This is a genomic window from Arthrobacter sp. MAHUQ-56 (assembly GCF_019710585.1).
Classification (GTDB): Bacteria; Actinomycetota; Actinomycetes; order Actinomycetales; family Micrococcaceae; genus Arthrobacter.
The window spans coordinates 57,672-149,240 of the sequence record NZ_JAIFZQ010000022.1; the positions used below are offsets into that span (position 1 = coordinate 57,672).

A 91,569-nucleotide genomic window follows, 5' to 3' on the forward strand; every position below is an offset into this window, starting at 1 on the left:
AACTACGCCCCGGCCTCTAACAATCCGCATGGGCGAAGTCGCGGCCCGCACCCGGGACGGCTCATTCCATGCCGGTTAGCGCTGGAAGACCGACCTGATTAGGGCCTGCTGACTTTGGATCAGTCCGAAAGTGTCCATCTCCGCCTCCGGAGTCCACGGATGGGCTTCCCACTCGCTGGAGATTGTGCCCGAGTAGCCAGCGTCGCGCAGGGGCGCGAGGTTGGCCAGGTAGTCGATCGAAGGTTCCTTGCCGTGCTCGTCGATCGAGTAGAACTTTGCGTGCACGTGGAAGATCTGGTCGACGATGTCACCCCATTCGGCAGGATTGATATGTCCGTTGATGGTAAAGGCGGGGGTGACCATCTCAATCTCGGCATCGGTGGCGCCACGCTCCTTGGCGAGCTCACGGAATCTTCCGAGACGTTCGCCCGGGTCTCCTTTCTCCGCCCAAATCTCCTCAAGCGGAGTGACCAGTTGGGGGTTAAGCCCGTCGCGCACAAAGCTGTCCAGCAGTCCCGGCGTGATCCGCTTCATGCTGGAGCTGAAGTCGGGAACGAATCCGAGCATCTCGGAGCCGATTCGGTCGTAGGCCTCGCGGACTTTCAGAACAGCCTCGGTGTTTGGCCCCTCGGGCGCATGGATCTCCATGCCTAGCCTGATGCCCAGTCGTTCAGCCAGCGGGACAACCCGCTCCAGGACCTCGGGCTCGGCTCCGAGTTGGATGCGGACAAGCGGGAACCCCAAATCGTGGGCTGCTTGGATCTGGGGCGCGAGGTATTCCGCGCGCTCTTCGAGCGTCAGATATCGGTCGCGGCGCATGGCCGTGTCGATCACCGACCCCATCGAGGTTTGGACGAGCCCGTTTTCCTCCAGCGTCGCCCGGAAGTGGGCGGCGAAGCCCGGCTCGAGATGCGGGAAGTTGCGGATGCTCTGAAATCCGACGATTTCAATCCCTGGTCCGATGCCCGCCTCGGCTACGGCCTTGAGCAGCCCTTCCAGGGTGAACCGGGCAGTGACCCATTCGTGGTTGAACGAGTAAAGAGTGACGCCTAGCGTCGGTTGTGCTGGGAGGCTCATGAGGATGTCCTTATTCGATGGTCAGGGAACGCGATGACTCAATGACCCGCTCGAGCGGGCCGAAAGGTTCGATGATCACGTATGGGATGCGGATCTTAATCGCCACGGACACATCGATCATCTCGCCGGCGGTCTTGGGGATATCGGTATGGAGCACCGCGGGGTCCTGCAGATACCATTCGGTGTCGAACTTTGAACCAAGCTCAGCCACCCTGTACTCCTTCCCGCAGATTGTCAAGGGGAGGTGCTCAGCATCGACGTCGTTGCCATCGATGCTCACGCGCAGCCCCATCAGGCAACTCAAGGGCAGGCTACGGTAGTGGGGGAGTCGGATTGCGAGATCGACACCGTCGGCACCCGCGTGGGCGCTGTCGGGTCGGAGGACAAGCTCAGCGTGGCTCATGATTCTCCTGTTACTGCGGCGAGTGTAATCGGGTTGCTTTGGATCGAACGACGCGATGCCACGCGGCGTGCGATTTCACGGGCGCCCCCGATCGCCAGAGCCACCGAGGTCAGTGTCGGGTTGCACGCGGTTGCGGTCGGGATAACACCGTTTCCGGCGACGAAGAGTCCGGGATGACCCCACACTTCGCTGTGCAGGTCGCATACGGACGTACCATCATCCTGTTTCCCCATTCGAACGGATCCCTGATAATGCAGGGAGCTTCCCGGCGGAAGCATGAACGGCTCCGGCCCGATCGGATCGCCGAGCGCAACGGCCGCTGCCTTTAGTTCACGCTTAGCCCGCTCCACGTTCTCATGGTCGCGCTCAGTGAGGGTGTAGCGGATAGTGACTGCCGGCATCCCGTAGCCGTCGGCACTATCTTCGCTGAACTCCAGCCTGTCGGTCTCCTGAAGGTCCTTAGCGCAGAACCAGCCGAGGGCGACGATTGATCCGGGCTCGGGGACGTCGTCCTCTGCAAGTTTCACCGGTGAGGCGTCCATCTGCATGACTTGCCCGTGGAACGGTTTCTCATCGGTGAACGGGACCCAGCTGACGCCGCTCTCCCGGGCGATCGAGGGACGAGACGGGTCAGAATCCGTCGGAGTGGACGCATCAACGGGCAGACGGGTCGCGTAGACGACCTGGGGTTGGTCATTAAACCAGCGACCAAGTGCGGCGGGGCGAATCCCTGATGCAAAGAGCACCTGAGGTGTACGAATCGCGTCGGCTGCGACGACGACATATTCAGCCGCTACGAACGTGATCGCTTGGGTCTTCTGGTTGCGGACCTCAACACCTTGCGGAGCACCCGACTCATCGGTCACGACGCGGGTGACCAGGGAATCGGGGTACAGTGCGAAGTTCGGGTTCTCTGTTGTTACATCATCGAAAATGACGTGTGAGCCTGACCAGGTTAGTCGGCCGTCGTCATGCCTCGTGACCGCGAGGGGCATACCGCCGACGGCACGATCGGTAGCGCGCCCGCTGTAAAGTTCGCCCAGCCGCTCCCGGACCACGTCGGCAAAGGGGAAGTCGTCCATCGCGTGCGCCGTAACGGACAGGAGGCGCTCTGCGTCGGTCAGCAGGTCGTCGAGGTCGTTCAGGAACGGGATCCGTTCGCTGTCGCCTGGCCGGGGGCATGCGCATGTCCAGTGGGCGCCCATGCCGCCCACATTGCTGGAGAAGGCAGCCGCCGGGAGACCTGTCTCTCCATCGACCCGGAACCCCTCTTTGAGAAGAAACGTTCCGGGGCGAGCTACTCGGTTGTCGACGATGCCCTGCTGCTGCGCCCCACCAGTTCCTCGCTCCGGCCCTTCTGAGGCAGCCTGCGCAGCTGCCTTCTTCTCGGGTGAGAGTATGTTCTTCACGTGGTCGCCGGCGGGCTGGGTGATCTGCGGGCCCACTTCGAACATGGCTATGGTGAGCGCGGGCGCCCGCTCGCTGAGTATGCGAGCGTATGCGGCTCCGGTTGGCCCGCTGCCGACGATGGCGACATCCACGCGGGACGGATATGTACTAGGCAAGGTGTTTCCCTTCTTCAGTTTCCAGCCTCGGATACCGGGGCGACACCACGGGCGTTGAGCGCACCGGTGATTTCGGGCAGCTTCTGTTGCAGGCTGTAGAACGCCAGACAGATGATCTGCAGAAGTGAGAGCACGATTGGTAGGCCAATGAAGATCGTCGCGACGCCGGTGCTCACTGACGTGCTGGTTTCTCCTGGCGAGTAGCCGATGGTGCTGAGTCCCCAGGCCAGCATTGCCCCTCCGATTGCCGTGCCGACCTTGGTCGCGAAGCTGTAGCCGGAGTAGAGGAGTCCCTCGCTTCGCTGACCTGTGATGAGGTCCTGAAACTCGACGCTGTCCGAAACCAGCGCCGGCAGCGCCACGAACCCGATGCCGCCAGCAAGGCTCGCGACGAAGAAAACGGCGATAAATCCCCAGAGGTTGCTCGCGAAGAGAATCATCGCCAGCGAAAACATGACGTTGGCCACTAGTGAGATGATGATGCCGCGCCGGTGACCGAGCCACTTTACGAAGGGCGGCGCCACAAACGAGGACAGGAGTCCCGAGATCGCGAAGGCGAGCAAAACTAGGCCCACCGCTTGCGTATTGTGCAAGACGTTGCTCGCGTAGTAGATGGCGCCGCCGGTGATGGCGCCCAGACGGGCGAACTGGAAGAGTGCGGCGAAGAAGATCGACACCCAGTACTTGTTCTTAAGGAGGGCCCGCAGGGAGCGCTTGAGCGATCCCTGGGTGCGGGCATTCGACTCGAAAGGAATGCGCTCCTTGACGAGGAAGCAGACTACCCAGAACAACAGCATTCCGACCACGGCGTAAATGGACACCGTGAGGATGTATCCAAGGCGCATGTTCCCCTGCCCCAAGAGACCGACGAGAGGCGCCGTTCCCACGGAGATTACTAGCAGGCCGATCGTCGCGCCGGCGTTACGGAAACCTGCGATGGACATCCGAGAGGCCGAATCGCGGGTAACCATCGTCATGAGCGAGCCGTAGGGGACGTTCACCACGGAGTAGGCGATACCGACCAAGATGAAGGTGATATAGGCCCAGACGAGGTCGAACGGCCCACCCGTGCCCGGCGTCCAAAAGGTCAGGACTGTCAGGATCGCGAGGACTGGCGCACCAAAGATCAGATAGGGCCTAGCCCGCCCGAAGCGCGTGTGAGTGCGGTCGAGAATCACACCGATCAGAGGATCGATCGCGGCGTCGAGCACCCGCGCTAGAAGGAGAAGTGTGCCTGCTGCTGCCGCCGCGATAAAGGCGACGTCCGTGTAGAAGAACAGGAGGTAGGACGTAATGGTGGACCATGTGAGGTTGGAGGCGAGATCGCCGAGCGAGAAGCCGAGTCGCTCGACGACTCCTGGCCTCGCTTCCGCGGCCAGCAAGTGCTCGGGCGAGGTCTCTCTCTGCCGTTTGGACAGGGGAATGCTCATCTTTGAGACTCCATCTGGATGCAAGGGTGGGACGCGAGACGAGTTTTGTCGCGCATCGGCCGATATTAGCCGTTCATCAACATTAGGCCATTTTGTTCACAGGCGCAAGACATAAGTTGGTAATCAACAAAAAACGTACGGCTGTCAACAAATGGTGCCGAGAGCATTTCGCGCGCCCCCGGTCGTTGTTGAAGCAAGCACCGATAGCACCCCGACGGATCAGATGTGGGAGTTCAGACGTGCGTATCCGGCTGGCTCCGACGAAGAGATCGCCTTGCGGTCCTTGCTGACGTCCACCCCTTGGGCCTCCACACCGGCTGGGTCACTGCGAAAATAATCCAACCAAAAGTCCCACCGGCCACCACAGCCTGCTCGCTCCCGCGATCGGGTCACCGGGACCTACCTGCGATGGTCAGGTAACGCCTAGCTACCGGTAGTGCGTTGCGGTTTAAAGCCTCCCTAACAACAGCGAGGTTAGGTCAGACGCACCAGCCAACCGGGAAAAATTTCCGTTGAACGGAAGACGCGTAACGGTTGTCACTTTTTTACCGCACACTGAACGCCGAACTACCAATCGGGTCCTTCGAAGCAAGGGCCCCGCAATGAAGCGAGACGCAGACATGGCTCCACGCAAGATCATCACCACCCAGGTAGCCATCATGGGAGGCGGTCCGGCGGGCCTGATGCTCTCCCACCTGCTGGCCAAGGCCGGCATCGACTCCACGGTCATTGAAATCCGCAGCCATGAAGAGATTGCCCACACCGTGCGCGCAGGCATCCTGGAACACGGGACCGTCAACCTCCTGGTGGACAGCGGCGTCTCCGACCGGGTGCTGCGCGACGGCGACCGGCACGACGGCATCGAGCTGCGCTTCAACAACGAGAGCCACCGCATCGACTTCAAGGACCTCGTAGGCGAGTCCGTATGGCTGTACCCGCAGACGGACGTGTTCCTGGACCTTGCCGCACGCAGGAAGGACGACGGCGGCGACGTCCGCTACAGCGTCACGGAAACCTCCGTCCACGACCTCGAGGGCAAGCCGAAGGTCTGGTTCACGGACGCGGACGGAACCGAATTCGAGATCCAGGCCGACTTCCTGGTGGGCGCGGACGGTTCCCGCAGCCACTGCCGGTTCCAGATCCCCGAGGCCCACCGCAAGTGGTACTTCCACGAGTACCCCTTCGCCTGGTTCGGCATCCTGGCCGAGGCCCCGCGCAGCTCCGACGAACTGATCTACGCCAACTCCGCCAACGGCTTCGCCCTGATCAGCCAGCGCACGGAGACGGTGCAGCGGATGTACTTCCAGTGCGACCCCAAGGAGGACGTAAAGGACTGGGATGATGACCGGATCTGGGCCGAGTTCCGTCGCCGCGTCAACGGCAATGGCTTCGAACTCAAGGAGGGGCCGGTCATTGAGAAGATGGTGCTGCCTTTCCGCAGCTTCGTCCACACTCCCATGCGCCACGGCAACCTCTTCCTGGCCGGCGACGCCGCGCACACGGTCCCGCCCACCGGCGCCAAGGGCCTCAACCTGGCCATCAACGACGTCAAGGTCCTCTTCGAAGGGCTGGACAGCCACTACAACTCCGGCTCTGATCGCCTGCTGGAGACGTACAGCGACCGTGCGCTGGAGCGGGTGTGGAAGGCACAGCAGTTCTCCTACTGGATGACCACGATGCTCCACACCCCGGCGGACGCGGACGACTTCTCCCGTGCCCGCCAGCTCGGCGAACTGCACTCCGTGGTCTCCTCCAGGCACGGAATGGCTTACCTCGCCGAGGCCTACACTGGCTGGCCCTCCGCCTAAGCTGCCGTAGGTCACACCATGCCAGAACAAGATCTCGACCCGCCGTGGGCAGAAGACCAAGAACATGGGTCGGTGGAGAAGCACCCACTACTGGCTTGGATGAATCTCTCCCCCGGAGATGTCATAGCACTTCGAGTAGTCGGGGTTCCGGCTTATGTTGGAACCGTGGAGTCTAGGACTAGCGACGGGCTCATTATTTGGGCAAGGAACGAATTAAACGAAAGGAAGCTTTTTCATTTTCGCGACTGTTTGTCCGTACATCTATTGGAGTAGCTAGCGGAATACTTCACTTACAAGAGGCGACATCGAGCAGGGAATGTGAGGAGCCGCTGCCAGGGCAAGGGAGTGCTCCACCGTTCCGCCCAATCTCCGGACCTCGCCTTCATCGGCACCATCGTCATCGCCAGACTCATCCGCGGTGTCTGATGAACGCCGTCCACCCAAAGGGGATCGCCTTAGCCAATTACTCGCTCATAACTCTTCTCAGCGCTGGTCATTTAGTGGCAGCCAAATGGTGCAGGAGGTTCTCGGACTTTGACTTCCCTCACCCGACGACCACGGGCTCAACCCTCGTCGCCGCGGTTCCGGGCGGTTCCCTCACAGGGTCGCCAAAATGACGTCGTTAGATACGACAGGGGACGGCTGCAACCCGCGCCCTTTCCAGTGGAATGGCGCGACCGGAATCGATATGTCTGCCGGCAGGCAGGCCTCAAGGAAAACCATGACCATCCAAGTGAAACCCCACATTGAGGCATCCAAATGCGTACTCAAGGATGTCCTAATTACGCTAAAAGTTCAGAGCCGGACGCAGCGGGACCAACAACTCGACTTCGCAGTCGCTCGGCTCCTGGAACAAGCGGTTGAAGCGGGCGCAGGAATCCTCGTGACGAGAAATGACCCTTGGACATTCACCGTAGGAATCAACAAGGAAATTTCCCCAGGCACCATCAGGGAACTTGACAGAATCTAAGCGAGGGAGTGTTTTCGGGACCGTGATGGAACCCGGACCCGCTTCCGTAACCCGGCAGAGTACCGGTACCTCAAAATCCCGACCAAGTGACGGCCACCCGGACCGTTCTCACCAAAGCATAGGAGCGTATACATGAGCGGAATCATCGTTGTAGGAGTCGACGGCAGCAAGACCGCAAAGAAGGCCGCAGAATCTGCATGGGACCTAGCAGTTGCCCTTGGGACCTCACTCCACGTGGTGTCAGCCTTCGGCAGCGACCGCGTCGAAGTTGTTGGCAGCGGCAGTGACCAGTTGGTTGTGTCCGATGCGGACTCTGCCGAGCACCTCGCCCGGACGGTTGCCGAGTCATTGGGGCGGGGCATCACGGTCACGTCCTCCGCTGTCCCCGGCAAGCCCGCCGACGCCCTCATTGCGGAAGCAGCCAGAACGGAGGCGAGCATCATCGTGGTGGGAAACCGCAGGATGCAGGGCATCGGACGCGTCCTGGGCAGCGTCGCCAACAGCGTGGCGCATAACGCCCCGTGTGACGTCTATATTGCTAACACCTACTACGCCGACTGACCCCCCTTCCGCGACTTGAGTCTTCGTTGGACCGGACCCAAGAAGGATCGAGGAAACCCGTGCAGCAAAGAGAGGAACACCAACCGCACGGCCAGTGGATTCTCGATCTTTCCCGATAGTGCGCCATGTGGCCGCCGGATGCAGGGACTTGGCCGCGTCCTTAGTCGCCGGCGCCGGACTGGGGGAGTTAATAGATGCACGATTCTGACTCGAAATGAGAACGCAAACGCCGCGGTACACCCGGTTGGCGAACCCGCCATCGACGCGAATCATCGGCCTGATCGGCGCGTCTAAACGCGAAAGGTTCACCCACTAATCCTGGGAGCCGGCGGTTCGTCGATGCATCGAACTGGCTTGAGGCCGGATACTCTCCGGGCTGCTTCAGAGAGCCGACATTTGACCTTTAGTGAACCTTCGTGGGCGGGCATATTCGGGCCAAGGCCTCTTGTGGTCATTCACCGTCGATTCCAGCATCTAAATATGGACCCGAGACGTTTGGCAACGGTACTTCTGGAGCAAGACGTCCTTTCGCTCACGGAGCTCTGGCTGCATTACTGGCGCAACGGCGGGGATGCCGGAGAGATGGAACTTGAAGCATTCATCAACGACATCGAAGTCCTCCCGCCACTTGATCTGGACGTGCTCGCCTTTGCCCTGGACGATGCATGCCAGGACAGGGGCGGACACTGGTAGGCGCTCGAGAGGTTCCGGGCTTCGTGGCCGCATGTTATCGAAGCAACACTTGGCGGCTGCAGCGTCAGGTCTGGTCCGGGCCACTCCGCCTCTGCCGGAACGGTCACCGGCTGCACCTACGGCAAACACCCTGCCGCCGGAACAGCAGGCCCTTCCAGCCGGGGGACACTGTGTCGCGGTTCCTGGAATGGGCCTAACCGGACAGCGGCGAAGAGTACCCGGGGAGCCCCTTCCGGGGCTTCTCCCCCGGTCATTTCCAAACGCCGATAATGATTCTGTAAAGCTGGCAAAAAAGGGGCAGTGCGAGCCTTCTCCGGCGCTCAGGAGAGGTTGTGTATCGCCCCGGCCCAGCGGGGGCCCGAGACGGCCCTGCGAACCGCCCTGGCGCGCGCGTGGAAGTCGATCTTTGGGACCCGTAGGGAGTCGGGCGTCGCGGCGGGGTCATCGTGGATCTGGGGCGGTGCGGAATTGGTGGTCGTTGTCGAGTGGTCGGTAATTAGTCCCATTCCGGCGTACTCGCGGATGGCGGCGATGCCTGCGACCGCGTCGGTCTTAGTGTCGAAGGGCTTGGAGACGGCCATGATGGTGCCGTCCGGGGCTGTGAGTCGGAACCTGAAGGCTGATTCTGCATCGATAAATAATTCGAACATTCCTGCCATTGCGATCCTTTCGGTTTGCGGGATCCCGAGGGCTGCGTCCTTGCTGCCAGTAGGCGCAAGGCATCTTTGCCTGCGCTTTTCGAGGTGTATCCCGCTCCAAATTTTCATCAATTCAGCATGCGTTCCCCGAGTCTTTCGTAGGGACGCCTGTCGGCGCAAGGTTTCGCCTGTTATCCAGCCGAAGTGATCCTCCTCTCGGGAGCAGTCCAAAGGCACCAACTTCTACCGGATCGAATGCGACGCCGATAGCCGACGTTCTGTACGGCTGGAGTTCCACAGCATGTGAGACGCCTCGTTCCCGAAGCATGCTTGCGGAGGCTGAAAGAATGGCCTGTATGAACGCTGCTGCCGTGATGAGCGCGAAACCAGAGTTGATGCTGGAGGTCCGCGTGGAGCTAGTCGACATCGAGCCACGAATCTGGCGCCAGCTTGATGTCCGGGGCTCCTTTACTCTCGACCGGCTGCACCAGATCCTGCAAATTGCCTTTGGCTGGGAGGATATCCACCTGCACAGGTTTACAGCCGATGACCCCTTCGCGCCGTTGCGGCCGGTGGATGGGCACATTCCAGAGACGCCGCAATGGCTTCCCCGGCAGGAGTGCGACGAACCGGACGACAGGCCAGAGGAAGATCTAACCCTTACTCAATTGCTGGCGCTGGGCGATGGCTCGGCCTTTTATGAGTACGATTTCGGCGACAGCTGGCTGCACAGGCTTGAGCTGGTTTCGCAACACTCGACGAGCGAAGCCACGCCGCCGGCCCGAGTTCTCGACGGTGCCCGCCGCGGACCGCTGGAAGACTCTGGAGGATTCCCAGGGTATGAAGTGATCCTGGAAGCCCTGACCGACCCGACCCATCCAGACCACGCAGGGCACGCAGAATGGGTCGCAGAGACCACCGGCTCAACAGAACCTTATGATCCCGCCTTCCTGGACATCCCGGCCTTGAATCAAGCGCTGGCCGCACAGGTTCAAGGCTCCTAAACGCAGCTAACCGCGATTCGGTCAAGCGTTCAGCACGCATTTTTGCTCCAGCCGGTCCTAAGCAGGGAGGAGGGTCGAATGCCGGTAGCATCGTGGCATGAGCCATGAAGACAACTACGTCCAGCGCGCCCTGGAGGTAGGGGAGAGGCTGACAGGTTTGAGCTTGGAGCAGCTGGGGTTTGAACCGCGGTTGGAGGATCTGACGGCGGAGCAGCGCAGCCTGCTTTGCCCCGACGACATCGAGTGGATGGACTTGATCACCCCCGAGGTTCGGGGCAGAAGCCTGTTTCAGGCAAGACTGCTGGCCGGTGCTTTATGGGAGGCCTCTGTCGTCCTGATCGATCAGCTTTTTGAGGATCTGGCCGGCCTGAGAAAGCTTCACTCAATTGACCGCGAGGACATCGCTAATACTTCGGTCCTGGCCTGGCTGCCGCCCAGGCTCGCTCATAAATACGATGTTGGCTTTGTTCAGAGGTTCATCGTGGTTGCCGCGGACATGACCGGGGCGTTGGTGCGGGGATGGGGCCGCCCATCCTGCGTGGCGCAGGAGCTGGCGCTGCGCTGCCTTCTTGACCAAGTCGAAGTCATTCAGGATTCCTACGATCTGGACTTGGCTGACGACTGGCGGGGCATGCTCGAAGAGCGATTGTTCGAGGATATGGACAGTGAACTGCTTTACCAGAACGCCATGGACGGTTTCGAGAACGACGTCGAGCTAAACATGCAGCTGGGCTTTGCACCCATGAACGTTCAGGACTGGTTCGAGCCATTCAACGACGCCTCCGTCCCGCCCTTCGCACGCTGAAGCCGTCACGCACGGTGGGTCGGGCGCAGATGATGGCCCCTTGCAGGCCCTGGAAGTGGCGAAACTTCGGCCAAATAGCGGTTGGCCGAAGTTCCATACATAACCCTGCAGGGTAAACCTTGAGGTTGGCTGGGAATGCTGGGCGAGGGGCGAGGGTAAGGGGGTTACTTCAACGCCGCTTGGCGGAGGTACTGGTAGACCGTTTCCCTGCTGATTCCGTAGTCACGGGCGAGGACGACCTTCGGAATGCCGCTGTCGGCGCGCTGAACCAGCTCTGCCGCCCGTTCCGGCGTCAAGGTCTTTTTCCGCCCTTTGTACGCGCCGCGTTGCTTGGCCAGCGCGATGCCCTCGCGCTGGCGTTCTCTGATGAGGGACCGCTCAAATTCGGCGAAGGCGCCCATGACTGAGAGCATGAGGTTGGCCATGGGGGAGTCCTCGCCGATGAAGACGAGCTGTTCTTTGACGAACTCCACCCGCACCCCTCGCTTGGTGAGTCTCTGCACCAGGGCACGCAGGTCATCGAGGTTTCGGGCGAGCCGGTCCATGCTGTGCACGACCACCGCGTCCCCGTCGCGGACGAACCGCAACAGCTCCGTTAGCTGCGGCCGAGCGGTGTCCCGGCCGGAAGCCTTGTCGGTGAAAACCCGGTCCAGGACCTGGCCGTCGAGCTGGCGGAGCCCATTCTGATCCACGGTACTCACCCGCACGTAGCCGATGCGCTGACCATCCACGGCGACCTCCAATGCTCGACCTGTGAAAACGAGTGTCAGCGTCCTCGCCTAACACGTCAAGCCACTCCGTGCCCGGAGCACTGCTCGAAAACAAGCACGACCCGGTCTGCCGGGGTGGCCGCGCTCCCGCGGGAACAAGCACACCATCGTGTACGTTGCTCTCTGGTCAGGAAAAGAACCGGCACCAGAGAAGAAGAGAGAACCGCCAAACGTGGCTACCGATTACGACGAAGTCCGTTCCGACGTCAAGGAATCCCAGGACAACTCGCTGGAGGCGCTGAAGTCCGCCAACGCCCCGGATGCCCGCAGCGTCGTCACCGAACTGGACGAAGCCGACGCCCTGGACGAAGGGCTGACCCCGGGCGGGGAAATCGTCTCCGAGGAACTCATCGTCCAGGTCATCCCGCAGGGCAAGGACGAGTTCACCTGCTCATCCTGCTTCCTGGTCCGGCACCGGTCCCAGCTCGCCCGCGAAGACGAGGGCCGCTCCTACTGCATCGAGTGCGAAGGCTGACGGACTGCAGCGCCCGCACCAGGTTTAGTAAGGAGCGAAGAGGCCGAAAATGATGCATTTGATGCATTACGCAGCCCTCCGCTTTACATAATCTTCATTATCGGCGTTTGGTCCGTGCTTTCGTTTAGTGAGCGAATCACGCATACAACGCCGAAGGGGACTTGACTTGGCGGGCGGTCTGACAGAGCGCTCGTAGGGTGAGTGCAACCAGCGACAAATACCCGGCGTTCGTTTACGGTGCGAATAACAGTAAGTAAGCTTAGTTTTGAGCGTGATGTCCAGCAGGGGGCGTCGCGTTCGTGACGCTCATCACTTGCCGCTATTGACACCCCAGGGTGGCCCGGGTAAATTTAAATTAATTCGCGTCGCGAACAAACTAATTCGTCTAGCCTGATTCAAACCCCGGAAGGAGACCTTTTGGCTTCCAGTTCAACGCTGCGCCACATCAACCAGGCGCGCGTGCTTGACGCTCTTTGGAAGCATGGACCGCGCTCCCGTGTCGGCTTGACGGAACTTCTGGGCCTTCAGCGGTCCACGATCACTGTCATTACCGGTGCCCTCATCGAGGAGGGGCTTGTTCGGGAGGTGGACTCAGGCGGATCTTCGCAAAAGGGTGCGGGGCGGCCGCGGGTCACCTTGCAGCTTTGTGCCGATGGGGCTTATTTCGCCGGGCTGGATCTTGGCAACGAGATGTCCACCGCTATTGTCGTCGATCTCAGTGGCTCTGAGGTAGGCCGCGCTTCGGCTCCAACGGATCGCAGTGATCCCGCCGCTGCTGAGCGGACGCTGCTCGAACTGCTGGAATCCGTTCTTTCGGAGCATCCATTCGTCCGGCCCAGGTTGCAGGGCATCGGCATCACGGTTCCCGGTACGGTCGTTGAGGGAAAGATCGATCGCGCCCCCATACTTGGGTGGCGGCACGTTACATTTGGCGACCACGTGGCCCGCGAAACCGGCCTCCCGGTTTTCATCGATAATGACGCAAACGCTGCCGCGATCAGCGAATCTCAATTCGGCGTCGGCCGCGACAGCAGTGACCTGCTGTACATCCTGCTTGATACCGGTGTGGGCTCCGGATTGGTCCTTGACCGACGCATTTATCGGGGAAGCCTTGGCCAGGTTGGCGAGGCGGGTCACATTCGCATTCCCCACCCAGGTTCTCAAGTTCAGGACTGGCCGACAGTGGAAGACGTTATCGGGATCTCCGGACTTAGGGAGAGCTACGCTGCCAACGGCGGAAGCGCAGCCGATTTTGACGGGTTCCTCGATGAACTTCACAGCCGCAGTGAGCCGGCTGTCCGGGCCGCGGACGACTGGCAGAAGTACCTGGCCTGGTTTACCTCAACACTTGTCTGGATGCTCTCGCCCCAACTCGTTGTCTTTGGCGGACGTTCGTCCGCCATTTTGGGCACTGAGGACGCCCTGGCTGCCGTAGCGCGCGGTGCGGACGTTGATCCTGGCCGGACACGTTTTGCGGTTTCCGCCTTCGGTGCTGATGCCATTGCCATGGGCGCGGCCGCGCTGCCCATGAGCGAGTTTTTCGCCCTCCCCGTTCTCCGTCCCGAGCAGGCCACCGTCCCGGGACGCAAAAAACCCTCTGCCGGCTAAGCCCGATCGAGGCACCGCTGCGACTGCTGCAGCTCACCTTATCCCTATTAATTCGTTCGCCGAATGAACATCAAAGGAGATATTCGAATGGAAGCACTCATCGACAGGTCTGCACGGCGCAGGCCAGGTCGGACGCGGCGTTTTGTCGCAGCGGTTGGTATTGCCGCGATGGCGGCCACCGCAGCCCTGACCGGTTGCTCGCCGTCTTCGGAAAGTGCCAGCGCGTCCAAAACCATCAAGGTGCTGGCCCCGCCGGACACGTCGGGGACCATGCAGAAGCTGATTGACCAGTACAACAAGGACCATTCGGGCGGAACGCAGATCGAATGGCAAACATCGCAGACCGACATGAGCGCCTATTTCGACCAGCTGCGCACGCAGTTCCTCGCGAACAGCGTCGACGCCGATGTGGTGATCGGCGATGTCACTTGGGCGGCGCAGCTGGCCGACTCGGGCTGGGTCGAGGATCTGTCTGACCGGTTCCCCAAGGCGGAACAGGATAAGTTCCTCAAGGGCGGCATGACCGCGGACTCCTGGAAGGGCAAGGTGTACGGCGTCCCTTGGTTCAACGCCACCGCATACCTGTTCTACCGGAAGGACCTGCTCGCCAAGCATGGCTTCACCGCTCCTCCGGCAACGTGGGACGAACTGGAGACGCAGGCCAAGGCTGTCCTGGCCAGTGGCGATGTCACTGCCGGCTACCTGATGCAGGGCGCCAAGTACGAAGGGCTGGTGTGCAACGCGGCCGAGTTCGTCTGGAACGCCGGCGGTGACATTCTTGATCCTGCGGACTCCACCAAGGCGGTGGTGAACAGCCTGGATGCGACCGCCGGCCTGGCCGAAATGCGCAAACTGGTCGACTCCGGCATCGCACCTGCCGCCTCCACGACGTTCAAGGAACAGGAGAACTATACGCAGTTCTTCCAGGGCGATGCGTTGTTCATGCGCAACTGGTCCGACTTTTACCGGTTGGTGAAGGACCCCTCGGTCTCCAAGCTGACCGCGGACCAGGTGGGCGTTGCTTCCCTGCCTGTTACCAAGGCCGGAACGAAGAGCTCCTCGACTTTGGGCGGCTGGAACCTCTTCATGAACGCCTCGGGCAAGAACAAGGATGCTGCCTGGGACGTCATCCAGTACTTCACCAGTGAGCAAGCCCAGAAGATCCGCGCTGTCGACGGTGGGTACCTGCCGACCCGCGCTTCTCTCTACGACGATGCCGATGTGAACAAGGCCAACCCGCTCACCGTCATTGGCAAGGACGCTGCCTTCAACGCCCGTTCACGTCCGGTTACGCCGTACTACTCCGACGCTTCCCTGGCGATGCAGGATTCGTTCTACAAGATCATCAGCGGTGCCCAGCCCGCTGCCCAGGGAGCCAGCGAACTGCAAACCTCACTGAACAAGGTGGTGCAGGCGAAGTGACCTCGACGGCGACACTGCACCGGCCGCGCCGGATCAAGGAGTCCCGGGCACTGCCCTACCTGCTGATTGCTCCGGCGGTGGCGATTGTGGCTGCTGTGGTGATCTGGCCCGTGGTGCAGACTGTGTGGCTGAGCCTGTATTCCGGGACCATCCGCAACACGGGGGATTTTGTCGGGGTGGAGAACTACCAGACCCTGTTCGCGGATCCGGATTTCCTCCGGGCCCTGTCGAACACGGGAGTGTTCACCGTCTGCAGTGTCGCCGTCGAACTCGTCCTTGGCGTCGCGGTCGCCCTGATCATCAACCGCGGTTTCCGGGGCAGGGGCCTGGTGCGCGCTGTCACGCTGGTGCCGTGGGCCTTTCCAACGGCCATTTCCGCGATCATGTTCCGGCTGATGTTTAGCGACCCCAACGGCCTGCTGAGTTGGGTGGCCTACAAGCTCAACCTGATCAGCCAGCCGATTCTGGGCAGCCAGGACCTGATGGTCGTGGCGGCCGTCATCGTTGACATCTGGAAGACCACCCCATTCGTGGCACTGCTGATCCTTGCCGGCCTGCAGACCATCCCGGGGGACACGCTGGAGGCCGCTGCCATGGACGGCGCAGGAGCAGTCCAACGCTTTTTCCGCATTGTCCTTCCCCTGCTGGTGCCCTCAATCCTGATTGCGGCCTTGTTCCGGACCCTCGACGCGTATCGTGTCTACGAACTGTTCTGGGTCATGGGAAACCGGCAGGTCGATTCCCTCTCCACCTACGTCTATGAAGGCGTGCGCGTAAGCCAACTCCAGTTCCCCACCGGGTCGGCCGCCTCGGTCTTTGTCTTCATCACAGCGTTCATCATCGCGCTGTTCTTCGTTATCGCACTCGGCGCACGGCGCAATAAGGCCTGAAACACCATGAGTACATCAACACAACGCACTTCCCGCGCCACTGCCGTGGCCCCTGCCCCCGCGGAGCCACGCCGCAGCCAGGAGAAAGGTCTCTGGGCCTTCCGGCTGTTGATCCTTTGGCTGTTCGTCGTCAGCATCGCACCGTTGCTCTGGGTCATGCGCATGAGCCTGGCCAGCGCAGGAGATATCGGGCGGGCTCCGCTGGAGCTGTTGTTCGCCCCGGTCACGGTAGAGGCCTGGGGCCGGGTGCTCAGCGACAAGACGTTCCTGGCAACGCTGCTCAACAGCGTCATCATCGCAACGACGACCACCCTGGTGTGCATGGTCATCGGCTCCCTGGCCGCCTACGCCTTTGCCCGGTTCAAATTCCGCGGCTCCAACGTGGCCTTGGTCCTGATGCTGATGGTGAGCTTCTTCCCCCAGGTTGCTGTCATCATCCCGCTGTTCAAACAGTTCGTTGCCTGGGGAATCATCAACAACTACCCCGCAGCGATCATCCCGAACATCGTCTTTTCCCTGCCCACCACCATCTTTGTCCTGACCGTCTTCTTCCGCGAAATACCGCACAGCCTGGAGGAGGCAGCAAAAATCGACGGGGCAACCCAGCTGCAAACGTTCACCAGGGTCATGCTCCCGCTGGCCGTGCCGGGCCTGCTCACGGCAGCGATCCTGACCTTCGTCAACTCCTGGAACGACTACCTCTTCGCCAACACGTTCCTGTTCGACGCGAAGACTTGGACGGCGACGGTTCAAATACCGCAGTTCGCCACCCAGTACTCCATCGATTACGGGGCGCAGGCGGCAGGCGCGCTGGCGGTCACCATTCCTCTGGTGCTCGTCGTCATGATCTTCCAGCGCAATATCGTCTCCGGCCTGACCTCCGGAGCCGTGAAGGGCTAGGTCTTCGCTCCCTGGCACCCAGAAGGGCTGTTTCCGCTGCCGGTTCATTACCTACGGTGGAAACAGCCCTTCGGCATAACTGGACGGTCGCCGGCGGCAAGCGAAGCGACGTAGTTAAATGCACAAGTCCCCTGCAATGCGGTGGCATCGCAGGGGACTGCTTCGGAGGTGGTTACTGTGCGTCCAGGTCGGTTTCCAAGAGGACGGCCAGCTTCTCCAGGGCGGCCTCGGCCCCGGGGCCTTCGGCGCGGAGTACGACGGTGTCCCCGTTTCCTGCACCGAGCGTCATGAGGGAGAGGATGCTCGAGGCGTCGAGTGCTTCATCCTCCGGGGTTCCGGCTAGGGCGATCGTGACCTCGACGTCCAGTCCGGCGGCTGCGTCGGCGAAGATCGCTGCGGGTCGTGCGTGCAGTCCGGAACTGCTTGCGATAACGGATGTTCTTTCCGGCATGGTTTTTCTCCTTGGTTTATGGTGTGCTGGCTGGTCCGGGCAGAGGGGTGCCCGGTGTGGGAAATAGCTGGAAGGGCGGTGGGCTGTGCCGGCAGGTCTGGTGTTTGAGCTATGCGGCCGGGCCAACGGGCGTCCGTTTGCGCGTTCCGAGCTCTTCTGCGGCGCGCTTGGCGGCCGCTGCGGCCCAGCGCGCAGCATCCTTCATTGCGGTCGGGCCGTCACCGGCCAGTTCGTCGAGTCCGGCAGCCCAGGTGCCGGGGTCCGCGGCGATCCGACCTGCGATGACACCGGATTGGACCCCTGCCTCCGCTGCCCGCTGCAGGACATTGCCTACAAGCTTTCCGATGCGGCTTTGACCATCGAATGATCCTTCGCCGGTGATGACGATGTCGGCCTGACGGATTCTCCGGTCGAGCTGGACGAGTTCGCCGATCCGGTCAGCTCCTGACTCCACGCCGGCACCGTAGGCGGCCATGAATCCGTAACCGGCGCCGCCTGCAGCGCCCGCGCCCGCGATGTCGGGGCTGAGCCCGGCAAGCAGGGCGAACGCCTGCAGCCCCTGATCCAGTGCCTCAACCTGCTCCGGGGTAGCCCCTTTCTGCGGTCCGAAAACGGCGGCGGCGCCATGCGGTCCAGTCAGGGGCGCTGTGACGTCGGAGAGCAGCGTGATACCGCCAGGGATTGGCAGCAGGCGCGCGAAGTCAAGGGCCGCAACCTCCAGCAGGCCGGCGCCCCCTTCCGGGATGTCTTTGCCGGTTGCATCCAGAGCCACTGCTCCCAGGGCGCGCAGCGCACCCAAGCCTGCGTCGGTGGACGCGCTACCGCCAAGGGCCAGCCATACTTCACGGGCTCCGTCCTCCACGGCAGCCCTGATGATGTCACCTACCCCCCGGGTTGTGGCTGTCAGCGGTGCCAGTTGGTCCATGAAAGGCAGGCCCGCGATCTGTGCCAGCTCGACCACGGCAACGCTGCCGGGCAGCTTAAGCCATTCGCCGCGCCGCGCCTTGCCGTCGGGCCCGGTAGCGCCTTCGATGCTTGACCGCACTGAATCCGGCATGGCGCCGGCGACGGCATCGAGGGTGCCTTCTCCCCCATCAGCGAGAGGCGCCAGGTCAAGCTCGTCATGGGGTCTGACGGATTTCCAGCCCTCAGCGATGGCCGTTGCGGCCTCCCGCGCTGTGAGGGTTCCCTTGAAAGAGTCCGGGGCAATCAGGACGCGCAAGGGCGAGGCATGCTTGTGGGGTTCATCCATAGAACGCACACCCTAGCATTAATTCGCCTCGCGAACAATTAGCCCGGGCCAGTCCGGCCACCCTCCCCAGCCATCGAAACAGAGGCGTTGACACCGGGTGGGAGGAGTCCTATTGTTGTATTAATTCGACTCGCGAACAAACCCCAGCCTTCACTGCTTCGGGCCGGGATCAACGGTCCATTAATTAATTCATTCATCGAACGAACATTATGTTTCAAAGGAGACCATGATGACCACCACCGCTCCGACTTTCCGCGCGACGGCGCGCGGCGCACGGCAAGGAGGCTGACGCCATGTCGGCAAAAGTATCCGTTGGATCCCGCATCATCGAACAGGTCGGCGGTGTTGAGAACATCACCCATCTGACCCACTGCGCCACACGCCTGCGCTTCGAACTCCGCGATGCCTCCGTGGTCAGCGACGCAGCAGTCGACGCAATTCCCGAAGTCATGGGCGTCGTACGGCAGGATGCCCACCGCTATCAGGTGATTGTCGGCGGGGCCGTCAACCACCTCTACGTCGAGATGACCAGGGAATTCCCCGAGCTGGGCAAGGGCGGGGCTGATACCGACCCGGATGCGATGCGCGAGCTCAAGGCCGAACTTCAAGGCCGCGGTCCCCGGGGCAAGTTCGCGTGGCTCAACTGGTTCTTCGAGTTCCTCGCGGACTCGTTCCGCCCGGTCCTGGGTGCGATGCTGGGAGCCTCGATCTTCATCACCGTCATGGCGCTCCTGGCCACGCTGAAGGTCATCCCGGCGTGGAACGCCCCGGGTGTCACGCTGGATTCTTCGCTGAGCTTCGTCAACCTCGCCTGGCAGGCTGTCTTCGTGTTCCTGCCGCTCATGGTGGCCTACAACGCGACCAAGAAGGTCGGCGCAGATCCCTGGGTTGGATTCTCGATCATGGCCGTCATGATGCTTCCCGCCTTCACCCAGCTGGCAGGAGCGGACGCGAAGCTCCCCGCAGTGGTGGACGTCTTCGGCCTGCCGCTGACGATCTTCAACTACAGCTCCCAGGTCTTCCCGCCGCTGCTCATGGCTCTGCTGCTTGGACCGCTGTACGCCTTCCTGCGCAAAGTCATCCCGAGCAACCTGCAGGTCATCTTCGTGCCGTTCCTGTCGATGCTGGTCATGATTCCGGTCACCGCCTTCATCCTTGCCCCGCTGGGTGTCTACGCCGGCAGCGGCATCGGCAACCTCTTCGTCACCGTCAACGGCTTCTCTCCGCTGATCTTCGCCGTGCTGGTCGGCGCCCTGTACCCGTTCCTCGTGATCACCGGCACGGCCTGGTCCGTGGTGCCGATCATGTTCCTGAACATCTCAACCCTCGGGTACGACTTCATCCAGGGCCCCATGGGTGCATGGAACTTCGGCTGCTTCGGCGTCACCGCCGGCGTGCTCCTGATCTCGATCCGCCGCAAGAACGCCCAGATGGAACAGGTCGCCGGCGGTGCCCTGACCGCAGGCCTGCTCGGCGGCATCTCCGAGCCCTCCCTCTACGGCGTGCACCTGCGTTTCGCCAAGCGGACCATCCCCGCGATCCTGGCCGGCAGCATCACCGGCGCGTTCATCATGGGCCTCGGCGGCGGCGTCACCACCAACGCATTCCTGTTCACGTCCCTGCTGACCATCCCCGCCTTCAACAACATCCCGCTGTACGCCATCGGCATCAGCGTCGCGTTCCTCGTCTCCATGCTGACCATCGCAACCCTCGGCTACGAAGGCCCCAATACCGGGATCTTTGGCCGCAAGTCCCGCGGAACCCGCGTCGACAACCAGATCGACAATCAGGATGTCCCTCGCTCAGAGGCACGGCACTCCGCCGGCGCGCCGCTGAACGAACTCGTGGCCCCCGTCAACGGCACCGTCATTGCACTCTCCGAGGTCCCCGACCCCGTCTTCGCCGGCGGGACCCTGGGCGACGGCTTTGCAATCGAGCCTCGGGACGGCCGCTTCGTAGCCCCCGTGTCCGGCAAAGTCGTCACCGTCTTCCCCACCGGCCACGCCTACGGCATCCGGACCGACGCGGGCGTGGACGTCCTGATCCATATCGGCATGGATACTGTGAAACTCAATGGGGAAGGCTTCACCACCCATGTGTCCAAGGGCGACCAGGTCTCTGCCGGTGACCCGCTGTGCGATGTGAACCTTGAAACCGTAGCTGCGGCAGGCTACTCCACGGTGACCCCGGTCGTCATCACAACCAAGAAGGCCGTCGAAGGCCTCTCCGTCAGCGCCGGGCCGGCCGACGCGGGAACCACCGTCGCCGGACGCTACAACCTCGCAGCCGCCGTGGCTGTCTGATTACCCGGGGACCGGCGCCCACGCGGGCAACGCGAGGTGCGCCGGTCCCCCGGCCTCCATCCACCCATCCCCTCCAGACAGGAAAACCAATGACTGAGAACCTCTTCCGGGTCGGCGTCCTAGGCGCCGGCGACATCGCCCAGGCCGCCCACTTCCCCGCCGCCCGCAAGTCCAAAGAGATTGAGCTCTACGCTATCTGCGACGCCGCCGATGACCTGCGCGAACGCATGTCCCTGATCCACCAGCCCACCACCACCTTCGACGATTACGACAAGATGCTCAACGACGAAAACGTCGACGCCGTCGTCGTAGCTGTTGCCGACCAGTTCCACGTACCGCTGGCCATCCGGGCCCTCGAAGCAGGCAAGCACGTCCTCGTCGAAAAGCCCATGGGCGTCGCCGTCGAAGAAGCCGAAGAACTTGCAGCCGCGCAGAAGCGCAGCGGCAAGGTGGTCCTCGTGGGACACGAAAAACGCTACGACCCAGGCATCGCCTACGCCCACGACTTCATCCGCGACGAAATCGGCGAACTCATCGGTCTCAAGCACTGGTACTGCGACTCCACCTACCGCTACCAGGTCACCGATACCATCCGCCCCCTGATCGAGCACAGCAAGGCCCCCCGCCGCCCCGCCGGCGACCCCAAGGCCAACCGCCAGCGCTACTACGTCCTCGGCCACGGAAGCCACCTGCTCGACACCGCCCGCTACCTCGGCGGCCCCATCAACGCCATCCGCACCCGCCTGTCCACCAAGGCAGGCACCTACTGCTGGTTCCTCGACGTCGAATTCGAAAACGGCTGCCTCGGCCAGCTCGACCTCACCCTCGCCGTGCGCATGGACTGGTGGGAAGGCTTCCAGATCTACGGCAGCGAGGGCAGCGTCATCGGCAAAATCCACAACCCCTGGTACCTCAAGGCCGCCGAAGTCCAGGCCTTCTCCGTCAAGGACGGCATGTTCCACCAGCCCATCGGCGCGGACGCAAACGTCTTCCGCCTCCAGCTCGAAGACCTCGCCCAGGCCGCCCGCACCGGTTCCACTCCCCGCGGCGCCACCGCCCAGGACGGCCTTGCCAGCGTGCGCGGCATGGTCGCCCTCGCCCGCTCGGTCGAATCCGGAGACTGGGTACGCCTGGCCGACGTCGAGGGAGCGGTCTGATGGAGATCGCAATCTTCGCCAAAACCTTCGAAGCCGCCGGCATCGAAGAAAACATGGCCGCCGTCGCTGCGGCCGGCATTACCGCCGTCCAATACAACCTCTCCATCGCAGGAATCGACACTGTCCCCGAGAAAGTGGACGCGGATACGATCGAGAAGATCAAATCAGCAGCGGCCACCCACAACGTGCGGCTGGCGGCAATCTCGGGGACCTTCAACACCGCACACCCCGATCCGGCGGTGCGCGAAACCGGGCTAACCCGGTTCGCTGAACTCGTCCGGGTATCCGTCGAACTCGGCATTCCCGTCATCACGCTCTGCAGCGGAAGCCGTGACCCGGAGGACATGTGGCGTTTCCACCCGGACAACGCCACCCCTGAAGCCTGGGCCGACTCCCGCCAGTCCCTGACCCGGCTCGCCCGCCTCGCAGAGGAAGCCGGCATCACCGTCGCCGTCGAACCTGAGCACACGAACGTCGTCTCCACTGCCGACCTCGCCCACACAATGCTGGACGAAATCGGATCCCCGGCCCTGAAAATCGTCTTCGACGCAGCCAACATCCTCGATACAGATGACCTGTCGGACGCCACGACGGCCGGGATCATCGACCACGCGTTAAAGACACTCGGGCCGGACATTGCGCTGGCCCATGCCAAAGAGCTCGTCCCCGGCCGCCGGGCACTTGCTCCGGGCCAGGGGGCACTGCCTTGGCAGTACATCCTCAGCGGGCTGTCAGCTGCCGGATACAGCGGCGCGCTGGTGATGCATGGCCTGCCCGAGTCCGAGGTCGGTTCCGGGGTCGCGTTCCTGCGCCAACAGCTGGAGGTTACCGTCTGATGCCCTCCTTGATCCGGGACGACGGCGCCAGCCTCGAATACCAGGTCGTTGAACCGGCCGCACCCGGCTCCGACCGCCGCCCGTTCATCTTCCAGCACGGGATGGGCGGTAACCGGAACCAGCCCCTTGGCTACGTCAAGCAGATCGCGAAGACAACACTGGTGTGCATGGACGCCCGCGGGCACGGGGGCAGTAGCGACGTCACCGACGACCACTGTTCCTTCGACGCCTTCGCAGACGACATCATTGCCCTCGCCGACGACCTGGGCTTTGACACCTTCGTGGCCGGCGGAATCTCCCTCGGTGCCGGTACCGCACTCAACCTTGCCGTGCGGTATCCCGAACGGGTTGCAGGGCTCGTCCTGTGCCGTCCCGCGTGGCTGGAGCACCGGCAGGCCGAACGCAACACGGCCTCCTACGAGCTGATCGCCAATCTCCTCGATGAATACGAAACGGAAGAAGCCCTCGACCGACTTACCGCCAGCGAGATCTACCGCGGCGTGGCCGCCGAATCGGCAGCAGCCGCGCAGTCCCTCCGCCATCAAATCACCCGCCCCAAGGCCGCGGTCAACGCATCAATCCTGCGCCGGTTCCCCACCACCGCCCCGACCTCAAGCCGGGAGCAGTGGGCCGCGATCACAGTGCCCAGCCTTGTCGTCGGACATTTGGATGATCCCTTCCACCCCTGGGAGATCGCCAAAGCCTACTCCGAGGCGATCCCCGCCGCTGACCTGGTGGAGGTGACCAGCAAGGACCGCGATCCTGTCTCCTTCACCGCCGAGGTCGACGCGGCGATCTCCGGATTCGTGGACTCCACCGAGTGGAAGTCCGCGTGAGATGACGATCGATGTGGACGTGCCGGAGGTCCTGGCCATGGACCTGGGCGGCACGCAGCTACGCACGGCCATCTTCAGTGAAACAGCCCAGCTGGAACGTTGGAGCGTCCCGACCCCCAAGGGTGCCGCCGCGGTCGTTGATGAAATGGTCCTGCACATCGAACGTGCCCGGAAACTCACCTCCGGGCACCTGCGCGCTGTCGGAATCAGTGCCCTGGGACCCGTGGACCCGGTGACCGGGGCGATCCGGGACGCGCCCAACATCGGCGTCTACGACACGTTCCCCCTCCGCCAGATGCTGCAGGAACGCGTGGCACTGCCAATCGAAATCATCAACGATGCCAACGCCGCCACCATCAGCGAATGGCAACTGGGATCCGGGCGCGGAACCAGAGACTTCTGCTACGTGACCATCAGCACCGGAATCGGCTGCGGGATCATCGCCGGAGGCCAGCTCATTACCGGGCACCACGGGGCTGCGGGAGAATTCGGCAGAATCATCGTCCGTGCACCCGGTGAATTGGAAGCAAGAACCCTCGAGGACTACGCCTCAGGGACAGCAATAGCCGGCCACGCCGCAGAGCTGCTGGAAACCACAGCCGCCCCCCGCCTGAAGGAAGCGGCGCAGACCCACAAGATCACCGCCAAGCTCGTCGGCGAACTCGCCGCCCAGGGGGACCCCGCCTGCATCACCCTAATGCGTGAAGCAGGCACCAGAGTCGGCGTAGCCATCGGCAACCTGGTCAGGGTGCTCGACCCCGAATTGATAGCCATCGGCGGCGGCGTCGCCCGTGCCGGCGACACCCTTTGGAACCCGCTCATGGAAGCCCTTTCCAACACTCTTTCCCGGGACGGCTACCCCATCCCCCGCGTCGTGCATGCCGAGCTCAGCGACGATGCCGGCCTGTATGGCGCGGCCATTGCCGCCCGAAAATTACTCAACGCCACCGCCGGCGCAACCGCACGCTAACCCCTAAGCGAAAACCGTTGGGACAGCTCCGCAGGCTGCAAGGAGGCGCCTGACATGCCCCACACGAAGGAAAGGAGACGACCGTGAGATTGGTCCTTTGCCTGGCCGACAAAAAAGAGTGGAAAGTCGACGACTTCAACTCACTCGCACGCCAGGAAATCAATCTCCGGCGCTCCCGCCTCGTCTGTATCGCCTGCGGCGGCAAAGCATACTTCCGCAGATCCGGCCGCAACACGCGGCCCAGTTTTTGGGCCCGCCATATCGCAGGCTGCAAAGTCGTCACACCCACGTGGAGCGCCTTCCGCTACCTCCAATAGAACACCGCACCCACCGACTACGTCAGGCTCCCATGTGAGGTGCCCGCGCGGGTACTCCGCTCCGACAGGAACCCTCTCGATCAAAGGACATCCCATGCAACCCGTTACTTCCGCCCCTACAGTCTCCATCGGCGGCGAACTCACCACGGGCCGCATAGGATTCGGCACACTTCAACTCACAGGTCCAGGCGAATGGGGCCCGCCCTCCGATCCCCGCGGTGCGGTTAGGCTACTGCGGCGCGCCGTCGACCTTGGCGTCAGGTTCATCGACACCGCCGACTCCTACGGCCCCTTCGTCACCGATCAGCTGATCCGTGAAGCACTCTTCCCGTATCCGGAGGATCTCATCATTGCGACAAAAGTCGGGCAATCCAGACAGGGGCCAGGACAATGGACAGCGCTGGGCCGGCCTGAATACCTCCGCCAACAAGTTGAGCTAAGCCTCCGATTTCTGGGCCTGGACACCATTGATCTGCTTCAACTCCACCGGATCGATCCCAAAGTACCGCTCGACGACCAAATCGGGGTGCTAGCCGACCTCCAACAGGAAGGAAAGATCCGCCACATCGGCCTGTGCAAGGTCACCGTTGAGCAAATTGAATCCGCCAGACAGGTGGCACCCATCGCCACGGTCCAAAACCTGTACAACCTCAGCGACCAAAGCAGCGAAAGCGTCCTCAACTACGCCGAACGGCACGGCATAACCTTCATCCCCTGGTACCCCCTCGCAACAGGTAAACTGGCCGTCCACGGAGGCCCACTAGACACTCTGGCCAGGACCCTCGGGCACACACCCAGCCAACTCGCCCTAGCGTGGCTACTGCACCGATCACCAGTCATCCTGCCTATCCCCGGCACGACCTCCCAAGATCACCTCGAAGAAAACGTCGCCTCCGCGCAGCTGACCCTATCACCGAGCGACTACACAGTTATCAAAGAACTCGCCACCGCGCAGCAGCACGGAACGATGTAGAAGGTACACGGCTATCCCTCCTGGCCACTGACGAAACAGGATCATGAGGGATCTACAAAATGCGCCATCCGTTTGATCCACACCCCAACCTGACGTGGGGCCTATTTGAACAGCGCGGATGCGGCCGGTCGGCGGTGCTTAGCCTTGTCGTTCCACCCTCATCGAGTCGTTACGGGTGACATGGCCAGCTATGCTGCGGGTGATGCTTATCAAGTCGAAGATTTTTGGGACTATTTCAATGATCCCGGGCTACTGCACTCCGCTTTCCTGCCCTTCGTCTCTCAGGGAGAGATCTGAGAACATCATGAGCGGCTGTCAGTAATTTCGAATTTCGAGTCATCCTGACGCCAACCCAGATCATCGCCCCGGATAACGTGCACCTGGTGAGGACCGCCGACCCCCGCATGCCGGCTTGCTGCGCGCTGCCGGTCGTCCCGGTCCCTGTAGTCGAGGCGAACTCCGAGAAACCTTGACTGGCGCTTGCGTGTGGTTCTTGATTTGACGCTAATTGGGTTCGTCGGTTTTAGCCACGTAGACATCGCAAGGTGCGTGGTGGGCCACGTGGTTTGCCACGCTGCCCAGGAGGCGCCCTATGCCTTGCATTCGTCGATTTCCAACCACGATCATGGACGCGCCGTGGGTTTCAGCGTGCTTGATCAGTGCGGTGGCGGGCGTTTCTCGTGCGGCAAAGTGCTCTATTACGAGGTCGCCGGTGCGGAGGCGGTCAGCGACTTTTCTGGCAAGCCTTTCGGCAGCGCCTGCATTGGTCAGTAACCAGCTGTCGCTACCGCTGCTTAGAGACTCTGTCTGGTCGGTCGTATACGCCGTGAGAACGTGAAGTCTGGTTCCTAATGCGATGGCGAGGTCTCGTGCTGCGTTTGCTGCGTGTTGGGCTGTTTGGCTGCCGTCAACCCCGACGACAATGATTCCGGTCATGGTTCTCTCTTCCTATTCTTTTGTTGGCTCTGCCAGCTCCGTCAAATTCGGTGTTGTTGTTCGGCCTAGCCCCCATGGGGTCATGCCCGGAGCGAATCAGGAGCACGTTCTGCTGATTGTGAACGGAAGTTTTACGACGCTTCCACGGATGGACAGAATGGTCCTAGGGCCGAGCCAGCGAGCCGAGATTCGAGTTCGTTAACTGAGCATGTTCCTGAGGAGCTCAGTCTCCGTGGTGGATGGTGCCTCGAGTGAGATCCTCAGCGGCCCGGAGGGGAGTCCTCTCAGGGCGACGCCTGTTTTCAACAGGGCGATGTCCCCGCCAGAGACGGAATCGAGGGCGTCGCGGATTCGGGGTTTTAGGTGACTCGCGTCGTGGCCGCTGTTGATGGCCGTTGCAGCCGCGACAAAAAGGCGTGGGTACACGTTGGAGACGCCCGAAACTGTCCCGTCACAGCCGGCGGCAGCCACATCTAGGATTTCCGCGTCGTTGCCTGAGTAGATCTCGAACCACGGCGGCACGGCTTTCTTGTAGCTCGCCACCGTCTCGGTGGTCATCCCAGACAGCTTTGCTCCAGTGACGCCGGGGATTTGTGCGATGCTGGCGAGAGTTTCCGGTGTCACCTGGGTCGTTGCCCGGTCCGGGAAAATGTATGCGTAAACGTTGGCAGCTGGGACCGCTTGAGCAATGGCACGGTAGTAATCGACGACCGAAGAAGGTCCGGCTGTGATGAAGTAAGGCGTGATGGCCGCAAGGCGTATCGCCCCGAGCGCGGTGGCCCTTCTGGCCAGATCCACAGCATGGCGTGAGGTCGCGGCCCCAATATGCGCAAAGACGCCGTCTGGGCCAAAGACGTTAAGGGCGGTGCTGATGACCGTCAGCCGCTCCTCATCGCCGAGCGCAGTGAACTCTGCCGTTGTGCCGGGCGTGAAGAGGTGTTCGATGCCCGCGTCTTTTAGGCTTTGGTACAGGACTGGCACGCCGGTCAGGTCAAGGTCTCCATTGGGTGTGAAGGGGGTTACTGGAGCGCAAACCAGTTTGAATTTCCGCAACGCAAATTCCTTTCTGTGGGGTGGCTGCACGTTCCGTGTCGGTGATGTCATCGAGACGACCACTGCGTCCGAATATTCCGCTTGAGAAGAAGATCAAAGGAAAAGGTGCCTCGGTTAGCTGTTGGGCATCAAAACTGCGCGACCGCGGATGTGTCCGTTCTTGAGCCTTTTGAGGGCCTCGTTGGCATCGTTTAGAGGAAAGGCTTCACAGTGGGCGCGGATCTTTCCCTCAGCGGCTAGTGTCAGGACTTCTCGCATCTGTTGGCGCGTGCCCAGGATTGACCCTACGACTGTTTTCTCCTGGGCGAAGGGCAACGGACCGACTTCCCCGTCCGCCCCGACGACTATGATCCCGCCGGGTTTGGTGGCCTGGATGGCGTGGGAGAGCACGACGCTCGATGGTGCGAACACGATGGTGGAGTCCATTCCGCCATGGCGGCGGATGAGCGACCCGGCACCATGTTCTCGGGAAGAATCGATGACTGTGGCACCGAGCTCGTCGGCCAGGTCCTGGTGTTCCTTGCCACGCGTTACGGCGTAGACGTCAGCGCCATGCAAGGCGGCCATTTGAATTACGAGGTGTCCCACCCCGCCGACGCCGTAGACTGCGACCTTTTTACCCGGCGACAGCCGGGCTTTGCTGACACTTCCGTAGGCGGTGATTCCAGGGCAAAGCAGCGGAGCCGCGTCGAGATCAGAGACGCCTTCCGGCAGCCGGTAGGCGAAGTCCGCTTCTGCAATCATGTACTCGGCGTAGCCGCCGTTTACGTTCTCGCCCGTAATTTTTTTGCTGCGGCACAGCTGTTCACGCCCGCTGATGCAGAACTCGCAGCCGCGGCAGGTGGAGAAGATCGGTTGGACGCCTACCCGGTCGCCGGCCTTGAAGTCGGTAATCCCGGCCCCAACCTCCTCGATTGCTCCTACGACCTCATGTCCGGGGATGATGGGCAACTGGGCCGGAGTTGAGGGAGCCCAGTCGCCTTCGATCATATGCAGGTTGGAACGGCACACTCCGCAGGCGGTCACTCTGATAAGGAGCTGGCCGGGGCCCGGGGATGGTGTCTCAACGTCGGCGATGTCGAGGGCGTTGGTTTCGATGGGTCCAAGGGATTTGAGCATGGCTGCCAGCATGATTAACTCCTGCGCTTTCGTCGGTTAGGGACGCAACCATGGGCTGGTACTAACCGCATTGTGGTTTTTTGCCGTGCGGGTCTGCCCCGGTGGCCGGTACTGTGTCAGGCCCTTGTAAGCTCCGGAGACGACACGGCATCCCAGGCCGATCAGGTCGTCCTCAGGTCAGCGAACGCCCCGGATAAGCTGAGTGATTCCTGCGCCGATGAGTGCAAGTACCGCAGCGGACAGATAGAGAGATGTGTAGTTGCCGGCGCTGCCGGGTGCAGCCCCTACGGTGAGAATGACGGGCGCCAGCAACGGAGCGAGGGTTTGTGGGATGGTGGCTGAAAGATTGAAGACTCCCATGCCTTTTGCGGCTTCTGAGCTTGAGTCAGGCAGTACCTGGGCGACCAAAGCGTAATCGACGCCCAGGTAAAGTCCGTTGGCGATGCCGGCGATTCCGATGCCGATCAGGAAGTGCTCGACGATGGTGGCGAACGCGACGACGAGCATGGCTATGACGAATAGCAGCGATGCAGCGACGACGAATATTTTGCGCCTGCCGATCCGGTCGGACAGCCAGCCGCCGGGGATGCTGGAGACGGCGATGCAGATGGCCAGGATGAACATCGCCGCGGTGAGGATGGGTGCGACGGTTTTCGTGGTGTAGCCGAGGTGGTCGATGAGGAAATACGTCTTATACGTCGTCAACAGGTACAGGGAGGTCCAAACAAAACAGCGACCGATCCACGCTAGACCGAAATCCCGGTGCTTGAACGGATTAACCCACAAGGCTCCGATGAGCGCACGGGCTGAAATGGTGTCGACCTCGCTGCGGCTTTTGGGGACCTCCTTCAGTGTCAGGATCAGAGGCAGCATGAGGGCCACACCCAGGACAGCGGGCCAGACGAACATGCCGGCACCGTCCGTTCCAACGAGTTGAATCAGGAACACGCCGCCCACGACACCGGCCTGAGTCGTCATTCCCATGAACCCGGAAACGCGGCCGCGTAGGGCCGTCGGCACCCTCTCGGGAAGAATCGCAATCGTGGCTGCGACGGCGGCATTGAAGGCCAGCTGCGCTGCGCCCCACGCCACGGTTACGAGAGCTATGTTCGAGGCGAACCCGAGGGCAAACACTGCCAAGGATCCAACGAGGACACCAGCCACGATGAAGGGTCGGCGCTGCCCAAATCGCGATGTGGACCTGTCGCTCAACGCACCGAAGATCGGGTTGGCGAACAGTGCCGCGGCTGCGCCCGCGCTGACCACGAGGGCCAAGGAGGTTGCTTTTCCGTCGGGGTCTATCTGTCCCACGCGCAGCGCCAGCGTGACAGATGCCGGTGTCAGCAATGCGACCCAGATGCCGATCAACGCTGCGATGTAGCGGACGATGAACCAGCCGCCGATCTTTTGACCGGTCAACCGGATTGCCCGGTCGGCTGGGCTTTCGATCAGGGCATCGCGTTTGTCCGCGATATTTTGCAGCATGGAATGCTCCTTGTTTACTCCGTTGTAATGATCACTGTTCCGGGCAGGCAAACTGCCCGCGGTCAGAGTACGGACGCCGCGACGCCTGGGTTATTGGTTGACTCGAAACCTGCTGGCGGCGTTCGGACATGGTGTGTGGTGATCTTGGCTGTGGCGTCCAGGCCGAGCAGCTGAAGTCCCCGCTGGTACTCGGTGCGAAGGATTTCAACGGCCCGCTCCACACCTCGTTCCCCACCGGCCATGAGCCCGTAAAGATAGGCGCGTCCAGCCATCGCCGCATCGGCGCCGGAGGCAATGGCGGCGATGATGTCTTGGCCGTGCCGGATACCGCCGTCGAGAATGACGGTCGCTTCAGGGCCAACAGCTTCCCTCACAGATGGGAGGACGTCGAGTGTTGCCGGTGTCCGGTCCAGCTGCCGGCCGCCGTGGTTCGAAACGATGACTCCGTCGGCTCCTGCGTCCATGACACGTACAGCATCGCGCGCACTGAGCACGCCCTTGACCAGGAGCTTGTGCGGCCACTTGGCCCGCAACCAAGCCAGGTCTTCGTAGTCCAGGCCTGGATCGAAGAGAAGTGCCGCGACTTCGGCGTTGGTCCAGGGAAAGTCCCTGACCGAAGCGAATTCGATCGCGGGAGTAGTCAGTTTGTTGATCCACCAGTAAGGGAAGCGGGACATGTTGGAGAAAGTCCTAAAAGTGAGCGACGGGGGGATGCTCAAGCCGTTGTGGACGTCTTTGAGGCGTCGTCCTCCAACGGCGCAGTCGGTGGTCAGAACCACCGTCGTGCAGCCGGCGCCCAGAGCCCTGTCGATCAGTTCATTGTTCAGCGACTCACTGTTGGTCAGGTACAACTGGAACCAGTTGTCCCCGCCGGGAGCCGCTTCACGGATACCTTCGATGTCGGTGGTGCCCAGCGTCGACAAGGCGTACGGCAGATTGCCGCGCGCGGCGACCTTGGCGACAGCGACCTCGCCTTCATGGTGCATCATCCGGGTGAAGCCCGTCGGTGCGAAAACCAGGGGGAACGCGATCCGCTTTCCGAGCAGCTCGGTGGTGAGGTCCGGGGTCGCTACAGAGTGCAGTATTTCCGGAACGAAGCGCGCTTTCCGGAATGCCTCGACGTTTTCGTTGGCCGTGACCTCCTCATCGGCAGCACCATCGACATAATCGAAAACAGACCGCGGGGTTGTCCGCTGCCCGACGCGACGAAGCTCATCAATGGTCTGGGCGGCGAGGAGCCGACGCTTGACGGGGTCCAATTCCGGCGACCGGAACTGCAACAGTTCGCGCAGTTCTGAAAGGCGGGGCAACTGGCGCTTAAGGCCATCCCCGGTGGCAGGACGCGCCACCTTTTGGATGTGAGCCGGTAGATCGATCTCGGTCCCGACCAAGGGATCCTCCAATGCTTCATTGCTTTGATCGCGCCGCGGGGGGACACCGGGCTGGCGTGCAGACTTCTATCCCAACACCGGAGTTAAATTATCATTAATTCTATCCGCGTAGTAGCGATCCTTTAATCCCAGCACCGAGGACCGCAGATGTTGGCGGAAGGCCGCCTCGGCCCGCTGCGCGTCCCCCACCTCGAGGAAGTGAAGCAGGGCGCCGTGGGTTTCGACCACCGTGGTTTGGTCATCGGGATGCCTGCGTTCGAGGGACAGCCTTGCCCCCCGGTGCCGCTTGACGATCATCGTCCATACTTCCAGGGTCAGCGCAGACCCTGCGGCCGCGCAGATGGAACGGTGGAACTCCATGTCCGCGTCGATGATCCCCATTGCGTCGCCGGCTTTGACTGCCCTCTGGAGCTCGCGGAGCGCGCGGCGGATGGGCTGTAGTTTGACCGGCGGATGTTCAAGAATCCGCCTGACAGCGAAGGCTTCGAGCTCCTCGCGCATCAAGTAGATGTCTTCGATCTCATCCCAGGTTGGTTCTTTCAGCACAGTGCCCGAGTAGGGCACGGTGACAGCAAGGCCCTCCTCGGTGAGGCGCCGCAGCGCCTCGCGGACGGGGGCCTGGGATGTGCCGAAACGCTCCGCCAAATGTGCCACGAGAAGCCGCGATCCAGGGCCCAGGCGACCCTTGAGGATGTCCTCCTGCAGCTGCGCGTAGACCCTGTCTTGAAGGGTGGCGCGTCCTGGACCGTTCTTATGAATGGGGGATGCCATGGCGGACCTTCCTCTCCGTGTGCGGACCGCTGAATCCGACCGGCCCGAACCCGCCAGGGCAGATTCGGTAGCTCTCACGTCTTGCGCTAGTCACTTTTTATCGATAATGTCTTCCATCGTACCTGTAAGTCACATCACAGAAAAGGAACTGACGTGACGCTCACAAAAGACGAAGTAGTCGGAATCTTCCCTCCCCTCTTCACCCCCTTCACCGCCGACGGGGAGCTGGACCGCGATGGCTTCATCGAGGACATCGAGTACCAGCTGCAGCACCCTGTTACCGGCCTCGTCGTTGGTGGCAGCACCGGCGAAGGCCACGCCCTCTCCGGAGAGGAACTCGCGGAGCTGACCAAGATCGCTGTTGACCACGTCAAGGGCCGCGTTCCGATCGTGACCGGCATCATCACCACCACTACGCGGGAAGCAGTCGCCCGTGGCCGCGCCGCCCGGGAAGCCGGCGCACGCGGTGTCATGGTCACCCCGCCGATCTACCAGTCCCCCAGCTTCGACGGCATGGTGGACTTCTACGACCGGATCCACAAGCAGACCGAACTGCCGGTCATCATCTACAACGTCATGAGCCACGCACCCATGACTCCGGCGATTACCCAGAAGCTGGCCGAAATCGGAGCCATCATCGCAACGAAGGAATCCGTTGGCGGCTCCTTCGCGACCCTGTCCGAACTGCTGGACACCGTGGCTGACAAGATCTCCGTCACCTGGGCACAGGACCACCTGCTGTACCCCGGCCTGGCCATGGGCGCCACTGGCTCCATCTCCGGCACCGGCGCGATGTTCCCTGCCGAAAGCATCGCCATGCTCGAGGCCATCAAGCGCAACGACTACGACGAAGCCAAGCGCATCCACTTCGCCCTGGCCCCGCTGACCCGCGCGGTGATGAATGGCAAAAACTGGCCGGCATGGATCAAGGCCGTTGCCACCGAACAGGGCCGTCGCGTCGGCCCCGCCCGCCTGCCGTTCGTCCCGCTCAACGACGAAGAGCTGGCGCTGGTCAAGTCCGGGCTGGAAGTTGCCAAGACCGCTCTGTCCCCCGCAGCTGTCTAAGGACCCACACCATGCAGAAGCTCATCAATGATCCGCAGCATCTCGTAGCTGAGATGCTCGACGGGATCCTGCTCGCGCACCCGGACCAGCTACGCAGTCTCGGTGACGTCCACTCCATCGTCAGGGCCGACGCCCCCGTTCCAGGAAAGGTGGGCATCGTTACCGGCGGTGGCTCCGGCCACCTCCCCCTCTTCCTCGGATACGTGGGCGATGGCCTGCTGGACGGTGTGGCAGTCGGGGACGTTTTTGCATCCCCCACTTCGGAGCAGATCCTGGAGGTGACCCGGGAAGTCGATTCCGGTGCCGGCGTGCTGTACCTCTACGGGAACTACGGCGGAGACCTGATGAACTTCGACCTGGGTGGAGAGCTCGCCGAGCTCGAAGGCCACGTCGTCAAGACCGTTGTCGGACGCGACGACGTGGCCTCCGCACCCAAGGGCGAGGAAGAGTACCGCCGTGGCATCGCCGGTTTGTTCCTGCTCTACAAGGTGGCAGGGGCCAAGGCTGCTACCGGCGCCAACCTCGATGAGGTCGTCGCAACGACCGAACGGGCCGCTGCCGCCCTGCGCTCCTACGGCGTTGGGCTGTCGCCGATGATCCTGCCCGCCGTTGGCCGTCCAACCTTCGAGATGCCTGCAGGCCAGATGGAGATCGGCATGGGCATCCACGGCGAGCAGGGAATCGGCCGTGAAGCGCTCGGAACCGCGGATGACGTCGCCGACACCCTCCTGGACGGCATCCTCGCCGACATCGATATCCGCCAGGGCAGCCGCGTCGCGGTCCTGGTCAACGGTCTGGGCGCAACTCCCGCCGAAGAGCTGTATGTGCTCTACCGCAGGGTCCACCGCTCACTGGCCGCCCGGGACATCACCATCCACCGCAGGTGGGTCGGCGAATACGTCACATCCCTTGAAATGGCCGGCGCATCGCTGAGCATCCTGGTGCTCGATGACGAACTCACCCAGCTGGTCGACGCCCCTGTCCGAACACCATTTTTCGAGCAATCATGACTATCACAGCTGAACTTGAAGCCGTTGCAGCGGCACTTACCAACAACGCCGACGAACTGACCCGCCTCGATTCGATCACGGGCGATGGCGACCTGGGCACCACGGCCGGGAAGGTCGCCATCGCTATCCGTGAAGCACTCGAAAGCGGCGAGAACGACACCCAGGCGCTGCTCATCCTCTGCGGTAAACGCATCGCGGGAACAGCCGCTTCAAGTTGCGGGACGTTGATCGCCACCGCCTTCCTTTCGGCGGCCAAAGCCGTCGGAGACACTGAAGGCCGCAGTCAGCTCGCCGCAGCGTTGCAGGCGGCCGTCGCGGGAATCCAAAAGCGCGGCAAGGCAGGCCCAGGCGACAGGACCATGATCGATGCCCTGGCACCAGCAGCCGAGGCCGCCGCGGCAGGCATCTCGTCGGGAACACAGGATGACTACCTGCAGCGCATATCCGACGCCGCCCGACAGGGAATGCTGGCGACCCAGTCCATGACACCCAAGATCGGCCGGGCACGGTCCCAGCCCGAGCGTGCCCTGGGCAACCCCGATGCGGGCGCAGTGCTTGTATCAATCGCCCTCACCGCGGCATTCCAAGCCGCCTCGGGAGTACTCGAGGCATAGAGAATGCCGGCAAGCCAGGTCCCGGTTTCTGCGGGACGTACAAGGAAGTACAGGCAAGAAATGACTAACTACCGTTCCGTCGCCGGGCGCCTGTTGCACCGGCATTCTCCTTCATCCGTACCGGTGTGGCGGGGGCAATCGCAATGACACGGCTCATCCTTAACCGGGTCGCTTTCGCCATACCGGTGCTTTTCCTCATGTCGATCATCACGTATTTCCTGGTTTCGCTGATTCCGGGAAACGCGGCCCTGGTGATCCTGGGTCAGGACGCCACCCCCGAGCGGGTGGCGGCCCTGAGCGCCCAACTCAAACTTGACCAACCGTTCTACGTCCAGTGGTGGTACTGGCTGATGGACGCATTCAAGGGCGACCTCGGCGTGTCCCTTTACACCGGCCTGAACGTCTCGGACGTCCTGTCCCAACGGGTCTGGCCCACATTCTTCGTCGCCGGATTCGCGACGCTGGCCGCCGCTGTTGTTGGCATCTCCCTGGGGACCTGGGCGGCAGTAAAGCGCGGTGTCGTCGCCAAGGTCCTGGACATGGTGTCCATGCTTGGCATCTCACTGCCGAACTTCTGGATCGCGCTGCTGCTGGTCGTGTTCGTCTCCGGACAGCTTAAGCTGCTCCCGGCACTGGGATACGAGACACCGCAGAACGATTTCGGGGAATGGGTCAGGCACCTCATACTCCCGGTGGCAGCACTGGGCCTGGCCGGCATCGCCATCATCGCCAAGCAAACCCGCGATTCGATGTCGGAGGCGCTAAGCCGTGACTTCATGCGCTTCATGCAAGCCAACGGAATCTCCAAAGCATCACTGATCTTCAAGCACGGACTGCGCTACGCCGCGCTGCCTGTCGTCGCCGCAACCGTCGCGTGCTTCGTCAACCTCTTCGGCGGCACCGTCGCCCTGGAACACATCTTCGCTCTTCCAGGCCTGGGCTCCCTCGTGGTCACCGCCACCACCCAGCACGACCTCGTCACCATCCAGGGCGCCGTCCTGGGCTACACCGTCGTCGTCCTGCTGGCCACCCTGATCGGTGACATCGCCTACGCCCTGCTGAACCCGAAAGTGAGGACCCGATGACCGCCATCATCGCCCCTGACGCCACGGCCACTGCCGTCGCAGTCAAACCAGGCCGCCGCAAGCGGGCCTCGGTCTTCACCGTCATTGCCGGTGTCTGGCTGGCCGTTGTGGTGATCGCCTGCGCCTTCGCATCCCTGATCGCACCGTACGGCCCGCTGGACCAAGACCTCACACAGGTCTTCGCCGGCCCCAGCAGCGCACACTGGCTCGGCACGGACAGCCTCGGCCGTGACCTGCTGTCCCGCCTGATGCACGGCGGGCAGTCAACGCTGGCCGCCGTTGCCCTGGCCATCGGCGTTTACGTTATCCTCGGCAGCACCCTCGGCCTGGTGTCCGGCTACCTCAGCGGAACCACCGACCGGATCATCTCCGGGGCGAACGCCATCGTGATGGCCACACCGCACATCATCATCCTTTTCGTGGTGCTCTCGATTTACCGCGGCAACGTCTTCCTCGCCATGCTCGTGCTCGGCCTCCTGTCGTGCCCGGTGATGGCCATCATGGTCCGCTCAGCTGCGATGGCGGCACGAAACGAACTGTTCGTCGACGCGGCCAGGGTCTCCGGGCTCTCACCGTTCTACATCATCACCCGGCACATCCTGCCACGAACCATGGGCCTGATCGTGGTCCAGGGCGCCGTCTTCGGTGCCACCGCCATTGTCGTCGAAAGCGCCCTGAGCTTCCTGGGTTTCGGCACCCAGCCGCCGGCACCCAGCTGGGGCAACATGGTGGCCGAGGCAGCAGCGAACATCTCCCTGAACTCCTGGATGCTCTACCCGACAGGTGGCGTGATCGCCCTCTCCGCACTAGCCCTCGGCCTGATCGGTGACTCGGTCCGCAATAGCGTCACCGGCGGATGGACCGAACCCAAACTCACGCTCCGCTCCCGGAAACTGCGCACCGGCAGCGCCGGCAGCACCCCGGCGCCTACCGATGGCAGCCTGCTGTCGGTCACAGGCCTCAACGTCGGCTACCGGGTCGGCGGCGACATCAAACCCGTAGTCAAGGACGTCACGTTCCACGTTGGCCGCGGCGAAACCATCGGCCTCGTCGGTGAATCCGGGTCCGGCAAGTCCACCGTCGCTTTCGGAGTCCTCGGCGTCGTAGGTGATTCGGCAGTCGTCACCGCCGGATCCGTGGTCTTCGACGGCCAGGACCTCCTCGGACTCGCCCCGAGGCAGCTTGACGCCTACCGCGGCAAGCGCATCGCCTACGTTGCCCAGGAGCCCATGGTTGCCCTGGACCCCAACTTCCAGATTGGCAAGCAGCTCGTTGAAATCATCACCGCCAACACCGGGCTGAAGGGCGAGCCTGCCAAGGCCAAGGCCGTCGAGCTGCTGCGCCTGGTGGAAATCCGCAACCCCGAAGAGGCCGTGAAGCGCTTCCCCCACCAGCTCTCCGGCGGCATGGCGCAACGCGTCTCGATCGCCATCGCACTTGCTGGGGAACCCGAACTGCTGGTCGCCGACGAACCCACCACCGCCCTCGATGTGACGGTGCAGGCCGGGATCCTGGGGCTGCTGATGAAGCTTAGGGACCAGACAGGAATGTCGGTCATCATCATCACCCACGACTGGGGCGTCGTCGCCGATGTCTGCGACCGCGTGGTGGTCATGTACAAGGGCCAGATCGTGGAGCAGAACACCGCGGAAAACATCTACCGCCGCCCCCAGCACCCCTACACTCAGGCCCTGCTGCGCTCCAACCCCCACGGCGCCAAGGCCGGCGAAGACCTGCCCGTCCTCACCGGTGAATTCTCCGTGGAAGGCATCGCTGAAGCAGCTGAGGAAACCTCCCCCGACGCCCTGGCAGAAAGGTGAGCACCATGAGCGACAAAGCCCTGCTCCGCGTCGAAAACCTCGACGTCACCTACAAACTCACCCGCGGAACCTATAAGGCCGTGGAAAACATCAGCTTCTCCGTCGACCCGGGCGAAGCCCTGGGCATCGTAGGTGAGTCCGGCTCGGGAAAGTCCACCATCGGCCGGGCGATCCTCGGCCTGGCCGAGCCGACGGCGGGACGGATCCTGTTCGACGGCAAGGACATCACCCGGCTGAACCGCAAGGAGCGCCAGCACCTCTCATCGGACGTGCAGGTGGTCTTCCAGGATCCTCGGAGCTCCCTGAACGAGGCGAAAAAGATCCGCGACATCCTTACCGAGCCGCTGATCGCTAACCGGCAGATGAGCAAAAAGGCATCCCTGGACCGGGCCGAGGAACTCCTCGAGCATGTCGGTCTCGGCGCACAGGCCATGGATAAACTCCCGGGGAGTTTCTCCGGCGGCCAGCGCCAGCGCATCGCCATCGCCCGGGCGCTAATGCCCTCGCCGCGGCTGATTATCTGCGATGAGCCGGTCTCCGCCCTGGACCTGTCGGTCCAGGCGCAGATCATGAACCTGTTTCGCAGAGAACAGCGGGAAACCGGCGTCTCCTACGTCTTCATCGCCCATGACCTCGCCGTCGTGAGAGTCCTCTGCCCCCGCGTACTGGTCATGAGCGCGGGACGGGCCGTGGAATCCGGGACTACCGATGAGGTCTACAACTCCCCCAAAGAGGACTACACCAAACGGCTCCTGGCCGCCGAGCCGCATCCGGACCCGGCAATCCAGCGCGAACGCCGCAAAGCCTGGAACACCCTTACCCAGTCCGGCGCGATCATGGCCGGCGCCTAGGCGCCGGCCGCACACCACCATTACCCAGTGCGGGCCACACGGCGCGCATTGACCAGCCATAGAAAACAGGAGTAGACAATGTCGTTTCTCACTACGCGGCGGCAGTTCGCCACTGCCGCCGTCGCCGCAGGTGCCGCACTCGCCATGGGCCTTTCCGGCTGCGCGGGCGGCAGCAACGGGGCCAGCACGTCGGCCTCGAAGGTCCTCACGGTCGCCGCCAGCGCGGGCCCGACCAGCCTGGACCCCATGCTTCAGTCGGTTGACCAGATCAACAACATGTACATTAACCTCACCTACGACTCCCTGACCCGCATTGACGGAAAGGGAAACGTCGTCCCCGACCTCGCCACCAAGTGGGAGTACACCGACCCCACCACCCTCACGGTGACCCTCCGTGACGGCGTGAAGTTCTCCGACGGCAGCCCGCTGACCGCCCAGACCGTCGCGAAATCCTTGGACTACGGCCGCACCAAGGGCGTCAACGGCCCGAACTGGCTCGGTTCGATCGCATCCGTCACCGCTGCAGATGACAAAACGGTCCTGATCAAAACCAAGGAACCGAACGACGCCCTGCCCTCGCTGCTGTCCCAGCGCATGCTGCTCGGATCTGTCATCAGCGACAAGGGACTGGCAGACCCGCAGGCACTCAAGAGCGGCAGCTACGGCGCCGGCGCCTACATGCTGGACACCGCTTCGACTGTGGCCAACGACACCTACACCTTCGTCCCGAACAAGAACTACTGGGACCAGGGAAAGATCAAGTGGGACAAGATCGTCATTAAGGTCGTAGGCAACGCCGCAGCCGCCCTCCAGGCCGTCCAGAGCGGTTCAGCCGATCTCTTCAGCGCCGACGCGCCGACGGCCACCGCTGCCAAGGCAGCCGGCCTGGCAGTGGCCACGGCCCCGTTCGGGCTGACCGGCATCGAATACAACGACCGCGACGGTGTCCTCGTCCCGGCACTGAAAGACCCCCGGGTCCGGCAGGCGCTGAACTACGCCATTGACCGCAAGTCCATCGCCGATGCCGTCTACAAAGACCTTTCCATCCCCGGCACCACACCGGTCCAGAAAGGCTTCCCCGGGTACAACGAGGAGGACAACTCCGCCTACGCCTATGACATGGACAAGGCCAAGCAGCTGCTCGCCGAGGCCGGCTATGCCAATGGATTCAGCTTCAACATGTCATCCCCGACGGCCAACAACACCAACCTCATGGCGCAGGCCGTCATCCAGTCCTGGGCCAAGCTGGGCGTGAATGCGAACCTGACCACCTACACGGATCTGGGCCAGCTCACCACCGACATCCTGGCCAAGAAGTACCCGGTATCAGCCTTCAACTACGGTGCCCTGCCGACGTATGTGCAGTCCAAGAGCTTCTTCACAGGCGGCGCAACGCAGTTCAACGCGTTCAACACCAGCAACGACCAGATCACCCAGGCACTCGTTGAGGCATCGCAGGCAACCACCGAAGACGCCCGCGACGCCGCCTACCGCAAGGCATGGCACACAGCCGTGATCGACCAGGCGTGGCTGACCAACGTCTACACCCGCTTCCAGCCAACCGTCTACAACGACAAGAAGATCACCGGCGTGGACATCTCAACGCAGAACCCTGTCGTTGACCTCGCCTGGACCGTCACCCCGGTCACCAAGTAGCGGCTTCGGGCCGTAACACCGAAAGCCCGGTGCGGGGAAGCAGCAAAGGCTGACTTCCCCGCACCATCCACTTCCAGGACGGAACGAAAGCAGCATGAAATCAACCGTGGGAATCGCCGGAACCGGCGTCTGGGCCCAACGCGTGCACCTCCCCGCCCTCGCTGCCCACCCCGACGTCACCTTGGCCGGGATCTGGGGCCGTGACCAGGCCAAAACCCGGGCCATCGGTGACCAACTTGGCATTAGGGTGTTCGACCGGTACGACCAGCTCCTGGAAGCCGTAGACATCATTGACCTCGCAATTGTCCCCGGGCTGCAACCTGAATACGGCCTCCAGGCCGCTGAGGCCGGATGCCACCTCATGCTGGAAAAACCAGCCGGTACCGACGCAGCCTCCGTGAAAGCACTGCACCAGGCGATCACCAGCCATGACCTGGCCGCAACCGTGTTCCTTGGCAGGTTCTTCGATTCCGAACGGCTCCCGTGGCTCGAAGCCCACGCAATCCGTCCCTGGGAACATGCACGTGCCGAATGGATCGCATCGAGCTTCCTGGCTGGAAACGCCTTCGCCGGACCATGGCGGGACCAAGCGGGTGCGCTGTACGACGTCGGCCCGCACATCCTTTCCCAACTGGATTTCCTGCTCGGTCCGGTCACAGACTTCACCATCAGTAACTGGGACGCCGAAGGCGACCTTGCCCTCGCGTTCCACCATGAATCCGGTGCCACCAGCGACGTACTGATCAACGTGCACACCGCCGTCGACCAGACACGCGAGGGCCTTGTCCTCACCGGACCGGGAGAATCGGCCCTTTCACCCCACAGCCCCATCAACCACGGGCTCGCGTTCTCCGCCATGATCGACCACCTCCTGGCACAGATCCGGCACGCCGAGACCAACGACTCCATCACCCGCATGACCGGCACCGGCGCGGCGCTGCGCCACGTCGAGCTCATGGAACGAATCCACGCTGCCGCCCCTCAGGCAGCAGCCCACTGATGGCTTCTCGGAAGGAAGCGGAAGGACACGAAATGACCACCCAGACCAAGCAACTGCGCTCAGTCCAAATGGCGGGCCCGGCACACCTGAAACCAGCATCCACTACCGACACGGTCGTCCCCGGCCACGCTGAAGTACGGGTCAGACTGGAACTTGCCGGGATCTGCGGAAGCGACAAACCCGGATTCGTCTGGGGCAAGGACAAAGACGGGAACAGCCCCGCAGGGTTTCCCACCCACGAATGCATCGGCACCGTGCTGGAAGCACCCGGCCACCCCGACCTGGTGGGCCAGCGCGTCATCGCCATCCCCAACCACGACGCCGGGCTCCGCGAGGAATTCTGCGCCGCGGTCAGTAAGACCTACATCCTCCGGTACCAGCTGCCGGATACAACCGCCATCCTCGCCCAGCCCCTGGCCACCGTTCTGGCAGCCATTGACCGACTCGGCGACATCCGCCGCGCCAGTGCCTGCGTCCTGGGCCTGGGCCCCATCGGCCTCATGTTCGGCTACGTCCTGCGGGAACGGGGCGTCGGCTCATTGGTCGGTTACGACCGGCAGGACCGATCCGGCGCCCCCTTCAGTTCTTCCTTCGACCGCACCACGACGGAGATTGAGTCCGACGCCGCCTTCGACATCGTCGTCGATGCCGTAGGGCACGACCAGGACCTGGTCAACTTTGCGATCAGCAAGACCACGCACAGCGGGACCATGCTCGCCTTCGGCGTCCCCGACGACGACATCTACGCCCTGAACTACAAAGCGTTCTTCCGCAAGTGCCTGGCCATGATCGCCAACGTCCAGCCGGACTGGCAGACCTACCTGCCCCTGGCGGAAGAGTTCATCGCAGCCCACCCCGACCTGGGCAAACTGGTCACCCACGTCTTCGACGTTGCCGAGGCCCAGTCCGCGTTTGAAACCGCGTTCCTGCTGGAAGACCCCGCCCGCGGCAAAGTCCTCATCAGCGCAGGATCATGGCAATAACCGAAAACCAGTACATCCCAGCCAAGGAAACAATTGTGATTCTGACCGGACACTCACTCATCGCAGGCCGCTCCGCCGCCGGAACCGGCGGAAAGACCACGGGCTTCAACCCAGCCACCAACCAGCCCCTGAACCCGGCGTATACCCTCATCAGCCCGAATCAGCTCCAAGAAGCCACATCCGCCGCAGCCGAGGCATTCGAGTCCTTCCGCGCACTCGACCCGCACACCCACGCTGCCTTCCTGGATTCGATCGCCGAAAATATCGAAGCCGCTGGCGATGACTTGCTGGCACGCGCGGCCCTCGAAACCGGGCTCCCCTGGGCCCGGCTGGAAACCGAACGCTCACGCACCACCAAGCAGCTGCGCCTCTTTGCAGACGTCGTGCGGCAGGGAGACTTCCGCGGCGTCCGCATCGACCCCGCACAGCCGGACAGGACACCCCTGCCCCGGCCCGACATTCGCCAACGCCAAATCCCGCTGGGACCCGTGGCCGTGTTCGGTGCCAGCAACTTCCCATTCGCCTTCTCCACGGCCGGTGGCGATACGGCATCGGCCCTGGCCGCCGGCTGCCCTGTCGTATTCAAAGCGCACAACGCCCACCCGGGGACCAGCGAAATCGTCGGGCACGCCATCACCCAGGCCGTAAAGGACCACGGACTTCACCCTGGTGTGTTCTCCCTCATTTACGGTCCCGGCTCCAGCATTGGCCAGGCCCTGGTTGCCGACCCTGCCATCAAAGCTGTCGGCTTCACCGGTTCCCGGGCCGCAGGCACCGCCCTCATGCGCACCGCTGCCGCACGCCCGGAACCCATCCCCGTGTACGCGGAGATGTCCTCCCTTAACCCGGTCTTCGTCCTTCCCGGCGCTCTGGATGGCGACGTGGACGCCCTGGCCAGCCAATACATCACCGCCGTCACCGGCAGCTCCGGCCAGCTCTGCACCTCCCCCGGCCTGTTGTTCGCCCCCGCAGGGGAGGCTGGCGACAAACTCGCTGCCGCCGTCGGACGCGCTGTTGCTGGCTGCAGCGGGCAGACGATGCTTACCCAAGGCATCGCCAGCGCCTGGCACCAGGGCGTCGACGCGCTGTCGGGAACCCCGGCCGTAACCCCGTTGGGCCACGGCATTGAAGGAGAAACCCAGAACGCCCCGGCCCCGGCCGTGTTCGAAGCCCCACTGCCGGAGTTCCTGGCAAACCCGGTCCTGCATGATGAAATCTTCGGGGCGGCGAGCCTGGTCATCCGCTACGAAACCATCGAAGACCTCATCAGGGCTGCGGCCCAGCTCGAAGGGCAACTGACAGCGACGCTGCAACTCACGGAATCGGACCATGACGAAGCAGCCCGGCTGTTACCTACCCTTGAACGCAAGGTCGGCAGGATCATCGTCAACGGCTGGCCCACTGGGGTGGAGGTCGGACACGCCGTCATCCACGGCGGCCCCTACCCGGCGACCTCGGATTCCCGGACGACATCCGTCGGGACGCTGGCCATCAACCGCTTCCTGCGGCCGGTTGCCTACCAGAACCTGCCCGATGAACTGCTGCCGCCGGCGCTGCAGGAGAACAACCCCTGGCACCTGATCCGCAGGATCGACGGCTCGCTGGTCATGCCGGAACCGTCCCACGCGGCCAGCTAAAGCCCGCTACGCACCAGCACTGCACTACCGCTCACAGGAGAAGCTACCGATGGCCACCACCACGACCGAACCCTACCGCGCACCAGCCCAGGCACTCGTCGCCGACCTGCGTGCCCGGATCCACGGAACGGTCGACGACACGTCCTTGACCCGGGCACTCTACTCCACGGACGCCTCGAACTACCGGGTCGTCCCCGAGGTGGTAGTGATGCCCGAATCCAAAGAGGATGTCGTGGCCGCCGTGGCCGCCGCCCGGACGCATGGCATCCCTGTCACAGTCCGCGGCGGCGGTACCTCCTGCGCCGGCAACGCGGTGGGGCCGGGCATGGTGCTGGATTTCTCACGGCACATGAACCGCGTCCTGGCTCTCAACCCTGAATCCGGCACAGCGGTAGTGGAACCTGGGACGGTGCTCAGCACCCTACAGCGGGAAGCCGCACCGTTCGGCCTGCGGTTCGGGCCCGACCCATCCACCGCGACCCGCTGCACCATCGGCGGAATGATCGGCAACAACGCCTGCGGCCCGCACGGACTCTCGTACGGGCGGACTGCCGACAACGTCATCGCCATGACCTGGCTCACCGGCGACGGCGACATCATCACCGTCGGTTCCGGAACCAACGCACTGGACGTGGTCCCGGGCCTGGCCGAATTCGTCAACGACCACCTCGCCGTGCTCCGCACCGAATTCGGCCGGTTCGGGCGGCAAATTTCCGGCTACTCCCTCGAACACCTGCTGCCCGAAAACGGACGCAACCTCGCCGCCGCCCTGACCGGCACCGAGGGGACCTGCGGAATCCTCCTCGAAGCCACGGTCAGGCTGGTGCCGCGCGCCGCGGCACCAGCCCTGGCCGTTCTCGGATACGCGGACATGCCCTCCGCTGCCGACGATGTTCCCAATCTGCTGCCCTCCCGCCCGCTGGCGCTGGAAGGACTCGACGCCCAGCTCGTCGACGTCGTCCGCCGGGCACACGGAGCCGCCAGTGTCCCCGCGTTGCCGGCAGGCGGCGGCTGGCTCATGGCCGAAATCGGCGGAGCAACATCGGAAGAGGCTCTTGAAGCGGCCGGTAAGCTCGTCGCAGCCTCCAACTCCACAGATGCCGTTATCCTGCCGGCCGGGCCGGAAGCAACACGGCTGTGGCAAATCCGTGCCGACGGCGCCGGACTGGCTGGCCGCACAGCCCAAGGGCAGCAGGCCTGGCCCGGCTGGGAAGACTCCGCCGTGCCACCGGAACACCTTGGAGACTACCTGCGGGGCATGGAAGCTCTGATGGCCGACGAAGGCGTCTCCGGGCTTGCCTACGGACACTTTGGAGACGGGTGTGTCCACGTTCGGGTTGACTTCCCCCTGGAGAACAACGCCGCCCTGATGCGAAGGTTCCTCGAACGCGCCGCCGCCCTCGCCGCCCACTACGGAGGGTCCCTCTCCGGCGAACACGGCGACGGCCGGGCACGGTCGGAGCTGCTGTCCACCATGTACAGCCCCGAGGCGCTGCAGGCGATGGAGAAATTCAAGGCCCTGTTTGATCCCGAAGACCTGATGAACCCCGGTGTCGTCGTCCGGCCCGCCCCGCTCGATGCCGACCTCCGCCGCCCCCAGGCTCTGCCGCTGACAGCAACCGACGGATTTGCGTTCGCCCACGACGGCGGCGACATCACCAAAGCCGTACACCGGTGCGTCGGCGTCGGAAAATGCCGGGCCGACCTGCGTGAACAGGGCGGCTTCATGTGCCCCTCCTACACGGCGACCAGCGACGAGAAAGACTCAACCCGAGGCCGGGCCCGTACACTGCAGGAGATGCTCAACGGCGGCGTAGTCACCCTTGGCTGGAATTCACCCGAGGTCCACGATGCCCTCGACCTGTGCCTCAGCTGCAAAGCGTGCGCCAATGACTGCCCCACCGGCATCGACATGGCAATGTTCAAATCCGAAGCCCTTCACCAGTCGTACAAGGGACGCCTCCGCCCGCTCAGCCACTACACACTCGGCCGACTCCCGCAGTGGCTGAAACTCGCAGCCCCCGTCGCCCTCGTGGTCAATATCGCTGGGCGGATCCCGGCACTGCGCAAACTCATGATGACAGCGATGGGGGCGGACACCCGCCGTTCCCTCCCCGACCTGCCATTGGCACCGTTCCGGTGGACCAAACAAGCAAAGCGAACAACGCCGTCCACCGATCCCAGGGCACCACAGGTGCTGCTGTGGGTCGATTCCTTCTCCGACGCCATGGCCCCCGGCATTCCCAAAGATGCCTTGGAAGTCCTCCACGCCGTAGGCGCAGACGTCGAAGTAGCAGGTCAGGGCGCCTGCTGCGGACTCACACTCATTTCCACGGGCCAACTCACCGCCGCCAAGGCCAAACTCCGGAAAACCCTCGATATCCTCATCCCTCACGTACGGGCAGGCCGGACCGTCGTCGGACTCGAACCAAGTTGCACCGCCACGCTCCGCTCCGACCTGTTGGAACTGCTCCCCGATGATCCGCGCTCAGCGGAACTGGCGCGCTCGGTGAAAACAATCGCCGAGTTCCTCGCCTCGATCCACTGGACCCCGCCAAAGCTTGAAGAGAAACTGCTCGCCCAGCCCCACTGCCATCAGTACTCCGTCATGGGATACAACGCCGACGTAGCACTTTTGGAGTCCATGGGATGCGACGTTGAAACCTCGGCAGGGTGTTGCGGACTCGCAGGAAACTTCGGCATGGAAAAGGGTCACTACGAGACTTCGGAGAAGATCGCCCGAGACGGTGTCCTGGCCAAAGCAGCAGCCCACCCTGACCGCTCTATCCTCGCCGACGGATTTTCCTGCCGAACCCAGGTCAAAGACCTCGCCGGCCTCGACAGCCGGCATCTCGTGCAAGTCCTTGCCGAGGCAATCCGGAACAAAGAAGGCTGAGTCCAGCCGCCCATTCACCGCGAGGACACCTAATGCCGCACGAATGGCGACAGCAACCCTTCCGGACTGACAGGGACCTGAGGCGCCGCTACGTCCGCGCCGGCGCACTGACCCTGATTACAGTCGGACTCGCAGCACTAAACACCCGTGCTCCGCTCGTCGGGCTCGGACCGGTCCTGGGGTCCATTCAACAGGAGTCCGGCCTTAGCACCGCGGCGGCCGGTCTGCTGACCGCTATCCCGGTCCTGTGCTTTGGGCTGGTGACTCCGGCGACGGGGTGGCTCATCGGACGGATCGGCCTCAACCACGCCATGCTGTACTTCTTTGCTGCCTTGGGCGTCGGAATCTTCCTGCGGTCTTTTGCAGGGACACCCGGCGCAATCTTCGGCACTGTCATGATCGGTATCGGCATGACGATCATGAACGTGGCGACCCCTCTGTTCATTGGCAGGGATTTTCCAATGCGCGCTGCGCTCCTTACCGGATTGACGACCGCGGCTGCCAATGTCGGTACCACCCTCGCGGCTGCGTTCACGGCTCCGTTGGCAGGAGTAGTGGGCTGGCGGTGGGCATTGTTCGCTTGGGCAGGTATCACCGCCATCGCCGCTGGTGCTTGGCTGCTTGTTTTTCCGCCCTTCCTTGACCATCCCCGCTGGAGCACAAGACGCCAAGCACAGTCCGTAAACAAGCAGCCGGCCGCCACCACTTACCGTAAGGCTCCGGTTAGCAAGCGCAGCAATGGGACAAAACTCAGCTCGGCAAATCGGCGCATGATGCTCTACTTCACTGCCGCCTTCGCCTTTCATAACATGGCCTACTACGCCATCACGTTGTGGCTCCCAAGTTTTCTGATGGAAACCCGGGCAATGGCATCATCCGAGGCCGGAGTGGCGGCCAGCCTATTTCAGCTCCTGGCCATCATCGGGCCGCTGCTCATTCCTCTCTTGACCCGGGTACTGGGGTGGGGAGCCCAAGGTTTGTTCATCACGGTAGCCAGCTGTTGGATCATTCTGCCTTCTGGTCTGCTGGCAGCACCCCAGCTATGGCCCCTATGGGCTGCACTCGGAGGCATTGCCCAAGGCGGAACCTTCACCGTCATCTTCACTGTCGTGATCGAGCGGGCTCCAAGCCTTGCCGAAAACCGCCGTATGACAGCATTCATCCAGTCCATTGGCTATGGCATTGCGGCGTCGGGTCCCGTTTTGATGGGACTCATTCGCGATGTCGCCGGAGGGTGGACGCCACCGCTCCTTCTCATCGTTGGTGCCCTCATCATTATGGCGGCGTGCGGCGTCTCAGGCATCAGAACGTCCAGTCATAAGTTCTCCCCGTCACGACAGCCCGATACCCCCGCTGCCCATAGTGTGGAGCAACGGCTCTAGAAAACTTGGCACCCTGTTGGAAGCCTCCACATCTCCGAAGGACTATCGTTAAAGCACCGACGAAGGAAATGGACGGAACGATGGCTGAAACAGTGGGACCGCGGTCTACGCTGCAGGACAGGGTGTACACGCGGTTGCAAAACGAAATCGCAAATGGTGAGCTCGCCCCCGGTTCAAAGCTACTCGTTGCGCACCTGGCCGAACGCTTCGGCACGTCCCAAGCCCCCGTCCGTGAAGCCCTGCGCCGCCTCACTGAAGAAGGCGTCGCGGTCACGGTGCCGTACGCCGGGACTGTCGTGAAAGAACCCACATGGGAAGAAATCGAGGACATCTACCTGCTGCGCGAGGAACTGGAAGCCTTCGCCGTACGCAGGATCCTGACCCACTCTCCCACCAAGCTACAAGGCATCAAACGGGCATTCCGAGACCTCCAGCGGGCAGTGCGCGCCGGAGACCCCGTCGCCGTCATCGACGCTGACGTCGCGTTCCATCAATCCGTATGTGTTGAGGCCGGAAGCAGCCTGACCCTCGAAGTCTGGACCATGATCGTCAAACGATTCCGCGGCGTACGACTCCTGCTGGAAAGAGCGAACCCCGACGATCTCAGCACTGTCATCGAAACCCATGGTTCACTCGTGGACGCGCTGGAGACCGGGGACGCCGAACTTGCCGAAAAGGCCTTCCGGGAACACCTTCGCTCGGCAGCCAGGAACATTAAGCGGCGGTACCCAACCAACCAAGATTAACGATAATTTTTTCGATGTTCGGGTAGACTAAAGCACATGCGCGGAATAATCCTGGCCGGTGGAACCGGATCCCGGCTTCACCCAATCACCCTCGGAATCAGCAAACAGCTCGTGCCCGTCTACGACAAGCCGATGATCTACTACCCGCTGTCCACGCTGATCCTGGCCGGAATCCGCGACATCCTGATCATCACCACGCCTCATGACGCAGAGCAATTCCAACACCTGCTCGGCGACGGTTCACAGTTTGGTGTGAATCTCACCTACGTCCAGCAACCGTCCCCTGATGGCCTGGCCCAAGCATTCATCCTCGGCGCCGGCCACATCGGCAACGAGACCGTTGCCCTTGTACTTGGCGACAACATCTTTTATGGCGCAGGACTGGGCACCCAACTGCAACGGCACGCGGACATCGACGGCGGAGCCGTTTTCGGCTACTGGGTCAATGACCCAAAGGCCTTCGGCGTCGTGGAATTCGACAGAGAAGGTCGTGCTTTGTCCTTCCAGGAAAAGCCGGAACATCCGCGAAGCCATTACGCCGTCCCTGGCCTCTACTTCTACGACAATGACGTCATCGAGATGGCGAAACAGCTTCGGCCCTCCGCCCGCGGAGAACTTGAAATCAGTGACATCAACCAGGCCTATCTCGAAAAAGGGAAGCTTCAAGTAGAGATCCTGCCTCGAGGCACGGCCTGGCTGGATACTGGAACGTTTGATGGCCTCATCGAAGCAAGCAACTTCGTTCGAACCCTGGAAAGCCGGCAGGGCCTCAAAGTAGGTTCGCCGGAGGAGGCTGCCTGGCGGGCCGGCTATATCTCCCACGATGAACTTCGAGCGAGGGCCGAAGGTCTGGTCAAGAGCGGCTATGGAAGCTACCTTTTGGGACTCCTTGAATTAGAAGCCCACGCGGGTAGCGTGTCCATTCGTTGACTCCCGACTTTGGGAATTAGTGCGCGGCCGAGTATCGCCTCCAGCTGGGGCCAACCAGAGCCGGGTTTCGCGCTCGATGCCGCCAGATGACCCGAGACCTTCCTGGCCCGACTTCAAATACTCGGCGCGGCTGCCGAGTTGCCAAACCATACCACCACGACGCGACCCGCATAAGGAGAGACATGGGCGCAGCCATAAGCACGAACCTGAACCCCAACTCAGCACTAAAGAACAACTCGCTGACAATAACAGTCCTCAGCAGAGCTGACATGGACAGGCAGCTAGAAGAAGGTGCGGATCTCCTCCGCAGACTCGCAGAACGGCAAGGCGGAATCCACGGGATTATGGCTACCCGACACTCCGCAGTGGACTTCACTTTGGAGCTCCACCCCGGCGTTCCCTTTGGAACCACGCGTGAACGACAAGCCTGGTAATCCCTACTTTAACTAGCGATCTTCCAGATGAAGTACACCCTAATTTGACGTCAGGTACTCCCCAAACGTGCGTCAGAGATGGTTGCTTACACTCCGATCCTGACATCACGACGCGTGGGTCATAGAACCTGATCTGACGCTCCACGCTGCGCTCTGGCTTCACCAATAAACATGCTTTGGTCCGAGCTTTTGGACCTTGCGTCAAGCTAAGGAACTTTTGGCCTGCCAAACCCTCGCCGCTAGCCGAAGAAAACCCGGAAATCACTCACGCAAACCCTAAGATTTGTCTCAACCGAAATGCCCCAGTGCATTCCGTCTGTAGATTATCGACATTGAAGAGGGGAACAATGAGCGCTGGCAGTAAGTGGACTGGCGCCCGGGTCCTGCACAGGACGTTTAACGGCGAACAGGTAACGATCAAAATTGCCACTGACGGACAGGACGCGCTTGTTGCAAGGGGACACCTGGCAGATGTCCAGCCAGGTAACGACCACGTTCATGTCTGGGACTTAGCTACCGGTGACTTTCGACTCCATGACATGCGTCTCTCACGCAGCTTGCTACCCAACATTCGAGACGACGAGCGAAATCGGCCGACACCACGGGACGAAGCGAGACATGCTGATTTGGTCAGCAGGGCCCAAAGCCTTGCGCGTTCTGGGACGCCGGACGCTAGGACTATATCCGCGGCTCGAGAACTCGATCGTGAATGGAAATCTGCAGGCAAGGCCTCTCCGGCCAACTATCATGCATTCCGGTCTGCCATGGATGAAATCTTTGCCGCAAACAAGCAGCGAATTGACCAAATGAAAGCCGACTGGGCGGCGAATAAGAGCGCGAAGGAACGCCTGGTTTCGCAGGCTGAGTCTCTCGCGTCCAGTTCGGATCTCCGAGCGGCTTCCGATCGGATGAAGTCCCTCGGCGATGAGTGGAAGCGCATAGGCCCGTGCGAAAAGTCTGATAATGAGCGGCTGTGGGGACGATTCAATGCTGCGCGCACGCGTCTTCGTGAACGCAAGGACCAAGAGTTCAACAAGCGCAAAGCGGAGTGGGCAGCGAATAAGAGCGCGAAGGAACGCCTGGTTTCGCAGGCTGAGTCTCTCGCGTCCAGTTCGGATCTCCGAGCGGCTTCCGATCGGATGAAGTCCCTCGGCGATGAGTGGAAGCGCATAGGCCCGTGCGAAAAGTCTGATAATGAGCGGCTGTGGGGACGATTCAACGCTGCGCGCACGCGTCTTCGTGAACGCAAGGACCAGGAGTTCAACAAGCGCAAAGCGGAGTGGGCAGCAAACAGAAGCGCAAAAGAACGCCTAGTGGGCCGGATGTCTTCCCTTTCCTCATCGTCAGACTATCGGGCAGCGAAGGATGAAGCTCGCTCCTTGACGGACCAGTGGCGGGCTGTCGGACCATGTGAAAAATCCGATCAGGAGCGTCTTTGGAATGACTTTAAGTCAGCAAAAGACCGCCTATTTGAAGCGGCGAAACGAGACGGGGAACAACGCGCTGCCGAGCGCAGGCAACGCGCGTGGGAACGGGTCTCTCGCTTGGAAGAGCAGTTGAGGAACACAGAGGCGGCGCTTTACCGTGCCCAAGATTCATACTCGCGAGCCCTATCAGCAAGGTCCCCGTCCATGAATAATCCGAACTGGATGACCATTGTGCGAAATCAACAGGAACGGCAGTCCAACGCGAGGTCGAAGATTGCTTCTCTCGAGCAACGAAAGTCAGACTTGGTGTACAAGCTCATGGACGCGCGGTCGAAAGCCAACTCCTTGTGAGTCCATTTCAACTTGCGCAACAAGCTGTTGCGCAAGTTTTGGAGGCGCCGGCACAGCTGGTTCCGCTGCCCACAGCCGGGGAGAACCCTGATGGGTTATCCACCGCTACTGCTGCTGAGGGAGCCTTCCCGATAGCTCCCGGTTTCAGCCGTGGATAACCCGGGTTGACCCCAACTGTGGACTGCTCGCTTCGTCAGCGCCTTTCGCTGCGCACTTCTTATTGCCCAGCTGTTTCGAAAGTTAGCCTCGTCCTTCTTGGTCTCCTCAGCGGTTCTATTAATCACCTGCGACTGGCACATCCTTTCGTTCAGCAGGCTGTTAAAATCGTTTTATGGCAAAAAAGACGGTCGTGGTTCTGGAAGATGACATTGATGGCTCGGAAGCTAGCGAAACGATATCTTTCGCCCTCGACGGCAGTGAATACGTGATTGATCTGAACGAGGGGCACGCAAATGAACTGCGCGGGGCCCTCAGTCGTTTTACTGAGGCTGGACGCAGGGTATCTAGCGGCCGTGGTCGCTCGGCGGCGGCCCGCACGAAGTCCTCGCAGGGCGGGCCGGATGCAAAAGCGGTACGGATGTGGGCAGTTGAGAACGGCATCCAGGTAAATACTCGTGGTCGTATTCAAGCGGAAGTCGTGGAGAAGTACGAAGCCGCTCACTAGGGCCGAAACGAAGGAAAGTCGGGGCTGGGATCTATAACAGATTCCAGCCCTGACTTATTTTATTGGACTGACCTCATCCCGCAGCTTCCTGTTTCTAGGAGGGAATAGTCCGCACGTCCGGAAACCAGCCGGCCGGGGCCTTCTTTGGTTCGAGGTGTTCGGGGTCCCGGTGCTTTTGCATGTCGCATTTGTAGAACGGTCCGCGCGGGTCCAGGAGGATGCTCATGTGGTGGTCTGCGTGGTCTTTGAACCAGACGCTCATGCCGGTGGCCCCGTCGAGCCTGAGGTGTTCCCAGGCCCGCCAGAGCGCCTCTACACGGCAGACAGCTTCGGGGTGGAAATACCACTCGGTGCACCACTTCGCTGCCCGGCCGTCCACGTCACGGACGTACGTAGGCAACAGCTGCTCGTGCAGGAATTCTTCGGCTGAGCCGTAGACCAGCTCCGGGGGCTTCTGCTGCTCGCCATCATCAGCGCCAGCTCCCTGTGTGTCCGAACTGGGAGCTTCACTGAAGCGTCCGATGTCTATGGTCATGCCCTACTCCCCTACCCGGGTCACCCATGGATTTGCGGCCGCCGCTGCAACCGGTACCGGCTCCTCCTCCTGCTGCGGGCTGTACTTTTTGATGGATGCTTCTACGGCTTCCTTGTGGGGGCCTGTGTACCAGGGCATGGTGCGGACCAGCGTGGCGGGCGCACCGGAGGCGAGGACGACGGCCCGGCCGCGATCGAGTTCAGCAAGGTTAGAGACATCGAAGATGCGCTCCTTGCTCTCCTGGCGGGAACGGCTGGACCCAGATTTCCCTGATGAGACGGAGACGTTGATGTAGCTGTAGTCGCCGATCAGGTCCGAGAGTGCACGGAGGAAGCCTTCTTCCGCAACGCCGCCGCCATAGACCTTGACGTTCGCGGCCGACCAAATCTTCCGCATGTTCGCCTCACCCCAGAGCTCGACGCCCTGGGACCACGACTGCAGGATGCCCATAACAATCAGTCCTTTAGAGCCGTAGTGGCTGAACTGATCGGGCAGTCCGGCCCAGCGAACTACGTTCGCCAGCTCGTCCAAGGCGAACAGCGCCGGCCTGGGAAGGCGGCCACCGCTACGCTCCGCCCGTTCCTCCATAGCCTCAGCGATCGCCACGGTCAGTGCCGTGGTCAGTGGGGCGGCTGAGCCTGCCCCTTCCTTGGAGAGGATGTAGATCGTCTCCTGGGACGCCGCAAATGCGTGCGGATCGAATTGGCGACGGGCATCTCCTCTCACGCCCGCGCCACCGCTTGGGGCGACCCAGCGAAGGGTGTTGCGGCTCTTGAGGCACTGAATCATCTTCTCGGCGGTGCCGAAGATGCCGTCACGCTGCTTGTCGGCCAGCTTCAGCGTGGACTCCAGACCCTTGTACTGCAGCTCGTAGTCATGCTCCCGGAGGATTTCGATGGGTTCCTGGCTGACCTGCTCGGTCACCCACAGATACACCTGCGTGATCGGCAGATCGCCCAGGGCTGCAGCGAGGAAGTAGGAGGAAAGAATGTCTTCGGCTTTGGGGTCGAAGTAGGCATCCGGCTTCGACCCGGGAACCCGGGAACCGACCGCGAAGTGCTGGGTGAGCTTGTACGCCTTCTCTTCGTCGGTGACGTAGAAGAGGGGGTTCCACCACCAGTCCGGTTCTTCCTGGGCGATCTTCTGCGGATCGAAGACCCACACTGGGGCTGTGGCCTCGCGGACGCCACGGGTGCCGTCCACGACGTCGCGCTTGTTGGAGGTTGAGACGACAGCGCCGGGAGCGTCCAGGATCGCGGGCATCACTCGGGAGGTCGATTTACCGGTCCGCGGTCCCCAGATGTCGAGGCTGAGGTCTTCCCAGGACTGAACGAATTTCTGACCGGTGGAGACCACCTTGCCCACGACAATGCCGGGGTTGTCCTTGATCCCCAGCCGTTCGGCCTTGGCCTGCGCTCCCTTCTCGGAGAACGCGGCCAACGACTTTCCCCGGCCAAGGTAGCGGGCGGCCTTGTCCACGCGTGCACGCTTGGACGCACCCTGCCGCCAAGCAGCCAGTACGACGACGGCAAGGGCCAGGACCAGCCCCGCCAGGACGCAAACAACGATGGTGGCCTGGGCCGGCCACGGCACCTTGCCCTTGATAAGCCCAGCGATCAGGTCAACGGGATGTGCCGGCGGCGCGTCGATGCCGGCCATCCACGAGCCAATGTGTGCGGACGCATATGTGCCGCCGCCAAAGACGACGATAAAGCCGATGGCCAGCCACACGAGGAGGGCGTCACCGAGGCCCATCCCTTTGCGGTTCGGCGCGCTCACAATGAACCTCCTTCAGTTGGCACGATGGGTGCGGCTGGATCCATGATCAGTTCCGGGGATCCGTGCCATTTCCCGTCGGTGTCGTTGACCCCGTCAGGGCCATGCTCAACGGAGGTCAGGCTGACCTGCACCGGGATTCCGGGGCGCCCGCCGACCTTGATAAGGAACTTCCCACGCCCTGGCGGCTCGACGTCTTCACCACGGGAGTCCCACGCTGGCGGGTCCTGCCAAGAGATGAGCTTTTGCTGTTCCTGCCGGGACAGCGGTATCGCGGAGGTCAGCAGCGGCATCTCGGAAGCGGGCAGCCCGCCGCAGATGACCATACCGGAGCGCTCGACGAAGCCACGGGCTTTCATCCGGTCCTCCTCGGCCGGCAGTGCCAGCAGGTCGGACATGGTGTGGGAGATCATGATCTGCCCGACGCCGACGGAGCGGTTGAGCCGGGTCAGGGCATCCACCCGGTCAACCATGCCCTTGCCGGCACGCAGGGCCCGCCACAGCTCATCCAGCACCACGAAGTAGTTCCTGCGCGGCTCCAGCCCTGCGTCGGCGAGGGCGTTGGCGACATTCACGGTGCCGAAGCCGTAGGACCAGCAAGCCAACAGCACGGCGGCCTGCAGATCGGTTTCGGTCTCATCGATGCTGGAGACATCGAAGACCACGGCCCGGTCACGCTTCATCGGGTTGGTGGTTTGCCGGGAGAAGATTTCGCCGAGCTTCCCGCCGCCGGTCAGACCGAGCAGGGTTGCTTCCAGCGCCCGGGTCTCCTGCAGGTAGACGTTCATGTCGCCGCGGTCCAGTGCGACCTGACGTAGCTCGTTCGGCGCGGAGACGATCACGTCGAGCAGGTCCTTCAGAACCGGGACGCCGTCAAAGCGTTCATCGAGGACGCGCAGCGCCCGATCAAGGATCGTTTGTTCCTGGTCCGTGGGAGGGTTGTTCCGGCTGATGGTGATTAGGGATACGACCATGGTCAGGCGCCGGCCGTGAGCGTCGGCGCGGACCCTGGCAGCGTCCTCGTGGTGGCCGCTGTCTTCGAGCAGCTGGGCCGCTTCCACGGCCTGGCCGGGGTCGAGGATGTTCATATAGCCGACGCCGCGGCCGAGCTTGATGACCTGGCCGCCCAGGGCTTTCACGGCTTTGACGTGTTCGCCTTTGAGGTCGCCCAGAATCAGGGGGTGCACGCCTTGTGCGGAGAGGCCGATGAACATCCGCCGCACTACCGTGGATTTCCCGAGGCCAGGCTTGCCGAGGATGAACGCCGAGGGGTTGGAAAGCAGGCGTGCGCGCTGGAACCAGCTGATCGGGTCGCAACAGACTGTGGCCTGGGTTTCCTCGTGGCGGCCCAGCGGTACCCCAATCATGGGAGACGATGCGCCGGATGAGAACGGCCACAGACCGCAGACCTGAACGGTTGTTCCCCGGTACTCCCGCACGGAGGGCAGGAGTTGGGCCATACCGCCGCCCCGCCCGGTCCAACCCCTTGATCCCGGACCGGCTTCCCGTGCAGGACGCTTCGGGGTGTCGTCCGTTGCTTTTGCTGTCTTTACCGTCTTTGACTTCTTTGCTGTCAAAAGCCTCGTGCGTGCCATTACAGCGCGTCCTTAATCTCGGAGGGCACCAAGCTGTGCTTGGGCAGGACCAGCCCCAAGGGCAAGGAGGCGGCGAAGGCAGTGTCCTGGGAGCCGTAAGCGCGGCGCAGCAGGACCCGGGCGGTGCCCGAGGTTTGTTCAATGGCTGCTACGGCGCCGGGCAGCCGTTCCTTGTCCGTGACGGTGGCAGTGACGACCATGCCGAAGTTCACCAGTCCGGCGCCTTGGGCTTCTTCCTGCGCGGTTTGCACGGCGGAGCGAGCATCGACCAGAGCACGGGCGGAAGGGCGGGTACCGGAGGTGATGCGGACGTTGGCGTTGTTCTGGTCCCGCTCGACTACCGCTGCGGCGCGGGCGGAATCCATTGGGCGGTAGAGCAGGGAGACGCGTTTGCGGTCGATGTCCCCGTGCGGTGCCAGCAGCCGGGACAGGACGGAGGAGTTCACCGACCCGCGCGGGGCGCCGGACATGGTCCAGGAGGCCGAGAACGCGGAGTCGTGACGGTAGTCGTCCCAGCTGGCCTGCGTCGCGGTGGGGCCGACCTCGTCCCAGGTCAGCGATACCGGGGTGCCGGCGGCGTGGGCCTCGTCAATGATCAGCGCGGCAGGCGGGTCGTAGGCAATCCGGACGACCTCGCAGAGTTCCTGCGCCGACATGGGACGGGCGATCCCGGCACCGGTGGACTGGAGCCGGGCCGACAGGCCGGGGATCCGGGAGGCCAGGTCACGGGCGACGTCTTCAGGGGTGCGCTTTTTCGACCCTGCACGCAGCGATGCGTTGAAGGTCAGGGATACCCAGGCGCGGACCGTGGCCGATCCTTCCGGGTAGGTCTCGACGACCTCGTGGAGCATGTCCCTGGCGAACTGCGGGGCGTTCGGGTCGATGTTCATCATGACTTCGTTCCGCAGCCGGTACCCCGAGTCCGGAGCGGTCTCGACGGTAACGGCTGCGGCGTCCAGGCCGGCCTCGTCGGCCAGACTGGCGAGCCAGCCGCCCCAGTTTGCCACCCAAGCATCGACCTGCTCCGGGTCCACGAGGGAGGCCCCGTCCGGTTCGGTGGAGAAGATCACGGTGAAGTGGCTGGTGGCCGGTACGTGCAGCATGGCGAAAGGGCGCTTGTAGGAGTCGGTGAACTCATATAGGGTGGACTTCGCTGCCAGCCCGGGGAGCTGGTACATGCCCCATTCAGTCACGCCCAGCGGCCCCGATCGGTACAGATTGGTCCCAGACGACTTCGAGACCTTGAACGCTACGCGAATACCCACACGGTCCACGACGGACTGGCCGTGTTTGTCCTTCACTGTCAGCAATAAGGCGCAAGCGCCGGCAACGCCAAGGACCCCCAGGCCGACGAACAGGCCCCAAATCGCGAAGCTGACAATGCCCAGGAGCAGGCCGACCATGACGATGCCGGTGCCGATAGCACCGAGATTGCCCAGTCCGGCTGAGCGCGGAACGCGCCAGTTGCCGTAGGACGGTTCCTTGTATTCGGTGTTAACTGCTGCCACTGGGGCCCTCCCCGGTTGAATCCTGCGCGGTCGTCTTGATTGCCTCTGATGTCCTGGATGCCACCTGTACGCCTGTGGCTACGGCCATGCCAGCCGGGCCCGTAGCTGCCGCTCCGGTCGCGGCCCCAGCACCCCCGGCCGGTGCTGCCGCTCCCGCTTTGCCTGCGGTGCCAGCGGCGCCGCCCGGGCCCGAAGAGCCAGGCGTTGGCTGCCCTCCCCCGCCGCGGGGGCCTGAAGATCCGGAACTGCCCTTGGGAGAGTTCCCTGCGTTCGTGCTGGTTGTGCTGCTGCTTGCTGGTGTGGGTGCGGCATTGCCCCGTCCACTGCCAACTCGGCCCATTGACACAGCCCCGGTGGCAAGGGCACCTACGGCGGCTCCTGCTGCTGCCCCACTGCCAGCGGCAACGGCTCCCACCATTGGCGTGACGAACCGCATCAGGGCTGGAAGGGCGAACAGGGCGACGATCATCAACGTGAACCCCGTGATGGAGCCGATCAGGGCATCCTTCCCGCTGGTCTTGCTCATCAACAGGAATGCGACCGAATACACGATGGCGGCAGCCGGCTTATAGAGGATGAAGGCGATGGTCCAGCCAACTGCCTTCTGGAACCACTGCCTGCCCATCTCCGTATTCGTGAATGCGGCAGTCGTAGGTAGGATTCCGGCCAGGATCACCAGCATGCCGCTGCGGACGACCATAAGAACGATCTGGACCAGGGATGCAATCAATCCGATCAAGCCAAGGATGATGAGGATGAAGACCGCATCACTTGTGTGGATAGCCGCGATTTTCTGGAATGCGGCGGCGAACCCTTTGCCGTCCGTGGATCTTGTGATGATGGCGCTGGCGAAGGCATCGGCGGCAATGACCAGAATCGAGATGGTGCCAAGGCCTATGGCCGATACCAAAGTAAGGGTGAGCAGCGAACGAAGCAGATCTTTCAGGGGCGCCCCGCGCTGCTCCCAGATCATTCGAATGCCTCCAAGGATCACGGCGAGGACTGCCAGGGCCAACGTCCAAGGCATTAACTCGCTGTTTACAGCGGATACCACCGGACTGGCCGTTGCCCCATCCTCGCTGGTGAGATTCACAGTCGGCATGGACACCCAGAAGGTAGACAGAGTCGTCACCATCTGGCTCATTCCCTCCATGATGGACTTCGCTAAGTTCCCGATTGCATCGTTGGCTATGTCTTCGAGTGCGTTGCCAAAGCCACAACCCAGGTCTCCCCAGCTGCATTCAGCCATGTCAGATTCCCGACCAGAGGATGAAGCCGCTCAGGTCCCTGACCTGGGAGATATGGCCGAAGGTGGCTCCGTCGTCGGAGGGTTTGACCTTCCAATCTCCGTCCATCCAGCGCATGGAGAAAGTTGTGCGGCCCAAGGCTCCAGTTTCCGTGGCGAAGGCGAGGTCGACGGAGGCTTCCGACGGCGTGTAGGACTTGAGCAGGAAGCCCTTCACCTGAATCGTTGTGCTGCTGCCACTGGATGAGGTGCCGCTGGCCGTCTCCTTCAACGCGGCGTCTCTACCGGATCCCGGGACGAGAAGCTTGTCCGCTACCTGCTTGAGAATGTCGGGATTCCCCGAGGATCCAAGGGCAGCGACGTTCATAGCCGCGTAGAGGGACCCCGTGGGTGAATGTGCGAAGCATGAGCGGAAGCCGCTCGTATCGGTTTTGCCCGGACCAACTTCAGGATCTGCGGGGGTCGCCATTTTGCCCACCAACTCCCATTTTGAGGTGGGCGCCGTACCCAGTGAGGTCTCTGAGGAAGACGGCAGCCCGCAGATGCTCTTTCCTCCGTCGCTCGAAGCGCTGGGTCTGGCGGTGGCTGTGCTGCTTGTAGCCGGTGCAGGCTCCGCGTTGCTCTGTCCTTTGGGGAGCAGGAAGATGACGATCCCTGCCGCAACCAGTGCGACCACCAGCGCGGCCGCGATGATGAAGCCGGGTCTGGTGAACGGATCGCTTTCGGTGGTGCTCTCTGTTGACTGGCTCATACGGAACCTCCCGTAGATGGTGGTGGCTTAGACGAAGGCGCGGACGATGCCTGCGGCGCCGGTGATGATGATGCAGCCCATGAGGACCCAGCCGAGCTTGCCGATGGCCTGTGCGCCTTCACCGCGCTGGAGCTGGATGACCATGCCGATGCCGACGATGATGACGCCCAGGACGCCGAGGACCAGGCCGATGCCGGAGGCCCAGTTGAGGATGGTCAGCAGGCCGCCGGCCTGCTCGGGGACGACGGGGGTGGGGTTAGGAATGACGCTGGTGGAGAGTGGGGTGAACGTGTTCATGGTGAGACCTTTCAGTGGTTGGTTGCCGTAGCTAGGGCGGCCACGTCGGTAATGAAGCGCTGGTATTCGCGGATGGCTGGCAGCGCGGTGGTGTCGGTGTGCCGCCAAGCGTCCACCCAGGGCAAGGTCCAGAGCCTCGGTGCCCCGCCGCCTACGAGGGCGGCGAAGTCCCGGAGTGCTCTGGGTGTCTTTCCTGGGGCGTCTGCCAGGACGGCGAGGCCGAGGAGGTTGATCTGCGGGGCTGCGCCTGACGCCCACTGGGTGAGCGCGTTCCTAGCAGTTGTCAGGCCGCGCATGTCTGCCCGGCAGACCAGCAGCACCCGCGGCTTGCCGCCGCTGGTGTGAACAGGCCAGCAATGATCCGTCGAACGGGCAGACTCGATAAGGTCAGCGATCCGGCTTTCACCCGCTCCCCCATGGGTACCAACAACCCAGAGCCTTGCTGTGCCGGCCATGTTGCGGGACGCCAGCCGGTCTGCCGCGTCTGGCTCGATCATGCCCCGCAGCGGGGTGCTGATGACCGCCGCGGGCGGAACAGCCGCGTCCAGTGTTTCCTCTGCCGGTTCATCCGCCGTGGGGCGGGTGACCCAGGGGTTCAGGGTCTGCTGCATGATTCCTCCTCTCAACTCTCAAGTTCCGTGGGCATCGTTCTAGAAGCCTTTGGCGACGGCGGCCGCCGCCGCGAGCCAGGCCCGCTGGGTTGCAGGCTGGAGCGCTTCATAGCGGATAGGCCCGTTCACCAGGGCGGGGTCGTACGGGATGCGGACGACGGCGCGCACGAACGGCTCGAAGCCGTCCGCGATCCGCTGAGCCTCGGCCTTGGCGCGCTTAAGGGCATCCCCGGTCATGCTGCGCTTGGCGTCTGACGACTCGGAGACGATCACGACGGCGTTGCGTGCCAGCTCGGCGTCGTGGTCACCACGGGATTCGAGGGTCTGCAGCGTCAGCCGGGCTGCTTCTGCACGGTCCTCGATGGCGGTGACCGGGACGACGAGCTGGTTGGTGTGGTCGATCATCCGACGCCAGTTGGCCGCGCGGGCGGTGTTGCCGGAGTCCATGATGACCAGTCGGTAGTACCGGGTGAGGACCTGGTGGGCGATGTCCACTTCCTCGGCAGTGACTTCGTGGTCGCCTTCTTCATTTTCGTCCGAGCGCAAAACGTCGAACTTGTCGGCGGTCTGGTGGTGGACGAATTTGGCGATTTCGGCCGCGTTCGTGGACGGGGACAGCAGCTCCCTGGAGGAATCGATCAGGTCCAGGACGCTGCGGTCGTGGGCGCCTTTCTCGGTCCGCCATCCCAGGGTGCCCTGGGATTCGTTGTTGTCCCACGCCACTGTTGCCGCGCCACTGTAGCGGGCGAGGATCGCCGAGAGCATCACAACCGTGGGGGTCTTGTTGGCCCCGCCCTTGCGGTTGACCACGGCGATGGTCCGTGGGCCGGGCCAGTGCTGGCTGACGGTGCGGATGTCCTCGCGTTCGGCCAGTTCCTCTGCTGAGGGGTCCATTCGAAAGCCCAGCCGGGTCAAGGTTCCGCGCCAGCCCTGCGTGGCGCGCTCCAGCACCGGGGCGCTGACCAGGAAGGAGGTCTCCTTCAAACTACGTCGGGTGGCCGGAGCGTCAGCTGCAGCAGCCTGCTCGGGTGCCCCGGAGGTCGGAGCAACGTCCTCAACCAAGGCGGTCTCCGCCGCAAGGGGTGGCCAAGGCTGGCGTTCCACGGTTGGCTGGGCGGGTTCAGGCTTCACGGCAGGCGTTGCCGCTGGAGTGGTGTAGGTGGCGTCGACGGCCGCCGCAGCCGGAGTACTGGACGCTGCGGCAGTTCGGCGGCGGGCGGACCGGGGCTCGTAGGAGACGGATTCGACGTTGCCGCCCGGGTGGACGATCAGCTCGCCGTGGCCCTCGGGATCCTCGATACGGACCCGGACGGGACGCTGCAACGTCCTGGCTTCGGCCACGACAAGTGCCAGGGCGTTGTCTCGCAGTTCCTGCAGCGTCTCCCCTGCCGGGACGACGCGGGAGTTCCCTGCGACGACGACCTCGGCGGTGCCGTTGTCGCTGATGATGGCCTTGGTGTTCGGGAAGGCCAGGACCTCTGTTGGTGTGGTGCTCATGAAACCTGATTCCTTTACGTTGACGGGTTCGGTGACGTGCGGGCGCTTAAGAGGTGGGCGGAGTGAGTCGGTTGACCTTCCACGGGGCCCCCGGGCCGGTGCGGAGCAGCTGCAGGCTGTAAGTCCCGGCATCGGTCGGAACGGCTGCAAGAATGCCGTAGCCGTTGGCCTCATCGACTGTCAGGGTCGCGGGTCCGGTGACCCTGGTGGCGGGGACGTTCGCGGGGTCCACGGCGGAGTAGTCGGCGGTGGCCTGTGGTGTGAGCCAGCGGGCGAGGTCGTTGGCCCACTGCTTGTCCTCCAGGCCCGGGCGGGCGAAGTCGGCCATAGCCTTCTGGGCGGTGTCTACGGCCGCGTCTTTGCTGGGCTGGTCCCAGCTGATGCCGATGGTCGCCGGCACGGTGCCGTTGGGGGTCTGCGGGCCGCTGCCCGCGCTCAGGGAGACCGGTGCTGAGGCCGTGCTGGTCGCCGGGACCGGTGTGGTGCTCGCTGCCGGTGCGCAGGCCGTGCACAGGAGCACCAGCGCGGTCAGTACCAGGGATTTTTTCACTTCTTCTCCTCTTGGATGGGCAGGTACAGGAAGGCTGACGGGACCGTGTTGCTCACGGTGCGGGTGTAGTAGTTGTGGTCATCCGGTGGAGGGTTGCCGTTGTAGCCCTCTTCGACGTAGGTTCCGTTGTCCTTGACTTCCTTGACCACGGCGACGTGCCCATAGGTCGGGTCCGCTCCCCCGGCGCCGGGCGCGTACCAAACCACCGCGCCCACTCTGGGCGTCCTGCCGGTGGCCCAGCCCTTGGCGTCCCAGCCGGCCTTCCAGGTCAGAGCGGAACCGAGGCCCTGTCCGTCCGGGCGGAAGGTGCCGTTGAGGAACTTGAACGGTGCGATGGTGGACCCCATCTGCTGATTCACCCGCCACAGGGCAAAATCCACGCATTCGCGGTAGAACATGCCAAGCGGCGAGGCCGCCGCGGCTCCGGGTCCGGCCTGCATCCAGGTGGGTGAGTTCTTCCACGGGTAGTCATCTCCGGCGCCGGCCTGCCCTGGAATGGCGCAGCCGCTGCCTTCCAGCGAGAACTTGCCGGTAGAGAGTGCCTGGACGATTTTCACGGCCTCGGGCCAGTGCTTCTGGTAGTGATAAGGGTCGGCATTGCGCTGGACCTTGTTGCCGGCGATGGTGGGCTCAAGCAGCTCCCAGCCCGGCACCGTCTGCAGCGCCTTGATGAAATTCGCGGCACTGATGGTCGGGTCCATACGGTCCGAGTACGAGCCCCACGCGCCGTTCCCGCGCTGCTGGAACAACCCACGGGAATCCGACCCGGAGGCGTCGCCACGGTCCAGGACACGCAGCCCTGACTCCCCCAAAGCAACCATGACGCTGATCATCTGGCCCTTCAGGGGAAGGTTCAGCGCCTTGCCGGCACCCATGATCGCCGCGGCGTTCTTCAACTGCTCCTCGGAGTACCCCTCGACCTTTTTATCGGCATCGACCGTGACAGAGACACTAGGGTCGCAATTGCTGGCCGGGGGGTTGACCGGTTGAAGCAACAATGGAATGGACAGGACGGACCCAAATAAGATGCTGGGGACAACGGCCGTAAGGCTTATAGACAACCCTTTGTTCTTCACGGCTTCGACCCCCTACTCATGCCGCATTGCGGTGGTTTCGTCTGGCGTCTTCATCAGCTTTGACGCTCTGGTTTCCCGCATGCCTTTTGTTCAAGTCGGACGGGATCAGGTCATCGATATCAGGTGCCATCAGAATCAGATTAGACATGTCTATAGACATGTCTAACAGTAGCACGGGCAGAAACCCGCGGCTTTTATGGAGGCTAGCTACTTCTCGTCGTCTAATGCGGTGTCTATGAGCCTGGCGAGAGACCTTACGCTCTCTGCGTCGTAAACCTCACCGAGGGCTCGGAGAGCGAAGGATTTCACCTGGTTCTTCCGCATGACTCTAAGAAGCTCCAATTGAGCTTCCACGCGTGCCGGCATTTCTGATCCCGGATCGGTGAGATATGCCGCAGGGACACCAAAGAACTCTGCCAACGCCTCAAGCAGCACTGCGTCTGTAACCAACGGACCGTCGCCGTCACGCATGTAGTACCACCGCGCACGAGACAGCTTCACTCCCCTGGCCGCCAAGGCTGATTGAATGTCTGCGAATTCGTAGGGACGGCCACCCTCAGCAACAACAACGTCCAAGAGTACTCGCAGACGCCGCGCAAGCTCGGCCCGACGCTGCTCAGCATAGGGGCTGTTCCTGGATATCACCGCATCGCTGCTTTCTTGCTATTCATGGCGCCTTCGGCGTAGTCGTACAAAAGTGTCTCAACTTCTCTAACGATCTCTGCATTTCGAGTATCCATTACGTACCCGCGCGTCTGGGCACGGATCTCGCTATCGCGGATTTCTGATACGCGCCGCTGCAAACGTGCCACGCTCTTGACAGTCAAGAATTCAACTCTTGAATAGAGTCGGGAATCAATCACCAAATCCATCTCTGAAGATGCGACGTCCCACCAGATGGGGCGGATCCGGCGGAGCATCTTGGCCGCTTTAACAGTGACGATTAGTCGCTGTGCCACCGCAGCAAGGCGAGGCAAGGAGAGACCTAACGAAACCAGAATGACAATCACTTGCTGGGCTGTTTCATAGATCCATTCGATCTGAGCCTTTAGCTCTGACCCCGGCTGGAGAAAGTTCCCAACCAAGCGCAGTCCCACAAGTGCGAAAGCAAGACCAAAGCCTGCAAGTACCATTCGGAATCCAGAACGAAAGAGACCTCTCATCTGCTTCAGACGGGGCAAACAAATCCTGAGCGCGCTGACGCTCACCGTAATGATGAAGGCTACAGCGAACGTTTGGAACGCAAGAAGTGCCGGCTGTGCACCGTACACACTCACGACCCATCTTGTGGAGAGCGGAGCATTCCACCAAGGAAACGTCAGAAACATCACCAGTGAGCAAATTGCCCACCACCTACGCCATGCCTTACCGCAGACGACTGCGGAGGGGGAGGTAGCCACCTGAAGAGACCTCTGGACCTGCCACAGGGCGGCAACTACAAGTTCAGACAGAACGAGCGCCACGGCGTTCCCACCGCCGAGCACTTGGTCTGCTGCGATATAGACAACGGGGACGTAGAGTGTAAAAGCGACTGAGGCAAAGACTGCTCCGAGGAAGGCAGGAAGTGCCGCACTACTTCGAATGGTCGGAAGCCGAATAAGGGCAAGACCCCAAAGTATGGCTGCGGGGATCCAGTCATTCATCCGAAGACTCGGCCAAAAGAATCGGGAGTAGCTGCTCTCAAAGCTGAAGACCAGGTAAGACGGACTGATAACAGGTCAGCCAAAACTTCTGCTTCCAGTTCATCCGGACTATCGAAGCAGCGGCGTCGCAACAGCTGAGCCTTCACCATCTCCGGGTCCAGCAGTTCGAGCATCCTCCCGAAATCTTCAGACACTTGTTCCGCTGGACCCGCTTGTTCGTGTGCGAACAGGAGGTGTGCGAACTCGTGGCAAAGGATCTTGTTCTTTCGATGAGGACTTGCATTTCGAGGATGAGTAATCACTGCGTGACTGTCGGTGAAAAGGACACTTCCAGTTACAAGGGGGTCATCCTGGGGATGAGCCGCCCTTAGTGTGATGCTGATGTTCCGCTCTCGTTCCACCACCGATTGGAGCGTTTCCAGTGACAGCTCTTGCGGCAGCGACAGCTGCTGGAGTCGATGCTTCGCAGCTCGTTTGGCGCGACGGAAGTCTGGGCTCTTAGTTGGCACGGCTGCGCGGTCCTAGTTCATCCAGGGAGTAGCCATCCGGGTACACGCCACTGCCCGCCTTACCAGGATTAAACCGAGATTGCGCTCGAGGAGGGCGGCGGCGAAGCTGGGCGGCCCGGGCTCGGAGACCGAGTCTGACTACCGTCCTCATCACGTGATTGGGTACTGAGAGACCCAACGAATGGCTCAGTCGGCTGTCATCGAATAGTACGGACAGGACGGGCGCCGCTAGCGGAGCAAGGGGGCCCGGTAGACGGTCGCTGAACAGACTCATGGTGGAGGACATGAGCTCCGCGCCGGCATCGCTCGGCGCGGAGAATTGCTCTTCATAGTCGTCGAGGAACCGCTCTGCCGACTCGTAGGACGTGAATGCATGATCGATGCGCATGCGACGGGCTAGCTCCGCGTAGAAATCTGTTGCCGCCTGGCGCTCATCGGCAGTCGTTCGTCGTCTTCCATGTGCGTCGCAGAACCTTATTGGAACGACCAACAGAGTCGTGAGAACGTACAGGAAGTCTTCGTTTGTCCCTTTGACTCCCTTGTGGACTCTATTGAGTAGATCCACCATCGCCTGTCCTCGTGCTCCATCAAACCCATCTTCGATTAGCTCGTACATGACTATCGCCGTGTCCATAGAGCGCTTGGAAGGCCTGGCGTGGACTTCCCCGGTTAGAGCAAGTGCTTGAGCAATGTGCGGGATTGAGAAGTTTCGGTAGTACGAGAGAAAAAAGCCCACTTCAAATTCTTCGGCGAGATCGAACATGACCGCACGCCTGTAGGTCGCAGACGCATGGGCAAGGGGTGGTCGATCAAACTTTTCCATACCTCCATTGTCGCCCCTTCGTACCTTAGCTTTAAACATTTCGTTAGACATGTCTAAGATGAGGCATAGTTAGCCGCAAGGAAGAACTCAAAGGATTGACTGCAGAGGTGAGACGTCACAAACACGACACGCCGCCGTTTTCTGAAAACAATCCCAGAGGTGCGAATCGCTCGGTGATAGCTTCAGAGCAGTCGCAACGACTGCAGTCAGTCGGGACGGCGCAGCAAGGCAACGATGAAGCTGTAACCGCTCCGGGCGGATACAAAATCAAAGGAAGCAGCACATGACAGCAGTAGCAGTAAATCGAGGCGGCGGCCGCCCCAGCAAAGGCCTGCGTAAGTTCATTGGTTTTCGCTCACCGGAACCCACTGCTGACGGTATCGCGAAGGTGGCCGCCCATAAAGGCCTCACCGTCACCGAATACCTCCTCTCCGTCGTAGAGCCGAGGCTCAAAGAGGACCTTGCCGCACTTGACCAGGACGACTACCAGCAGGAGCTGCCCATCCGCATGGCCTCATAGAACAAAAGAAGGCCCGCACTAGGCGGGCCTTCGAAGCTTGAGACTTACCCTCTGGATTGCTTGCCGGCGGATCAGATTGTAAGTCGTGGAGGGCCTAGCAAGGCCATCCTTTGTGTTGCTATGAAACCGATCTGGCAGGATCGGTCCTTTTTCGTACCTCAATCCCCGAAAGGATTACTCACATCGTACATCAGCACGTCTCCGTGCTGCCAGCATGCCCGACTACTGGCGTGTCCGAGCAGCGAGATGATCCCGCCTCCGTTTGGGCAGCGCTCTCACCATTTCTGGCAGGCCAGCCGCGCGTTCGGTTGTCGCGTGATGGGGGCAAAACCTATCCGCAAAAACACGAACGGAACCTATCTGAAGCCCTCCCCTCGCTGCCGGCGGCGGTGCGAATCTTCGGGAAAGACGGTACCTGCGCCGCGATATTTTTGGACTTTGACTCCTCAATAGCGGGGCTGGAGCGGGTCCAAGCCGACGTCCGAGCCGTTCAGACATGGCTGCACTCGAACGGGGCCCGCTGGATCGAGGACTACTCCCCCAACGGCGGCCGTCATCTCTACATCCCGCTGGCACAAAGGGTTACCTTCTCCGAAGCGCGTGATCTTGTCGAAGCGCTGGGTACGCGATACCGGAGCCTGGACAAGACCCCGCACCAGAACGTGCTCCATGGCTGCATGCGCACCCCCGGGTCACCGCACAAGCGCGGCGGCCACCAAGAGCTGGCGATGAGCCTCTCCATGGCCTACGACGTCGCCCGCCGCCCCAACAGCCCCAGCATCTGGGCCGCCATGACAAAGGATCTAGCCGCCGAGATAAAAGCTGTCCGCGCACTCCGACAGGAGGAGTCGTTCAGCGCCACGGCCGAGGCACCCGTTATCGACCACCCCGCGGGGCGGATGTCCCGCTCCATGCAAGTACTGGCACAGACCGGAATGTACGACACGAACCGGTACGTTTCGGACTCGGAGGCACGCCAGGCAGTCCTGGTGTCGGCCGCAGTCGCTGGCCTGCACTTGGTCGATGTTGAACGCCGGATGCTCCAGGGAACTTGGCCCGGACTGGCCTCCTTCTACGCACGTTATGCAGCCCGGCACCGGCTGTCGGCACTGCGACGGGACTGGCAGAACGCCGTCAGATACCTCACTAAAACCACGGCCACGAGCGACGGAAATATCAATGTCCGTAGATCCCCCACAAGCCAGCAGAATACACAGCCCCCAGCACTACTGGGCACCAACCCAATTTCAGATCCCGATGCAGAGCATCGGTTCATCCGGACATGGCGCAATGCTCTACGAATCAGGGAGGTGCGCTACCAGGAATCCAGGACAGGAATGGCACGCCGGATGGTCCTGAGGTCTCTTGGGGAAGCAGCCCACATGACGGCATCGCGCTTTATCGAATTCGGCGTCCGTTCGATTGCCGTCGCTACCGGACTGGACCACACCACGGTGGCCACGCATCTGCGGGAACTGCGTGCCGAGAAGGATCCCCTGGTCACGTTGGTGGAGGAAGGCCGTGGTACTAAGGGCGACCTGTACATGTTGACCGTCCCCGAAGAGCTGAAGGCGGCAGCAGAAGACGCATCCTGGCAGAAAGGAAAGATTCACGCCCTTCGCCCGGTCTTCCGGGAACTGGGGCTGCCGGCCGCGTTCGTCTATGAGGCCCTGGAACACTCCCCCGCTATGTCCACCACCGAGATCGTGCGCGTCACCAGGCTGTCCCGGTCCGCGGTCAATGAGGCCCTGGACGTCCTGGCAGCCTGGAACCTCATCACCCGCGGTGCTGCTCGCGCCTGGTCCACCGTCGCCGCCACGTCACTGAAGCATCTCGCCGAACACTTCGGAGTCCTGGAAGCTGTCGCCGCACAGATACAGCGTTACCGCAACGATCGGATCATTTGGCGGGAATGGCTGGCGAAGAACGTGAACACGGTAGCCGAACTCCTCTCCCCCGAAGACGACTATCCGTGGGAGATGTTCGAGGGGCCACCCGACGAGTGGTCATTGTCTGATATGGCTTTCAGGAGAATTGGGTGAGGGGCAGCGCAAAGATCTAGCTGTGACGCTGCCCGCCCTCCCCCGGGCTGATTATTTCCTGAGGACGTTTTTCGCGCCATAACTAGTGCCATAGTACCAACCATAAGTACCGTAGGAATGAAGCCATATGGAACCGTCATCCGAGCATTACGCCGATAAGGTTTATTTCGCTTGGATATAAAGCTGGAAGACGGCCGAGACCAGCGCGCTGCGTGACGGTGCATCCAGCTCAGTAACCTTCTCATCCAGCCAGGCAACCTGGAGTCCGTCGAGTCGGAGCTGGATCTGGATGCCCGCCTCTCCGCGTTTTCGCGGTGCACGGCGGGGCATGCCGGAGCTCGTCAGTATGGTCTCGGGGGTGAACTGCTTAGCGATGTCCTCGTCGTCGACTGCTTCAAAGGCATCAATCAGCAAGTCCGCATATGTGGTCCGCTCCTGGTAGACAGCGTTCTTGACCTCTGCCAGGAGCGCCGGTGGCAGGTACACTCCAACGTTGCGCAGCGCCCCGGGAACCAGCTCGGAGGCTTTGGTCGCGTTAGCAGCTTTCTTGGCAGCAGGCTGCTGTCGGGAGGGGGCATCAGTGGCCTTCATGGGAGTGTTTGGCCTTGCCCGCTCTCCTGCCGCCTCAGGCAGCGTTTCCGTGGCGGGTGCTTGCTCAGCGAGATGCAAATCTGCTTGAGGCTGTTCAGCAGGCACCTGCGTGTCAGCGGAGTCGGGTGATGTAATTGGAGACAGTTGAACAAGTTCGTCGGTCGGTACCTCAACCGACTCTCCGCTTTGGGGTTCCGGTTCAGGGGTGCCCCTCCCCCGCTTCGGAGCCAGCAACCCTTGTAGTGCTGCACCGCGGGTAGTCGCTGCAGGTGCGAATGCGCCAGCAAGGCTCTGTCGCCCGCTCATGCTTGGCTCCCACTTTCGATTTCGTTCAGTCGGGCGAGGATCTCGCCGGTTAATTGTTCGTACTCTTCAGCAAGTCCCCCGGCGTTTCGCGAGAAGAACCCGTCCGCTGGCTTCTCCCCCGCTCGGAGCGCCTTCAGGCGGTTTTTCTGGGCGTCGGTAACGGCACCTTCAAGTTCGTGGAAGAGCAGACCCTTGCGGCGCGCGTCGGCGCTTGCGCTCTCTAGGTTCCTGATGCGGGTTGCGAATACTGGGGCGACGGTGCCGAGCATTTCTTCCAGGGTCTCTCGAACGCTGCGCTCGAGGCGCATGGAGCGCGGGCCGACACCGAATAGGACGATACCTGCCAGCTGCAGCGACGGGTTGCGGTCACGTACAGCCATGAAGCGGCGTGCAATGCGCTCGACACCGTCGATGCTCGCATCATCAGACCGGGTAGGAATGACGACTGCACTGGAGATTGCGAAGGCACCTTCTACGAGGATCCGCTCCCCCGGCGGGGTATCGATCAGGATCAAGTCGTACTCGTCTGCCAACGGGGCCAAGACGGCGTAGAGCATGTCGCCGAAGTCGGCAGCGCCGGAGCGGCTGGAGCGGGACACCATAAGGCCCTGGATGTCTTCAAGGTCCTGGCCGCCCGGGATTACGTCAAGGTTTTCGCGAACGTCGCGAAGGATCATCGGCGGTGTGCCGGCGATCAGGGCCTGAAAGAATTCCCTCCCTGTCTGCCGTTCGTATCCGAGGTCGCGGGCCAGATCACCCTGGGGGTCAAGGTCGATCAGCAGCACACGTGAGCCGGCCAGCGCCACGTACCCACCTACGTTTGCCGCAGTTGTCGTCTTACCGACTCCGCCTTTGCCGTTAGCCAGAGATATGACACGGTCTAGGGCCCGTGTTGCTTGGGGTTTGGGGGGTACGGGGATTTCCAGCGATCGTGCCATCGGCCGACGATTCTCCTACTTGATCGGATGCCATGTTGTCCTGCTGTCAACGCTATGTGGGCTCCCTTGAGAATGCCGGTATTGACACGCGTAAGAGTGGTAACAGGCCGTAGAGCATGGCTGAACACGGTACGCCATGTCGTAGAAATGGCTGGGCTTAACGTATATGTTCCCTCTTGTCCTCAGGCCTGGCGCTTCATTGGTTGCTCTATTAGTCGCCGCACCTCATCCCATGCGTTTACCCCTGTAGGAGCGTCCATTGGCTGGCAAATGGTGTTACGCGTATGCGACCACCCCTGTCGTAATGCTGGTCGTCACCCTTGTCTTCAGGCCGGGTCGGCTATTGGGCATCTCATTTGCCGCAAGGCTTGGCCATAGGCGCGTCCTCGTATGGATCGGGCTGCCATAGGCCTAAGCGTTTATCCGGCGCGCCATTTGGCTGGTCGTCCAACAGGAGTTATGGCAAGCCTTATGGCATCAGGCGCTGTTGGTGCTGGGGTGGACTGCCGAACCTGCAGGGAAACGAGGACCATGGCTAGCGGCCTACGGCTTTGAAATCAATCTTAATCGAGGCCCCTACTGGAGCCCGCAGCCATGGCAGGGAGAAAATTAACACAGCCGCGCTATTATCTGACGGCCGGGATTTCGGATGGCGATAGGGGAGAGGGCGGGGAGGCTGACCGCGGGCTGGAGGCCCGGCCTGCCATCCGGACCATGGATCAGCCCGTCTGGGTGTGGCAGCGGGAAACAATATCGTTCAGTTGACGTCCTACAACATCCTCGTCACCGTCCCTCAGGTGATCGAGCATCTTGTTCAGCGCTGGCCGCCTGGCCCTCGAGCCACTCACGTCACGGTCGGCGAAGATCCTGTGACAGCCCGCGACCTTCCACGCTGCATGCTGCAGTTCCGCGTTCTGATCAACGGTGCTGACCGTGGCTATCCAATACTCCGCGGAGGAAGCTTTCGTAGTCCAGCCACTCGCCGATGCGTTTCGCCGAAGCCCGGGCCGGGAATACGCTCCGTGCGATTTGGGGTCGAGTTGTCAATGACGACCGTTTGTGGGACGGGCTTGTGGCAGTAATGGGGGAGAGGCCAGCAGGACCGCGGATTCCCAGCCGCTTTGGGGCGGAGCGTAGCAGGTCAATAACGGCCGGTTCTGATCACGAGCTCGTCTAGCGACGGGATCATATCTGCCGGACGAAGCTGTCTGTAGGGGATGCTTTTAGCGGGCTCCTGAATGAAACTAACCCACGCCTCGCGTCTCCCGTTCTCGTCTTTTATAGGAGCGCGGTCAGACGTCACAGAAGCCAGGGGAGGGGCGGCGGCGCATGCTGTTACCGCGTTAAATGGCCAAGCCCACCGGTGCACTTGCGTACACGGTGGGCTGGCCCGGCCAGTTGTCTCGGTTATCGACTGCGGGCGGAGATGACTTGTTTGGTCATGGCGCCTGCGCTGCCGAGGTAGCCGGCGGGGTCGCAGAGTTGGGCAATGCGTTCTGCGCCGAGGTGCTGGACGAGTTCGGGGTGTGCAAGGAGTTCGGATTCGAGTGTGGTGTGGGTTTCGATGGCGGTTTTGCACGCGTCGTAGATGACGTGGTGTGCTTCCTGGCGGCCCAGGACCGGGGCGACGGCCATCATGACGGCTTCGGCGACGATGAGTCCGCCGGTGATGGCGGTGTTTTCGCGCATCCGCTCTACGTTCACTTCCAGGCCGGAGAGCATGAATTCAGCCTGCGCGAGGGAGCTCGAGAGTAGCAGGAAGGACTCGGGAATGGTCGCCCATTCCAGGTGCCAGGGGCCGGTGGCGCGTTCGAAGTCCTGCACCATGGCGTCGAACATGGTGGAGGATTTGTCGCGAAGCATTTTGGCTGCGGCGAGCATGAGTTCGCAGGAGATCGGGTTGCGTTTTTGCGGCATGGTGGAGCTCGCGCCGCGGCCTATGACGAACGGTTCGGCTGTTTCACCGTATTCGGAGGAGCACATCAGCATGACGTCCAGGGCGATCTTGCCCAGGGAACCGCCGATGTTGGCCAGCAGGGAAACCAGTTCTGCGAGGCCGTCGCGGGCGACGTGCCAGGTGATGTCTGGGTCGGTCAGACCGAGTTCCGCGGCCAAGGCAGCTCGGGTTTCGAGGCCTTCTGGTCCTTCGCCTAGGGAGGCGAGGGTGCCGGCGGCTCCGCCGAACTGGACCATGAGGTCGCGTTCCGCCGCTTGGGCCAGCCGGTCGGCCTGCCGGTCAAGGGAGGAAAGCCAGACGGCGCAGCGGTAGCCGAAGGTCACGGGCAGGGCGTGCTGCAGGTGGGTGCGGCCGGCGGCGAGAGTATTCACGTGGGTTTCTGCGAGCCTGGCCAACGCGGTCCGGACACCGTTGAGCTGTTCGGTGAGGAGGGTGATGCCTTCCTTGCACTGGAGCATGGTGGCGGTGTCCATGATGTCCTGGGTGGTCGCACCCCAGTGGATGTAGCGGCCGTCGTCACCGCACTGTTCGGAGAGTTGCTGGACGATGGGCAGGATGGGGTAGCCGACGATTTCGGTTTCGTGGCGGAGGCGTTCCTGGTCGAGTCCGGCGAAGTTGGCAGTTTCGGTGATGCGGGCTGCGGCGTCGGCCGGGATGAGTCCAACGTGGGCTTCGGCGCGGGCGAGGGCAGTTTCGGTGTCGATGATGCGGCTGACGTAGGCGTCATCGCTGAAAATGGCGCGCATGCGGGCGGTGCCGAACATGTCGCGGAAGAGCAGGGAGTCGTAAACGGTGGAGCTCATGGGTGGTCCTTTATTTCGTGGAGGCGGTCGAGACGATTTCGGGGGTGCCGCTGGTGGCTAAGGCTGGGGTTTCAGCGGCGATGCCGTGCCCGGTAGGGGAAGCTGCTTCCAAGGTTTCCTGGCGGTCCATTTCGGCGAAGAACGCTGCTGGGTCGGCCAGGGCACGGCGGACCTTCTGGACGTCCATTTCCTTGGTCATCTTGGAGACAACGATGGTGGCCACGACATTGCCGAAGGTGTTGCAGAAGGCGGTTGCCATGGACATGAACCGGTAGACGCCGAAGAGGATCGCGACGCCTTCCAGCGGGAGGTATCCGGTGGCGGCCACAGTGGAAGCAAAGACGACATAGGTGCCGCCGGAGACAGTGGCTGCACCCTTGGAGGTCAGCAGCATGATGGCCATCAGGCCCAGCTGCTCGCCCAGTCCCATGTGAACGCCGAAGGCGTTGGCCAGGAAGATGGTGCAGATCGACATGTAAAGCGAGGTGCCGTCAAGGTTGAAGGCGTAGCCGGTGGGAACCACGAGTCCGACGCTCTGCTTGGAGCAGCCCATGGCGGTGAGTTTCTTCAGCAGTCCGGGCAGAGCCGATTCGGAGGACGCGGTGCCGAGCACGAGGGACATTTCGACCTTCACGAAGCGCAGGATGCGGAAGACGTTGAACCCTGCGATCAGGCAGACCAGGCCGAGGACCACGGTGATGAACAGGGCGACGACGGCCCAGTATTCGAGGACCAGCTGGGCGAGCGCAATCAGCATGGCGCTGCCGTTGGTGCCGACAGAGTAGGCGATGGCACCGAAGGCGCCGATGGGTGCGAGCTTCATGATCACGTTGATGAAGCCGAAGAAGGCCTCGGAGACGGTGTCGAGGCCGCCCTGGATCTTGCCCAGGACTGCGGGCTTGAGGGTCAGGAGGCCGGCGCCGAAGATCACGGCGAGGATGACGACCTGCAGCAGCTGTCCGGACGTGAAGGCACCGAAGAAGTTCTCCGGGAAGATGCCCTTCAGGAACCCGGCAAAGGAGTGGTCGCCGTCCGTGGCCGGAGGCTTGCCGCTATTAGCGGTGAGTGCGCCGGCACCTTCGCCGACATGGAGCAGGTTAGCGGCAAGAAGTCCAAGGGCGAGTGCGATGGTCGAGACCACTTCGAAGTAGATCAGGGCGGAGAACCCGATCCTGCTTGCCTGCTTGAGGTTGCCGGCCGAGAGGATGCCCAGCACCACGGTCAGGAAGACCAGCGGGGCGATACCTGCCTTGATCAGAGCCAGGAAGAGATCCCCGACAATCTTGAGCTGGGCCGAGAAGCCGGGGAAGGCAAAGCCCACGATGATACCCAGGGCCATGGCAATCATGACCTGCGCGCCCAGGCCCCGGTACCAGGCTTTCTTTGGCCGGGGAACTGCTGATTCCAGGAGCTGTTCTTGCGACTTCATTGACGCCTCACTTGTCTAGACACATTTTCTGTCTAGACAAATGTGAGGCATGTCATGGCGTTATGTCAAGGCCGGTTTTGCAGCAGCCGACCGAGAGGCGGTTCTAGCCGCGCTCGAGGACTGATTCGTAGACGAAGCGGGTGGCCGGGTGTGTGCTGATCGCGACAGCAAGGATCCCGCCGTCGGCATCGATATAACGCCTCGTCAGCCGCAGGGCCACGGAGCCGGGTATTTCCCCCAACGCCTTGGCAGCTTCCTCGTCCAGTACGGTTGCTTTGATCTGCTGCAGAACCCGGATGACTTGGCGGCCGGTGCGCTCGGCGATTAGATCAGCGACGAGCCGGTCACTGTCCTTGAGTTCCCCCTGAATGAGGGGTGCATCCGCGGGAGAAATATAGACCTTTGCCCAGGACGCCGGCCGGCCGCCCTCCGCAGGATCCCGTCGGGTTGATGTGATGACTGTGCGCACCGTACCTTCGGGCAGTCCCAGCTCATCAGCCAAAGGGCCGTCAACAGCCACCTCTTCGACGGAGAGGATGGTGCGCTCAGCCGTCCGCCCATACTGCGCCAATTCCTCGATCGAGGAGAGCTTTGTGTGGAATTCCTGCACCGGCTGGAGCCTGACAACCCGCGTACCCTGGCCCTTGCGCCTGGCAATCAGGCCGGCATCCTCAAGTTGCCTGAGCGCCGCACGGAGCGTTTCCCGAGACACCCCATACTTGGATGCGAGTTCCGGCTCGGACGCAAGGAAGGCGCCCACCTCCCACTGCCCTTCGGCGATCCGGGCCTGCAGATCCTCAGCGATCGTTACGTACCTGGCCGCCACGGCAATCCATCCTTTCCAGACTCAATCTCTCAAACAAGTCTAGACAGGTTGCGTGTAATGCAGTCGCCACTAAGCGAAGGTGTTCAGGAACCCCCGGTGACAATGGTTGGGTCAATAACGACCGTTTCTGACCTCTCCACGGCATGCCTTCGCGAAATGAAGAAAATGCACTCATATCCTTGGTCAAAACTGGTTTGGGTATGCGCGGGTAAGTACCCGCGGGCAATCGCTGGATTCCCAGGTGGATGCACTCGTCGCCGCAGGGGCAGTGCGCGTGTTTCAGGAGTACGCCTCCGGCGCCACCCAGGCAAGGACGCGCTGGAAGGAATGCCTTGATTACCTACAGCCCGGGAACGTCCTGGCAGTCACTGATCTAACGAGGCTGGGCCGTAGCACTGCGGATTTGGCCGATATCGTAACGGTGCTAGGACAGCGGGGGATAGGTTTCCGCTCTCTCGCTGAACCCTGGCTCGATACAACGAGCGCACACGGCAAGCTCATTTTTGACATGTTCGCCTCCCTGGCTGAGTACGAGCGGTCCCGGCTTTCCGAACGGACGAAGGACGGTCTAGCGGCGGCCAAAGCACGAGGGCGACTTGGCGGCCGCCCTCGAACGATGACTCCTTCGAAAACGGAGGCCGCCCGGCAGCTGCGCAGCCAGGGAAAGACTCTCAATGAGACCGCGCAGATACTCAGCGTCAGCGTCTCTTCATTAACTCGCGCCCTCAGCCGCTCGGATATCGTCGAGGTGCTCCACTAGTTCCCTGTGGCCCTCCTGTATAAGGCGCTCTGTGTCTTCGAGGGTGAGATGGTCGATATGCCATCCAAGTAGGCGCCGGCGGATATCGAGCATCGCATCTACTGCATGCCCCCGGTCCGGGGCATGAGCAGCGTCTTCAACGTAACTTCGACATGTATCGGCCAAGTGGTCTGCAGAGCACCGGGTAGAGAGTCGGAATAGTGAGCGTGTTACAGCAGCAGTGGTGGGGTTCTTCTCGCTCCGGACATCCTCCATGTATTGGTCGATGGCGTCACTGATGTCTTCGATGGTCTCGCCTCGGACAGCACGCGCTGACGCTCCGTTATCCTCGAGGCGTTTTTCGTGTTCATACTGGCGGCTCTCATGGCGCTCAGCTGCGTGAGCACGAATTTGTTGACGCCCAGCTTTGAGCGTCACTTGAGCAGTAACGAGTGCTATTCCTAGGGGCATCGCGACTGTTTTAAGAATGTCGACGAGTGAGGCGAGCAGTTCCATTGCTCGATGCTCTCGTACCGGGTGCTTGCAGATGCTTCAACGCGCCGTCGGCGCTCAGCACAGGCAGAAGTGCGACGCCACTTCGCCGCCCTAGTCGTAATTATGTTTCGACCACTCAGCCGCTAACGCGTAACGTGCCGTTCTCGTCTACCTCGCACAACTAGTCTTCGGAGGGTTAGCCTCGTTTCGTGAAGTCCTGATCGGCAAGGGAGAAAATGGATCCACGACAAGATGTGGTTTCAGAAGCAGACGTATCAACGGTTTCCCTTGACGTCGCCGCCGTCTTCCTGAAGCACCGTGAAGCGATGTACAGAGTTGCCTACGCCATGCTCCGCACCGACCACCACAACCAAGCCGTGGACGTGATTGGAGAGGTGATGGTTGCGATTCTCAAAAATCCGCCCGACTCCGTTGGGAATTGGGAGGCGTACCTGGTCCGGGCTGTTCAGAACAAGATCCGGGACCTGTGGAAGTCAGCCGCCCACCGTCACGAGCAGCTCTTGCTCGCCGAAGCCACGCCGACGGAGGGTGACCGACTTGGCGGTGACGAAGTCGAGGACGACCCGGCCTCCGAAGTCGTGGAACTACTCAGTCGACAGCAGACCGTGCAGACAGTGCGGGCGGCTATGGCTGAGATGGAAGCTTGGGATCCGCAGGCAGCCTATGTGTTGTGGCAATGCGCGGGGCTGGAGCGGTCCTCCCAGCAAGTAGCCGACGAACTCGGCATATCGGGTTCGAGGGTTAGGCAGATTGCATCGAAGGCGAGAAAGAAATTGATAAGCCTCCTGGAGGCCAAGGAGCTGCACTTATGAACGAAGAGACAGATCGACTCTTGGAGCGATTGCTGGAGGCGCCACCTGGCCCGCAGCGTGAGCAGATACTTGCCCGGATTGACGCTAATCGCCGCGAAGAAGCTCTGAAGCTGCTTGATGCTGGAGATTTGGTCTGGGAAGCCGCACACAGCGCGCCTCCCTTAGAAAAGGACCCAGTGGCGGCGATGCTGGGCGTGGTTCCAGATCCGAACTTTCAGCTCGACGCAAAGGCACTTGCGCGAGCCTGCAAGACAAGCCGCGTTAAGCCCACTGCGTTGGCGAGCCGCCTTAATGCGCGCGGTTGGAAGATTGATGCCTCCGATGTCTTCCGGTGGCAAACACGTCCCGCACCGGACGTCCCGCCGGCTCTGATCAAGGCGATAGCGGAGGAAGTGCACAGTGAGCCCGAACGCCTTGTGGCTCGCTCTCAGCCACAGCGAACCGCGCTCGTGGAGGTAGCCGAGAACATCGCCGCTTCTCCACGATTCCGTGACCTCGTTCAACGATTTGCCACCATACGGCAGATCTCCGTGGAGATGGCGGAATCGGCCATGAAGTCACGCATGCTGGCCACAGTTCACCGCGGGGACATGCCCGATCAGGAGCAGATGCTGGCCTCGCTGGAGTCACTCGTTCATGCGTTGGAGACAGAACAGGACAGATGAGAACACTGGAGGAGTGCGTTGAAGCAGCACTGTCGATACTCACACAGAAGATCCGCGTGGAGTTCGCTGCAGATCCCAAAACGGTCCTCCGGGACGGACTAGGGCTAAAGGTTCGGCACGCAGAACACCTCAGCGATCAGCGCGGCGATGGCGGAGCATGCGACGGCGTCTCCTTTTTAAGGGACGGAGTGATCCTTTATGCCCCGACTCCCCAGAGCCGCCGGGAGAACTTCACCTTGGCGCACGAACTAGGTCACTGGCTAATTGATCAGACCCCGGCTATTTACGACTGGCTTTTTGAGCAGGCTGATCCTAACCAGGAACTCGAGACGATCTGCGACCGCATTGCCCAACGGCTGCTTCTTGGCGAATCCGACATCGACCAGGTCCTGGGAGGCTCCGCCGTACAGGCCCGGCACGTCCTCGAGCTCTATGAACGGAGCAACGCCAGCCTGCCGGCATGTGCCATCGCTCTTGCCTCGAGGCTTTCCGGAGTCGGCGCCGTCCTAATCATCGAAGCCGACCCAGATCTCGGCTCGGCGGTCGTAGGCTATGCGAGCGTCCATCCCGATCCTGAACGGGGCTGGCCGAAGGTTTACCCCTGGCCGGGCCAGTCTGTCCCGCCTGGCCACCCACTCCGAAGCATTCGCGCCGGAGGATTTATACGTCGGCGCAGCTTCTGGGCGATGCCGTGGGGCCTATCAGCCGACTTTTACCTGGACGCTGTCGAGGTGCGCGGCCGTTGGGTGGTAGTGATGGCGGACACCGATCTCTGGGGTGCCGAAAGGTTTCACCCAGTGGCACCACGCGAGTTCGACCAACGGCCTGAACGAGAAGTGAACTGCTGCGGGCTGACACAGCGGGTTCGCGGGTTCCCCTGCTCGAAGTGTCACCAGGTGTCCTGCCGCGCTTGCAGAAAGTGCCGCTGCGACCGGCAGGATGACGAGCTGGTTATGTGTGGGGGCGGCTGCTTCTTGAAGTTCAGGCCAAGCCTACTCGTCAAGGGCCTATGCGAGGAGTGTCGCTAACACCCTAGGGGACTGTCTCGTCTACTTGCTGAGAGGACGCCGGAGAGAGGCTTCGGCGGCTCGAAAACAGCAAGGAGAAAAGTCATGACCACTGAAAAGAAGCCGAACGGAACCGTCACCTTCAGTGTGGACAATGTCGAATTCAGGGTAGATGCCAAGCACCAGACCGCTGGTTCCATCCTCGCCCTCGCTGGGTTGGACGCGACGATGTACGAGCTGGCCAAGCTGCACGGCGACGGCGCGGCCTACAAAGCGGAGCAGCAGGTAATCGTCCATGAGGGCGATGCCTTCATTACCGTGCGCACCAGCGCTCCGGTTGCCTGAGGAGGAAGCGATGGAGCACGGGATCAACGCCATGATGAAGTCTCTCGAAGCGCTCGGCGCCATGCCCGTGCTCCGTCACGGGCTACTCACATACACCGTAAAACCCAACCACGGAGCCTGGGCCGACCAGCAGGTCCAGACCGGGGTCGCCGAGGCTGAAGCACAGCTATGGCCTGCAACTCCGCCACACTGGGTGCATATCCCAGAAGAAGTCGTGATCCCCGGGTCAAATACACAGCCCTCCACGCATCCCCGTTGGCTCGGGCACTCCCGCGACATCCAAAGCTGGGCCCAAGAGGTCAACCACGGTCTGGCGTGGCTCTCCCACGTACGTAGCGTTTTGGCCGGAGCAACGTCGTGAGCGCCAGACGACTGTCTGTCGCGATGACCGCTGCCATCCACGAGGCCCTTACAAAACACCTTATCCGCGAGGACGGCGACGAGGACCTCTGCCTGGCGATGTACGCACCGTCGACAGGTGCTCGTCGCGACACCGTGCTTATCCGCGAAGTCTGTCTTCCTCTCGATGATGACCGCGAGGTTCACGGCAACGCAACCGTCACAGGCGGGTACGTCTTGCGAGTGGCACGGGAAGCCCGCAATCGTGGTCTTGGAGTGGTTATCCTCCATTCACACCCAGGTGGGCGCGGGTGGCAAGACCTCAGCGAACTCGATGCGGACGCGGAAAGCTCCTATGCACACATGGTCGCCCAGGTCACCGGACTGCCGCTGATCGGCATGACGCTTGCGGGCCTCGATGAGAGATGGTCGGCACGCCGGTGGAGTGCCGAAGGGAACTACTTTGCGGCGGAGAGCGTGCGCGTCGTGGGCGCCCGATTACAGGTCAGCTGGAACGGGCGGCTCGTGCCGGCACCTTCCGCGATGCCCAGCCAACTGCGCACAGTGTCGGCATGGGGAGAGCGCACGCAATCCAGCATCGCCCGTCTACGCGTCTTGGTAGTCGGTTCCGGCAGCGTTGGCATGGACCTCGCAATCCGGCTCGCGGCCACGGGGATCCAAGAAATTGGAGTTATGGACTTCGATGTAGTGGAGGAGGTAAACCGAGACCGACTGGTCGCCGCCACCCGCCGCGACGCTAGGCTCAAAATCCCCAAAATAGACGTCGCACAACGAGCATGCACCAACACGGCAACCGCAGCCGACTTCCGGTTCAGGGGCCACCACCTCAATGTCACGACCATCGAAGGACAAAGCACGGCTCTCGACTACGACGTAATCTTCTCCTGCGTCGATCGGCCCTGGCCACGGGCCGTCCTAAATCAGATTGCCTACACCGACCTCATCCCCGTCATCGACGGCGGGATCGGAATTGACACCTTCAGCACCGGGGAGATGCGCAACGCGACCTACCGCACGCACGTTATTCGGCCCGGCCGCCCCTGCCTACAGTGCAACGGACAGCTCGATCCCGCTCAGGTGTCACGCGACCGGCTGGGCCTCTTCGATAACCCCACATACATAGAAAAGGACTGTCAGCCTGAAGCCGGCAAGCAAAACGTCACGATGCTGTCAGCCTCGGTTATGGCGTCGCAGTTGGCCCTGTTCGTGTCGCTTGTCGCAGCTCCGTCGCGGTTTGGCGAACCCGGGCCACTTCGTTTCAGTCTCACCAGTCACCGACTCGAGCACGTCCCAGCCAAGACAAACGCTGCCTGTGTCTACGAGAACCTCGTAGCCGAGGGGGACCGACGTGTCCCTTTGGCCCAGGCGGCGGCGGTCACACCACCGGCCACCAAATCTTGGTCAGTCCCGTCCATGCTCGATCTTGTTGTGCGCAGCCTGCTTAGCTTCCTCAAATGGACACGTCCATGAGCTAGGAGGTGGGCACCACCGGTTTTCGGACCGGGCCGCTCAGGCGGAAGGGCTTCGTGTGCGGAAGACATGTGATGTCCGAAGCGACGGGAGACCTTCTGAGCCACTGTGAGGCCATCGAGGCAAGGCCACCCCCCATAAGCTCGAACGTGGCGACCACCCAAAGTGCGGCGATCGCGCTCCGACCGGGCCCTAAGCGTCCGCACGGGTACAGGAAGGCTCTGCCTTGCCGCACCACCAGGGCGTCACCCGGCGACACCGCCGGCTTAGTAGCGCAGCCCAAGCGCAGGTTAGAGGCTTAGGCTGGGCACGCCAATGACGTCGTAGAGGTACTGCTCCTTAACAACAGGTATGCCGTATTTCCGTGCCTTCGCCGCCTTGCCGGAGAGGCTATCCGGGTCGGCTGCCACGACTAGATCAGTTTTCTTGGTAACTCCATCCGCGACCGTGTACTGCATTTCGGTGAGAAAGCCTGCGAGCTCGGCTCGTTCTCTCGACATCGCTCCGGTAAGGACAATTACGGCGCCCGGTCGGACGCTGTGAGTGGGGGAAGCGACTGGCGGGCATGGCGCAGGAGGCGAAGCTAGCTTTTGGTCGACGACCTCCCGGCTGATGGCGAGGAGGTCTGCTGCCAGATAGAGACTATCGCGCTCCTGGTTAGTAACGACGCCATCGGCCCATGCCGCCCGTATGAGTTGCTCGAGGTAGTAATGGTGTAAATTCAGGCACCTTTCCCGGCTTATCCCGAGCTCATCTGCCAGCTTCAACAGTTCACGCGTCTCATGTACAGAAAGGTGTAGGTCCAACATGGCTTTTGATAGCAGTTCGAGGTATTGCTCATGTTCCTCGGGTCCAGTGAATTCTGGCATGTGGGAAGTGATCCGAGAAAGGAAATGCCTCTCCACACGTTCCCCTGCGGGACGAAGTGCCGGCTTGAACGTCTGCCGAGATGAAGTGTATGAGGGCCAAGTGATACGACGGGCAGACGTCAGCGCATACTCCCAGTCTGGGCGCGTGGGGTCCATATCAATGTACCGGCCTAGCAATGTGGCCGCAGCTAAAGCGTCATCCCCGGCACAGTGGGCGTTATAGTTTTCCACGCTCAGAAACTCGCAGCAGTGCTCGAGGGATCTTGCGTTTCCTTGAACATAGTCATGAGCAAGGCGCATCGTACAGAGCCCACCGAGGAATTCTTTCGGAAGCGAGATATCTGCTCGAGAGAATTCATTGGCCAAAAATTCAGCGTCAAACCTCAGGTTGTGCGCCACCATGATGGATCCTTCCAGGACATCCAACAAGGCTGGGGCAACCTGTTTGAAAGTCGGGGCATCAATGATGTCTGCTGCTCGAATTCCATGGATCCGCTGAGGTCCCAGATCTCTCCCGGGGTTCACCAAAGTTTCCCAGCGGTCGATCACTTTGCCGGTTGCATCAACTCGAACTACACCGATTTCCGCGACCCGGTGGTTCATTGCGGTGAAAAGGCCCGTAGTCTCAACATCGACGACTGCGAACATTGATTCAGGCACTAGCTTCTCCTACCGCCGACGCTGGAACAGGCCAGGACCTGACCAAGTGTCCTCCAACTCCGTTGAAGTAGGTTCGGGACTTGCGTAGGCGGTCGTTCTCAATGTCTATCCAGTAGTTCAACAACCTCACGCAGCCATTAGCCACCCGCAAGGCTTCCTGGTTCACGGGGTCCATGCACTCAACGGCACTTTCCCAGGCGTGCGGCAGTGGCGGCGCGGGCCAATCAATGTCTAGGAGTGGAGCCTGCCGACGATAGTCAGGGAGGGGAGCGCCGGCGGCGCGGGCTTCCTTACGGGCTTTTACTCTTTCGCTGTTATATGCGGCGCGGCGGTCGTTTTCCGCCCAGAACATGTCCTGCAATAGGTCTATCCAAGACCTGCAGTCAGCTATGAACGTTTCGGGGTCAAACTGTGGGGCCTCCAGGACGATTGTTTCGGTGCAGTGCTTTCGGGCTCGGGCCGTCAGATACACGGGCCGCTTATAGGCGAGACTGCGGAACACCCGCTCATCAAACCCATCTGTGACTACTGCATTAGTAGAAGTAGCACGTAGCGGTCCACGCATGGCGTTTACAGAGACTTGCCACATTGCCCACCTTTCCTCATGAATATCGAGGACTGCGATTCCGTGCATGGCGGTTTCAGTTGAAGACAATTCTTTCCCCCATTATCGAGACTTTCGCCAATCCTAAAGCTAGGCCGGGCGATCAAGAAGGTAAGCCACGAATGCACGCGCCCAGGCCCTCCGTATCCGGCACCAGGATGGGCCAGGCCATCAGATTAAACTCACCTGTCCTGCCGGAAGCAGCTCCGTACAGATCGATGTCTTTTCGTCGACCGGCACGTACGTTCGACCTGGGTTTAGGTACCTAGCGGCTTTTAATGTGTGGTGGGAGTTCCAGACTGGTTGGGGCAAGTTCTGGTCTGGCACGCAGGAATTTGAGGGGGTGGCGGAAGGCGTTGCCCGTCCAAGCGACGTCGGCGGAAACCTCCACCACCAAGGGCGCCACTAGCGTCAAGGTCACCGGGCCTTTGTCCTTGCTGAACCTGTTCAGCATGGTTTCGGTGATGACTTCCGGCCACGGGTGGGGGCCTTGCGGCGGGTGTAGGTATGCTGCCAGGTTCCGTGCAGCCTTGGCCGTAAGCGGAGTGGAGCGTCCAACAATGCATAGCTGGCCTTCCATGGGCAGGCCGACCACGACGTACTGGGGCCGGTCCGTCGGGCCGATAACGGCTGCGCACACCACATCCAGGGATTCGCGGCGCTTCACTTTGATCCACTGCCTCACGCCTCCCTGGTAGCTCTGCCCGGCACCTTTGACCACGAGACCTTCCAGGCCCGCGTGGTGCAGTTCCTCAAACCACGTGAGCGCCTGGGCGCGGTCCTGCGTGATGGGGGAGAGGTTCAGTGGAGGCTCCCAGCCTGCGGCAAGTTGTTCCAGCAGCTCCCGGCGCTGCTCCAGCGCAGTGTCCCTGATGTCATGCCCGGCGACAGCCAAGAGGTCGAAGGCAACGAACGATGCCGGCTGTTCCCGGACCAGGGCCGGCAGGCCGGCCTTTGACGCGACCAGACGCCGCTGCAGGGCGTCAAAATCGAGCCGGTCACCGGACCAAACCACGGCCTCACCATCGAGGACACAACCGGGCGGGACCTGCCCTACCAAGGCCTCCAGGAGCTCCGGGAAGTACCTCGACAATTCCTTGCCCTGTCTGGAGTACAAGGAGACGCCGCTGGCCCCTACCAGGGCGCACGCCCTGTAACCGTCCCACTTGGGTTCGTATCGGCTGCCGCCCGGCAAAGCGGCCTCGGCCGGGATCGAATCAACGGCCTTAGCCAGGGCCAAGGACACGGGCGGATGCAGGGCCGGGGGCACATCCTCTGTCATAGGGTCACGCTACCGCCGCCAGCCCTGCCTGGATCAGGCGGCGGCAGCCCCTGCGTCCGTGATGGCAGCCAGCAGCCACTGCTCCGACAACGGGTCGCGGCGCAGCTCGAACGTCCGCAGCGCCGAGGTAGAGGTCAGCCGGACCTGGACCTGCCAGTGCTCAATGCTCACCAGGTCACCGCAGCCAACCGGCGCCCGCTTGGCGGTGTTCCACCAGTCGGAGCGGGTGAACCAGCGCACTGGTTCGGCGGCTACGGCCCAGATCCGGTCGTCGTATCTGACTGCCAGGGGGATGCCTTTGGCGGTAAACCGGACCTGCACCGGCACATCCAGGGGGTTGTCAGTTGTTGTTCTTGCCACGGGTCCGCTCTCCCAAATTCCTGTTCATCATTTCCTCCCGGCGGGTGACCGCCGAACTCCACACCCAGGTCCGGTACGTGACCGGCCCGTCCTTCCACGTCACTTCGGCTGCCTTCGCTGTCCAGGCAAAGACTTCACCGTCCACCAGCTCCGCGCAGTTCGGGAACCGGATCCACGCCTTCACCGGGATGCCCGGATATCCGTTCTTGACCGGGAAGTGCTCGAAATCGAGCTCTTCCACGGTCAACCCGATTGGGCCGGCCGTCGTGCGTACTGCGCCTGCAGCGCGGCCGCAAAATTCTCGGAGGACATACCACAACCTTAGAACATATATTCGAATAGACACGCCGAAGAATGGCGGCCATGGTGCCGGCCGCCGCTCCCATCATGGGCGACGGGTACGACAACGAGGCCCCGGGTTTTACCCAGTGGGGACAGCTTTGAGCTGTGCGGAGGGCTCCACCTGCCCGCCAATGGGCATAACCCGGGGCCAAAAGCCCTGGTCTTCGCTGCGCTGCACCCAGGGAACCGGTCCTTCGCTGCGCTCCGGCCTGTAAGTGCTTGTTTTTCCTTACATGTGGCTGGGTGGTTCTCCGTACAAGGCCGCTCATCGTAGCCGTCCGGGGGCCCGACCCATCAACCCACGCACACGGAAAATCCCACGCGGTCGCCAGGGCTCCCTTATTTCGCGGAATTCCCCGCGCACTCTTCGGGGTTGACGGTCCACCCTCGACCGGCTGCGACGGCGGGGGCCTCGCACGGCGGGGCAGGAAGGAGGTGGCTACATGAGCATCGACGAAGCCATCAAGCTCGCGACAGCGGTCGTGAGCCTGGTGACAGCTGTCATCGCTCTGCTCTCCGCGCGGAACGCGCTCTTAACGAGCAAACGCTCCCGAGCGGCAACTCGGAAGCGTAAGCGTAAAGCAAGGAAGTAGGTGTAGCCACGAACCCGGTGGTCGTAACCGCAAGGCTGCGCCCACCGGCTCCTTCCCAGACTAAGTCCTGTTCAACGATAAGGAAACCATCATGGAGCCTCTGACCATCATCAACTTCGTGCTCTCCCTGGCGGCACTCGGCGCTTCCATCACCGCCTACCGCGCCACGGCCAAGACCCGGAAGGACCAGGAAACGTAAAACGGGCGAGAGGCGGGCCGCAGTCCGTGGGTCCGCCTCTCGGCACTGCCCGCCTGAAGCCAAGCGTGGGGATGCGAAGCACCCTGGTTTCCGCTGCGCTTCAACCAGTTGTTGGGCGTCCGCTGGCGCGGCCGGCTGTTGGGTCCAGGGCGTGCCGTCGCAGGGCTCCGGACCCCCTGGCCCTGTGCGTCTACGACGTTTTTGGCTGCTGTCCTTCGGATTGTACGTGCCCGTTCCGGCCCCTCTAGCCCCTCCGTTCCTCCGGGGCCTGCGGCCCGGGAAAGTCTTCTCCGGCGCTCCTTCGTCGCTTATTTCCTTTCGAAGATTTCCCGGGTCTTGCCCTGCGGGTAGACGGGCCTGCACGTGCACAGCTCCGCAAGCTTCGCCAGCAGCCAAAAACAACGGGGGGAGAGGGGAGCTGGCCGGTCACCTGAGCCGCCCCACCCACCCAACTTCTCGGCAAGAAGGAGCAACACCACATGAGTGCAGTAAGCAAAAAGACCGTGACCCTCGCGGACACGGAGGAAACCATCGACGGCGTGACCGTGCTGGGTGATTACCACATGAACGGTGGCTGCGACTGGATGGAATTGATCGAAGAGCACGGCTGGGCCGTGCTCTCCAGCTGGGGTTGTGACGGCTGGGACCTGGGGCAGTGGCCCTATGTCATGGTCGCCGTCACCCGCACCGCCGACAGCGTCGGCAACCTGTTCGGCATCGCCACCTATTGCGAGGGTGACGTGACCTGCACCTACTACCGGACGAAAGCCCGGCTGTGGGACGCGATCACTGAACAGGCGTTCTACCACTGGAAGAACGGGCAGGCCCAAGGCCCGGCAGACCTGCCCGAGGCCGCCGCAGAACTGCCCAGCCGCTACCGGATGCCCTTCGCCGTGCGGGACGCCGCCTAACCAGCGCTGACAACGGCTGTACTGCCCGGCCGCGAGCCGGGCAGTACAGCCCCCACCATCTTCGAAGGAGCCAGCACATGAGCAACGACACCACCGCCCCCAAAGGCATCACCGCACTGGTCTACCGCGACGCCCTGGGCACGGACTTCTCGAACCGGGGCATCTCCGCCCGCGTCATGGAAGTAACCGTCATCGGCGAAGGCATCGACCCGGTTTTCGAGGCCACCGAGGAACGGCCCGCCGTCCGACTCGTGAAGAATGAGCACTTCCACCGCGAAACCGTGATCCACGCCGAGCCGGTCACCCCGGAAGGTGAACCCGCCCCGTGGTACATGTTCGGCGGCACGTTCATATTCAGCAGTGACTCACGGTTCCGCCGCGCAGCCGGACACTACGGAGCCGTCCCGCTGCACGACCGCCGCGAATAGGCCCGGGGGTGGCCGGTCTTTCGGGGCCGGCCACCGCGGGCGGTCCGCCGTCGTGGCCGGCCTTTGTTGGTGGTCGCCGGCGGCGGACCGCAAATCCCGCAGTGACCAGGTGCACGGTTGGCGGCCGCCGGCGGCAAGCCGAGGGCTTGTGGTGCCGTTGGGTTGTCCCTAGGCAGGGGGGTGGAAGGGCAGGCTCGCTGGGGTCGCCCTGGTTTCCGCTGCGCTTCAACCAGTTGTTGGGCGTCCGCTGGCGCGGCCGGCTGTTGGGTCCAGGGCGCGCCGTCGCAGAGCTCCGGACCCCCTGAACCTTGTGTGTCTACGACGTTTTTGGCTGCTGTCCTTCGGATTGTACGTGCCCGTTCCGGCCCCTCTAGCCCCTCCGTTCCTCCGGGGCCTGCGGCCCGGGAAAGTCTTCTCCGGCGCTCCTTCGTCGCTTATTTCCTTTCGAAGATTTCCCGGGTCTTGCCCTGCGGGTAGACGGGCCTGCACGGGCACAGCTCCGCAAGCTTCGCCAGCAGCCAAAAACAACGGGGGGAGAGGGGAGCTGGCCGGTCACCTGAGCCGCCCCACCCACCCAACTTCTCGGCAAGAAGGAGCAACACCATGAACGACTTCATCAAATTCACCGGCCCGGCCGACATCCTGGCCTTCATCCCGCACACGCTGGGCGAGACCCCGACAGAGTCCTTCGTCGCGATGACGGTGCAGGGCAACAAGCTCGGCGCGACCCTGCGCGTGGATGCCCCGTTCGGGCAGGACCCGGTTGGTTACGCCCAAACCATCGTCAGCTACCTGACCGCTGACGAAGCCGCCACCGGCACCCTGCTGGTCATCTACACCGACGAGACCACCCGCAACGGCAGCAGCCCCTACGCCGGGCACGTGCAGGCACTGCGCACGGAACTGGAAACCGCAGAAATGCCGCTGCAGGACGCATGGCTGGTGACCTCCGAACTGTGGCGGAACTACCACTGCACCGACAGCAGCTGCTGCCCCGCCCAGTCGTTGGACACCATCACCACCAGCAACGGCAACGCCGCCCTGATCTATCGGGGGAGCGCCGTTACCGGATTCACCGCGCCCGCACCGTTCACCGGTGACGAGACGGCCCGGGAAGCGATCGCCGCGCACAAGCCGAACGGCTGGCCCGAAGACCTCGAAGCAAGCCGCGCCGCGTGGGCCAAGGTGCTCGATGACCCCAAGAGCCTGACCACCGACACCGCGCACCAGCTGGCGGGAGCGTTGCAGCACCCCACCACCCGGGACTTCATGATGAGCGACATCGTCCCGCACGCCCCGGAACAGTTCACCTCCGTGATGCTCGGTGTCTTCCTGAGCCGACCGGACTGGGCCCGCGTGGACACGGCCCAGGAAGTCGCCTTCGAGCTGATGAAAGCCACACCGGAAGGGCAGCGCGCCCCGATGCTGTGCCTGATCGGCTGGCTGGAATGGCTCAAAGGACGGTCCAGCTTCGCGGCCCGGTACTTCAAGCTCGCACTGGATGACGTCGCCGGATTCCGGCTGGCCGAGCTGCTGGGCGAACTGGTCAACCGTGGACTGATCGCGGACTGTACCCGGGACCCGAAAAAGGCCTATGACCGCCGACTGAAGCGCTAGCTTCAACGAGGGCCGGACTCCACGACAAAAGGGGTCCGGCCCTCCTCTGGATCTTCCCCAGGTGCGCGGCGGCCTCCCCCGCTTCGCTCCGCCGGCCGCGTAAACGCTGCGCGGGCGGCGCGACTTCCAGCCCGCGCGCAGGAACTGCCGATACTGTGAAAGGACACCGCAGCCCGTACAGCCAAGGAGTCCCGAGCGTGGCCGATCACTTCCGCATGACCGAGGACGATACCGTTTCCCCGGACGCGAGCCCCCTTGAAGACATCCTGGAACTGAGCCTGCTCACAGCAGGCCCCGCCACCGGCCCCGTAGACCGGCCCAGGAAAGACCACCGACACTACGAGCTCTAAACCCAAGCAGCACTGACGCTGCCCCATAAGTTTCCTTTTGCCGAGGAAAAAACGACGAGGGCCGGCACCTGAAAGTGAACTGCTCCCCGAAAGTTGGACTGAGAAATCGGTCCTTCTATCGGGGAGCAGTTTTATGCAGGAGAGTAGTTCGTTATCTGATGAACAGCGCGAGACCGCGGTAGCGTTGTTCG

At 62.3% G+C, this 91,569-nt stretch carries 85 protein-coding genes; 46 read left to right on the forward strand and 39 right to left on the reverse strand.

The genetic code is table 11. The features are described from left to right. Positions 1-75: 75 nt before the first annotated feature. From K4G53_RS18980 to K4G53_RS18995, 4 genes are read right to left on the reverse strand one after another with little or no spacing between them, the layout of a single operon-like run. Positions 76-1,077 (reverse strand): sugar phosphate isomerase/epimerase, encoded by a 1,002-nt coding sequence (locus K4G53_RS18980; protein ID WP_221387242.1) that lies wholly within the window; start codon positions 1,075-1,077, stop codon positions 76-78. A gap of 10 nt (positions 1,078-1,087) precedes the next feature. Further along, positions 1,088-1,480, reverse strand: a complete 393-nt coding sequence (locus K4G53_RS18985; protein WP_221387243.1) for a DUF6379 domain-containing protein — start codon at positions 1,478-1,480, stop codon at positions 1,088-1,090. Next, positions 1,477-3,021 (reverse strand): GMC family oxidoreductase, encoded by a 1,545-nt coding sequence (locus tag K4G53_RS18990; protein ID WP_221387244.1) that lies wholly within the window; start codon positions 3,019-3,021, stop codon positions 1,477-1,479. Before K4G53_RS18990 ends, K4G53_RS18985 begins: the two co-directional genes overlap by 4 nt. A gap of 38 nt (positions 3,022-3,059) precedes the next feature. Then, positions 3,060-4,475, reverse strand: coding sequence for an MFS transporter (locus K4G53_RS18995; protein WP_221387245.1), 1,416 nt, complete (start codon positions 4,473-4,475; stop codon positions 3,060-3,062). A gap of 620 nt (positions 4,476-5,095) precedes the next feature. On the opposite strand from K4G53_RS18995, the gene K4G53_RS19000 reads away from it, so the two are divergent. The 3 genes from K4G53_RS19000 to K4G53_RS19010 all read left to right on the forward strand — a co-directional run bounded on the left by K4G53_RS19000 (position 5,096) and on the right by K4G53_RS19010 (position 8,507). Further along, entirely contained in the window at positions 5,096-6,283 is a 1,188-nt protein-coding gene (locus K4G53_RS19000) for a 4-hydroxybenzoate 3-monooxygenase (protein ID WP_221387318.1), read from the forward strand. Positions 6,284-7,385: 1,102 nt separating this feature from the next. Further along, on the forward strand, positions 7,386-7,814 hold the full coding sequence (locus K4G53_RS19005; protein ID WP_221387246.1) for a universal stress protein: 429 nt from the start codon (positions 7,386-7,388) through the stop codon (positions 7,812-7,814). Positions 7,815-8,294: 480 nt separating this feature from the next. Next, on the forward strand, positions 8,295-8,507 hold the full coding sequence (locus K4G53_RS19010) for a hypothetical protein (RefSeq protein ID WP_221387247.1): 213 nt from the start codon (positions 8,295-8,297) through the stop codon (positions 8,505-8,507). Between the two features lie 320 nt (positions 8,508-8,827). Here the strand turns inward: K4G53_RS19010 and K4G53_RS19015 are convergent, their stop codons facing one another. Beyond that, complete coding sequence (locus K4G53_RS19015; protein ID WP_221387248.1) at positions 8,828-9,166, reverse strand: DUF1508 domain-containing protein; 339 nt, start codon at positions 9,164-9,166, stop codon at positions 8,828-8,830. A gap of 335 nt (positions 9,167-9,501) precedes the next feature. Between K4G53_RS19015 and K4G53_RS19020 the strand changes: the two genes are divergently transcribed. After that, on the forward strand, positions 9,502-10,149 hold the full coding sequence (locus K4G53_RS19020) for a plasmid pRiA4b ORF-3 family protein (protein WP_260323854.1): 648 nt from the start codon (positions 9,502-9,504) through the stop codon (positions 10,147-10,149). Positions 10,150-10,246: 97 nt separating this feature from the next. Further along, positions 10,247-10,954: a hypothetical protein gene (locus K4G53_RS19025; RefSeq protein ID WP_221387250.1), complete on the forward strand. Its 708-nt coding sequence runs from the start codon at positions 10,247-10,249 to the stop codon at positions 10,952-10,954. 164 nt (positions 10,955-11,118) lie between these two features. Here K4G53_RS19025 and K4G53_RS19030 read toward each other — a convergent pair whose 3' ends face one another. Continuing rightward, positions 11,119-11,685 (reverse strand): recombinase family protein, encoded by a 567-nt coding sequence (locus K4G53_RS19030; protein ID WP_221387251.1) that lies wholly within the window; start codon positions 11,683-11,685, stop codon positions 11,119-11,121. A gap of 211 nt (positions 11,686-11,896) precedes the next feature. On the opposite strand from K4G53_RS19030, the gene K4G53_RS19035 reads away from it, so the two are divergent. The 5 genes from K4G53_RS19035 (at position 11,897) to K4G53_RS19055 (ending at position 17,019) form a co-directional block, all read left to right on the forward strand. After that, on the forward strand, positions 11,897-12,199 hold the full coding sequence (locus K4G53_RS19035) for a DUF4193 domain-containing protein (protein WP_221387252.1): 303 nt from the start codon (positions 11,897-11,899) through the stop codon (positions 12,197-12,199). Between the two features lie 417 nt (positions 12,200-12,616). Next, the gene (locus K4G53_RS19040) at positions 12,617-13,807 is read left to right on the forward strand and encodes an ROK family transcriptional regulator (protein WP_221387253.1); all 1,191 of its coding nucleotides are present in this window, start codon (positions 12,617-12,619) and stop codon (positions 13,805-13,807) included. Positions 13,808-13,894: 87 nt separating this feature from the next. Beyond that, entirely contained in the window at positions 13,895-15,229 is a 1,335-nt protein-coding gene (locus tag K4G53_RS19045) for an ABC transporter substrate-binding protein (RefSeq protein ID WP_221387254.1), read from the forward strand. Further along, positions 15,226-16,119: a carbohydrate ABC transporter permease gene (locus K4G53_RS19050; protein ID WP_221387255.1), complete on the forward strand. Its 894-nt coding sequence runs from the start codon at positions 15,226-15,228 to the stop codon at positions 16,117-16,119. Before K4G53_RS19045 ends, K4G53_RS19050 begins: the two co-directional genes overlap by 4 nt. 6 nt (positions 16,120-16,125) lie before the next feature. Continuing rightward, a complete protein-coding gene (locus K4G53_RS19055; protein ID WP_221387256.1) occupies positions 16,126-17,019 on the forward strand; it encodes a carbohydrate ABC transporter permease in 894 nt (297 codons plus the stop codon). Between the two features lie 172 nt (positions 17,020-17,191). Here K4G53_RS19055 and K4G53_RS19060 read toward each other — a convergent pair whose 3' ends face one another. After that, a complete protein-coding gene (locus K4G53_RS19060; protein WP_221387257.1) occupies positions 17,192-17,470 on the reverse strand; it encodes an HPr family phosphocarrier protein in 279 nt (92 codons plus the stop codon). Positions 17,471-17,579: 109 nt separating this feature from the next. Continuing rightward, the gene (locus K4G53_RS19065; RefSeq protein ID WP_221387258.1) at positions 17,580-18,722 is read right to left on the reverse strand and encodes a glycerate kinase; all 1,143 of its coding nucleotides are present in this window, start codon (positions 18,720-18,722) and stop codon (positions 17,580-17,582) included. A gap of 293 nt (positions 18,723-19,015) precedes the next feature. Here K4G53_RS19065 and K4G53_RS19070 point away from each other — a divergent pair, with 293 nt between their 5' ends. The 7 genes from K4G53_RS19070 to K4G53_RS19100 all read left to right on the forward strand — a co-directional run bounded on the left by K4G53_RS19070 (position 19,016) and on the right by K4G53_RS19100 (position 26,114). Next, positions 19,016-21,025, forward strand: coding sequence for a glucose PTS transporter subunit IIA (locus tag K4G53_RS19070; RefSeq protein WP_221387259.1), 2,010 nt, complete (start codon positions 19,016-19,018; stop codon positions 21,023-21,025). Between the two features lie 89 nt (positions 21,026-21,114). Next, on the forward strand, positions 21,115-22,182 hold the full coding sequence (locus tag K4G53_RS19075; protein WP_221387260.1) for a Gfo/Idh/MocA family protein: 1,068 nt from the start codon (positions 21,115-21,117) through the stop codon (positions 22,180-22,182). Next, entirely contained in the window at positions 22,182-23,018 is an 837-nt protein-coding gene (locus tag K4G53_RS19080; protein WP_221387261.1) for a sugar phosphate isomerase/epimerase, read from the forward strand. Before K4G53_RS19075 ends, K4G53_RS19080 begins: the two co-directional genes overlap by 1 nt. Next, entirely contained in the window at positions 23,018-23,854 is an 837-nt protein-coding gene (locus tag K4G53_RS19085) for an alpha/beta fold hydrolase (RefSeq protein WP_221387262.1), read from the forward strand. The genes K4G53_RS19080 and K4G53_RS19085 overlap by 1 nt, the downstream gene beginning before the upstream one ends. 1 nt (position 23,855) lies before the next feature. Further along, positions 23,856-24,824, forward strand: a complete 969-nt coding sequence (locus K4G53_RS19090) for an ROK family protein (RefSeq protein WP_221387263.1) — start codon at positions 23,856-23,858, stop codon at positions 24,822-24,824. 83 nt (positions 24,825-24,907) lie between these two features. Then, positions 24,908-25,141 (forward strand): hypothetical protein, encoded by a 234-nt coding sequence (locus K4G53_RS19095; RefSeq protein WP_221387264.1) that lies wholly within the window; start codon positions 24,908-24,910, stop codon positions 25,139-25,141. A gap of 94 nt (positions 25,142-25,235) precedes the next feature. Continuing rightward, entirely contained in the window at positions 25,236-26,114 is an 879-nt protein-coding gene (locus tag K4G53_RS19100; RefSeq protein WP_221387265.1) for an aldo/keto reductase, read from the forward strand. 504 nt (positions 26,115-26,618) lie between these two features. Here the strand turns inward: K4G53_RS19100 and K4G53_RS19105 are convergent. The 6 genes from K4G53_RS19105 to K4G53_RS19130 all read right to left on the reverse strand — a co-directional run bounded on the left by K4G53_RS19105 (position 26,619) and on the right by K4G53_RS19130 (position 32,869). Continuing rightward, positions 26,619-27,050 (reverse strand): universal stress protein, encoded by a 432-nt coding sequence (locus tag K4G53_RS19105; protein WP_221387266.1) that lies wholly within the window; start codon positions 27,048-27,050, stop codon positions 26,619-26,621. Between the two features lie 198 nt (positions 27,051-27,248). Further along, positions 27,249-28,103, reverse strand: a complete 855-nt coding sequence (locus tag K4G53_RS19110) for a dihydrodipicolinate synthase family protein (RefSeq protein ID WP_221387267.1) — start codon at positions 28,101-28,103, stop codon at positions 27,249-27,251. A 114-nt stretch (positions 28,104-28,217) separates the two neighbouring features. Beyond that, on the reverse strand, positions 28,218-29,234 hold the full coding sequence (locus K4G53_RS19115) for an alcohol dehydrogenase catalytic domain-containing protein (RefSeq protein WP_221387268.1): 1,017 nt from the start codon (positions 29,232-29,234) through the stop codon (positions 28,218-28,220). Positions 29,235-29,399: 165 nt separating this feature from the next. Beyond that, positions 29,400-30,707, reverse strand: a complete 1,308-nt coding sequence (locus tag K4G53_RS19120; protein ID WP_221387269.1) for an MFS transporter — start codon at positions 30,705-30,707, stop codon at positions 29,400-29,402. 62 nt (positions 30,708-30,769) lie between these two features. Beyond that, complete coding sequence (locus tag K4G53_RS19125; RefSeq protein WP_260323857.1) at positions 30,770-32,098, reverse strand: alpha-hydroxy acid oxidase; 1,329 nt, start codon at positions 32,096-32,098, stop codon at positions 30,770-30,772. 66 nt (positions 32,099-32,164) lie between these two features. After that, the gene (locus K4G53_RS19130) at positions 32,165-32,869 is read right to left on the reverse strand and encodes a GntR family transcriptional regulator (RefSeq protein ID WP_221387270.1); all 705 of its coding nucleotides are present in this window, start codon (positions 32,867-32,869) and stop codon (positions 32,165-32,167) included. A gap of 153 nt (positions 32,870-33,022) precedes the next feature. Between K4G53_RS19130 and K4G53_RS19135 the strand changes: the two genes are divergently transcribed. From K4G53_RS19135 to K4G53_RS19210, 16 genes are all read left to right on the forward strand, one after another. Next, positions 33,023-33,934, forward strand: a complete 912-nt coding sequence (locus K4G53_RS19135) for a dihydrodipicolinate synthase family protein (protein WP_221387271.1) — start codon at positions 33,023-33,025, stop codon at positions 33,932-33,934. Between the two features lie 11 nt (positions 33,935-33,945). Beyond that, the gene (locus K4G53_RS19140) at positions 33,946-34,944 is read left to right on the forward strand and encodes a dihydroxyacetone kinase subunit DhaK (protein WP_221387272.1); all 999 of its coding nucleotides are present in this window, start codon (positions 33,946-33,948) and stop codon (positions 34,942-34,944) included. Then, positions 34,941-35,558, forward strand: a complete 618-nt coding sequence (locus K4G53_RS19145; RefSeq protein ID WP_221387273.1) for a DAK2 domain-containing protein — start codon at positions 34,941-34,943, stop codon at positions 35,556-35,558. The genes K4G53_RS19140 and K4G53_RS19145 overlap by 4 nt, the downstream gene beginning before the upstream one ends. Positions 35,559-35,701: 143 nt before the next feature. Beyond that, entirely contained in the window at positions 35,702-36,643 is a 942-nt protein-coding gene (locus tag K4G53_RS19150; RefSeq protein ID WP_221387274.1) for an ABC transporter permease, read from the forward strand. Further along, entirely contained in the window at positions 36,640-38,463 is a 1,824-nt protein-coding gene (locus tag K4G53_RS19155; RefSeq protein ID WP_221387275.1) for a dipeptide/oligopeptide/nickel ABC transporter permease/ATP-binding protein, read from the forward strand. The genes K4G53_RS19150 and K4G53_RS19155 overlap by 4 nt, the downstream gene beginning before the upstream one ends. Before the next feature lie 5 nt (positions 38,464-38,468). Next, the gene (locus K4G53_RS19160) at positions 38,469-39,314 is read left to right on the forward strand and encodes an ATP-binding cassette domain-containing protein (protein ID WP_221387276.1); all 846 of its coding nucleotides are present in this window, start codon (positions 38,469-38,471) and stop codon (positions 39,312-39,314) included. A gap of 78 nt (positions 39,315-39,392) precedes the next feature. Further along, positions 39,393-40,970, forward strand: a complete 1,578-nt coding sequence (locus tag K4G53_RS19165) for an ABC transporter substrate-binding protein (protein WP_221387277.1) — start codon at positions 39,393-39,395, stop codon at positions 40,968-40,970. Positions 40,971-41,064: 94 nt separating this feature from the next. Next, positions 41,065-41,970, forward strand: coding sequence for a Gfo/Idh/MocA family protein (locus K4G53_RS19170; protein WP_221387278.1), 906 nt, complete (start codon positions 41,065-41,067; stop codon positions 41,968-41,970). A 32-nt stretch (positions 41,971-42,002) separates the two neighbouring features. Then, the gene (locus K4G53_RS19175; RefSeq protein ID WP_221387279.1) at positions 42,003-42,953 is read left to right on the forward strand and encodes an alcohol dehydrogenase catalytic domain-containing protein; all 951 of its coding nucleotides are present in this window, start codon (positions 42,003-42,005) and stop codon (positions 42,951-42,953) included. A 35-nt stretch (positions 42,954-42,988) separates the two neighbouring features. Next, entirely contained in the window at positions 42,989-44,590 is a 1,602-nt protein-coding gene (locus K4G53_RS19180; protein WP_221387320.1) for an aldehyde dehydrogenase (NADP(+)), read from the forward strand. Positions 44,591-44,639: 49 nt separating this feature from the next. Further along, positions 44,640-47,486 carry an FAD-binding and (Fe-S)-binding domain-containing protein gene (locus tag K4G53_RS19185; RefSeq protein ID WP_221387280.1) on the forward strand — a complete coding sequence of 949 codons (2,847 nt, stop codon included), beginning with the start codon at positions 44,640-44,642 and terminating at the stop codon, positions 47,484-47,486. Between the two features lie 32 nt (positions 47,487-47,518). Further along, positions 47,519-48,868 (forward strand): CynX/NimT family MFS transporter, encoded by a 1,350-nt coding sequence (locus tag K4G53_RS19190; protein ID WP_221387281.1) that lies wholly within the window; start codon positions 47,519-47,521, stop codon positions 48,866-48,868. Between the two features lie 80 nt (positions 48,869-48,948). Next, the gene (locus tag K4G53_RS19195; protein WP_221387282.1) at positions 48,949-49,614 is read left to right on the forward strand and encodes a GntR family transcriptional regulator; all 666 of its coding nucleotides are present in this window, start codon (positions 48,949-48,951) and stop codon (positions 49,612-49,614) included. Positions 49,615-49,650: 36 nt separating this feature from the next. Continuing rightward, complete coding sequence (gene rfbA, locus K4G53_RS19200) at positions 49,651-50,544, forward strand: glucose-1-phosphate thymidylyltransferase RfbA (RefSeq protein WP_221387283.1); 894 nt, start codon at positions 49,651-49,653, stop codon at positions 50,542-50,544. 973 nt (positions 50,545-51,517) lie between these two features. After that, positions 51,518-52,756 (forward strand): DUF349 domain-containing protein, encoded by a 1,239-nt coding sequence (locus tag K4G53_RS19205; RefSeq protein ID WP_260323870.1) that lies wholly within the window; start codon positions 51,518-51,520, stop codon positions 52,754-52,756. A 331-nt stretch (positions 52,757-53,087) separates the two neighbouring features. Further along, on the forward strand, positions 53,088-53,420 hold the full coding sequence (locus K4G53_RS19210) for an Lsr2 family protein (RefSeq protein WP_221387285.1): 333 nt from the start codon (positions 53,088-53,090) through the stop codon (positions 53,418-53,420). Positions 53,421-53,514: 94 nt separating this feature from the next. Here the strand turns inward: K4G53_RS19210 and K4G53_RS19215 are convergent, their stop codons facing one another. The 14 genes from K4G53_RS19215 to K4G53_RS19280 form a co-directional block, all read right to left on the reverse strand. Then, positions 53,515-53,955 carry a DUF4913 domain-containing protein gene (locus tag K4G53_RS19215; RefSeq protein WP_221387286.1) on the reverse strand — a complete coding sequence of 147 codons (441 nt, stop codon included), beginning with the start codon at positions 53,953-53,955 and terminating at the stop codon, positions 53,515-53,517. A 3-nt stretch (positions 53,956-53,958) separates the two neighbouring features. Next, positions 53,959-55,734 carry a type IV secretory system conjugative DNA transfer family protein gene (locus K4G53_RS19220; protein WP_221387287.1) on the reverse strand — a complete coding sequence of 592 codons (1,776 nt, stop codon included), beginning with the start codon at positions 55,732-55,734 and terminating at the stop codon, positions 53,959-53,961. Beyond that, positions 55,731-57,326, reverse strand: a complete 1,596-nt coding sequence (locus K4G53_RS19225) for a helicase HerA domain-containing protein (protein WP_260323860.1) — start codon at positions 57,324-57,326, stop codon at positions 55,731-55,733. The genes K4G53_RS19220 and K4G53_RS19225 overlap by 4 nt, the downstream gene beginning before the upstream one ends. Beyond that, positions 57,326-58,834 (reverse strand): SCO6880 family protein, encoded by a 1,509-nt coding sequence (locus tag K4G53_RS19230; protein ID WP_221387289.1) that lies wholly within the window; start codon positions 58,832-58,834, stop codon positions 57,326-57,328. The genes K4G53_RS19225 and K4G53_RS19230 overlap by 1 nt, the downstream gene beginning before the upstream one ends. Beyond that, on the reverse strand, positions 58,821-59,861 hold the full coding sequence (locus K4G53_RS19235; RefSeq protein ID WP_260323861.1) for a hypothetical protein: 1,041 nt from the start codon (positions 59,859-59,861) through the stop codon (positions 58,821-58,823). The genes K4G53_RS19230 and K4G53_RS19235 overlap by 14 nt, the downstream gene beginning before the upstream one ends. Positions 59,862-60,084: 223 nt before the next feature. Then, positions 60,085-60,831: a hypothetical protein gene (locus K4G53_RS19240; RefSeq protein ID WP_221387290.1), complete on the reverse strand. Its 747-nt coding sequence runs from the start codon at positions 60,829-60,831 to the stop codon at positions 60,085-60,087. Between the two features lie 27 nt (positions 60,832-60,858). Continuing rightward, on the reverse strand, positions 60,859-61,128 hold the full coding sequence (locus K4G53_RS19245; RefSeq protein WP_221387291.1) for a hypothetical protein: 270 nt from the start codon (positions 61,126-61,128) through the stop codon (positions 60,859-60,861). Positions 61,129-61,139: 11 nt separating this feature from the next. Then, entirely contained in the window at positions 61,140-61,739 is a 600-nt protein-coding gene (locus tag K4G53_RS19250) for a DUF6668 family protein (RefSeq protein WP_221387292.1), read from the reverse strand. Between the two features lie 39 nt (positions 61,740-61,778). Continuing rightward, on the reverse strand, positions 61,779-63,236 hold the full coding sequence (locus tag K4G53_RS19255) for a chromosome partitioning protein ParA (RefSeq protein WP_221387293.1): 1,458 nt from the start codon (positions 63,234-63,236) through the stop codon (positions 61,779-61,781). A gap of 46 nt (positions 63,237-63,282) precedes the next feature. Next, the gene (locus K4G53_RS19260; RefSeq protein WP_221387294.1) at positions 63,283-63,786 is read right to left on the reverse strand and encodes a hypothetical protein; all 504 of its coding nucleotides are present in this window, start codon (positions 63,784-63,786) and stop codon (positions 63,283-63,285) included. Beyond that, positions 63,783-64,847 carry a CHAP domain-containing protein gene (locus K4G53_RS19265; RefSeq protein ID WP_260323862.1) on the reverse strand — a complete coding sequence of 355 codons (1,065 nt, stop codon included), beginning with the start codon at positions 64,845-64,847 and terminating at the stop codon, positions 63,783-63,785. Before K4G53_RS19265 ends, K4G53_RS19260 begins: the two co-directional genes overlap by 4 nt. A gap of 222 nt (positions 64,848-65,069) precedes the next feature. After that, complete coding sequence (locus K4G53_RS19270; protein WP_308287930.1) at positions 65,070-65,507, reverse strand: hypothetical protein; 438 nt, start codon at positions 65,505-65,507, stop codon at positions 65,070-65,072. Continuing rightward, positions 65,504-66,505 (reverse strand): hypothetical protein, encoded by a 1,002-nt coding sequence (locus K4G53_RS19275; RefSeq protein ID WP_221387296.1) that lies wholly within the window; start codon positions 66,503-66,505, stop codon positions 65,504-65,506. Before K4G53_RS19275 ends, K4G53_RS19270 begins: the two co-directional genes overlap by 4 nt. Positions 66,506-67,003: 498 nt before the next feature. Further along, positions 67,004-67,837 carry an oxygenase MpaB family protein gene (locus K4G53_RS19280; RefSeq protein ID WP_221387297.1) on the reverse strand — a complete coding sequence of 278 codons (834 nt, stop codon included), beginning with the start codon at positions 67,835-67,837 and terminating at the stop codon, positions 67,004-67,006. A gap of 283 nt (positions 67,838-68,120) precedes the next feature. Here K4G53_RS19280 and K4G53_RS19285 point away from each other — a divergent pair, with 283 nt between their 5' ends. Both K4G53_RS19285 and K4G53_RS19290 read left to right on the forward strand, forming a co-directional pair. Continuing rightward, a complete protein-coding gene (locus K4G53_RS19285) occupies positions 68,121-68,357 on the forward strand; it encodes a hypothetical protein (protein ID WP_221387298.1) in 237 nt (78 codons plus the stop codon). A gap of 203 nt (positions 68,358-68,560) precedes the next feature. Further along, a complete protein-coding gene (locus tag K4G53_RS19290) occupies positions 68,561-70,399 on the forward strand; it encodes a helix-turn-helix domain-containing protein (RefSeq protein WP_308287931.1) in 1,839 nt (612 codons plus the stop codon). Positions 70,400-70,561: 162 nt separating this feature from the next. Here K4G53_RS19290 and K4G53_RS21395 read toward each other — a convergent pair whose 3' ends face one another. The 6 genes from K4G53_RS21395 to K4G53_RS21490 form a co-directional block, all read right to left on the reverse strand. Beyond that, a complete protein-coding gene (locus K4G53_RS21395; protein ID WP_260323863.1) occupies positions 70,562-70,990 on the reverse strand; it encodes a hypothetical protein in 429 nt (142 codons plus the stop codon). A 302-nt stretch (positions 70,991-71,292) separates the two neighbouring features. Further along, positions 71,293-72,234, reverse strand: coding sequence for a ParA family protein (locus tag K4G53_RS19300; protein WP_221387301.1), 942 nt, complete (start codon positions 72,232-72,234; stop codon positions 71,293-71,295). Between the two features lie 719 nt (positions 72,235-72,953). Beyond that, positions 72,954-73,175 carry a recombinase family protein gene (locus K4G53_RS21585; RefSeq protein ID WP_221387323.1) on the reverse strand — a complete coding sequence of 74 codons (222 nt, stop codon included), beginning with the start codon at positions 73,173-73,175 and terminating at the stop codon, positions 72,954-72,956. Between the two features lie 466 nt (positions 73,176-73,641). Further along, positions 73,642-74,994 (reverse strand): adenylosuccinate lyase family protein, encoded by a 1,353-nt coding sequence (locus K4G53_RS19310; RefSeq protein ID WP_221387302.1) that lies wholly within the window; start codon positions 74,992-74,994, stop codon positions 73,642-73,644. Between the two features lie 10 nt (positions 74,995-75,004). Next, positions 75,005-76,423 (reverse strand): cation:dicarboxylate symporter family transporter, encoded by a 1,419-nt coding sequence (locus tag K4G53_RS19315; RefSeq protein WP_221387303.1) that lies wholly within the window; start codon positions 76,421-76,423, stop codon positions 75,005-75,007. Between the two features lie 103 nt (positions 76,424-76,526). Beyond that, a complete protein-coding gene (locus K4G53_RS21490; protein WP_221387304.1) occupies positions 76,527-77,249 on the reverse strand; it encodes a GntR family transcriptional regulator in 723 nt (240 codons plus the stop codon). Positions 77,250-77,424: 175 nt separating this feature from the next. Here K4G53_RS21490 and K4G53_RS19325 point away from each other — a divergent pair, with 175 nt between their 5' ends. Next, on the forward strand, positions 77,425-78,009 hold the full coding sequence (locus K4G53_RS19325) for a recombinase family protein (RefSeq protein ID WP_221387324.1): 585 nt from the start codon (positions 77,425-77,427) through the stop codon (positions 78,007-78,009). Here K4G53_RS19325 and K4G53_RS19330 read toward each other — a convergent pair. Then, positions 77,962-78,504, reverse strand: coding sequence for a hypothetical protein (locus tag K4G53_RS19330; protein WP_221387305.1), 543 nt, complete (start codon positions 78,502-78,504; stop codon positions 77,962-77,964). The two genes, K4G53_RS19325 and K4G53_RS19330, sit on opposite strands and share 48 nt — an antisense overlap. A 215-nt stretch (positions 78,505-78,719) precedes the next feature. On the opposite strand from K4G53_RS19330, the gene K4G53_RS19335 reads away from it, so the two are divergent. From K4G53_RS19335 to K4G53_RS19355, 5 genes are all read left to right on the forward strand, one after another. Continuing rightward, positions 78,720-79,316 (forward strand): RNA polymerase sigma factor, encoded by a 597-nt coding sequence (locus K4G53_RS19335; protein WP_221387306.1) that lies wholly within the window; start codon positions 78,720-78,722, stop codon positions 79,314-79,316. Next, on the forward strand, positions 79,313-79,981 hold the full coding sequence (locus K4G53_RS19340; RefSeq protein WP_221387307.1) for a hypothetical protein: 669 nt from the start codon (positions 79,313-79,315) through the stop codon (positions 79,979-79,981). Before K4G53_RS19335 ends, K4G53_RS19340 begins: the two co-directional genes overlap by 4 nt. Further along, on the forward strand, positions 79,978-81,009 hold the full coding sequence (locus tag K4G53_RS19345; protein WP_221387308.1) for an ImmA/IrrE family metallo-endopeptidase: 1,032 nt from the start codon (positions 79,978-79,980) through the stop codon (positions 81,007-81,009). The genes K4G53_RS19340 and K4G53_RS19345 overlap by 4 nt, the downstream gene beginning before the upstream one ends. An 84-nt stretch (positions 81,010-81,093) precedes the next feature. Beyond that, positions 81,094-81,333, forward strand: a complete 240-nt coding sequence (locus K4G53_RS19350; protein ID WP_221387309.1) for a hypothetical protein — start codon at positions 81,094-81,096, stop codon at positions 81,331-81,333. A 384-nt stretch (positions 81,334-81,717) separates the two neighbouring features. Next, positions 81,718-83,163, forward strand: a complete 1,446-nt coding sequence (locus K4G53_RS19355; RefSeq protein WP_221387310.1) for a ThiF family adenylyltransferase — start codon at positions 81,718-81,720, stop codon at positions 83,161-83,163. A gap of 290 nt (positions 83,164-83,453) precedes the next feature. Here the strand turns inward: K4G53_RS19355 and K4G53_RS19360 are convergent, their stop codons facing one another. The 4 genes from K4G53_RS19360 to K4G53_RS19375 form a co-directional block, all read right to left on the reverse strand. Then, complete coding sequence (locus K4G53_RS19360) at positions 83,454-84,692, reverse strand: exonuclease domain-containing protein (protein ID WP_221387311.1); 1,239 nt, start codon at positions 84,690-84,692, stop codon at positions 83,454-83,456. Positions 84,693-85,561: 869 nt separating this feature from the next. After that, the gene (locus tag K4G53_RS19365; RefSeq protein WP_221387312.1) at positions 85,562-86,578 is read right to left on the reverse strand and encodes an ATP-dependent DNA ligase; all 1,017 of its coding nucleotides are present in this window, start codon (positions 86,576-86,578) and stop codon (positions 85,562-85,564) included. A gap of 33 nt (positions 86,579-86,611) precedes the next feature. Beyond that, positions 86,612-86,938: a hypothetical protein gene (locus K4G53_RS19370; protein WP_308287932.1), complete on the reverse strand. Its 327-nt coding sequence runs from the start codon at positions 86,936-86,938 to the stop codon at positions 86,612-86,614. Then, on the reverse strand, positions 86,919-87,179 hold the full coding sequence (locus K4G53_RS19375; RefSeq protein WP_308287933.1) for a hypothetical protein: 261 nt from the start codon (positions 87,177-87,179) through the stop codon (positions 86,919-86,921). The genes K4G53_RS19370 and K4G53_RS19375 overlap by 20 nt, the downstream gene beginning before the upstream one ends. A 544-nt stretch (positions 87,180-87,723) precedes the next feature. On the opposite strand from K4G53_RS19375, the gene K4G53_RS19380 reads away from it, so the two are divergent. The 5 genes from K4G53_RS19380 (at position 87,724) to K4G53_RS19400 (ending at position 91,378) form a co-directional block, all read left to right on the forward strand. Continuing rightward, positions 87,724-87,873: a hypothetical protein gene (locus K4G53_RS19380; RefSeq protein WP_221387313.1), complete on the forward strand. Its 150-nt coding sequence runs from the start codon at positions 87,724-87,726 to the stop codon at positions 87,871-87,873. Positions 87,874-88,551: 678 nt separating this feature from the next. Next, the gene (locus tag K4G53_RS19385; protein WP_221387314.1) at positions 88,552-88,983 is read left to right on the forward strand and encodes a hypothetical protein; all 432 of its coding nucleotides are present in this window, start codon (positions 88,552-88,554) and stop codon (positions 88,981-88,983) included. A 77-nt stretch (positions 88,984-89,060) separates the two neighbouring features. Next, on the forward strand, positions 89,061-89,411 hold the full coding sequence (locus K4G53_RS19390) for a hypothetical protein (RefSeq protein ID WP_120693049.1): 351 nt from the start codon (positions 89,061-89,063) through the stop codon (positions 89,409-89,411). A 603-nt stretch (positions 89,412-90,014) separates the two neighbouring features. After that, positions 90,015-91,028 carry a DUF4192 domain-containing protein gene (locus tag K4G53_RS19395; protein WP_221387315.1) on the forward strand — a complete coding sequence of 338 codons (1,014 nt, stop codon included), beginning with the start codon at positions 90,015-90,017 and terminating at the stop codon, positions 91,026-91,028. 197 nt (positions 91,029-91,225) lie between these two features. Continuing rightward, the gene (locus K4G53_RS19400; RefSeq protein ID WP_221387316.1) at positions 91,226-91,378 is read left to right on the forward strand and encodes a hypothetical protein; all 153 of its coding nucleotides are present in this window, start codon (positions 91,226-91,228) and stop codon (positions 91,376-91,378) included. The last annotated feature ends 191 nt before the right edge of the window (positions 91,379-91,569 follow it).

Bases quoted from the DNA above. Each gene is read 5' to 3' on its own strand.
- K4G53_RS19315 (WP_221387303.1), bottom strand. From the start codon at position 76,423: ATGAAGTCGCAAGAACAGCTCCTGGAATCAGCAGTTCCCCGGCCAAAG.
- K4G53_RS18995 (WP_221387245.1), bottom strand. From the start codon at position 4,475: ATGAGCATTCCCCTGTCCAAACGGCAGAGAGAGACCTCGCCCGAGCAC.
- K4G53_RS19240 (WP_221387290.1), bottom strand. From the start codon at position 60,831: ATGAGCCAGTCAACAGAGAGCACCACCGAAAGCGATCCGTTCACCAGA.
- K4G53_RS19300 (WP_221387301.1), bottom strand. From the start codon at position 72,234: ATGGCACGATCGCTGGAAATCCCCGTACCCCCCAAACCCCAAGCAACA.
- K4G53_RS19190 (WP_221387281.1), top strand. From the start codon at position 47,519: ATGCCGCACGAATGGCGACAGCAACCCTTCCGGACTGACAGGGACCTG.
- K4G53_RS19145 (WP_221387273.1), top strand. From the start codon at position 34,941: ATGACTATCACAGCTGAACTTGAAGCCGTTGCAGCGGCACTTACCAAC.
- K4G53_RS19085 (WP_221387262.1), top strand. From the start codon at position 23,018: ATGCCCTCCTTGATCCGGGACGACGGCGCCAGCCTCGAATACCAGGTC.
- K4G53_RS19015 (WP_221387248.1), bottom strand. From the start codon at position 9,166: ATGGCAGGAATGTTCGAATTATTTATCGATGCAGAATCAGCCTTCAGG.
- K4G53_RS19225 (WP_260323860.1), bottom strand. From the start codon at position 57,326: ATGGCACGCACGAGGCTTTTGACAGCAAAGAAGTCAAAGACGGTAAAG.
- K4G53_RS19335 (WP_221387306.1), top strand. From the start codon at position 78,720: ATGGATCCACGACAAGATGTGGTTTCAGAAGCAGACGTATCAACGGTT.
- K4G53_RS19275 (WP_221387296.1), bottom strand. From the start codon at position 66,505: ATGAATGACTGGATCCCCGCAGCCATACTTTGGGGTCTTGCCCTTATT.
- K4G53_RS19065 (WP_221387258.1), bottom strand. From the start codon at position 18,722: ATGGATGAACCCCACAAGCATGCCTCGCCCTTGCGCGTCCTGATTGCC.
- K4G53_RS19330 (WP_221387305.1), bottom strand. From the start codon at position 78,504: ATGGAACTGCTCGCCTCACTCGTCGACATTCTTAAAACAGTCGCGATG.
- K4G53_RS19390 (WP_120693049.1), top strand. From the start codon at position 89,061: ATGAGCAACGACACCACCGCCCCCAAAGGCATCACCGCACTGGTCTAC.
- K4G53_RS19185 (WP_221387280.1), top strand. From the start codon at position 44,640: ATGGCCACCACCACGACCGAACCCTACCGCGCACCAGCCCAGGCACTC.
- K4G53_RS19355 (WP_221387310.1), top strand. From the start codon at position 81,718: ATGACCGCTGCCATCCACGAGGCCCTTACAAAACACCTTATCCGCGAG.
- K4G53_RS19010 (WP_221387247.1), top strand. From the start codon at position 8,295: ATGGACCCGAGACGTTTGGCAACGGTACTTCTGGAGCAAGACGTCCTT.
- K4G53_RS19350 (WP_221387309.1), top strand. From the start codon at position 81,094: ATGACCACTGAAAAGAAGCCGAACGGAACCGTCACCTTCAGTGTGGAC.
- K4G53_RS19285 (WP_221387298.1), top strand. From the start codon at position 68,121: ATGACAGCAGTAGCAGTAAATCGAGGCGGCGGCCGCCCCAGCAAAGGC.
- K4G53_RS19175 (WP_221387279.1), top strand. From the start codon at position 42,003: ATGACCACCCAGACCAAGCAACTGCGCTCAGTCCAAATGGCGGGCCCG.
- K4G53_RS19025 (WP_221387250.1), top strand. From the start codon at position 10,247: ATGAGCCATGAAGACAACTACGTCCAGCGCGCCCTGGAGGTAGGGGAG.
- K4G53_RS19280 (WP_221387297.1), bottom strand. From the start codon at position 67,837: ATGGAAAAGTTTGATCGACCACCCCTTGCCCATGCGTCTGCGACCTAC.
- K4G53_RS21395 (WP_260323863.1), bottom strand. From the start codon at position 70,990: ATGAAGGCCACTGATGCCCCCTCCCGACAGCAGCCTGCTGCCAAGAAA.
- K4G53_RS19105 (WP_221387266.1), bottom strand. From the start codon at position 27,050: ATGACCGGAATCATTGTCGTCGGGGTTGACGGCAGCCAAACAGCCCAA.
- K4G53_RS19140 (WP_221387272.1), top strand. From the start codon at position 33,946: ATGCAGAAGCTCATCAATGATCCGCAGCATCTCGTAGCTGAGATGCTC.
- K4G53_RS19310 (WP_221387302.1), bottom strand. From the start codon at position 74,994: ATGAGCTCCACCGTTTACGACTCCCTGCTCTTCCGCGACATGTTCGGC.
- K4G53_RS19380 (WP_221387313.1), top strand. From the start codon at position 87,724: ATGAGCATCGACGAAGCCATCAAGCTCGCGACAGCGGTCGTGAGCCTG.
- K4G53_RS19000 (WP_221387318.1), top strand. From the start codon at position 5,096: ATGGCTCCACGCAAGATCATCACCACCCAGGTAGCCATCATGGGAGGC.
- K4G53_RS19090 (WP_221387263.1), top strand. From the start codon at position 23,856: ATGACGATCGATGTGGACGTGCCGGAGGTCCTGGCCATGGACCTGGGC.
- K4G53_RS19345 (WP_221387308.1), top strand. From the start codon at position 79,978: ATGAGAACACTGGAGGAGTGCGTTGAAGCAGCACTGTCGATACTCACA.
- K4G53_RS19170 (WP_221387278.1), top strand. From the start codon at position 41,065: ATGAAATCAACCGTGGGAATCGCCGGAACCGGCGTCTGGGCCCAACGC.
- K4G53_RS19155 (WP_221387275.1), top strand. From the start codon at position 36,640: ATGACCGCCATCATCGCCCCTGACGCCACGGCCACTGCCGTCGCAGTC.
- K4G53_RS19150 (WP_221387274.1), top strand. From the start codon at position 35,702: ATGACACGGCTCATCCTTAACCGGGTCGCTTTCGCCATACCGGTGCTT.
- rfbA (WP_221387283.1), top strand. From the start codon at position 49,651: ATGCGCGGAATAATCCTGGCCGGTGGAACCGGATCCCGGCTTCACCCA.
- K4G53_RS19395 (WP_221387315.1), top strand. From the start codon at position 90,015: ATGAACGACTTCATCAAATTCACCGGCCCGGCCGACATCCTGGCCTTC.
- K4G53_RS19255 (WP_221387293.1), bottom strand. From the start codon at position 63,236: ATGAGCACCACACCAACAGAGGTCCTGGCCTTCCCGAACACCAAGGCC.
- K4G53_RS19070 (WP_221387259.1), top strand. From the start codon at position 19,016: ATGTCGGCAAAAGTATCCGTTGGATCCCGCATCATCGAACAGGTCGGC.
- K4G53_RS19060 (WP_221387257.1), bottom strand. From the start codon at position 17,470: ATGCCGGAAAGAACATCCGTTATCGCAAGCAGTTCCGGACTGCACGCA.
- K4G53_RS19340 (WP_221387307.1), top strand. From the start codon at position 79,313: ATGAACGAAGAGACAGATCGACTCTTGGAGCGATTGCTGGAGGCGCCA.
- K4G53_RS19100 (WP_221387265.1), top strand. From the start codon at position 25,236: ATGCAACCCGTTACTTCCGCCCCTACAGTCTCCATCGGCGGCGAACTC.
- K4G53_RS19160 (WP_221387276.1), top strand. From the start codon at position 38,469: ATGAGCGACAAAGCCCTGCTCCGCGTCGAAAACCTCGACGTCACCTAC.
- K4G53_RS18985 (WP_221387243.1), bottom strand. From the start codon at position 1,480: ATGAGCCACGCTGAGCTTGTCCTCCGACCCGACAGCGCCCACGCGGGT.
- K4G53_RS19245 (WP_221387291.1), bottom strand. From the start codon at position 61,128: ATGAACACGTTCACCCCACTCTCCACCAGCGTCATTCCTAACCCCACC.
- K4G53_RS19020 (WP_260323854.1), top strand. From the start codon at position 9,502: ATGAACGCTGCTGCCGTGATGAGCGCGAAACCAGAGTTGATGCTGGAG.
- K4G53_RS19385 (WP_221387314.1), top strand. From the start codon at position 88,552: ATGAGTGCAGTAAGCAAAAAGACCGTGACCCTCGCGGACACGGAGGAA.
- K4G53_RS19215 (WP_221387286.1), bottom strand. From the start codon at position 53,955: ATGACCATAGACATCGGACGCTTCAGTGAAGCTCCCAGTTCGGACACA.
- K4G53_RS19115 (WP_221387268.1), bottom strand. From the start codon at position 29,234: ATGCTGGCAGCCATGCTCAAATCCCTTGGACCCATCGAAACCAACGCC.
- K4G53_RS19250 (WP_221387292.1), bottom strand. From the start codon at position 61,739: ATGCAGCAGACCCTGAACCCCTGGGTCACCCGCCCCACGGCGGATGAA.
- K4G53_RS19195 (WP_221387282.1), top strand. From the start codon at position 48,949: ATGGCTGAAACAGTGGGACCGCGGTCTACGCTGCAGGACAGGGTGTAC.
- K4G53_RS19235 (WP_260323861.1), bottom strand. From the start codon at position 59,861: ATGCCTTGGACGTTGGCCCTGGCAGTCCTCGCCGTGATCCTTGGAGGC.
- K4G53_RS19005 (WP_221387246.1), top strand. From the start codon at position 7,386: ATGAGCGGAATCATCGTTGTAGGAGTCGACGGCAGCAAGACCGCAAAG.
- K4G53_RS19205 (WP_260323870.1), top strand. From the start codon at position 51,518: ATGCGTCTCTCACGCAGCTTGCTACCCAACATTCGAGACGACGAGCGA.
- K4G53_RS19365 (WP_221387312.1), bottom strand. From the start codon at position 86,578: ATGACAGAGGATGTGCCCCCGGCCCTGCATCCGCCCGTGTCCTTGGCC.
- K4G53_RS19080 (WP_221387261.1), top strand. From the start codon at position 22,182: ATGGAGATCGCAATCTTCGCCAAAACCTTCGAAGCCGCCGGCATCGAA.
- K4G53_RS19165 (WP_221387277.1), top strand. From the start codon at position 39,393: ATGTCGTTTCTCACTACGCGGCGGCAGTTCGCCACTGCCGCCGTCGCC.
- K4G53_RS19210 (WP_221387285.1), top strand. From the start codon at position 53,088: ATGGCAAAAAAGACGGTCGTGGTTCTGGAAGATGACATTGATGGCTCG.
- K4G53_RS19075 (WP_221387260.1), top strand. From the start codon at position 21,115: ATGACTGAGAACCTCTTCCGGGTCGGCGTCCTAGGCGCCGGCGACATC.
- K4G53_RS19130 (WP_221387270.1), bottom strand. From the start codon at position 32,869: ATGGCATCCCCCATTCATAAGAACGGTCCAGGACGCGCCACCCTTCAA.
- K4G53_RS19120 (WP_221387269.1), bottom strand. From the start codon at position 30,707: ATGCTGCAAAATATCGCGGACAAACGCGATGCCCTGATCGAAAGCCCA.
- K4G53_RS19055 (WP_221387256.1), top strand. From the start codon at position 16,126: ATGAGTACATCAACACAACGCACTTCCCGCGCCACTGCCGTGGCCCCT.
- K4G53_RS18980 (WP_221387242.1), bottom strand. From the start codon at position 1,077: ATGAGCCTCCCAGCACAACCGACGCTAGGCGTCACTCTTTACTCGTTC.
- K4G53_RS19045 (WP_221387254.1), top strand. From the start codon at position 13,895: ATGGAAGCACTCATCGACAGGTCTGCACGGCGCAGGCCAGGTCGGACG.